Origin of the sequence: Devosia salina, from assembly GCF_019504385.1 — a bacterium.
In the GTDB taxonomy this organism is placed as follows: Bacteria; Pseudomonadota; Alphaproteobacteria; order Rhizobiales; family Devosiaceae; genus Devosia; species Devosia salina.
In genome coordinates this window covers 1-109,548 of the sequence record NZ_CP080590.1, presented here as the reverse complement: position 1 = coordinate 109,548, position 109,548 = coordinate 1, and the positions used below count along the sequence as shown (strand labels likewise).

Genomic DNA, 109,548 nt, shown 5'->3' with positions numbered 1-109,548 from the left:
GACCATTTCGGTCCCGGCGACATCGAGGATGCCGACGGATCGCTGACGCACCAGCCGATCGCTGGACCCGAGGCGGACTGCATATGCCTGGCCATTACGGACGCACCACTGAAATTCTCCAGCCGCCTCATGCGCCTGGTGCAGCCTATGCTGGGAATCTGAGGAGGGGATATGTTCGGCCTGTCTCTGCTGACCGTTCTGGCCGCCTATGGCGGGACTGCGATCGTGTTCTTTGGCCTCGACTTCCTGTGGCTGACGGTGCTGGGCATCGGCTTCTATCGCGCCGAGATCGGGCCACTGCTGCTGGAGCGGCCGAACCTGCTGCCGGCGGCGATCTTCTACCTGTTCTATATCGCCGGCCTTGTCGGCTTTGCGGTGCTGCCGGCGGTCAATGCGGGATCGTGGGTCTGGGCGGTGGTGGCCGGGGTGGCGCTGGGGCTCCTGGCCTATGGCACCTATGACATGACGAACCTGGCCACGCTCAAGGGCTGGAGCCTCAATATCAGCCTGATTGACCTTGCCTGGGGCGGCTTCCTTTCCGGCAGCGCAGCGCTGGCGGGCTATCTTGCGGTCAAGCTGACCCAGTAAGTCCCTCCCTAGCCCTTGAGCCGCCGCGTCAGCGCGAAGGCGATGGGGTGCGGCAGGGCGGCCAGCAATTTCAGCGGCCAGATGAGGCGGAGGGGAAAGGCGATTTCGAAGCGCCGGCTGGCCAGTCCCTTGAGGATGCGCCGCACCGCCTCCTCGGGCTCCATGATCGCGGGCATGTCGAACGCGTTCTTGTCGGTGAGCGGGGTGCGGACGAAGCCGGGGGTGACGAGGCGCACATCCACTTCGGGCGCCAGCTCCACCCGCAGCGATTGGGCGAGGCTGACAATGGCGGCCTTGGTGGCCGAATAGACCTGGCCATTGGGCAGGCCGAAAATGGCCGAAGCCGAGCCGAACAGCACCAATTGCCCGCCCGGACGAAGCGCCCCGGCCCCGACCCGGGCGACATTGAAGGTGCCGGCGAGATTGACCGCGAAAATGGCCTCGGCCTTTTTCTGGTCGGCCTTGAGCACCGGGCCGGGATCGTAGATGGCGGCGGTGGTGATGACCCGGTCGAAGGGCCCATGGGCCCGGGCGACCGCCTCGAGGCTTGCGACATCGACGGCATCGGCGCGGGCGGCAATGAGCGCCGGGCCGATCTTTTGGACCATGTCGGTGAGCGCCGTCTCGTCGCGGCCGGAAATGACCACCTTTGCGCCGGCTTTGGCGAAGGCCTCGGCCAGGGCCGCGCCAATGCCGCTCGAGCCGCCGATGATCCAGATATTTTCGCCGCTGCGTATCATGCTGTGTCTCCGCCTGTCTTGCTGACTCTACGCAGCGGGCGGCGATTTGGATGCAGGGGCGTGTGGATGCGGCCCCCGGCGATAACGCCGTGGGTTTGGCGCCTGCCATTCGCGCATAGCGCTCATGGCCTTCTCGTTTCCAATCGTTCCACCGGAACGATTGGCCCTTCGGGACAAGTCGAAGGGCAGAACCGGAGACAGATTGCGTCTCTGGGTATTTTTTAGTGAGACAGAACCTGTCCCCGGGGCCGGTTTTTGGGACAAGGCCCCGCTCCCCTTGAACGCTCGTCGCAGGGATGCGGCGCCCGGAACCCGCGTGGAGATGCGCACTCCCGCGCCCGGCTCACCCCTGCCTCAGTCGCATGCTGACTGCCCACGCGAGGTGATGGACCAAGAGTAATCGCGGTCAACGAGGCGGGGATAACTCTTTTCGAGAGAAGACAGACGGGGACGCTCATTCGAGGTCGGCGAGGCGGGGATTATCTTTCGCCGAGGCATCGGGCTCGGGAAAGCCCTGGGGCGCCGGCGGCCCGATGCGCGCGACGCGGCCGGCCTCGAAACCCCGCTCATAGGCGGAATTGCGATTGGCGATGATCATCCTTGTGATCTTGTCGCGGATGGGGGACGGCTCCGTGCTCTGCGGCGGCGGCGCCTTGATCTGCGGTTTCAGGCGCTTGACCGGCATGGTGCCTTCGTCGAGCCGCCAGCACCAGCAATCCAGCGTCCCATCCCAGAATGTGTAGCGCCGCTCATAGTCGGCCAATTGCGCCAGCACCTGGCCCAGTTGCACGCAGAGCCCGGCGAGATCGGGCGCCGCCACCGGCAGGCGGTCGCGCGTCTTGCGGAAGGGCGCGCATTCGCTGATCAGCCCCTCGGCCACGATCCGCACCGGCTCGGGGGTTTCGCGCGGCCCCTTTCTGATGGCGAGCGTGCTCACATCCTTGTGGAGGGCGGTGAGCCGGAGAAACAGCGCCTCGTGGCGGGAGGCGAGATTGAGGGAGGGTCTTGGCATGGCGGCTCCTGTCGAAAGGGGGACGACAGGAGAGGGTAAGCGCGGATGGAGAGGGCGGGGATTAGTTTTGGTGACCAAGTCTTTGTCTATGCCGCCACAAAGCGGCATAGACTTGCCGGGCATTATCGTGAGAAGAAATGCCACATCTGACTGAGGCGGCCGAGAATAGCCACCTTCGCCCGAGTCCACCACGGAGCAGGTTTCGCGTCGCGCGCGACATGTCGCGCCACTTGGGCCTGCATTATTGCGCTGGCGTGAGCCGCGGTAAAAGCCGGAAGCATTTCGACGCTGCCGCGCCTAATAAAGAAGTGTGACTTGCAGGGTGCATCCATCACGCCAATTGAAGGCGAGACAGTGGCGTAGCCGTCTTCGTTCCAAACCTTGTGACTATCCGGAACCAGTAGCGTAATGGGATGGCCGCAGCCGCAAGCGCAAAGCAGACCGGCTAGTTCAAATTCCTCGTTGTGATAGACAATGGCCGCAGCCATGGGCCGAGGGATGCGGTCTACTGGCACGTACCGATACCTCAAGAGTCTTCTCCGGGCCTGTCCACCTCGAAAGTGGACGTTTCGAGGATTATTGACGGAGACCGGTTCTCTCTATCGTAAATCCCAAAGTGCTGTTTGAACCGAACGACAGCCAGTGCCGCGTTGAGAGCATTGAGTTCGGCAATCTGTCCCTGCTTCCTATACTCGCCACCCTCGGGGTCTCCACCCGGCAGGAAGCGTGTCTTCGCGGTGCTCTCGAAGGCTGCTCGGTCCGTACCAGTTACTCGGACGACACCGTTCAGACCTTCTGCAACTCGGTTCAGTCCCATGCCGCAGTCAACGAACGGAATGCCATTCGCACTCAGCCAGTCAGCAATAAAAATGCGGGCCGGGCCATCGTCGAGCGCCAGAAAAACAAAGTCAAATTTACGCAGGCTGTCGACATTGGCGTCCGTCACTCGTTCCGGGATCGCGACAATATTGCCGTGCCAATTCGAGTACTGCATCATAAGAGCGTCTACTTTGAGCATGCCAATCGCCCGAGGGATGAAGCCAGGAAAGCGGAACACTGTGTGTACGTGAACAGTATCGTTGTCGAAAATCGCAATCTCAGCGAGGTGAGTTCGGGCAACGAAGTCCAAGATGTATGAACCCGTACCGCCCAAGCCGACAATCGCCACCTTCTTGCCCACCAGCAACCTCGAAACGTCGTTCATGTGATAGCGAGACGACAGAGTATCAGGCAGCATCAATGGCGTACCCTGTTCGGCTGCCTTGCGCTCCAGAGCACGCAGCGGAGTAGCGTTCGGAAATGCTGCCAGGGCTGGTGCGCAAATTGTGTCGAGGTAAGTGAGCGCTTTCTCTTCAAACGATTGATATGGACGCATTCCGCCAGTTTCATTGAAGAGTTTGTAGGAGAACGAATAGTCGGTCACGAAATCCTCCGCGACCTTGACTCTGTTCTCGCCGCCGCCAAGACGAAGCGCGCGACCGGTCTGGTCGTGCGGTCGCCCCCCTCTGAACCAAGCTTGGTGGTCTTTGGGTGCGTCCAGAATACCATCCGCCGAAAGGTCGACGGGACTTGCCCAATCCCCGTGCGCAAGCTCCCCTTGAGCATTCAAATAGGGCAAGCCGTAGATCACGAGGTAGCCGCCGACAAAGTCGAGAAGGAAGCCCTGCTCCTCGAGGTCCTGGAGAAATGGATTACGATTCGCCAGTTCCCGAAACTCGAAACCGCATGCCATCTTGCACCTTTACCTTGTTGCCGGGGGCGAGCGTACCGCTCGGATTGGCGGCAGGGCCGCGCGAATACTTGACCAAATACTCGTTGGAGGATGCCCCGCCATCGGAGAGGTACAAGGCGACAATTTCGTCGTAAGTAACCCTCTGCGTTGCGACTTCGTGCCTGTCCTGATTGATGAAGACAAGGTCGGTATTCGGGCGCCTCTGCGTAGAGGCATTATCGTTTGAAATTACTTCAGTCATGTCCGTAGCCATTTGTGGGAGGGGAGATTCAAGGAACGCCGGAACGTCGGCGCTCCTTGAACAACTACTTTTTGCGATCCGGGCGTTGGGTAAGAGCTGAGCCCGCGGCTGTCTTCGCGGCTTTGCTCGACCTTGGGTCCCTGAGCACTTTTGAAGCAGCCGACGCGGCGCGCTTGCTGGTCACTTCCGATTTTGACAATCACATCACCTCCTTCCGATGAGAATGATATCATCACAAACATTAGGATTGGTCAAGTTTACAAACGATCTCTTTGCAAACCTTTTTGAGGGGATAACCCATGTTTGTCTGCTTGACGTCACTCGGTCAGGCCTATACGCTTCACGCGTCCACGCGAACGGAAGTGACTATATGGATTTGAGTGTAAATGCGCTGGTCGGAGCGGCAATCCGCTCGCAGCGAGACACGCTTGGAATCACCCAGGATGAGCTTGCGCAGCGGCTAGGGTTGTCGCGCCCATCAATCGCTAACATTGAGAAGGGCCGACAGCAAATATCGGTTACGCAATTGATGAACCTGTCGGCTGCCTTAGGCGTTCCCCCTCAGGTTTTGCTGCCTAGCCAAGCGAGCGGTGCCAAGAGACTAAAGGAGTTACCCTCGTTTCCAGCGAATGCCACACCTCAGATGAAGGAGTGGGCAGAAAAGCTCATAGTTGGCCGTGAGTGAACGAAAGCTCAGATTGGCTGATTCACGGGTGAAGCACATTCGCTTGATGGCGAATGACGCGCTTCGTCGGGCGAACTGCGACTCGCCGCCAGTTCCAATTGAGGAAGTCGCAAGGTCTCTCGGGGCCAAGGTCTTGTTCGCTCCCTATGAGGGAGATGACTTGGCAGGGATGCTAATAAACGGTGGCGACCAGCCCATTATTGCAGTGAATTCCGCTCACCACAAACACCGCCAGCGGTTCACCATTGCCCATGAATGTGGACATTTAGTCCTTGGCCATTCAGGTGAATCTCACATAGACCGTACATTCGAAGTCATTAGACGAGATGCAAAGTCTTCACTTGCTACGGATATTTCGGAGGTCGAAGCGAATCAGTATGCGGCTGAATTGCTAATGCCACTGAAATTCTTGGTACGCGATCTGCCAGGCATAAGAATTGACTTCGAGAGCGACGAGAAGGTTGCATCTCTTGCGAAACGCTACGGCGTTAGTGCTCAAGCAATGGCATACCGGATTGCCAACCTGTTTATGTAGTGGAACTCAATGGCTCCACCGAGGTGACTTGCTCACCGGGACCGGCCGTAGGGCGGCGGGCGGTGGGCGTGAAGGGGCGCTGCGCCTCGATAGGCCCGAACCCCCACCCTGCTCGATTCCACTGACTTAGCGAAACGCTAAGTCCTATCTCGCTTCCCTCCCCTCAAAGGGGGAGGGAAAGGCGGAGGCCGGAGCGACATCGGGGCTGGGGTTCGTTCGTGCGCCGCCCTGCAAGCACCCCCTCCCAGCTTTGCTACGACCCTGCGGGCCGAGCGGCGCTGCCTCCCCCATCGCGGGGGAGGTGAGGGGCGGTGGCGGTCCGGGGCCTGCATCCACCGGGAAAGTGATTTCGGGTTTGGCTGCATTGCCGGGCGGGTGTGTTAGGCTGGGTGGGGCGCGCCGGGCTTGCCTGGCGGCATGGCGCCTTTCTTGAGCTTTGAACCAATCCAGGGAATTGCACGATGAAGCGGACAGCGACGGCGAATTGGCAGGGGTCATTGACCGAGGGCACGGGGACTTTGGACAGCCAGAGCGGGGCGCTGGCGGGATTGCCCTATACGTTCAAGGGGCGGTTCGTGGATGAAACCGGCCAATCGGGCACCAATCCCGAAGAACTGATCGCGGCGGCGCATGCGGGCTGCTTTGCCATGCAGCTGGCGCATTTCCTGGCGGAAAACGGCACGCCGCCGGACAATCTCAAGGTGTCGGCGGCGGTCGAGCTGATCCCGGGCACGGGCATTACCGGCAGCGCGCTGACGCTGGAGGCGAAGGTGCCGGGCGTCGATGCGGGCACGTTCAAGGAACTGGCCGAAAAGGCCAAGGGCGCCTGCCCGGTTTCCAATGCGCTGGGCGCCATTGCCATTTCGCTGGATGCGCGGCTGGTGTGATCGGGGCATCGGCGAAGGCCCCCTCACCCGGATCGCGTCGCGATCCGACCTCTCCCCCAGGGGAGAGGTGAAGGCGGGGCCCGCGTTATCCGCCTCGTAGTTCGAGGCTCCGCTGGCGCTGCGCACCTCACCATGAGGCTCGCGGGGAAGGTCGTGCCGGCGCGTGAGCGGAGGCGCGCGCCCTTCGACAGGCCGTCACCCCCACCCTGCTCGATTGAACGGACTTGGCGCAGGGCCAAGTCCTATCTCGCTTCCCTCCCCACGCCGGGGGAGGGAGACGCAGGAGCCGAGGGCGAGATTTTTTTTGCGCGGGTCGTGGCGCTCCCCCCGCCTGACAGGGGGAGGAGGTGAGGGTGGTGTGGGTGTTTAGTCGTCGCCCATCTTAAGAGCTTTAATGAACGCCTCCTGGGGGATTTCCACACTGCCGAACTGGCGCATCCTCTTTTTGCCCGCCTTCTGCTTCTCAAGCAGCTTGCGCTTACGCGTGGCGTCGCCGCCATAGCACTTGGCCGTCACGTCCTTGCGCATGGCGCGGACGGTTTCGCGGGCGATGATCTTGCCGCCGATGGCCGCCTGGATGGGGATGACGAAGAGGTGCGGGGGGATCAGCTCCTTGAGCTTTTCGCACATGACGCGGCCGCGGCTTTCGGCGACCGTGCGGTGGACCAGCATGGAGAGCGCATCGACCGGCTCGGCATTGACCAGGATCGAGAGTTTCACGAGGTCCCCGGCGCGGTGCTCGGCCAGCTGGTAGTCGAAGCTGGCATAGCCCTTGGAGATGGATTTGAGGCGATCGTAGAAATCGAACACCACCTCGTTGAGCGGCAGCTCATATTCGACCAGGGCGCGCTGGCCGACATAGGAGAGGTTGCGCTGGATGCCGCGGCGATCCTGGCAGAGCTTCAGGATGGCGCCGAGATAATCGTCGGGGGTGAGGATTGTCGCCTTGATCCAGGGCTCGCGGATCTCCTCGATCTTCATCACGTCCGGCAGATCGGCGGGATTGTGGAGGTGGATGGTCTCGCCATTGGTGAGGACGACCTCATAGACCACCGAGGGAGCGGTGGCGATGAGATCGAGATCGAATTCGCGGGAGAGGCGCTCCTGGATGATTTCGAGATGCAAGAGGCCCAAAAAGCCGCAGCGGAAGCCGAAGCCCAGCGCGGCCGAGGTTTCCATCTCGAAGGAGAAGCTGGCGTCGTTGAGACGCAGCTTGCCCATGGCGGCGCGGAGTTCATCGAAGTCGGAGGCGTCGACCGGGAAGAGGCCGCAGAAGACCACCGGCTGGGCCGGGCGGAAGCCGGGCAGCGCCTTGGCGGTGGGCTTTTTGTCCTCGGTGATGGTGTCGCCGACATTGGTATCGGCCACTTCCTTGATCGAGGCGGTGAACATGCCCAGTTCGCCCGGGCCCAGTTCGGGCACTTCGACGAGCTTGGGGGTGAAGACGCCGACGCGATCGAGCTCATAGACGGCGCCGGAGGCCATCATGCGGATCTTCTGGTTCTTCTTCATCACCCCGTCGATGATGCGGACCAGCACGACAACGCCGAGATAGGTGTCGTACCAGCTATCGACGAGGAGAGCCTTCAAAGGCGCGTTAATATCGCCCTTGGGCGCGGGCAGGCGGGTGACGATGGCCTCGAGCACGGTGTCGATGCCGACGCCGGTCTTGGCCGAGATTTCGAGCGCGTCACTGGCATCGATGCCGATGACATCCTCGATCTGCGCCTTGACGCGGGGAATGTCGGCGGCGGGGAGATCGACCTTGTTGAGGACCGGGACGATCTCGTGATTGGCATCGAGCGCGTGATAGACATTGGCCAGGGTCTGCGCCTCGACGCCCTGGGAGGCATCGACGACGAGCAGGCTGCCCTCCACGGCGGCCATGGAGCGGGAGACCTCATAGGCGAAGTCGACATGGCCGGGGGTGTCGATGAGGTTGAGGACATAGTCCTCGCCATCCTGGGCGCGATATTTGAGGCGCACGGTCTGCGCCTTGATGGTGATGCCGCGCTCGCGCTCGATTTCCATCGAGTCGAGGACCTGTTCCTTCATCTCGCGCGCATCCAGCCCGCCGGTCATCTGGATCAGGCGATCGGCCAGGGTGGACTTGCCATGGTCGATATGGGCGACGATGGAGAAATTGCGGATATTCTTGAGCGGCGTTGTCATGGCCGCGCTGATAGCAGAAGCGGCAGGGGCGAGAAAGATGGTTTAGCGGGGGTTAACCCAGCGTTTTTGGGAACCCGGAGGGCGGTCAGGGGCTTTGAATGCTCATGCGCATCCCGCTCGCCCCGCTCATCGCCGCCCTGCTTTTGACCAGTCCCGCGCCGGCGCAGGATTTTCTCGGGGGTTTTGGGGATTTCCTCGAAGAGATGCTGCCCGAGCGGCAGGGCGGGACGGCGGCGCCGCGCCCAGCCCCTGCAGAGCCAATGGCAGCGAGCCAGCCGACGCCGGTTTCGCAACGGCCGGCGGCCGCTTCGGCAGAAAAGGCGGCACCGGCCGCCCCGCCCCTGCCGCGGCCTCGGCCAGAGGCGCCGGCGACCCGGGACGATATGGATGCATCAGATGCCCCTCAGCCCGCGGCGCGGCCGGCGACGCCTGCCCCCGAGCCGGAGGCCGCGCCGGACCGGGTGTATCAGACCGCCTGCCCGGCGGTGCTGAGCGGCCAGGTGACCGGGGAGATGCTGGAGCCGATTGCCGAGGGCCAATGTCGCGCCCGGTCACCCCTTTCAGTGACGGCACTGGCCGGCAATGGGCGGAGCATTGCGCTGTCGAGCCCGGTCAGCACCAATTGCGCTATGGCGGGGGCGCTGGCCGAATGGGTCGAGGCGGTGGATGGCTATGCCAGGGCCGCGCTGGGCAATGGCGTGGCAGAGGTGGTGACGGGGACGTCCTATATGTGCCGCAATCGCTACAGCGCGGCGGACGGGTTCGTTTCCGAGCACGGCTTTGCCAATGCACTCGACGTGGTGGGGTTCACGCTCGACAATGGCGAGACCATCACGGTGGATCGGGACTGGGCCGAGGCCGGGACGCCGGAGGGCCGGCTGCTGCGGCTGGCGCATGGGGCGGCCTGCGGGCGCTTCACCACCGTGCTCGGACCTGAAGCCAATGCAGACCACAAGGACCATTTCCACCTTGACCTGGGCTGCCACGGCCAAAGCTGTACGGCGCAGATCTGCGAATGATCAGCAGGCCTTGCAGGACGGGTGGTGGACGGGAAGATCCGCCCAGTCATGCAGGCTCAGGTAATCGGGATGCGGGGCGGGACGCGGGGACGGCAAGGGCTTGCCGAGCCACGCCACGAGGCGGGCCAGGATGGACATTTTCTGTTCTCCGTGAAGAAGGATTGACTGCTATGGCGCCATATTGAGCCCTGTGTAGGCTTCGACACAATGGACAAGGTCTGGCACTCGTTATAGAAAATCTATATGAGTAATCCGTTTCCCATTCCCCTCAATGCCCTGCGGGCCATCGAGATCGTGGCGCGCCGCGGCGCGCTGGCGCCGGCGGCCGAAGAGCTGGGCGTGACCGTGGGCGCGGTCAGCCAGCATTTGCGGCGCGCCGAGGACCGGCTGGGCATGGAATTGTTTGCGCGCACGGCACAGGGGCTCAAGCCGCTGCCGGCGCTGGCGCAGGTGCTGCCCCAGCTTTCGGCCGGCTTCACCCAGCTGCAGGATGGGCTGGCGAGCTTGACCGGGGCCCATGAAGGGGTGCTCAACGTCACGGTCGGGAGTGTGTTCGCCTCGCGCTGGCTGATCTGGCGGGTGCACAAATTCTCTGCCCTCCATCCCGGGCTCGAAGTGCGGCTGACGGTTACCGGCGCCATGCTCGATCTCGGCCGCCCCGATATCGACTGCGGCATCCGCTATGGCGACGGGAAATGGCCGGGCGTGGAGACGAGCCTGATTGGCGGGCAGGACTATCAGCCGGTCTGCTCGCCGCTGCTGCTGCAACGCGTCGGGGATCTATCGGACCTGTCCAAGGTGCCGGTGATTGCCGACCAGACCAGCATGCTCGACTGGCCGGCCTGGCTGGCCCATGCCGGGCTCGACCCGCTGACGGCGCTGAGCGGACCGGTCTATTCGGATGCCTCGCTGGCCTTCGATGCGGCGATATCGGGTCAGGGCGTGCTGCTGGCGGCCGACATGATGACGGCCGATGCGGTCAGCGACGGGCGGCTGGTGCGGCCCTTCGAGCAGCCGGTGACCGGCAAGCGCGGCTATTTCCTTGCCACGGCCAAGGGACGAAGGGAGCCCAAGAAGCTCAGACTGTTTCGCGACTGGCTGGCCGAGGAAGTGCCGGCGAGCGCCAGGGGCTATGTGCACCAGAACGTGGTCAATACCGCACGGATGTGAGGGTCTTTCGGCAAGGATAGAAATAATTTTGCGTCGGAATAGGTCGTTGCCGGATGATATTCGACACGGAAGGATTTCTGCGGCGAAGATGGACGCATTCTTGCATCGGTGGTTTGATAGTGTGGGCGACCAGTTACACCTGTCACGGGAGCGGGGGCCGCAATGGACGACGTGATTATTCTGGGCGCCGGCATTGTCGGCGTCGCCACCGGCATCCACCTGCTGCGCCGAGGCCGCAGCGTAACGCTGGTGGACAAGAACGCGCCCGGGCACGAGACCAGTTTCGGCAATGCCGGGATCATCCAGCGCGAAGGGGTGCGGCCGCATCCGTTTCCGCGCGACCTGCAGACGCTGCTGCAAGTGGGGCTGCATCTGTCGACCGCGGCACGCTATGAGCCCCTGGCCCTGCCGCGCCTGGCGCCGCCCCTGCTGCGCTATTGGTGGGAATCCTCGCCCGAGCATTATCGCAGGGTGGTGCAAAGCTATGCGCCGCTGATCGGCCGTTCGATCATCACCCATGCCGACCTGATCGCCGCCGCAGGCCCGGAGGCGGAGAAGCTGATCTCGCGCTATGGTTGGCACCTGGCGTTCCGCAGCCCGGAAAAGCTGGAAAAAGAGGCCGGCAAGGCCAAGGGCGACCACGACCAGTTCGGGATCGGCTATGAGGTGCTGGATTGGGCCGCGCTGAAGGCCGTCGAGCCAGGCCTGCTCGGCGGGCTGGCGGGCGCCATCCACTGGACCGACCCCTGGACCGTGAAGGATCCCGGGGCGTTGGTCACCGCCTATTTCAAGCTGTTCGAGTCCCTGGGCGGCCAGTTCGTGCGCGGCGCCGCCAAGTCGCTGACGCAGGAGGAAGGACGCTGGCGGGCCGATGTCGATGGGAAGGCGATTGCGGCGCAACAGGCCGTGATCGCGCTCGGCCCCTGGGCGCCGGACGTGCTGGACCGGCTGGGCTATCGGCTGCCGCTCTTCGTCAAGCGCGGCTATCACATGCATTACGGCACGGCAGAAGGGGTGCGGCTCAACCACCTGCTGCTCGACCCGGAAGTGGGCTATGCCATGGCGCCGATGGCGCGCGGCATCCGCATCACCACCGGCGCCGAATTCGCCGATCGCGACGCCGCACCGACGCCGATCCAGCTGGGCAAGGCGGAAAAGGCGGCGCGCGAACTCTTTCCCCTGGGCGACCGGCTCGACCCGCAGCCCTGGAAAGGCGCCCGGCCCTGCACGCCGGACATGATGCCGATCATCTCCAAGGCGCCACGCCATGACGGGCTCTATGTGGGGATCGGCCATGCGCATCACGGCTTCACGCTGGGGCCGGCGACGGGCGAATTGCTGGCCCAGGCGATGACCGGCGAAGAGACGGCCATCGATATCCATCCGTTCCGCATGGAACGGTTCATGGGCGGCTGAGACTGCGGCAGAGCTGGCGAAAAGATGGAGACCGGAGGCGATGGTCGACTACGCCTTTGAAGCCGAGGTGATCTACTGGCGGGGACCAGCGCCCTTTCTTTTCGCCAGGCTGCCTGCAGCCGTCAGCGCCAGTATTGCCGCCATTGCCGACCGCGTGAGCTATGGATGGGGCTGCATTCCGGTGCGGGCCCAAATCGGCACCGCCGATTTCACCACTTCGCTATTCCCCAAGGACGGCATCTACCTCCTGCCGCTGAAGGTGGCCGTTCGCAAGGCGATCGGGGCGGTGGACGTTGGCATGCCCCTGACCGTGACCATGCAGATTGCCCCCAAGGCCCCTGACATCTGAATGATGTCTTGCATCGGGGCGAGCCCGGCACTATCTTTCATCTGAAATTTCTGTTCTGAAACTTTCGGAGGAAATATGTCTGTTCTGGCCCCCGCATCGCAGAACGACCGCGCCCTTGTCGTGAGCAAGGCCGTGTTGCGGGCGGCCGAGGCCTTGGGCATCAGGGCCCGGCGGCTGGCGGCCATTATCGGGACCAGCGAGCCGACCCTGTCGCGCCTGAAGGCCGGCACGGTCCTGCTCGATCCGGAGAGCAAATCCTATGAACTGGCGGTGTTGCTGATCCGCGTGTTTCGCTCGCTCGATGCCATTGCCGGAGGTGATGCCGAGGTGGTGCGGCGCTGGCTCGACAATGACAATCTGGCGCTGGGCGGCAGGCCGGCCGACCGGCTCATGACGGTGACAGGGCTCATTGACGTGCTGGCCTATCTCGACGCGCGGCGTGCTCTTGTCTGAGGGCGGATATGAGGGGCGGGCCTGGCGGCTGGTGGAAGCCCAGCATCAGGTCTCGACGCTGAAGCTGGTCGACAATGGGGCCGAGCAGGGGTTGCTCGAAGCCATTCTCGATGACAGCAAACCGCCCGTGCCGGCCGACTGCGCGGGGCTGCACTACCTGCTGTTCACGCCGTTTCGCTACCGTGCCTATCCGCATGGATCGCGGTTCCGCCGCGCCGGACTGACGCCGGGGGTTTTCTACGGCGCCGAGCATGTGGAAACCGCCCTGGCGGAAATGGCCTTCTACCGGCTGCTGTTCTTTGCCGAGTCTCCCGGCACACCGCTGCCGCGCAATGCATCTGACTATACCGGCTTTGCCGTGGCGCTGGCGAGCCAGCGGGCCATTGACCTCATGGCGCTGCCTTATGCGGCAGAGGCGGAGAAATGGTCCGATCCGGTCGACTATGCCGCCTGCCAGGCACTGGCAGATCGGGCACGCGCGGATGGGGTGGAAATCATCCGCTATCGCTCGGTGCGCGACCCGCAGGGACGGGCCAATCTCGCCGTGCTCAGCTGCGCGGCCTTCGCCCAGAAGGCGCCCGGCAAATATGAGAGCTGGAAGCTCTATGTGGGACCGCAAAGCGTGACGGCGCTGCGGGACTTTCCGCGCAAGCGCCTGGACTTTGCGCGGGCCGGCTTTGCCGCCGACCCGCGATTGCAGCTTTAGCCTTCGAGCAGGCGCCGGAGCTTGGCCAGGGCCGTATCGCTGCTTTCGCGATAGGCGATGGTGCCCTCGAACTCTCCCGCCGCGTTGACGAGGAAGATCGAGGCGGTGTGGTCCATGGTGTAGTCGCTGCCCTCGAGCGGCACTTTTTCATAGAACACGCCCCAGGACTGGGCCGCCTTGGCAATCTCGTCCGGCGTGCCGGTCACGCCGGTGACGTGGCCGGTCCAACTGACATAGTCGTCGATGACCGCGGCCGTATCCCGCTCGGGGTCGACGGTGACGAAGAAGGAACGAAGGTCTTTCGCCTCATCGCCCAGCGCTTCGTACCAGCTTGTCATTTCGGCCAGCGAGGTCGGGCAGACTTCCGGGCAATGGGTGAAGCCGAAGAACAGCATGGAGGGACTACCCTTGAGGCTGTCGCGGGTGAACGCGTCGCCCGCGGCCGTCAGCAGCTGATAATCGGCCTGGCCGAGCCCGGCGACCTGACTGGTCCGGGTCATGGTGGTGTAGACATAGAGCCCGGTGGCGGCCAGCGCCGCCACGGCCACCAAAGTCCAGAGGACTGTGCGCAAATGGGTGAGATTCATGGCTTAGTGCCCCATATGGCCGCTGGGCGCATCGGCGGCTGCGGTGCCCACGGGTAGGTCGATGGTGATGGTGCCGGCCTTTTCGAAGGTGAGGGTCACGGGAACGGTTTCGCCCTCGACCAGGGCCTGGGTGAGCCCCATGAACATGATGTGGTACCCGCCGGGCTCGAGCACGACGCTCTGCCCGGCCGGGATGACGAGGCCATCGACGAGCTGGCGCATTTTCATGACATCGCCTTCCATGGCCATTTCATGGATCTGGGTGTCCCGGGCGATGGGGGAACTGGCCGAGAGCAGGCGGTCATCCTCGGTGCCATTATTGGTGAGGGTCAGGAAGCCGCCGCCCACAGGGGCATTGGGCAGGGTGGCGCGGGTGAAGGGGCCGGTGATGGCGATGTCGCCGATGGCGATCGGGGCCATTTCGCCATGCGCGGCGGCGGGGGCGTCCTGAGCCGACGAGGCCAGGGGCGAGAATGCGGTGGCGAAGGCCAGGGCAAGAAGCAGGGGGCGGAGGGTCATGATGGTTCCTTTCATGGAAGCGTGATGTCGGTGCCGATACGGGCAAGGGTGAAGCGATCGATACGGATGTCGAGGACCATTTCCCAGGTTCCGGGAAGGGGGATGGCCTGCCCCTCGACGCGCCAGATGCCGTCGACCGGCGTTGCGGGGAGCTTGATGGGCTCGATGCCCATGGCGGGCGCGGACAGGGTCAGGTTGACGCCCACCGGCTGGAGCGGTGCGCCGGCGCCATCGACGATGGACATATCGATGGTGACAGGTCCTGCGCGGCCCGGCGTGACGACAATGTCGGCCATGACCGCGTCATTCATGGCATGGGCATAGGCCGGCAAGGCCAGGGCGGCCTGCGCCGCTGCGGCCGCTGCGATGGCGCGCGGGGGAGGCGTGAAGCGCCAGCCGGCGGCCAGGGCGAGAATGGCAAGGACAAGGACCAGTTCGGCCAGGATGGACCGGCGCAAATGCAGACGCGGGGTCAGTTCGCCGGCCAGGACCGGCGCCGTGAGGCGGAAACGGTTCCAGAGGGCGAGCAGGAAGAGAATGAACAGCAGCCCCAACTTGGCGGCCAGGATGTAGCCATAGGGGGTCAGCCAGGCGGAGCCCGGGGGACCAAGCTGCACCAAAGCCAGGGTGCCGCCGGAGACGAGGATGGCGGCGACCGCATAAGGGACGAAGCGCGAGAACCGAACGAGAGCCCGATCGGCGGCGGCCGAGCGTTCGCGCAGCCAGTGCCAGAGCGGGATCAGCGCGCCGATCCAGAACAGGATGCCGCCAATATGCAGCGCGACGACCGGACGGGTGAGCCATTGCGGCGCGGCGGCGCCGGCATGGCCGCTGATGGCCAGGGCGATGGCGGCCATGAGCCAAGCGGACCAGGCCAGCGCCGGCAGCACCATGAGGCCGAGCAGCGCGAGCGTGCAGGCCATAGCGACGAGGAGTGCGGTGAGGCCATAGCTGGTGGCAAAGCCCGTCACCCAGGCCGGCGCCGACAGCAGTGCATCGGGCGGGAGACCCAGCGCGTCGGCGCCGTGCAGGCCCAGGCTCAGCGGCGCGGCCACCAGACCAAGGAGAGCCAAGGCGGCGACCGGCCGTTGCGCCGGGCGTGACAGAGGGGCGGCCAGCGCGAAGACGGCGCCGCCGAGGCCGAGGAAGAGCCCGGCAAAGAGCATGAGTTTGCTGGCCCAGAGCAACATGGCCGTGGTGCGCGAGCCGGTGGTTTCGGGCGGTGCGGTGCCGGTGGCCCGGCCGAGGGAAAAGACCAAGGCGCCAGCGACGGGATGGGCATCGACGGAGACGACCCGCCAGCTCAACACATGGGTGCCCACCCCCAGGCCGGAGGGCAGATGAACAGCGAGCGTTTTGCCGCTGGTGCTCGCGGCCGTGAGATCGGTCACCGCGCCATCCGGAGCGACCAGCGTGATCACCAGGGGGCTGACCGGCTCGTTGAAAGCCAGCGACAGCGTCTCCGGCGCCTGGTCGAGGATCGCATTGGCTTCGGGTCGGGTCGAGAGCAATTGCGCATGGGCGAAGGCCGGCACGGCATTGGCCAGCAGCAAGAGGGCCACCAGCAGAGGCGCAACGAGGCGGGTTATGGATAGGGTCATCCCCTGTTCCTTCACGCAAAGGAGCGGCAAAGGCGGGGCACGGGCCCCGCCCAGGGCCTTAGTGGCCGTGGCCGCCTTCGGCCGGAACAAGGGTCAGGCTCGGGGCCGGCATATCGGCATCTTCGGTCGTGCCGAGCCAGGCTTCCTCGCCATTGGCGCATTCCTGGATGGCAGGGAAGTAGAACTTGCCGGGCTCTAGCGTGTCGGCAAAGGTGCCGCGGAAGACGAATTCGTCATACCACTCATTGGGCAGATTGCCCTCGGACCAGACGATCTCGGTGACGCCCTCGGTCACTTCGGTGCCGTGGTTCATATAGGTGTGCTGATAGGGTCCGGTGACGGTCTCGAGCGTCCAGCCGGCCTTGGGCATGGGCTTGACGTTGAAGAAGCCCTCCGGGATCTGGATGCGAACGGTGTTGGTGGCCTCGGTGCCACAGCCATGGGGCACGCGCAGCAAGGCCTTGTAGGTGGCGCCAGGGGCGGCTTCCTGAATTTCCAGGGTAGCGTGGGCGAAAGCCGGGACGGCAAGGGCAGCAAGCGTGGTGGCGGCGAGAGTGGCGCGCAGGACAAAACGGATCATTGCGATGATCTCCAGTCAAATATGGGTCTGAGGGCAGCGGGAGCTGCCGGAACTTGAGGGGTTCAGACCGTGACGGGAGGGGCGCGGGATTGCCCGAAATGATCGGGCAGGATGGGCCGGATGGGCTCGTCCAGCGCGGCAAAACCGATGACAGCGGCCGTGGTTGGCGCTTCAAGGGTGAGAACGGGGGGCAGAACAACGGCCAGCTGCTGCTTGGCCACGCCGGTGGCCGGGCATTTGAGCGCTGCTGCCTCGCGCGGATCGCCCTTGTCGTCCTGGGCCAGGGGCTGGCAGATCGACCAGCTGTCGAGCGTGGAGAAACCGGCAGCATTGAGGTCGCGCTGCAGACCGGCAGCCTGATGCAGGGGCAGCAGCAGGGTGAGCACATAGAGCGCCAGGACCGCCAGGGCGATGCCGGCCTCGCGGAGCATGGTCGGTACTGTGCTATGTGTCTGCGTGTTCACGGCATCCTCGATAGCCCGACGCATGCCGCGGCTCAAGGCCATAGAGCATGGACAATGCGGACACACATTGTCGCAGATCAACCAATCATTGCGCAAAGATTAGAAGCGTTCTAAACAAAGATTGGAATCATTCCAGACTATGAGGGTCTCATGCTGCGCTTATGGCCGGATAATCGGCGCGATTTCTCCACGCTTTCAGAACGCGAAATCCTGTCGCTGGCGATCGCCGCGGAGGAAGAGGACGGGCGCATCTATTCCGAATATGCGACGCGGCTGGGCGAAACCTATCCGGGCAGCGGCGCACTGTTCGAAGGCATGGCCGCCGAGGAGGACGAGCATCGCCGGCGGCTACTCGACCTCTATGTCGCCCGGTTCGGGCCGCGACTGGTGCCGATCCGGCGCGAGCATGTGCGCGGCTTTCTGACCCGCAAGCCGGTATGGCTGCAAAAGACGCTGACCCTCGATCAGGCCCGCCAGCAGGTGTGGGAGATGGAAGAGGGCGCCTACCACTTCTATCTCGAAGCGGCCAAGCAGGTGACCGACGCCGATATCCGCAAGCTCCTGGGCGACCTTGCAGCGGCCGAAAAGGGCCATGCCCAGCGCGCCGACCAGATCGACAGCACAGTGCTGGGTGCGGAAGGTCGGGCGCAGGAGAGCCAGGAAGCGCATCGGCAATTCGTCCTGACCTATGTGCAGCCAGGGCTGGCCGGGCTGATGGATGGATCGGTCTCGACGCTGGCGCCGGTGTTTGCGGCGGCCTTTGCCACCGGCGACACGCACCAGACCTTTCTCGTCGGCCTGGCCGCGGCGGTGGGCGCGGGCATTTCCATGGGCTTTACCGAGGCCGCGTCGGACGACGGCAAGCTGACCGGACGCGGCTCGCCGATCAAGCGCGGCCTGGCCGCGGGCGTGATGACCGCCGTGGGCGGGCTGGGGCACGCCCTGCCCTATCTGATCCACGACTTCTGGATTGCCACGGGCGTTGCCGCCTTCGTGGTGCTGGTCGAATTGTGGGCCATCGCCTTCATCCAGCAGCGCTATATGCAGACCCCGTTCTGGCGGGCCGCGCTGCAGGTGGTGCTGGGCGGCGCGCTGGTGTTTGCCGCGGGTATCCTGATCGGCAGTGCCTAGGCAGCCTAAACCTCAGGCGGCCAATGGCCGGCGGCGCGTTCCGCCGGCCCGACGGACGAGCCACAGGCTGAGCGCACCCACGATAAGGCTCACGGCCAGAAAGACGGCGCTTTCGAAAGGGCCGGCCCCATCGGGCCCGAACACGACGCGGTTCATGATCCGCCCCGGCATGAAGGTGAACCAGCCGGTCAGGACCAGTGCCATCAGATAGAGGGCCTGCATGGCCCGCATATGCGCCTTGATATTGCGGCGGCGGGCAAAGCGAACGGCCTGGAACAGGCTCCAGAGCGTGGCCACGGAGAGCAGGTGGATAGGGCTGAACAGGCCCAGCATGCGAATTTCCCAGATGAAGAAGGACGAAAGCGCGACAATCGTCATCAGCCCCACCCAGACGCGGCCGAGACGCTTGTGCGGCGCATCGCCCTTGCGCCGGAACAGCACCCAGCCGCCCAATGCGAAGGCGGCCATGGCGGCGAAAGCATGGAGCTGGATCACGGGCGAGGCGGACAGAAGGGGCTGAAGATCGATCTGGAGGGACATGGGGACAGCATTCCGGTTGAACTTGTGCCGCTGTCCTTTCGCACTAGACTGACCACCAGCAAGTGCCCCTACGCAGAATGACAGCGCGCTACGTGAAACCGGCTCCCCTCAATTTCGCGCTTCGTGAAATGCAGCGCCTGGCGCGCCTGCCCCAAAGCTGGCTGGTGCTCGGCGCGGTGAGCGTGGTCATGGGACTGGTGGGACCATTCGGCACATTCGAGATGACGCTGTTGCCGCGCCTGGCCTATTGGACCGCGGTCGTGACCGGCACCACGGCCATTGGCACGCTTGTCGAGCTGACCGTGGCCGAAGCGATAGGGACCCGTCTGCCCGGTCCCCTGGCGGCCGGGATCGGCGGCGCGGTGGCCGGCGTACCGATCGCGCTGGCGGTCTGGGCGTTCAACGCCCAAGTGTTCAGCGGTGACGGCGAAGCCATCTCCCTCTGGCTGCTGCTGGGCTATTGCGTGCCGATTGCGGCGGTGGTGACTGCGGCTGGCAATGGTTTGCGGCGGTCGGGGCCGGAGCAACCCTCCCCGAATGCTCCGGCGGAGATGGCCGTACCCGCGCCGCCGCCCCTGCTGGAGCGCCTGCCACGACCACAACGGGGACGGCTCATCCACCTGGCCGTGTCCGATCACTATGTCGAGGTGACCACGGAGAAGGGCACGAGCCTGGTCCTGATGCGCCTTTCCGACGCCATCAAGGAGACGGAGCCCGTCATGGGCCTGCAGGTGCACCGGTCGCACTGGGTGGCGCTGGATGCGGTCAGGCGCGGCCTGCGGCAGGGGGGCAAGCCGGTGCTGGAGCTGGAAACCGGCGCGCTGGTGCCGGTGAGCCGCACCTATCTCGATGCGGTGCGGGCGGCCGGACTGCTCGACTGAAACAGGTGCAGGCGATCATCGATGATCTCGCCCACACGGGCGCATTCCTGGGCAATCTCGCGCACGAAATCGGCCAGCATGGGCCGCTCCAGCACCGCCGGGTTGCGCACGACCATGGCGGTATCGCGATGCAGCGGCTCGAATTCGACCGGGGCGATCTCGACCAGGCGACCGGCGCGGACGTCCTCCTCGACGGCGGAATTGACGAAAAAGCCCAGCCCCTCGCCCTTGAGCGCCAGGCGTCGGGCCGGACCGGTGGGCAATTCGACGCTGGTCTGCGCCAGGCGCACCAGTGCGGCGGCGCGCTCGGGATCGGCCTGCCACCACCTCAGCGCAATGACGCGCGGCACCAGCACCAGCACCTCGTCAATAGTCGGCTGGCTGGAGAGTTTGGCCGCAACCTCGGGGGAGACCACCAGGGGTACGCGCTCGCGCATGATCACCAGGGGTTCGAGATCGACCACCAGGGGATCGATATTGGGCCAGCACAGGATACCCATTTCCACTTCGCGCTCATGCAGCATGGCGGCGATCTGCGCCTGACGGCCTTCGCGCACCACCACGTCGACGGAGGGATAGGTCTGCTGGAAACGGATGAGGCTTTCGGTGATCAGCGGGGAGACCAAGGTGCGCAGCGAGCCGATGGAGACCCGGCCACGCTCGACCCGGCGCAAGGCTTCGCGCCCCTCCTGCGCAGTGCCGATGATGCGGCGGGCGAAGGGCAGGAAGGTCATGCCCTGATCGGTGAGGGTGACGGTGCGGCCACGCACGAACAGCTGGACACCCAGCAGCTGCTCCAGCGCGCGGATGCGCATGGAGGCGGTGGCCTGGGTGATGTTGAGATAGGCCGCGGCGCGGGTGAAGGATTGGTCGCGGACGATGCGGTCGAAAGTGCGAAGCTGGTCGAGGTCCATAGACAAGGCTTATGCAATGGCGCGTTTGCAGCGACATATCGCGCGCGCCATTGGCGATGTCTATACGTCGAGTGACGCAGATATTTCCTAACCCGCCTTCTTGGTCGCCTTCACATAGGCTTCCAGCACTGCATTCATGCGCGTCTGGTAGCCCTTGCCGTCGGCCTTGAAGGCTTCGAGAACGGAGTTCTTGACCCGCAGGGTGACCGAACTGGTGCCGTCCGGATAGACCACTCGCGCATTCTGCCAGAAGTTTTCGTCCAGCTCGGGAATGTCGCTGAAGTCGATGTCTTCGTCCTTCATAGCGAGCAATTCCTCGGTCGTCAGTGGCCGACTATATGGAGGTTTCATAGACGATCCTTTCCCGCCTCGAAGCGCGTCGCGCCGAAATGATACGGCGGCGACCGGTCCGATCTGTGTGAACGACGGTAACGATCACCGTATTCGCCATCCGGCCAGTCGAAATCTCGCGCATTTCGCCATAGTCGACCCGCAGATCAGACCAGGTGACAATTGGACCTCGAAAAATGAAAACGGCATCGGCAAAATCAATGCCGTGCTTGAGCACATTGGCCTCGTTCTTCGCGTCGTCCCACTCGAAGTCCATGCCGATTGTTAATACAATTGTATGTACAAATCAATCCGGCTTGTTCGCCTGTCGCGACCGCTCGGCCTGCGCCCTCTTGGCCTGTCGCCGCCTTTCGGCGTCGGTGAGGGCGGCGTCGCCCATATGCGCGAGACCGCGCTTTTTGGCCAAGTCCATCTGGCGCTGGCGTTCGGCGGCGGCAGCGTGCTTGGCCGCGTCGTCCTTGCAATAGGGGCAGGACACGCCCTCGTGGTAATCGGCGTGACCCCTATCGGCTTCGGTGAGCGGATGGCGGCAGGCGCGGCAGAGCGTGGCATTGCCCAGTTCGAGCCCATGGCCCACCGAGACGCGCTCGTCGAAAACGAAGCATTCGCCCTGGAACCGGCTCTGCTCGGGCGGAGTGACTTCGAGATATCTGAGGATGCCGCCCTTGAGGTGGAACACTTCCTCAAAGCCTTGGCTCAGAAGATAGGACGACGCCTTTTCGCAGCGGATGCCGCCGGTGCAGAACATGGCGACCTTCTTGTCCCGCGCGGGGTCCAGGTGCTTTTCGACATAGTCCTTGAACTCGACAAAGCTCGACGTGTGGGGATCGAGGGCGCGCTGGAAGGTGCCAAGCCCGACTTCGTAATCGTTGCGGGTATCGACCAGAACCACGTCGTTGCGTTCAATCAACGCGTTCCAGTCTTCGGGCTCGACATAGGTGCCGACCTGACGGTTGGGATCGACTTGGGGCGCGCGCAGGGTGACGATTTCGGGCTTCAACCGCACCTTCATGCGCAGGAAGGGTGCGGTGTCGGCAAAAGAGTACTTCACCTCGGCACCCATGAGGCGGGTGCCAAAGGGGCCGGTGGCGAAGAGATAATCGGCGAGCGCGTCGATGGCCTCGGGCGTGCCGGCAACGGTGCCGTTGATACCCTCGGGGGCCAGGATGAGCGTACCCTTGATGCCCTTGCCGCAGCAGAATTCGGCCAGCGGGGCCTTGAGCGCCTCGACATCGGGGAGCGAGGCGAATTTATAGACCGCCATCACCTTGTATGGATGATGCGGCTGGGGCAAACTGGCCATGGATTTCGAGCTGGGCGCGTTCATTGCGCCGCTCATATCACCGGTCGAGCCCGGCGTCACGGGCGGCCGCAGCCACAAAATTGGGAGAGACGAGATGACCTATCGGGCCGATCCGGCACGCTATGACAGCATGCAATACCGCCGTTCGGGCAAATCCGGCCTGAAACTGCCGGTGGTGAGCCTAGGGCTCTGGCAGAATTTCGGCGGCACGCGGGACTATCCCAGCGCCATGGAAATCCTGGGCTATGCCTTTGACCAGGGGATTACCCATTTCGACCTGGCCAATAATTACGGACCGCCGGCGGGGTCATCGGAAGAACTGTTCGGGCAGGTGATGGCTCGGGATTTCCGACCCTATCGCGACGAGATGATCATCTCGACCAAGGCGGGCTACAATATGTGGCCGGGGCCCTATGGCGAATGGGGGAGCCGGAAATACCTGCTGGCCAGCCTGGACCAGTCGCTCAAGCGCATGGGGCTCGACTATGTCGACATCTTCTATTCGCACCGTTTCGACCCCGACACGCCGCTCGAAGAGACCATGGGGGCGCTGGCCCATGCGGTGAAAAGCGGCAAGGCGCTTTATGTCGGGATTTCTTCCTATCCCGAGCAGCAGACGCGCGAGGCCCATCGCCTATTGAAGGAGATGGGGGTGGCCTGCACGATCCATCAGCCGAGCTATTCGATGATCAATCGCTGGATCGAGAACGACAAGACGATCGATGCCTGCGGCGAGCTGGGGATCGGGGTGATCGCGTTTTCGCCGCTGGCCCAGGGCGTGTTGTCGGGCAAGTACAATACCGGCAATACCGAGGGTTCGCGCGGGGACAATCCCAAGGGCACGCTGCGCGCCAGCCATATCGAGCCGCGGGTGCTCGAGGCGGTCGATAAGGTCGGCGAGATCGCGCGGGCACGCGGCCAGTCCATGGTGCAGCTGGCGCTGAGCTGGGTGCTGCGGCGCCAGGAAATGACCTCGGCGCTGATCGGGGTCAGGACGCTGGAGCAGCTCAAGGACAATCTGGGCGTGCTCAACAATCTCGATCTCAGCGCCGAAGAGATTGCCGCGATCGATGAAGCCACCAAGGGCGGGCAGATGGACCTGCAGCCGCGGCCCCAGGGCTGGCTGCGGTAGGATTTCGGTCAAGGCCCCCTTACCCGCCGGCTTCGCCATCGGGTAAGGGGGCCTTGGTCCTATACCAGCATCGACTGCAAGGCGCCCATGGCGGCCAGTGAGCCGGCATTGGTGGCGAAGGTGACCGAGTGCATGGCCATGGCGAGATCACCGGCGGCGTAGATGCCGGGGCGGGATGTGGCCTGCATGTCACCGACGGCAATCATGGTGCCGGTGGGCGTGGCCTGCATGTCGAGGCCGAGCTGGGCATGCAGATCGGCCGAGGGGCGGTTGCGCGGATGGGCGTAGAGCGCGGCCAGTTCGACGCTGGTGCCGTCGTCGAGGGTGACGCCCTCGATGCGTCCACCCTGTTGGCTGATGCTGGCGAGCTTGCCGTCGTAGATTCGCACGCGGCGCTTTTCGAGCTTGTGCCGCTCCTCATCGATGATCTCATGGCCATCGAGGATGAGAGTGATGTCGTCGGTCCAGTTGGCATAGAGCATGGGCCCATGCAGCGACATGGGCGAGGAATAGAGCAGCGCCCAGGGCCGCCCCGCCACCTCGTAGCCGTGGCAGAAGGGGCAATGAATGACCGTCTTGCCCCAGCATTCGGCAAAGCCGGCCATGTCTGGGAATTGGTCGACAATGCCGTAGCTGAGGATGAGGCGGCGCCCGGAGATGGTGTCGCCCGCGGTGGTGGCGACGGCGAAGTTGTCGGGCTCGCCCGAGATGGAAACGGCCCCGGCGCCGACCAGCTCGACGGTCGGGTAATGCGCGACCTGCCGGCGGGCGGCGCCGAGCAGGTCGGCAGGCGGGGCGCCGTCATGGCCGAAGATATTGTGCGCATTTTCGGCATAGCGATTACGGTTGAGGCCGGTGTCGAGCACCGTGACCTTGCGGCGGGCGCGACCCAGTTGCATGGCGGCGGTAAGACCGGCGAAGCTGCCGCCGATGATGATGACGTCCTGCATGTGTGTCTCCTTTTTCAGGGCGAGCGAAGGCGTCCGGCGCCAAGGGGCACTGGGGACAGACGCCTCGGATTGGAACTCGTTCAGTCGAGGCGGGGGAAACCCGCCTGCATGGCCGTCGATGCAATGTCGCTGAGGCGGACCCGGGCCAGTCGAGCGGCCAGCAGCGCCTCGGCGTCGTCGAGGAAATCGGTCATGACCCGGTCGACGGAGCGCACGATGGCGCAGCTGACGTCGCCCGGATCGCTTTCGGTGCGCACCAGAAGGCGCTCGCCCATGGCCTCGTAAACCTGGCGCAGGGTGATTTCTTCGGCTGGACGCGTGAGTGCCCAGCCCCCATTTGGCCCCTTGCTGGCCTCAACGATGCCGGCCTCGCGCAGTTCCCCGAGAATGCGGCGAACCACAACCGGATTGGTCATGAGACAAGTGGCGAGCGCCGCGGAGGTGAGCACCTTGCCGGGTTGGGCGTGCAGATGCACCAGGGCGTGCAGGGCAATGGACAGGCGACTGGATCGTTTCATGTAACTTTTATTGTTACATATTAGCCGTGCCGTCAAGAGGCCGTTTCTTCCCAGGGCGGGCTGGGCTAGATTGAGGATGGTATTCGGGGAGGAAGACCATGCGTCGTCTCGCAATATTGCTCGTGCTGCTGTGCGGCAGCGTGGTGCCTGGCCTGGCGCAGGACGCGCAGAGCCAGGCGCTGATCGATCACATGAAAACCGGCAAGCTCGTCCATATCAGTGACATTGCGGTGCTGATGATGGATTCGGAGCGCTGGTGCTATCGCGAGCAGGACGGCAATTGCGCCTGGTCGGACATCTATCTCGCGACCAGTGCCAAGGGCGCGACCTATGAGATTTCCAACCCCTGGAGCGAGGAGGTCGACATCTCCTTCATCGACGAAGGGGTGTTCAAGGACGACCGCTATATCTGCGAGACGGGCCTCGATTGGGTGCCGACCGTGCGGGCCTATGGGCGCGAGAGCGGTACCGCCATCGAGGGGCGGGAGCTTGCGGCGCTGAAGGACGAGATCTACGGCGTGGTGAATGTCGAGGACGATGACGACTGCTTCGACTATCTGTTCCAGCATCATGACAAGGCCGCCGAAACGGTGACCCTGTTGCAGCGGCAATATGTGGACGGACAAACCGACCCGGCCAATGACGCGCTGGTGACGCTCTATTTCAACAAGGAAGCAGCCGACGCTCTGGGCTGGTACTGGTAGCGAGGCGTCTGACACACCCCCACCCTAGCTGCGCTAGGACGCGGAGCGTCCAGCTTCGCTACCCTCCCCACAAGGGGGAGGGAGACGATGAACACTGGTGCTGCGGTCTTGCGCCTCCCTCCCCTTGATGGGGAGGGACTGAGGGTGGGGTGGCTGACGTCGTGACGGCTAAAGCACCCCATCCTTCAAACTTTCCGCCAGCGGCGCCGGGCGGGTGACCGGGGTCTTGATGTCCACGGTGCGGCCTTCCCGCGCGGCAATTTCGAAGGCTTCCATGACCTCGAGCACATGCAGGGCCAGATCGCCATTGGCCCGGTGCGGGCGGTTCTCGATGATGGCAGCGGCCATGTCGGCGACGCCGAGCGAGCGGTAATTGCCGTCGGCATAGGGCTGGACCACGGGCACTTCGGTCCAGGCCTCGTCGCGGCCGCGCTTGCGCGTTTCCACCGTGCCGCCGAAGAAATTGGGATCGGGGACGATGAGGCTCTGCTCGGTGCCATAGAGTTCGAGCGGCACATGCTTGTGGGCGGCGACGTCGAAGCTCATGCCGATCTGCACGATGGCGCCATTGGCAAAGCCGAGCGAACCGGTGACATGGGTGTCGATATGGACCGGGACGGTCTGACCCTTTTTCGGCTCGGAGGTGATGGTGCGTTCGGCGCGCAGGCGCGAGGACATGGCCGAAACCCTGGCAACCGGGCCGAGCAGATTGACCAGGTCGGTGATGTAATAGGGACCCATGTCGAGCATGGGGCCACCGCCGAGGTCGTAGTAGAAGGCCGGATCGGGATGCCAGCTTTCGTGGCCGGGACACTGGAAGAAGGCGGTGCCGCCAATGATGGTGCCCAGGACGCCGCTATCGACCACGGCGCGCGCCTGCTGGTGCGAGCCGCCGAGAAAGGTATCGGGGGCCGAACCGATGCGCAGCCCCGCGGCATTGGCCGCGTCGAGCAATTTGCGCCCTTCGGCGAAGGTGATGCCAAGCGGCTTTTCGGAATAGACGTGTTTGCCGGCGGCCAGGCATTTGAGGCCAACATCGACATGGGCCCGCGGGATGGTGAGATTGACCACGAGGTCGATGGCCGGATCGGCCAGCAATTCATCGACGCTCATCGACTTGAGGCCAAATTCGGCGGCGCGGGCACTGGCGGCGTCGGCGCGCATGTCGGCGAGACCCTTCACATCGAGTCCGCCGAAGCCCGGGAGCCCGTCCTTGCCCAGAATGGCCTTCAGATAGGCCGATGAAATATTGCCGGTACCGATGAAGCCGATACCGAGGCGCTTGGCGCTCATATGCGCACTCCTCCCAGATGTACGTGCATCAGACTATCCGCCGCGCGTCGGAGTCGGAAGGGGCGAAACGGCAAATTGTATGACTTTGTGGCCTTCGAGATCAGCCCACCAGCACGGCGTGATCGCAGCGCACCCCATAGACCCTTATATCGGCCTCGCCGATGCCGAGGCCCAAAGTGGAGAGCGTGGCGGCGAGCGTCATGTCGAGCGTGGGGGCGAGCGGCGCGAGCAGATCGCGCAGGGCCTGAGCAATGAGGGCGGGCGAGGCCAGGCCCAGCCCCAACACGCTGACCGTGAGGTCGAGTTCGCCCAGCAGCGAGCCGGCCAGTGACGCAATGGGCGTGGTGGTGGTGACGGTCTTGAGCGTACCGGCCGCAATGTCAGCCGAAGAGAAACCGAGTGCCACAGGCGTGGTCTGCGCGATTTCGATCTGGGCGGAACCGCTGACCTTGAGCAGCAGCACATCGACAAGCCGCGCCGGCGCCAGGGCTGGCGGGCTGCCGAAATCGGCCAGGGCATAATCACCGAGTTCGCCCAGGGCCAGTCGCGCCAGGCCGGGGCGCGCCTCGATGACGGCGCTGCCCTGTGGTGCGGCGGGCGTGGGACAGGTGGCCGCGGCGACACGGGCTTCGGCCTGGGCCAGATCAAGCCAGAGCGGCAGGCTGACCCCGGCACCGAGCAGTACCGGGCCACCCAGCAGTTCGGCGCGGAGCCGCAGGCGCAACTGAGCAGTACGAAGCACGGTATCGACCGGGCCGATGGCGAACCAGCCGCCGCCCTGGGGCGGTTCGCCCAGCGCCAGGTCGAGGCGGAGACTGACCAGGCCCGGCACGGCGGCGCCGAGATTGAGCGAGACCTGCCGGTCGCCATCGGCAAGGGCCGCCGCGGCCGTGAGGACTTCGAGGGTGGAGAGCGAGATGTCTGCGGCACCGGCGCTCCCCAGCTGCAGGCCGCCCAGGCGGCCCAGCGCCATGAGCCGCGACAGCGGCACAGCATTGCCGGCGCTACCGCCTGCCAGAGACAGCAAGGCCAGGTTGACGGGCCCATTGGTCAGGTCGGCCAGGGCCATGGCAATCAGACCGGCATCGGCGTCCAGGGCCAGGAGGTCGTCATAGGTGATGGCGCTGAGGCCCATGCGGATGCCAAGCGCATCGAGGAACGAAAGCGCGTCGATGCGGGCGGCGGCCAGGCCGGTGTAATCAGCAACCGAAAGCGAGACATTGGTGCCCAGAAGATCGGAGAGGAGCGCATTGGCAAGGCCGCCATTGAGGCTGGCAAGACGCGAGCCCAGCGAGAAGGAGACTTCCGGGGTGACGGCGGCCAGGCCCGCGGCGCTGATGGACGGCTCGGGCGCAAAGCTGCTGGCGAAATGCAGAGTGCCGCTACGCATGAGGGTGACCCGAACGGCATTGACCGGTGTGGCGCCGGGCGTGAAGCGTTCGGCAGCGATTGATCCGGATCGATCGTAGCGGCCGGTGACAACGGTGAGCCCATCCGTGCTGGCCGGGGCAAGGAGCCGCGCCTCGACCAGCACGGATTGGGCGATTTCGGCAGCGCGGGCAGGATCGACCGCCGCCGAAATGGCTGCCAGGTCGACCCCGGCCTGCAGCATGCGCCGCTCGTGATAGAGCGCCGCCGCATCCACCGCGATAGCCGAGACGGCGGCAGAAACGGCAAAGCCGAAGGCAAACAGAATTGCCATATTGCCGCGTTCGCTACGCCAAAACGATTCCCAAAGCGGCATCAGATGCCCCCGCGCCGGATAGTGGCCCCATAGACAATGGTGGAGCCGGGCAGCGGCAGCGGCGGATAGAGGTTCCAGATCGGCAAGAGGGCGGCGTCATAGGTCAGCCGGACAACATATTGATTGGGGTCGAGCGGGCTGTCGCCGATGTCGTGCACCAGCCGGGCGGGGTCGATGAGCATGTAGTCGCCAGCATTGTGCGCCAGATAGGATTCCACCAGCGCGTTGCGTTCGGCCTCATCCAGACCGGCAATGGCGGTTCGCGCCGCATCGGCGGCCAGCTGCTGCAGTGCGTGGGCGGCACCGAAATAGATGCCATAGGCCAGCATACCGGTCAGCAGCAGCAGATAGACCGGGGTGAGGATGGCAAATTCGATGACGGCGGTGCCGCCCTGATGCCGGAGCAGGTGCTTGCGCAGCCCATGCATTGGAGCCTCCCTGGTCAAACCTCTGGTCGGGACCAGATTGCGGCGAGCCCGGCAAGCGGGCGGTAAAGCGCCGCATCGGTAGAATTGCGGGGAAAGCGGGGCGACGGTGGGCCGCAGCGGCGGGATTTGCCGAGCGCGCCGGGACGGTCTAGGAGTGGGCCGAGCCGCAAGCGAGCCTGTCCGTGACCACGCGAAACTACCTTTTTGCCCAGACGAACGACGATGTCGCCCTGACGCGGTTCATTGCCACCGCAGCAAAGGCGACCGGATTTCTCAAGGGTGCCCCGGGCGGCCCCCTGCCCGGCTGGTATGTCCCCGGCGGGGACAACCGGGATTTTCTCGAGACCCTGCTGGGGCGACTGGCCGCGGCCTATCCGGCGGCAGGGCAGCCGTTCCACGCCGTGCGGCTATGGACCAACCTCACCTGGCAACCCGCCTATCTTTCAGTCATCGCGGTGCATGTGCATGGCGCCCTGCCCCGGGTGAGCGGCATAGCGCAGGCGCGGCAGAACCTGGATGTCGATGGCTATCGGCTGGCCACCGGGCCGCAGACCGAAGGCCCGGTGGAGGCGCTGATCGGCGAGGCGGGCACGGCCCTGAGGGCCATGGCGGATGCGCTGCTGGTGGAGATCAACGCGGTCACCCGGCTCAAGAGACTGACGGCGCTGCGGCTACTGGCCGACCGGATGCTGGGCCTGATGGTGCGGCTCAGGCACTTCCGGCCCGATATCGGGATCGAGGCGCAATATCGATTCTGCGCCTTGTGGCTGGAAGCGATGGGGCTGACGGGCCAGGGGGGGCTCGAAACGCTGGACCTCGGCGACGGGCGGCAGGTGGCCATCATGGCCCGCAAGGGGTGTTGCCTGGACTATCTGGCGTTTCCGGAGCGCTATTGCGCGTCCTGTCCGAAGCTCGACGACGCGGCGCGGCGCGAGCGCGAGCGCACCAATATGCTGGCCGAGCTTGGACCGGCGGTTCAGTCGAATTCCTCGTTGGGATAGACGCCCCAGAGTTCGGCCTGGCGCACCCAGCCGACCCAGCTCTGATGCGTGCCGGTCTGGCTGGCCGAGACATTGCACCAGGTGCCGTCGCATTCGCTGATGGTTACGCGCAGGCCGGCGGCGAGGCGGGCCCGGGCTGGCGAATCCTCTGACTTGCCGGCATGCATGATCACCTCGCCATTGGCCAGGAGCGGCGTGGCAATGCCGGCGCGGCTGCCCGAGAGCAGGCTTTGATGCACCCAGCCCTCTTCGCCATCCATGTCGCGAATCTTGCGCCAGGTGTCGAACTCCTGGACGATTTCGACCGGCACGCCGGAGACGGTGTAGTTCCAGGCGATCTCGTAGCGGGTGCCGGGACCGACCCGCACATTGATGGGATGGGAACGGGTCGTGACGAAGCGCGGCAGGGGCAGGCCGCTTGGATTGTCCTGAGCCTGGGCCGGGGGCAAGACGGCCAGACCGGCGCAGAGAGCCAGTAAGGCAAACAGGAAGGCGCGAACGCGGCCCGGGAGGGCTGGCAAAAACAACATCACTTTGCAGACGGGTTGGATTTGCCCTATCACTAGACCATGATCCTTAATGGTCGCTGAAGGGCATGATCACGCCTGCCCCATCAGCCCCCGCACTGGTACGCATGACATCGCATAAACCCAAGATCCTGGTGACCAGGCGCCTGCCGGCGAGCATCGAGGCGCGCATGGCGACGCTGTTCGAGACCGATGTCAATGAAGCCGATGTGGCGCTGACCGGAGACGACATCCTGGAGGGACTGGCCGGCAAGGACGTGCTGGTTTCCACCATTACCGACCGTATCGACGCCGCGCTGATCGCCCGGCTGCCACCCAGCGTGCGCCTGATCGCCCAGTTCGGCAATGGCGTGGACAATATCGACCTTGAAGCGGCGTGGGCCGCGGGACTGACCGTGACCAACACGCCCTCGGTGCTGACCGAGGACACGGCCGACATGGCCACGGCGCTGATGCTGGCCTTGCCGCGGCGGCTGGTGGAGGGCACGCAGATGCTGCTGCGCGACCGGGCCTGGGCCGGCTGGTCGCCGACCTCGATGCTCGGACACCGGCTGCGCGGCAAGGCACTGGGCATTGTCGGCATGGGCCGCATCGGCATGGCGGTGGCGAGCCGGGCCCGCGCCTTCGGCCTCAACATCCACTATTACTCGCGCAACAGGCGGCCGCCGGGCGTGGAAACGCCGCTTGAGGCGCAGTATTGGCATGACCTTGATGCGATGCTGGCAGCGGTCGACATCGTCTCGCTGCATACCCCGCTCACGCGCGACACCCACCATATCCTGTCGGCAGAGCGGCTTGATGCCATGAAGCCGGGGGCCTTTGTGATCAATGTCAGCCGCCCCGAGCTGCTGGATGAAACGGCGCTGATCGAACGGCTCGAGAGCGGGCATCTGGGCGGCGCGGCACTCGACGTGTTCGAGAACCGCAATGGCATCAATCCCCGCCTCCTGGCCCTGGCAGAAGCCAATCGCGTGGTGTTGACCGCGCATATGGCCTCGGCGACCATGGAGGCCCGCGTCGAAATGGGCGAGGCGGTGATCGTCAATATCCGCGCCTTCATGGATGGGCACCAGCCGCCGCATCGCCTGCTGCCGGAAAGCCCGCTGCCGCGCAGCGCGCGGGGCTAGTCGATAAGGACCTCGCCTCCGGCAGGCGCCGAGTGTTGCAGCAATTCCGCAACGCCGGGTTGTTATGAGGCGGACTTGCCGGGCGCACTTGCGCGGTTGTGGCCGGCCCCCTAATCGTCAGCCTGTCGAGGCGGCCGGGGGCAGGCCACTCGATTTCGATTTCCGTTCGGGTGTCAGGAGAACCCCGTGAGCTTGATGAAACATGTGCCGGCCGCCCTCGCCGCCTCGGTTCTGGCAATGGCCCCGGCCATGGCGCAGGGCACCGCCGCGCTGCCCTTTACCAGTGAGAATGGCAAGCTGGTGCTGGAAACGATGGGCCAGAGATTGACCCTGCCCTTGCCGAGCTGGGCGGCGGATGCGGAAGATATCGAAGCCCTTGCCGAGACCTCGACAGCGCGCTTCGTCGAAGAGGACAATCAGGCGCATCTCGAAATCTATCGCCGTGGCGAGGGCGAGGCCTTCTGGTCCACCCTTTATGGCGCCAGGATATCGAACCAGGCCGATATGAATCTCGTCGATTTCCGCGAGCTGGTCATCAATGTCTATGCCCAGGCGTGCCAGCCGGAGACGGTGGCGCTGTTCCAGCTGGAGCCCGACGGCACGGACCAATTGCCGCCGCTGGGCTATGTGTGCGGCGCCTATCTCGACAGCTTCACCGACTTTGCCGGCCAGGGCGAGGTGATGGTGGTGGGCTTCTACAAATCCGCGAAGGGCGTGGGCATGGTCTACCAGGAATGGCGCGGCGATGCGTTCGACGCCACCAACCCGGCCAGCTGGCCCGTGCCCGGCAATGTGGTGGAAGAGCATATGGCGCGGCTCGCCAGCGAGGTTACCCTCAGCGTTGCGGATTGACGGCGGACCCGGGAGGGCCTAAGCCGCTTGCCCATGAAAAAAGACCACAAGCCCGCTGGCCCCAGCCAGCGCATGCTGCGCGTCGGGGAACTGGTGCGCCATGCCCTGGCGACGCTGTTTGCCCGGGGTGACATCGAGGACGAGGCCCTTGCCGGCGCGGTGATCACCGTGCCCGAAGTGCGCATGACGCCCGACCTCAAGATCGCCAATGCCTATGTGATGCCGCTGGGCGGGACCCACGCCGACGAGATCGTGGCGGCACTCAATCGCCATCGCAAGTTCATCCGTGGACGGGTGGCGCCGCAGATCGACCTGAAATTTGCGCCCGAGATCCGCTTCTTCGTGGACGAGACCTTCGAGGAAGCCGGCCGTATCGACGCGCTGCTGCGCTCGGACCGGGTGCGGCGCGACCTCGACGACGACAGCGACGACACAACAGAAGACTGACCTTGAGCCAGCCAAGAACGAAAAAGCGCGCCATCTCCGGATGGGTCGTGCTCAACAAGCCATATGATTTCACCTCCACCCAGGCGGTGGGCAAGGTGCGCTGGCTGCTGAACGCCGCCAAGGCCGGCCATGCCGGGACCCTCGACCCCCTGGCGACCGGCATTTTGCCCATCGCGCTGGGCGAGGCCACCAAGGCCGTGCCGCAGGTGCAGGACGGCACCAAGATCTATCGCTTCACCATCGGCTGGGGCCGCGCCACGGCAACCGACGACGCCGAGGGCGAAGTGATCGCCACCTCGGATGTGCGGCCCGACAGGGGAGCGCTGGAGGCGGTATTGCCGCGGTTCACCGGCACCATCATGCAGCGGCCGCCGGCCTTTTCGGCAATCAAGGTAGACGGCGAGCGCGCCTATGACCTGGCCCGTGCCGGCGAAACGGTGGAGCTGGCCGAACGGCCGGTCGATATCGACGCCATCGAGCTGATCTCGCATGGAAGCGATGAAAGCGTGCTGGAGGTGACGTGCGGCAAGGGCACCTATGTGCGCGCGCTTGCCCGGGACATCGCCGAGGCCTTGGGGACGGTGGGCCATGTGACCAGCCTGCACCGGGCGGCCGTTGGGCCCTTTACCGACGCCGACGCTGTCACGCTCGAGCAGTTGGAAGCGGCCGAAGCCGGTGAGGCCCGCGATGGGCTGCTCAAGCCGGTATCGGCTGGCCTCGCCGATATCGAAGAAATCCGCCTCGATGCGGGCCAGGCCAATGCCGTCAGCCACGGCAATCCGGTGTTGCTGACGGGGGCCGGCGCGCCGGTGTCGCTGGACGAATGCTGGGTGAGCTTCAAGGGCAAGGTGCTGGCAACCGGCCATGTCGAATTCGGCCAGTTCAAGCCGGGCCGGGTGTTCAATCTTTAGCGCGTAACCGGCCCGCCATCGCGAAGGTCAGGACCAGCAGCGGGATCAGCATGGCGAAGGCCATGCGGACGCCGAGGCCCTGGGCCACTGCGCCGATGAGGCCGGGCGCGCCGAGATTGACCAGCTGGAAGATCAGCGTCGTCGCCGCCACATTCTGGCTGGCCGGGCGATCGCCCAGCCGCGCTGCCGCCGAGAGCATGAGCGGATAGAGCACGCAAATGCCGATGCCGACCAGAAGGAAGCCGCAAAGGGCGATCCAGGCCTGGGGCGCCAATACGATGACCAGCATGCCTGCAATGGCAAGACCCGCCAGGCTGCGCGCCACGCGCACCGGACCGAACCGGTCGATGAAGCGATCGGCCACCAGCCGCCCGCCGGCCATGGCCAGAAGCAAGGCGGGTAGCGCCAGCGACTCGATGAAGGGCGCGACGTCGAAGCTGTCGCGCAGATAAATGATCGACCAGGCGCGCGAAGCGCCCTCGGTGAGGCCGGCGCCGAGGCCGAAGGCGACCAGCCCCATGGTGGCCAGGGTTGGCCAGGCGAGCTTGCGCAGCTTTTCGCCGGCATGGGCGCGCGGCGGCATGTTGGGCATGGGCAGGACGACAAAATAGATCAATGCGATCAGGACCGGCGCCAGCGCCCAGAGGTGGATTGCAGGCGAGACGTCGAGGCCGCGCAAAGTCGCGCCCAGAAGCGAGGTGAGCAGAAAGCCCACGCTCCAGGCGCCGTGGCAGGTGTTCATGACCCGCGCGCCGGTCGCCGCCTCGACCCGGTCGGCCTCGACATTCATGGCGATATTGGTGAGCGAGAAGCCCACGCCATTGAGCGCCAGGAGCACGAAGAGCGCCACCGGAGAGAGCAGCACCGTGGCGAGGGCGGCGGTGATGACCACGCTGGGCAGGAGCCAGAGGATCATGCGGCGGGGGCCAAAGCGCTCGACAATGGCGCTGGAGAACAGGAACATGGAGAGCGCGCCAAGGGGCTGTCCCATCAGCACCAGGCCGAGCTGGGATTCGGACAGGCCGATCATCAGCTGCAGGTCGGGGATGCGGGTGTGGATGGCGCCGGCAGCCAGGGCGTGGGTGAAGAACAGCGCGACAATGCGCCAATGGGCGGAAAACATGATGGTCCAATAGTTTGGGTTGGCGCCGAAGGGAAGGGTCAGGCGCGGGGGCCGGGATCCATCAATGCATGGATGCGGTCGGCGCCCATGCGGGCCAGCTTGAGCATCAGCGCCTTGCGGCGGGCGGGGGCGAGGGGCGTGTCGGGACTGTCGCGCAAAATGGCCCCGTCATGGCCATCAGCAACGATCAGGCCTTCGCTCTGCGGAAAGATGTCGGCGTCCAGTTCGGGTGGCTTGGCGAAGAAGAATTTGTCGGAAAAGTCCCGGTATTCGGGCCATTTGCGGTCCACCTGGAAGTCGATAAGGCTCGACTTGATCTCGATGATCCATATTTCCCCTTTGGGCCCCACCGCCAGCACGTCGGCGCGGCGGCCATTGCTGAGCGTCACCTCGGCATAGCAGGCCATGTCGTGCCGCTCACGCAGCATGCGCATCACGCCCCGCTGCACCCGCAATGCAGTCGCCGATTGCCGCAGGTCGACAATCGGCGGCAGGCCTGGCGGGGAAGTGTCTTCAGCCATTGGGTCCAAGCGGTTCGGGCGGCATGCCCAATGGAATGTCGACCTTTTTTTCACCCAATGCAAAGCTGGACGCCCAGAGGCCGGCCAAGAGCAGCGGCAGGCAAACGAGGTAGGAGGCGCGGATATCGATGAATTCGGCGACGAAGCCCAAAGCCGGCGGCGCCAGGAAGAAGACCACGAAACTCACCTGGCCGAGCGCCGCGACATTGACGGCCGCAGGGCGATCGGTGCGCTGGGCGGCCGCAGAGACGGCCAGCGGGTAAACCGCCGAGCACCCTGCCCCCATGAGCGCAAAACCGGCCAGCGCCAGACCCGGAAGCGGCGCCAGGCCAACGAGCAGGGCGCCAAGGCTCGCCAGGCTCAAGAGCACCATGGCGACATTGCGCGGGCCATAGCGGGCGACGATGGGGTCAGCCGAGAGGCGCATCACCGCCATACAGAAGGCAAAGAGCGTCAGGCCCATGCCGCCCACGATGGGTTCGACGGCAAAGACGTCGCGCATATAGATGGAAGACCAGTCGATGCCGGCGCCTTCGACCAGGAACGCGGCAAAGCCGATGAGGCAGAGCGGCAGTAGGCCCAGATTGGGAAAGGCAAAGCGATGCCCACCGGCCTCGGACTGGCTGCGCGCGGTCTTGGGGGCGTTGGTCGCGCCATGGATCAGATAGCCCCCGACCAGGACGATGATCAGCGCGACAATGGCCATGTGCAGCCCGGCGGAGAGGCCGGATTGGCGGATCATGGCGCCGAAAAGGGCGGTGAAAAAGAAGCCGACGCTCCAGAAACCATGGGCGCGGTTCATGTAGCGCTTGCCCGTCAGTGCCTCGAGCCGGTCGATCTCGACATTGAGATTGATCTCCAGCGCACCGGCCAGGAGGCCGACAATGAACAGAACCGCAAAGACCGCCGGGGCCACCGGCAGCCAGGGAATGGTGGCCAGCAGCACGGTGGGTCCCAGCGTGGTGAAAAAGGCCGTGGTGCGGAAGCCGAGCCGCTCGATGATGGGCGCGCCGATGGTGAGCGAGATCAGCGAGCCGATGGACATGCCGATCATGGTCAGGCCCAATTGCCCCTCGCTGACGCCGAGATGGGTCTGGATATCGGGCAGGCGCGCCATCAGCGCGCCGGTGGTGACTGCGAAGAAGAAGAAGCAGGCATAGATACGGTGCTGGGGCGCGATCACGGCGCGACCTCACGCATCACCGGCTTGGGGCCGAGCACCTGGGCGGTGGCGAGGCCGAGCAGGACCAGCGGCAGGCCGACACCAAAGACCCACTGGATGCCGAAATGCTCGCCAATATAGCCCAGGAGCGGCGGCCCGAGCAGGAAGGCAGTGAAGGAGAATTGCGCCAGGGCGGCCACATTGATGGCGGCGGGACGATCTGTCTGCTGGGCGGCGGCCGACATGGCCAGCGGGAAGAGCGCGCTCGAGCCGATGCCGATAAAGGCGAAGCCGAGATAGGCGACCCACGGCAGGGGGGCCACAAAGGCCAGGATCACGCCCAGGCCGAGCACGCTCAGCAGCGCGCGCGCGACAACCACCGGATTGAAGCGTTCGACAAAGCTATCGGCAAAGAAGCGGGCGACGCCTTGCGACCCGGCGACGGTGGCCACCGCCAAGCCGGCCCAGAAGGGTTCGGCATCAAAAATGTTGCGCATGTAGATGGCCGACCAGTCAATGCCCGCTCCCTCCATAAGCATGGCCGACAGACACACGGCCACCAGCGCCATGATGGTGATGGTGGGACGCGCAAAATGGGGCGCCTCGTCGGTGCTGCCGCCGGCACGGTGCGGCGCCGGCTGGAACTGCCCCAGCACGACCAGGGTGGCGGCAATGACGACGGGGATCATGACCATGAGATGGACATGCACTTCCAGGCCGGTCTGGGCGATGAGGGAGCCCACCATGCCGGCGGCAAAAAAGCCCAGGCTCCAGAAGGCATGGGCGCGGCTCATGATGCGGCGGCCAATGGCGTGTTCGACCCGGTCGGCCTCGACATTGATGATGATCTCAATGCAGCCGATGGTCAGCCCCACCGGCACGAGCAGGAGAAAGAAGACCATTGGCGTGGCGGCCCAACTGGCCAGGGCATAGAGCGCGGACAATAGCGGGATGGCCCCAAGCAGGACGCGGCGATAGCCAATGGCCTCGATGAAGCGGCCGGCAAAGGTGAGGGAAATCAGCGTGCCGATGGCCGAGCCGATCAGCGCCAGGCCCAATGCCCCCTCGCCAACGCCCATGGCGGTCTGGATATCGGGCAGGCGCGGGAAAATGGAACCCATGCTGAACGAATAGATGAAAAAGGCCCCGAAGACCTTGATCTGGGGCGGCAGCGCAAGGCCGAATCGCATTTTTGAGAGTGCTCAAGGAAGATCGTTGGCGGCGAAGCTAGGCCATTTCGGTGAGGCTGAGAATAGCCACGACCGCTCTTGTGGAACGGTTTATTGCAACGATTGCATTCCGGTCACACGGGGGCGGGTGCCATGTGGTCGTCACGGACCACGTTGACGCCATTGACGAGGTTGCGGACGATTTCGAGACGCCGGAATTGTCCGCCATGGCGATGATCGTGCTGGCTCGCCTGCGGCGCGGCGCGCCCACGCCGATCGGGGCCGAAATAGCTGGGGGTCTCGTAATAGACGAGGTTCTGGCCCACCTGCCGCGTCACCCGCTCGAGCACCCGCTTGCGGGTAAAGGGCATGGTGATGATGTCATCGAAACCCATATTGATGCAGGCGCTGATCATCTCGACCGAGGGGCTTTCGGCAAAATAGATCAGCGGCGAAAAGCGCAGGCGACGGGCGGTGCTGAAGCGCACCGCATCGGCCACGCCGCGCAGGCTGGCAAGATTTTCGGTCGCGGCGAACAGGAAGAAGCACACCGGATTGACCTGGGTCTGCTGCTCGGCCTGGGCGATGGTGGCAAAGGGCGCGACGCCGGCAAAGCCCAATCCGCGCGCCATATCCATCAGTGCCGCGCCAGGGCCGCTTTCGTGCCCCACGACATAAGCGTAAGCGCGCATTGCATCGCCCACCAATATTTCCTGCATCCGGTGCGAATACTGATCGAAATCTTCTAACATACCGCTAATGCGGGATATTTTCTGGCAGATTTATTGACCATGGGCAGCCTCACCCCGGAACAGCGGGGCATGGGCATGCATCAGGTCAACGATGCGGTCGGCCACCGTGCGGACGGCCGGGGTATGCCGCTCCTCGTGGTGCGACACGAGCCATTGCTCGGTCTCGAGTTCGGGGATGGTGCCGGCCATGCGGTCGATGCGCGGCTCGCTGTCGCCCACGAAACAGGGAAAGACCGACATGCCGGCGCCCGCCGCCACCAGCTCCATGACACTCATGGCGTCATTGCCGCGGGTGGCGATGCGATCGCCATGGCGGGCGTGAAGCCAGCGGGCGGAATGGGTCTGGCTGGCATCGCCGGCAACGCCGACGAAATAGCCAGCCGCCACGCCACTGACCAGTTCGGGCCGGGCATAGAGCCCATAGGCGACCTTGCCGATGAGGCGGCCGGCCAGCCATTGTTCGGTGGGGCGCTGGTTGCGAATGCCGATATCGGCATGGCGGCGGCCGATATCGACCTTGTGGCTGGCGGTGACCAGTTCCAGCGCGAAGCGATCGCCCGCGGTCCAGATGCTGGCAATGTGGCGGGCGAGAAAGGCCGAGGTCCAGGGACCGGCCGATACCCGCACTACCCGCTCGCCGATGGCGCCGTCCTGCCAGCGCTTCAATGAGAGCATGGCCGCCTCGACCTCCTCGGCGCGCAGCAGCAGGTCCTCGCCGGACTGGGTGAGGCGATAGCCGGTCTGGCTGCGCACGAAGAGCGGCTCGCCCACCTGGCGCTCGAGCGCGGTGACGCGGCGCCCCAAAGTGGCGGCCGACAGGCCCGTGGTCTGGGTCGCGGCGCTCAGCCCGCCCAGCCGGGCGACATCGAGGAACAGCCGCAGATCATCCCAGGAGAAGTCCATTTTTCATTCCTGCAAAGCGGTTTGCGTTCCCGAGCGTAGCGCAAGGCTCTGCTTTTGCGCAATTCTTGTCGCAACGGAGCCCGGCTTGGCTTCGCAACACCGACAGGCTGAACCAGATATGAAATGCAGGCACACCGCGTCTGCAGACGGGTTCGGCCATGCCGCCCTTCCAAGGAGAGCATCATGTTCGAACCAATCACCCGCCGGCTGCACGCCTGGCACATGCGTAACTTCACCCGCCGCAGGCTGAATATGCTGGACAACCACCTTCTGGCCGATCTGGGGATCGAGCGCGACCAGATCGATGATTATGTCGCTGGTCTCGACCTGACCGGAGGCCGCAAATGACCCAGATGCGCAGTCTGGGCCGCAGCGGCCCGAGTGTCGGCGCCATTGGCCTGGGCGGTTGGGCCATTGGCGGGCATTTTACCCTGGATGGCCGCAATGATGGCTGGGGCGAGGTGGACGATGCGCAATCGATCCGCGCCCTGCAGATCGGCCTCGAGCTGGGCGCCACGCTGATCGACAGCGCCGACGCCTATGGCACGGGCCACAGCGAGGCGGTGATCGGGGCCGCGATCAAGGGGCGCCGGGGCGAGGTGAGGATCGCCACCAAGTTCGGCTTCACCTATGACGCGGCCAAGCGGGCCCTGCTGGCCATTGATGTGACCCCTGATTACATCGACTGGGCCAATGCACAGTCGCTGAAGCGGCTGGGGGTGGAGCGGATCGATCTCTACCAGATCCATCCCGGTGAACTCAGCGCGGCGGAGGCCGATGCCGCGGGGGCGGCGCTGGAGGCACTGGCCGAGGCCGGCCGCATCGGCGCCTGGGGCTGGAGCACGGACGATGCTGCAGCGGCCCGGCGCATGCTGAAGTTTCCGCATTTCACGGCCGTGCAGCAGGAACTGAACCTGTTTCATGACGGGCCGGAAATGCTGGCGCTATGTGCAGAGGCGAACCTGGCCAGTCTCAACCGCTCGCCGCTGGCCATGGGATTGCTCTCGGGCAAATTCGGGCCGGAGACCCGGTTCGGAACGGGGGATGTGCGCGGGGCGGGACATAGCTGGGTGAAGCATTTCCGGGACGGCGCCCCAACGCCGGAAGCGCTTGCCCGGTTGGCCGCCCTGCGGGACCTGTTGACCAGCGGTGGCCGCAGCCCGGCCCAGGGAGCGCTGGGCTGGATCCTGGCGCGCTCGCCACACACCATTCCCATTCCCGGCTTCAAGACCGAGGCGCAGGTGCGGGACAATCTGGGCGCGCTCGACAAGGGCCCCCTGCCCGCCGCGGTGATGGCCGAGATCGACGCGGTGCTCAAGGCAGAGATGGCGGAGGCGTGAAAAAGGGCTGCCCGGCATTCCGGGCAGCCCATGTCGTCTCGGGAGGAGGCGAAGCTTATTTCTGCGCGATACAGACCGAGGTGACGCCCCGGTTCTGGAAGCCGAGGGCCGCCGCGGCGCCCTTGGACAGATCGATGATGCGCTTGCCGTGGTAGGGTCCACGATCGTTGATGGTGACTTCCACCGAACGGCCGGTGGTCTGGTCGGTCACTTCGACCTTGGTGCCGAAGGGAAGGGTCCGGTGCGCCGCGGTCATGGCGTTCTGGTCGAAAATCTGCCCGGACGCGGCAACCTTGCCGTTAAATCCGGGACCGTACCAGGAGGCGCCGCCACACTGGGCATAGGCTGCAGGGGAAAAGATGAGAAGGGCTGCAGCAGATGCGGCGGCGATAACGGCTTTCTTAGTCAATGGTCCTGAGGCTCGCTGAAGTTGTCGATGGCGCTTCAATAGAGGCAAGCCGGGCCGGAATCTGGGCGGCAGGCGCAAGTGCGACCTCCCGCCCCAGGTCCGGGAGCCGAAAAACGGGACAGCGAGGACCATGCTGCCGTTGAGAAAGTGGAAACCGTAGAACCAGAATCCGCGAAATGGCTGGATCGTCGCCCTGCGACAGCCCGATTGCCACCAACGGGGAAACCGGTTTGCGCGGTGTGACCTATGGGCAACGGTTCCGACAAAGCGTGCCGAAACCGCGAAACCGGACAGTCTCAGCGGAAGAAAACCGCTGCCATGGCACGGCTCCGCGTCGTAATGCGGCACGAATGTGACGGAGTTCGACCGGGGGCCGCCATAGAAAAAGGGCGATGGCCACGCCACCGCCCTCAAAGTTGGTCAGGGAGAAAACGGATCGCCGGGGCTCAACCCTGCGGCTGGGGCACAATGCGCAGATAGGGCTTCAGTTCCTTCCAGCCCTGGGGGTACTTGGCCTTGGCCGCCTCGTTGGAGACGGCCGGGACAATGATGACGTCCTCGCCGTTCTTCCAGTTCACCGGCGTGGCGACCTGGTGCTTTGCCGTGAGCTGCAGGCTGTCGATAACGCGCAGGATCTCATCGAAATTGCGGCCCGTGGAGGCGGGATATTCGATCTTGAGCTTCACCTTCTTGTCCGGGCCGATGACGAAGAGCGAGCGCACCGTCAGGGTGTTGTCGGCATTGGGGTGGATCATGTCATATTTGCGCGCCACCTCGCCCTCGGTATCGGCCAGGAGCGGGAAATTCAGCGCCGACCCCTGGGTTTCCTCGATGTCGCGCGCCCAGCCGGTGTGATCCTCGAGCTTGTCGACCGAGAGGCCCAGCACCTTGACGCCACGCTTGGCGAACTCGTCCTTGAGCTTGGCGGTATAGCCCAGCTCGGTCGTGCAGACCGGGGTATAATTCTTGGGGTGACTGAACAGGACCGCCCAGGAGCCGTCGATGTAATCGTGGAAGTGGATGGGGCCCTCGGTGGAATCGAGGGTGAAATCTGGAGCGGTATCGCCAATCAGGATTGCCATGGTCGTCTTCCTCTGCCCGCAGCACCGCGGGTCCACTATTGATTGAATGAAAGAATATCGTGCTGACCCGTGCCGCTTGAAGCGGCATCAGGCGGAACGCTTTTGCCTAGTTCGGGGCATGGTCGGCAAGCTGTTCCTTGTCGCGGCCTCGCGCGGAAATGCCGACGATCAGGAGAGCGCCGCCATCAGCCGGGCCGGTACGCCCGGGTTCTGCAGCCAGTAGAGCACCAGCATGGGCAGGACCGCAAAGCCCAAGGCCACGGGCGGCGCCACCTTGAGCAGGCGAGCGATGAGATAGCAGATGAGGAAGAAGGCCACGCTGAAGGCCAGATCGGCAGCATTGGCCGAGAGATGGGCGAACACCTGTTTCAATTGCCCCTCCGGACAACCGGTTGACCAAAGGCAGCGTGGGCGCGCCAGATTGCCGAGGTCTCTCGGAGACCGGCGTGATTTTCGTCAAATTTGCATCAAATGCCCTACCTGGCGATGGAGGGGATGGCGGCGCGGCGGGATGGACAGCACGGGCAGTTATTGCACCATCACCGAGCCTTCCATGGGCTGGGCCGCAGGCGCGCCATTGGTCCAGGTGACATCAAGGCCGTTGAGCGGCACGACCGACAGGCTCATTTTGCCCGAGCCCTGCTGGATCTGGCGGGCATGGGCGAGATAGATCAGTGAATTGTTGGCCGCGTCATAGATGCGGGTGACGCGCAGCGACTTCCAGATGAGCGAACGGCCCTGCTGGAAGATTTCCTCGCCCCCGGCGCGGGTTGCGATGTCACCCACGGTGATCGGGCCGATGGCCGAGCAGTCAAGCGCCGAATAGGACGGGTCCTCGAACCAGTTGCCCTGGCTCAGCCTGTCGATGAAGGAGCGGTTGAAGAAGGCCAGATGACACACGACCCCATCGACGTCCGGGTCGGCCACCGCCTCGATGGAAATGTCATTGCCGGTCCAATCGACCCCGACATTGCCTACTTCGTTGCGATTGCCGCAGGCGGCCAGGGAGAGCGCTGCGACGGCGACGACGGCAAGGCGGGCGATGGGATGCATGGGGTCCTCCAAGGGTGCCGGCCTAACATGGGGAGCCCAATTGCGGGCTGCAAGCCGGGCCGGGACCTAACGGCCGGCCCGCCCATCCATGACCCGCTCCAGCCAGCGCACCAGGAGTGAGAGCGAGATGGTCATGGTCAGGTAGAGGAAGGCAACGACATTGTAGGTTTCGAAGAACAGGAAGCTCGAGGAGGCGGAGAGCTTGCCCAATTGGGTGATGTCCTGCACGCCCAGAGCCGAGACCAGCGCCGAGTCCTTGACCATGGAGACGAAATCATTGCCGAGCGGGGGCAATATGGTGCGCAGGGCCTGGGGAAAGATGACGAGGCGGAAGCAGTGCCAGCGGCCGAGGCCCAGCGAGCGGGCGGCCTCGATCTGCCCGCGCCCCACCGCCTCGATGCCGGCGCGGAAGATTTCGGCGATGAAGGCGGAATAGCAAATGGTTAACGCGAAGATCGCTCGCCAGACGAAGTCGAAGCCGCGCACGGTGGCGGGGGCAATCCAGCCCCAGTCGATCAAAGGGGCGAGCGCCCAGTTGAAGCCGGCGACCATTGCCGGGGCCGCAACGAAGGCGATGTAGAAGAGAAAGACCAGGATCGGCACGCCGCGGATGATCTCGACATAGAAGGTCGCGATCTCGCGCAGGACCCGATTGCCCGAGGTGCGGGCCAGGGCGATCAGCAGGCCCAGCACAGTCGCCGACACGAAGGCGAGAATGGTTACCCAGAGCGTGGTGACGACACCGCCCGAAAGGGTGCGGAAGATGGTGGCATAGGTCTGGTTGCTGGTGATCGCCCAGAGCCCCAGCACGAAGAGCAGGCCGATGGCCAGCAGCCACCATGGCATGCGGGCAAGGACGGAGGGGCGGCGGGGGCGATAGGTCATGGGCGGCAGATCATGGGCGACGGGTACAACCGATCAGGCGGGTCTTGCGCCTCCCTCCCCCTTGAGGGGAGGGAATGAGGGTGGGGGTGATGGAGCGCATTCGGACGGCGCCAAACGACCGACACCCCCACCCCAGCTTCGCTAAGGCTTGCAGCCAGGCTGCGCTACCCTCCCCTCAAGGGGGAGGGCGGGCAGGAGCCTTGGGGCCGGCTGCCTTGCGCCGGTCTTACTCAGCCGCGTATTCGAAGAACCAGTAGTTGATGCGCTCGTCGAGCCAGCCATCGGCCTTCATCTGCGCGAGGGCGGCGTTGAAAGGTTCGACGAGGTCGGAGCCGGGGGTCAGGATGAAACCGAAGGGATCGGACTTGATGGCCGCGCCGGCCTGCTTGAAGGCTCCGGGATCGGCGCCGATATAGCCCGCGGACGCGGCCTGATCGGCGATCACCGCATCGACGTCACCGGCCTTCACCGCCTGCACGGCCGCGCCGAAGCTGTCGAAGGTCTTGACGCGCGGATTGGCCTCGTCGCCGTCGAGAACATCATAGATGGCGGTATAGAAGGACGAGGTGCCGGCCTGGGCGCCGAACAGCAGGTCGGTTTTTTCGGCAAAGCTTTCCGGACCGGTGATGCGCTCTTCGTCGGCGCGGACGAGGAAATATTGTTCGACCGTGATGAAGGGCTCGGTGAAGTCGATCTGCTCCTCGCGCTCCGCGGTGATGGTGATGCCGTCAGCACCGATATCGAACTGGCCGGTCCGAACGCTTTCGATCATCACGTCCCAGGCGGTCAAATCCCATTCGACCGTGGCGTTGAGACGCCGCGCGGCTTCATTGATGACATCATATTCAAGGCCGATGCCGTTGCCGTCCGGGCCCGCGAAATTGAGCGGGTAATAGGCGTTCTCGGTAACGGCGTGAATGGTGCGACCGCCCAGATCTGGCAGGTCCTGGGCGGACACGGGCATGGCAGCCAGGGCCAGGGCGGCGGTGGCGAGCAGGGCGGTTCTTAAGATCATTGTCGACGTCTCCCGGAACGAATTCGCCCGGGAGACTAGACCATGGCCCCCGCTCTTGGGAATGGCGAAGCGTTAGGCTTCAACCACTTCGGCGTCCGGACCGTTCTTTTTCAGCGAGTCGATGGCGTTCTTGGCGGAGGCCTTGGAGGCATAGGTTTCGGTGCGGGCCATGGTCTCGCCATTGGACGACACGAAGCGCACGAAATGCTGGCCATCCTTGGACTCGACGATTTCGAAGCGATAGCCCGAGCCTTCCTCGCCCTTGGAAAGATCGACGGTGGCCGCGCCCGGCGCGTTCTTCTTCACCGACTCGATGCCATTTTTGGCACTGGCCTTCTGCTTGTAGTTTTCCGACCAGAAGATCTTCTCGGAATTGTAGGAGAAGTCGAACTTGAACTGATCGTTGGCGGCGGCAGTGATATTGAACTTGTGTGCCATGACGCTGGCCTCCCTGGGTGACTCACGCAGGCAAGACTAGCGCACCACCGCAAATTGGAAAGCGTTTACTGCGCCGGAGCCACCCGATCGACATGGCCAAGGTCTCGGTCGGGATCGATGCGGTCGCGCACCATCTGCTTGAGCACGCGGATATCGGGAAAGCCGCCATCGCGCTTGCGCTCCCAGATGAGGTCCCCATCGAGATGGATCTCGAAGATGCCGCCAGTGCCGGGGATGAGGGTTACCTGCCCCAGCTCGAGCGAGAAGGTGGACAGCAATTCCTGCGCCATCCAACCCGAGCGCAGCAGCCAGTTGCACTGGGTGCAATAGGCGATGGTGATGGTGGGCTTGCCGCTCACTTGCGCTTCTTGCCGGTTTCGGCCGGATCAACGAGGCTGGCCAGGATTTCGTCGACCAGGTCGAGGTCCTGCCGCTTGCCGGCCGCCTGCTGCTGCAGATCCACCAGGTAGGAGGTGGTGTAGTAGAGCCGCCGCGCCAGCATGGTGGCGATATGCAGGCTCATTTCCGGATGCCCGTCGAGAAAGGTCAAAGCATCGGGGATTTCGTAGGCACGCACCGCCGACAGCGCCTTGACCGTGGCGGAATGCGGCATGTCGAGCAGCACCGCCATTTCGCCAAAGATCGAGCCGGGTTCGTCGACATGGGTGACCTGGGTGCGCTCGCGGATGACTTCGACCTGCCCCTCGATCAGCACCAGGAGCTTGCCCAGTCGCTCGCCCTCGGGGAGCATGACCTGGCCGGACTTGAACCGCACTTCGCCCAGATCCGCGCAATAATCGAGAATGTCGGCCATTGCCCCCCGCCTCCACCAGCTTGTGGCGCGAAATCTAAAGCATTGTCCGCGCAAAGCAAAGCCGCCCGGACGCGGGGTCCGGGCGGCCTGCCATAACGGATCGAGGGATTACTTGACCCAGATGACCGTGCGGGAGGAGCTTTCCACCAGTGCCGGGCGGCCATCGACATAGACATAGCCGTAGGTGGTGCTGTCCGGGATCTCATGGACGGTGACATCCTGCGGCAGCACATAGCCGACCACAACGTCACCTTCGGCATTGATCGGGTCAACCGGGTTGGCCACGGCAAAGTCGGCGGCCGACTGGCTCACCACATAGCCGGGCGAATAGACCAGAGTGTTGTTGGACAGGTCCACGATCCAGACGCGGCCATTGGCGTAGAAATAGCCATGGGCGGGATCGTTCTCGACCGGGTAGATGGTGACGCCGCTCGGGACCGCAGCACCGACATCAAGCGAGCCCTCGATCATGATCGGCTCGACCGGGTGATTGCCGGCATATTCGATGGTGGAGGTCTCGATGCCGGCTTCGGCGCCGATCACGGCACCGGCAAAGCCACCAATGACGGCGCCAATGGGACCGCCGGCGAGGAAGCCAAGCGTTGCGCCGCCCGCGGCACCACCGGTTGCGCCGATGGTGGCGCCAGCTTCAGAGTTGACGACACCGGCGTCCTGGGCAAATGCCGGGACGCTCAGGCCAAGCGAAATCAGGGCCACGGAGGCCAGAAGGGTCTTCTTCATTTTTGTCATTCCTTTCGTGCTGCGGCCAGAAGGCCGCCTCGTGCAAGGGGAGATTCGCCGGGGCCGGCGATCTCTTGTTCCGCCCCTTGCCCAACGAACGGGCGGATTGGCAAAGCGTTCCGGGCCGGAAGGAATGTGATTGGGAGCTGTGTCCGGATTGCTACAACAGCCTTGCGATGGCTGGGGCGATCTCGGCCGGTTCGGTGGTGGAGGCGAAGCGCTCGACCACGCGCCCATTGCGGTCGAGCAGGAACTTGGTGAAGTTCCACTTGATGGCCTCGCTACCCAACAGGCCGGGCGCAGAGGCTTTGAGCCAGGCATAGAGCGGATGGGTGCCCTCGCCATTGACCTCGATCCGCTCGAACAGGGGGAAGCTGACGCCGAAATTGACCGCGCAGAAGCGGGCAATCTCCTCCGAACTGCCTGGCTCCTGCTCACCGAACTGGTTGCAGGGGAAGCCGAGAACGACCAGACCCTGGTCCCGGAATTGCCGGTAGAGCGCCTCGAGCCCCTCATATTGCGGCGTGGAGCCACATTGGCTGGCGACATTGACGATGAGCACGACCTTGCCGGCATAGTCGGACAGGGCCTGCGGTGTGCCATCGAGGCGGTTGGCGGCAAAATCGGCAAGGGTGTGGGACATGTCGTGGCTCTGGGTGGCAATCATCCCAGAGCTAGGGCGATCCCGGCCTCCGGGCAAGCCCGGGCGGGGCGCAATCGGTCCGGCTGGGGCGGCATCAAGAAAAAAGGCGGGGATCGCTCCCCGCCTTTCTGCATCCGGTCAGGTGACCAGAAAGATGATGATGATCAGCCAGATCGGCACGCCGAGCAGCCAAAGTGCTAGTCCTTTGAACATCGCTTTTCTCCTTCTTCTGCTCGACTAGAACCGACGGAAGACGTCGGCAAAGACGGTGTTGTTGTCGCGGTGATTGCCGCCCTTCTGGGCCGCCCAATAGGCGCCGATGGCCGAGACCAGCGAGGAAGCCGCGAGCAGGAAGGCCGCAATGATGGCCGTGTTGCGGGCGATGCGGGCCGCCTCGACTGCCTGCTGACGGGCCGTTTCGACATTGGCGATCACCTGGTCCACACGGGCCTGGGCCTCTTCGGGCGGCAGGCCCGTATTGGCGGAGACGAGGCTGGCGAGATAGGTGCGGTCGGCGTCGGGCACGGTGCCGTCACCCAACGCCGCCTGGGCAAAGATGCGGCTGGCTTCATCGCGGGCAATGCCGGTATCGGCGGCCGGGGTCTGGCTGCGGAACAGGGTATCGACGAAATAGGCGTTGGGGTCGGCAAGGTCCGCCTCGCCTTCGGCCACATTGGACGCAGCCACGGTCGCGGTGGCCGCCGCATTGCCGGCCATGTTGGCCGCTGCACCAATGCCGCTCAGCGCCAGAACGGCTCCGACGATCATGGCGCCGCCCCAGACCAGAAGACCGTGGGCGCCGTCGCGCATATCGCTCTCATCCTCGGTGGCGTCGAAATTGCGGCGACGCAACCGGCCGGTAAGATAGCCGCCGGCCATGAAGCTCGAAATCTGTACCCAGAGAAACCAGCTGGCGGCGCCGATGCCGATCAGGATGGCCGGGGCGCCCTCGCGGGCGTTGAAATCGACAAAGTTGAGGCCAATGGCCGAGCCGAAGCTGATCAGCACAAGGGAAATGGCCGAGGCGAAGACAATGCCGGCGAAGATGGCCGGCCAATCGACATAGCTGGCCTCAACGGCAGAGGCGCTGGTGGTGGTTTCGACGACGGCGATGCCCGCCGGGGTGTCCATGCTCATGGGGTTCTTCCTCCCTTGGCGGCTCAAGCGAGGCCGATGAAGGAAAGAATGGCCATGACGATGACCACGAGGCCGACAAGGTAGATGATGGAGTTCATGGGGTGACCCTCTTGTTGGTTGACGCGAGTGGTCAATCAACTGTGAGGGCGGGGATTTTGTTCCGTAGGCGCTGCGAGACCGCGCAAGTGCTCCGAGAACGAAACAGGCGGGGATCGCTCCCCGCCCGCTCCAATTCGGTCAGTGAACGGCGCTTACTTCAGCGCGTCGGTAACGACGGTGGTGTAGGCGCCTTCCGGGGTGGCCTTGATGATCGACTGGTCGAGCAGGGCCTTCACGGTGCGGTCATAGGTTTCCATGTTCAGCGCCGGATCGGCGGCATCGACCAGCTTGGAGACCTCGCCCACCATATAGAGCTGGTGGTCATATTCGGCGGCGCCGGTATCATCCATGTCGACGACGATCTGGGCGGCTTCCTCGGGGTTCTCGAGAGCATATTGCCAGCCCTTCATCGAGGCCTTCACGAAGCGGGTATAGGCGTCGACCTTGGCAGGATCGTCGAGGCTGTCTTCCATGACATAGAGGCCGTCCTCCAGGAGGTCGTTGCCCATGTCGGTATAGTTGAAGATGGTGAGGTTATCCGGGCCGTAGCCGGCATCGAGCGCCTGGCCATATTCGTTATAGGTCATGACCGAGATGCAGTCGGCCTGGCCCTGGATCATGGGCTGGATATCAAAGCTCTGCTGGAGGACCGTGACGCCGCCTGCCGAGCCATCGGTGGGGATGCCTTCCTTGTTCATCCAGGCAAAGAAGGGGTATTCATTGCCGAAGAACCAAACGCCCAGCGTATGGCCGGGGAAATCGGCCGGAGAGGTAATGCCGGTTTCGGTGGGGCAGATCATCATCAGGCCCGAGCGCTTGAAGGGCTGGGCGATGTTGACCAATGGCACGCCGCTTTCGCGGGCCGCCATGCCCGCCGCCATCCAGGTGACGATGATGTCGGCGCCGCCGCCGGCAATGACCTGTTCGGGGGCGATGTTGGGGCCGCCGGGCAGAATGGTGACGTCCAGGTCTTCCTCGTCATAAAAGCCCTTGGATTCGGCGACGAGATAGCCGGCGAACTGCGCCTGGGTGACCCATTTCAGTTGCAGCGTCAGCGCATCGGCCGCCAAAGCGGCGGGGGCAGCGGAAAGCGCCAGCGCGCCAGCCAGCATACCGGTGATAAGCTTGTTCATGTTCGTTCCCTTGTTCCCTGTTACGACCGTCCACCGCGGACGGACGGATGCCAGAAGGTGACGCCCCTCTCGATGAGGGCGATCACCCCGTAGAAGGCGGACCCCGCGACCGCCGCAACAGCGATCTCCGCCCAGACCAGGTCGATGGCGAGACGCCCCACCCCGGTCGAAATCCGGAAGCCCATTCCCACAATGGGCGTCCCGAAGAATTCCGCTACGATTGCGCCGATCAAGGCCAGAGTCGAGTTGATCTTGAGGGCGTTGAATATGAAGGGGCCCGCAGCGGGAAGCCTGAGCTTCATAAGGGTTTGCCAGTAGGAGGCAGCATAGGTGTGCATGAGGTCGCGCTCGATGGCCGAGGCGGCATTGAGCCCGGCGACCGTGTTGACCAGCATGGGAAAGAAGGTCATGGCGACAACGACCGCGGCCTTGGATTGCCAGTCGAAACCGAACCACATGACCATGATCGGGGCGATGCCAATGATGGGCAGCGCCGACATGAAATTGCCGATGGGCATGACCCCGGCCTTGAGGAAAGGCGAGCGATCGACAGCGATGGCGACCAGCAATCCGGCGAGGCAGCCAATGGCGTAGCCGGGCAGCACGGACTTGATGAAGGTCTGGACGAAATCGGCCCAGAGCGTGGGCACTTCGGCGGTCAGCCGCGCCCAGATGGCCGAAGGCGGGGGTAGCAGCACGGGCGGCACATTGGCGCCGCGCGTCACCACTTCCCAGACCACCAGCAGGGCCAGGCCGAAGACCACGGGAATGACGAGGCCGGTGCCGGTTTCGGGCAGCCGGCCGCTGCGAATGGCGGCCGAAAGCCGTTCGACAAAGAGCCATGCAAAGGCCCAGCCCGAAAACAGTGCCAGCCAGTGGTGCAGCGGCATGGCCACGCCCGGGCCCAGCGACTGAATCAGCGCCAGCGCGCCAAAAGCTGCCAATAGGCCGTCGAGCCAGAGGCTGAACGGCATGGCGAGGCGGAACAGCGACAGCGCCGCCAGGCCAAAGAACCATGACAGCATCGGCGCGGCGCCGAGCGTGGGAATGCTGAACATCAGACCAAAGAGACCGGTGCCGGCTGCGACGAGGGCGAGATAGAGCTGCAGGCTCGTGAGGTCGCGTCTCATGCCCGTGCCCCCATCCGCGCATTGACGAAGCGCTCGGCACTGCCGACGAGCGCCACCAGGATGGCGGCGAAGCCAGCGGCGATGAACAGGGCGGCCCAGATCTGCACGGTCTGGCCATTATAGGAGCCGGTGAGCAGGCGCACGCCCAAGCCTCCGCCCGAGGCATTGGAAAGCTCAGCCACCACGGCGCCGATCAGCGAAATGGCAATGCCCACCTTCATCGAGGCGAAAAGGAAGGGCATGGCAGCCGGCCAGCGCAATTTCCAGAAGACCTGCCAGGAACTGGCGTCATAGGTGCGCATCAGATCGAGCTGGATGGCCTCGGGCGAGCGCAGGCCCTTGACCATGCCCACGACCACCGGGAAGAACGAGAGATACATCGAAATCAGCGCCTTGGGCACGAGCCCCGTCAGCCCCACCGCGCCAAGGCCGACCACCACCATGGGTGCCACGGCCAGAATGGGGATAGTCTGGCTGGCAATGATCCAGGGCATCAGCGAGCGGTCGGAGGCGTCATTGTGGATGATGGCCACTGCCAGCCCCACACCGAGGACAGTGCCAAAGGCGAAGCCGAGCAGCGTGGCCGACAGGGTGATCCAGCCGTGATAGGCGAGCGAGCGCTTGGAGTTGATGTCAATCGCGACCGTGGCGTTCCAGATTTCGCCCAAGACCTGATGGGGCGCGGGGAGCACCGGCTTGTCCTGGCCCCAGGTCTGGCCGACGAACTCGGTAAAGGGCACGTTCTCCAGCTTGGCGCGGGTGTTGAGCTGGTTCTGCCAGGGGGCATTCATCCAGACTGCGGCGGCATACCAGAGCGCGAGGATGGCAAGGAGGATGGTGAGGACGGGAAGGACGCGGGTCATGGGCGGCCACCAAAATAGCGGCTGACCATCCTCCCCCGCCTGCGGGGGAGGGGGACCGCCCCAAGGGCGGTGGAGGGGGGAGCGACAAACACTATCCCCTCGGCCGCGCTGACGTTACCGCGCTTGCGGCACCCCTCTCCACCACGCTGCGCGTGGTCCCCCTCTCCCGTAAACGGGAGAGGACAGAGTGATCCCGCCCCCATCACACCGCCCCCTCGTCATAGGAATGTCCGGCCCTGAGGCCCTCGCGGACGCGGGCGGCGATGGCCAGGAATTCGGGCGTCTCGCGGATATCGAGCGGGCGCTCGCGCGGCAATGTGCTCTCGATGATGTCGGTCACCCGGCCGGGTCGCGGCGACATGACCACGATGCGGGTGGAGAGATAGACCGCCTCGGGAATGGAATGGGTGACGAAGCAGATGGTCTTCTGCGTGCGATCCCAGAGCTTCAGCAGCTCGGAATTGAGGTGATCGCGGACGATCTCATCGAGGGCGCCGAAGGGCTCGTCCATCAGAAGGAGGTCGGCGTCGAAACTCAAGGCCCGGGCGATGGAGGCGCGCTGCTGCATGCCCCCCGAGAGCTGCCAGGGATATTTCTTTTCGAAGCCCGAGAGATTGACCAGCTCCATGGTGCGCCGGATGCGCTCAGCCTGCTCTGCGGCAGAGTGCCCCATGATTTCGAGCGGCAGGGCGATATTCTTCTCGATCGTGCGCCAGGGATAGAGCGCGGCCGCCTGGAAGACATAGCCATAGGCCCGCGCCTTGCGCGCCTGTTCCGGGCTCATGCCATTGACGCTGAGCGTGCCCGAAGTGGGCTTTTCGAGATCGGCGATGGTCCTCAAGAACGTCGTCTTGCCGCAGCCCGAAGGACCGATGAAGGAGACGAAATCGCCCTTCTCGATGGTGAGATTCACGTCGGAAAGGGCGACGACGTCACCATCGCCGGTGGGGAAGGTGAGGCCGAGATTGGTGGCGGAGACGACGCTCATAGAAAAGCCCCCTCACCCGCCAATTGATAGCGACCTCTGCCCGATCCGGGGGCTTTGAAGACTAGTCGAACCAAACTCATCAAACCCCCGTCGCCGGAATACCGCTGCGTTCTACCTTGCGCGGCGCGACGATATCCTTCCACTGGCTCAAGGCCCGGTTCACAGGGTTTTTCGCTTCGCGGGCGACGAACTTGCCATGGCCCGGCTCGGCCTTCACCTCCGCCTCGACAATCGAGACCTTGCCGCGGCTCAGAACGAAGCGCGGCAGGCCGGTGACTTCGAAACCTTCAAAGACATTGTAGTCGATGACCGATTGCTGGCTCTTGGCGGAAATGGTCTTTTTCCGCTTGGGGTCCCAGACCACGAGATCGGCGTCGGCGCCGACCATGACTGCACCCTTCTTGGGATACATATTGAGGATCTTGGCGATATTGGTCGAGGTGACGGCAACGAACTCGTTGGGCGTCAGGCGGCCGGTATTGACCCCGGCGGTCCAGAGCACGGGCATGCGGTCTTCGAGGCCGCCGGTGCCGTTGGGGATCTTGGCGAAATTGCCAACCCCGAAGCGCTTCTGCTCGGTGGTGAAGGCGCAATGATCGGTGGCGACGCAGGAGAGCGAGCCCGCCTGCAACCCGGCCCAGAGCGAATCCTGGTGCTGCTTGTTGCGGAAGGGCGGCGACATGACGCGACGGGCGGCATGGTCCCAATCGGGGTTGAAATACTCGCTTTCGTCGAGCGTCAGATGCTGGATCAGCGGCTCGCCATAGACGCGCATGCCCTTCTGCCGGGCGCGGCGGATGGCTTCATGCGCCTGCTCGCAAGAGGTGTGCACCACATAAAGCGGCACCCCGGCCATATCGGCCAGCATGATGGCGCGGTTGGTGGCTTCGCCCTCGACTTCCGGGGGCCGGGAATAGGCGTGGGCCTCGGGGCCGTTATTGCCTTCGGCGAGCAGTTTTGCGGTCATGGCCGCGACCACGTCGCCATTTTCGGCATGGACCAGCGGCAGGGCGCCGAGCGCGGCGCAACGCTGGAAGGAGGCGAACATCTCGTCGTCGTTCACCATCAGCGCGCCCTTATAGGCCATGAAGTGCTTGAACGAGGTGATGCCGCGATCGACCACCTCGGCCATTTCGTTGAACACTTGCTCGCCCCACCAGGTGATGGCCATGTGGAAGGAATAGTCGGTCGAGGCCTTGCCGGTCTTGTTGTCCCACATCTGCAAGGCTTCGAGCAGGCTCTGGTCGGGATTGGGCAGGCAGAAATCGACCACCATGGTGGTGCCGCCGGCCAGTGCCGCCCGCGTGCCGCTTTCAAAGTCATCGGCCGAATAGGTGCCCATGAAGGGCATTTCGAGATGGGTATGCGGGTCGATGCCGCCCGGCATGATGAGGCAGCCGGTGGCATCCAGTTTCTCATCGCCGGAGAGGTTCCTGCCGATCTCGACGATCGTATCGCCCTCGATCTTCACATCGGCTTGGTAGGAGAGATCGGCGGTGACGATGGTGCCGTTCTTGATGACTTTGCTCATGATGCGTTCCCTTGTTCACATGTCACACCCTGCCCGCGCCTTCTCCGGAGCGCTGCGGCGAGCGTCAAATCCCCGAAACTATTCCACGATCCCCGCTGTCTCGACCACCGCGTGGAAGAGCACGTCTGCGCCGGCGGTCGCCCATTCCTTGGAAATGTCTTCGGCCTCGTTGTGGCTCAGGCCATCGACGCAGGGACACATGACCATGGCGGTTGGCGCGACCCGGTTGACCCAGCAGGCGTCATGCCCTGCACCCGAGACAATGTTGCGGTGGGAATAGCCCAGCCGCTCGGCGGCGTCGCGGACGGCCTTGACGCAGTTTTCGTCGAATGTGACGGGGTCGAAATGGCCGGTCGGCTCAATCTTGAGGCCCAGGCCCAGTTCCTCGGCGATTCTTGCCGCCTCGGCTTCGATCTGCGTGCGCATGGAGGTGAGCTTGTCGAGTTCGGGCGAGCGGATGTCGATGGTGAACACCGCCTTGCCCGGAATGACATTGCGCGAATTGGGATAGACATTGGCCTGACCCACGGCGCCGACGGCATTGGGTTGATGCGCCATGGCAATGCGATGCACCGCCTCGGTGACCCGCGCCATGCCGAGCCCGGCATTGACGCGCATGTTCATCGGGGTGGAGCCGGTATGGGCTTCCTTGCCGGTGAGTGTCACCTCGAGCCACCACAGGCCCTGGCCATGGGTGACGACGCCAATATCCTTGCCCTCGGCCTCAAGAATCGGCCCCTGTTCGATATGGAGTTCGAACATGGCGTGGATCTTGCGCGCGCCGACCTTTTCCGGGCCCTTCCAGCCAATGCGCTCAAGCTCGTCGCCAAAGCGCTTGCCCTCGGCATCGACCCGGTCATAGGCCCAGTCGCGCTCATGCATGCCGGCGAAAACACCCGAGGCCAGCATGGCCGGGGCGAAGCGGGTCCCTTCTTCATTGGTCCAGTTGGTGACGACGATGGGACGCTTGGTCTTGATGCCGAGATCGTTGAGGGTGCGGACCAGCTCGAGCCCGCCCAGGACCCCGAGCACGCCATCATATTTGCCGCCCGTAGGCTGGGTATCGAGATGGCTGCCGACATAGACCGGGTCGAGATTGGGGTCCTCGCCCTCGCGGCGGGCGAACATGGTGCCCATTTCATCGACGCCCAGCGTCAGTCCGGCCTCCTCGCACCAGCGGGCAAAGAGTTCGCGGCCCTCCTTGTCGGCATCGGTGAGGGTCTGGCGATTATTGCCACCGGCCACGCCGGGGCCGATTTTCGCCATCTCCATCAGGCTCTCCCAGAGCCGGTCGCCATTGATCCGAAGGTTTTCGCCGGGAGAGGTCATGATGCTACTCGTGGTTCAGGTCCGAAAGAAAAGACCCCGCCGTCGCGCAGGGGCGAACGGCGGGGCCGGGAGGATGGTGTATCAGCGCCATATTCCCTCTCCGTGCCGGAGAGGGAGCGGGTGGTCAGCGATTCTTGTGCGACGCTGACCATCAGTCCCTACTTCACGCTGGGAAAGCTAAATTCTGCTCCACCCTTGATGCCGGCGGGCCAGCGGGTGGTGACGGTTTTCAGCCTGGTATAGAAGTGGATGCCTTCGGGCCCGTAGATGGAGTGATCGCCGAAGAGGGATCGCTTCCAGCCACCGAAGGAGTGATAGGCCACCGGCACCGGGATGGGCACATTGACGCCCACCATGCCTACCTCGATCTTGTCGGCAAATTCGCGGGCGGCGTCGCCGTCGCGGGTGAAGATGGCGGTGCCATTGGCATATTCATGGCCATGGATGAGATCGACCGCATCCTTGAAGCTGTCGCGGCGCACCACGGACAGAACCGGTCCGAAAATCTCTTCCCTGTAGATCTTCATATTGGGCTCGACATTGTCGAACAGCGTGCCACCGACAAAATAGCCGTTTTCATAGCCTTGCAGCGAGAAGCCGCGGCCATCGACGACGAGTTCGGCGCCTTCTTCGACGCCAGAATCGATATAGCCCAGGATCTTGTCGCGGTGAATCTTCGTCACCACCGGACCCATTTCGGCATCCTTGTCGGTGGCGGGGCCGATCTTGAGGGCCTCAACCCGCGGCTTCAGCTTGGCGACCAGCGCATCAGCGGTCTCCTTGCCCACCGGCACTGCGACGGAAATGGCCATGCAGCGCTCGCCAGCCGATCCATAGCCAGCGCCCATCAGCGCATCGGCGGCCTGGTCGAGATCGGCATCGGGCATGATGACCATGTGGTTCTTGGCGCCGCCAAGAGCCTGCATGCGCTTACCGGCTTGCGTGCCGCGCTGATAGACATATTCGGCGATCGGGGTGGAGCCGACAAAGGACACGGCCTTGATGTCGGGATGGTCGAGAATGCCATCGACCATTTCCTTGTCGCCATGGACGACATTGAGCACGCCCTCGGGGAGCCCGGCTTCCATGAAGAGGTTCCAGGCCAGCATGGAGGCGGAAGGATCGCGTTCGGAAGGCTTCAGGATGAAGCTGTTGCCGCAGGCAATGGCCGCCGGATACATCCACATCGGCACCATGGCCGGGAAGTTGAAGGGCGTGATGCCGGCGACGACGCCGAGCGGCTGGCGGTCCGAATAGGAATCGATATTGGGACCGACATTGCGGGAGAATTCACCCTTGAGGAGCTGGGGAATGCCGCAGGCATAATCGACGCAGTCGATGCCGCGGGCCACTTCGCCCAAGGCGTCATCATGCACCTTGCCGTGTTCGCGCGAGATCTCGCGGGCGAGATCATCGGCATATTGATCGAGCAGCGCCTTGAACTTGAACATGACGCGGGCCCGCTTCATGGGCGGGGTGTTGCCCCAGGCGATCTGCGCCTTCTTCGCGCTTTCGACGGCAGCGTTCAGCTCGGCCAGCGTCGAGAGCGGCAGTTCGGCGCTCTGTTCGCCGGTGGCCGGATTGAAGACCGGGACGCGGCGGGTCGAGGACGACACATAGCGCTTGCCGGCAACGGCGTTTTCGATGACGTGCATCAGGGCTTCCCCTCCAGATTGGGAACGTTCATTCTATATTTCATCGTATAGAATATTTGTTCCATTCTAATCAAGTGTCTTGAGGATGCCCGAAAGGGTGGAGACGATCTCGCCGATCTGGCTCTCCGAGATGATCAGCGGCGGCGAGAGCGCGATAATGTCGCCGGTGGTGCGGATGAGCAGGCCCTGTTCATAGGCCTTGAGGAAGGCCGAGAAGGCGCGCTTGGTGGGCGAGCCGGCAATGGGCTCGAGCTCGATGGCGCCGACCAGGCCGATATTGCGGATGTCGATGACATGGGGCAGGCCCTTGAGGGAATGCAGCGCATCTTCCCAGACCTTGGCCAATTCGGCGCCGCGGGTCAGCAGGCCTTCTTCCTTATAGGTTTCGAGCGTGGCCAGACCCGCCGCCGAGGCGACCGGATTGCCCGAATAGGTATAGCCATGGAAGAACTCGATCAGGTGCTCGGGCCCCTGCATGAAGGTGTCGTGGATCTCGGCCGAGACCATCACCGCGCCCATGGGGATGACACCGTTGGTCAGGCCCTTGGCGGTGACCATGATGTCGGGCACGACATCGAAATAGTCGGCGCCAAAGGGGGTGCCCAAGCGCCCGTAGCCGGTGATCACCTCGTCGAAAATGAGCAGGATGCCGTGTTTTTTGGTGATCTCGCGCAGGCGCTTGAGATAGCCCGGAGGTGGAATGAGCACCCCGGTGGAGCCGGCAACCGGCTCGACGATGACGGCGGCGATGGTCGAGGCATCATGCAGGGTGACGATGCGTTCGAGCTCGTCAGCCAGGTCAGCGCCGTGCTCGGGCAGGCCGCGCGAAAAAGCGTTCTGCTTGAGGTTGTGGGTGTGCGGCATGTGGTCGACGCCGGTCAGCAGCGTGCCGAACATCTTGCGGTTGGTGACAATGCCACCCACAGAAATGCCGCCGAAATTGACGCCGTGATAGGCGCGCTCGCGACCGATAAGGCGGGTGCGCGAGCCTTCGCCCTTCACCCGGTGATAGGCCAGCGCCACCTTGAGCGCGGTTTCCACCGATTCAGAGCCGGAATTGGTGAAGAGCACATGATCGAGCCCCTCGGGGGCGAGATCGACCAGGCGATTGGCCAGCTCGAAGGCCTTGGGATGGCCCATCTGGAAGGCAGGAGCATAGTCGAGCTCGGCAGCCTGATTGGCGATGGCCTCGACGATTTTCGGGCGGGCGTGGCCGGCATTGACGCACCACAGGCCTGCCGTGCCATCGAGCACCTGACGACCATCGGAGGTCGTGTAGTGCATGTCCTTGGCGGCCACGAACATGCGCGGCGATTTCTTGAACTGGCGGTTTGCCGTAAAGGGCATCCAGAACGCGCTGAGATCGTTCGGCGCAACGGTGGATGGATTGGACACGAACTCTCGCTCCCGATGATTTTCGTCCGGTCGTCATTTGGGTCTTGACGGGACGTCCCGAAGCCCGGAAATTTTGACCAGTTGGAAAAATGTTAGCATCCCTACACATTCCCGCAAGGCGAAAATGGCCCCCAGAAAACTGAAAGCCGCCGAACACGCGCCCGCTACGGCCAAACGCCAGCACAAGGCCGACGCCAAGGCAGCCTCAAGCCATCCCCCCGCCCGGCCGCGTCCGCTGACCCGCATCCAGAAGGAAAAGCAGGACATCATCCTCGAAGCGGCGCTGGAAGTGTTCTCGGTGCATGGGTTCCGCGGCGCCACGATCGACCAGATCGCTGAGGTGGCAGGGATGAGCAAGCCCAACCTGCTCTATTACTTTCCGAGGAAGGAAGAGATCCATCGCCGCCTGATCGCCGCCCTGCTCGACACCTGGCTGGCGCCGCTGCGCGAAATGGACGAAAACGGCGACCCCTTCACCGAAATCCGTTCCTATATCCGGCGCAAGCTGGAAATGGCCCGCGATTATCCACGGGAGAGCCGGCTCTTTGCCAATGAGATGCTGCAGGGCGCACCGCGGATCAGCGAAATGATCGAGGTCGATCTCAAGGGGCTGGTCGATGAAAAGGCCAAGATATTGCTGAGCTGGATGGACCAGGGGCGCCTGGCGCGCACGGACCCCTATCACCTGATCTTCTCGATCTGGGCGACCACGCAGCACTATGCCGATTTCGACGTGCAGGTGCGGGCGGTGCTGGGCAAGGGCCGCAATGGCGAGGGGCGCTTCGAGGACGCGGCGCGTTATCTCGAGCAATTGTTCATGCATGGCCTCACACCACGCCAGCGACCGGGCGAGGTCGTCACCCGCAAATAGGCAGGTCAGCCGACGGCTAGACGGGCGGGAACCCGTGGCTCCTCACTGCGCTCGCGCGCAGCCCGTGCAATGGTCTCGCCAGTGAAGCAGAAGCCGCCGCCTTCGAGGCGCTTGGCCTCGTAGAGGGCCCGGTCGGCCTGCTTGAGCAGCGCATTGGCCGGGTGGTCGAGCCCTTCTTCGACAATCCCGAGACTGACACCGACGGAGATGTTCTGCCCCAGCGCGTGAAAGGGCTGGCTGACGGCCCAGATGCAGTCGCGCGCCAGCTCGGCCAGCACCTCACGCTCGCCGCCGCGCTGGACAATGGCGACGAATTCGTCGCCGCCGATCCGCGCCAGAAACTCGCCCGGCAACAATTGCGTGGCCAGGCGCCGAGCCACTTCGATCAGCGCCAGATCACCCGCGTGGTGACCAAACAGGTCGTTGATCGGCTTGAATCGATCGAGATCGAGGGCCAGAAGCGAAAAAGGCTGGCTGTCGCCCGCCAGCCGCGCCAGCTCACCTTCCAGCGCTAGCCGGTTGGGCAGGCCGGTCAGGTGATCGCGCCTGGCCTGGCGCTGTGCCGCGATGCGCTGCGCCTCGATATCCCGCACCCGGCGCTGCATGATCAGCAGACAGCCCAGAACGCTGCCGATCAGCACCAGCATGAGGGGTACGCGCAGCGGGGCGAAGCTGGTGAAGAGATCATAGCCCGGCCGGTCTGCCTCCCAGGTGAGGAACTGACCGCCCAGGGACCCGGCCAGGAGCGGAATGGATTGCTGATATGACTGCTCGGTTGCTGACCTGGCCAGCCTGAGCTCGCGCAGCCCCGCCACCATGCCCAACCGATCCAGCGTCTCCTGAACGTCCTCGTCCGGCACGTCGGCCAGGATGTCGGCGATGGCGGCGGCTCGGATGCGCTCATCCTGCATGGACCGTTCATCGGTCGTCCACATCACATGCAAGGTGGAGTAGATCAGGACCAGTCCGGCCAGCAGGGCACCGGCAAAAGCGCCCAACACCAGCCGCCGGATTGGCGCCAGTGCCTTGACCGGATCGGCATCCGGCAAAGTCCACGAGTTGAGTATCTGTCTGTCCACTGAAGTGGTCCTGCGTCCGCGGCCATCTTCATCCAGCAAAGGTTGGCAACAGGTTAGCGGACGCTGTTTTTGCCTCAGGACCGCTTCTGGGCAATCAGGGCCAGCGGGCGCCCTTCCAGGTCCTCGAAGAAGGCGAGCCATTCCTCGGTGCCGTCGGAATGGCGGTGAATGCAGCGCGGCCCCTGGGTGAAGGCCACACCCCTTTGCGTGAGCGCAGCGTGGACAGTGTCGATGTCGTCGACCTTGAAATAGAGGATGGATTCGGCGCCCGCAGCGGGGTCCTGCTGCAGATAGAGCCGCGTGCCGCCGAGGTCGAAGAAAGCCATGCCCTCGAAACTGTAGAGCAGGGGCAGGCCGAGCACGTCGCGATACCAGGCCATCGCAGCGTCGATATCGCGCACGCTGCGGGCAATCTGGCCCAGGGGGCCAAGTGAGAGCGGGGTCATGTCACCCTCCATTGCGGATGGGTCAGCATACGCCCTGGGCATGGGTTTTGCCTCATCTGTTCTGCACCCGTCCTTAACCCCGCCGCAGTCATGGTCTTGGCTGCCCTATCCCGAGGATTGCGCCGACCGTGTCCGACTTGCCTGCCCATTCGCTCCTCCGCAAGGACTGGCTCTGGCTGGTCGCCGTGTGGCTTCTCGCCGCCGCGACGCTGGTGTGGCGCAGCCACTTTGCCAGCGCCGGTGCCCCCCTGTTCCTGGACACCGACGACGCCATGCGCATGGTGGTGGTGCGCGACTTCCTCAACGGACAGGGCTGGTACGATCTGGTGCAGCACCGGCTCAACGCCCCCTTTGGCGCGGAAATCCACTGGTCGCGGCTGATCGACCTGCCGCTGGCGGGCCTGCTGTTCCTCTTCGACCGCGTCACCGATCCCGCCAGCGCGCTGATGCTCACCGGCACCATCTGGCCATTGCTGCTGTTGGGCGTGCTGCTCTGGCTGAGCGTTCGCGTGACCTTCGAACTGGTCGGGCGCGCGGGATTGCTGCCGGCCCTGGTGCTGCCCATTCTGAGCCCGGCCATCCTTGCCGAGTTCACGCCGGGGCGGGTGGACCACCACAATGTCATCATTCTCCTGACCCTGGCCTGCCTGCTGACCAGCCTTACCGCATTGCGGCGCCCCGGGGCGGCGTGGCTGGCGGGGCTGTTCGCGGCATCGGCACTGGCCGTGGCCCTAGAGGCGGCGCCTCTTGTGGTGGCGGCCATATTAGCCTTCGGCATCGGCTATGTGATCGACCCGGCGCGCGCAACCATCCTGCGGCGCTTCGGACTGGGCCTGGCCGGAGGTCTCGTGGTGCACCTGGCGCTGGCGCGGCCGCCGACACGCTGGCTGGAAGCGGCCTGCGACATGATTTCGCCGGTCTATGTGCTGGCAGGGCTGCTGGTGGGCCTTGCCTATCTTGCCGTCTCGCTGCTGCCGGCGCCAAGGCGGGCGGTGCTGCGCCTGGCGCTGCTGGGCGTGCTGGGGGCCCTTGCCGCAGCGGTGGTGGCGCTGGTCTATCCGCAATGCCTGGCCGGCCCCTATGGCAGTCTCGACCCCTGGCTGCAGGAGAACTGGATCGCCGCCATTGTCGAGGCCAAGCCCTGGCATGTGTCGCTAGTGGAACTGCCGGTCTATTCGATCGTCGTGGGCGCACCGGTGTTCCTGGGTCTCCTGGCCGCCGGGCTGGCCCTCCTGCGCGACCGTGAGCGGCGCATGAGCTGGCTGACACTGCTCGTCTTCCTGGGCTGCGCGACGCTGGTTATGCTGGCGCAGGTGCGGGGGGCAAGGCTGGCCATCTTGCCCACCATTCCCGCCGCCTCCTGGCTGATCGTGGTGGCGCGCGAGGCCTATCTTGAGCGCAAGACGCTGATGCCGGCGCTGGGGCTGATCGGGGCATGGCTGGTGTTTTCGGGGGTGATCCTCAGCGTCCTCGTTAACCTCACCCTCAATGTGCTGCCCGATGGGCGGGCGCAACAGGTGAGCGAGGCGCGGGCGAGCAAGCTGCCCTGCCTCGCTCCCGACAGCTTTGCCGACCTCGCCGGCCTGTCGCCCGAGCGGGTGATGGCACCGATCGACCTTGGCTCGCATTTGCTGCTCGAAACGCCGCATGCGGTGGTCGCAGCGCCCTACCACCGCAATGAGGATGGCGTTCTCGACGCCTTCCGCTTCTTCAACCGCCCGGTGGCGGACGCCCGCGCCATTGCCGAAGCACGCGGGCTGGGCCTGGTGGTGACCTGCCCGGAAATGCCCGAAATGCGCGGACCGGGGCTGAAGGAGCCCGACACAATTCTCAGCCTGCTCGCCGCCGGCACGCCGCCGGACTGGCTTGAGGATGTGTCGCTTTCCGGTCCGCTCAAGGTCTATGCGGTGAAGCTGCCCTGAGGGAAGCGGCGCCTATTCGGCCGCGACCCCGGTGCCGATGGGGCAACTGACCCCGGTACCGGCCAGGCCACAATAGCCATTGGGGTTCTTGGCCAGATATTGCTGGTGATAGGTCTCGGCAAAATAGAACGGGCCGGCAGGCGCGATCTCGGTGGTGATTGGCCCCAGCCCCCGCGCATCGAGCGCACGCTGATAGGCGGCCCGGCTGGCTGCAACAGTTTCGGCCTGTTCGGGCGTGGTGGTGTAGATGGCAGAGCGATATTGGGTGCCCACATCATTGCCCTGGCGCATGCCCTGGGTGGGGTCGTGCTCCTCCCAGAAAGTGCGGAGCAGGCTTTCGAGACTGATCTTTTGCGGGTCATAGACGACCTTGACCGCCTCGGTATGGCCGGTGCGGCCCGAACAGACCTCTTCATAGCTGGGATTGGGCGTGTGCCCGCCCTGATAGCCCACGGCGGTGACGATAACGCCGGGCAATTGCCAGAACAGGCGCTCGGCGCCCCAGAAACAGCCCAGCCCGAAATAGATGGTCTGGCTGCCCTCGGGATAGGGTCCCTTGAGGGCGGCGCCATTGACGAAGTGGTCGGGGGCGACGGGCATGGCCACGTCGCGGCCCGGCAGGGCCTCGGCGGCGCTGGGGATGGTGGTCGGCTTCTGACGGAAGAACATTTTGGTCTCCTTTCAGCCCTTCATTCGCGCGGCGTCCGCAAAGGGTTACGCGCAAGATAGGCATTGCGGGCGGGGCACGCCAGAAGCATGGGCTTCACATCCGGTCGATCTGCGAACGGCTCAGATCTGTTCCTGGCGCAGGAAGCGTTCTCGGCGCGGCCGGCGGCCCATCAGCGCCAGCACGATACCGGGCACGCCCAGCACCGCAAAAACCGGATAGGTGAGGAGCGCCTGCATGGCGGCGCCGAGCAGGTCAGCAAAAAAACGGCTTTCGAAGAAGGTCGAGACCGCTTCGAGACTGGGCGGGTGCAATTGCGTCCAGGCCTGTCCGAGGCTGGTAAAGACCAGAGTGTTGGCCGCCAGTGACTTGGTGCCATCCACCACAAGAAAAATCAGCGCCAGGCCAATCAGCCAGGTGCCCAATACTCGCAAAATCAGCCGCATCCACATTCCCTGTGCCCGGATCATCAAGTCGAACCGGCCCTGGTTCGTTCCATGCCGGGCACAATTGTCTTGTGCCATGCCGCAGGCGCCCCCACAAGGTGGCGCGCGGCCCCCTGGCGGGGTGGCCGAAAAACATTCGGTATGGGAGCCAAGTGATCCCTTGCACCCGCGCCTTTGATGAGTATATTGCGCCTCGCTCGCAGCGGCCCCCTCGGGGACCGCGATCCCGGCCTTTCCAGACCGGGCAGGAAGCGATGCGGAGAGGTGGCCGAGTGGTCGAAGGCGCACGCCTGGAAAGTGTGTAGGCGGGGAACCGTCTCAAGGGTTCGAATCCCTTTCTCTCCGCCATTCACCATTGATTTTGCTGACATTTTTGGCGCAGCTGGGAATTGGCAACCTTGCCGGTTCCACAGAAGCCAGACGTAGTCCGCATCCGCCTCGGCATGCCCGCAAGGAAGGGTCCTCGTGGAAGGAGGCCACGGACGCGGTGGACCGAACCACCGCGCCGAGCGAACGGCCTTCGGGCCGTTGCGTCAGTGAGCCCTGGCGATGTGGTAGTTGAAGTCGGGCGACCCGAGCGCACCCCACATGCTCAACCAGAAAGGCATGAGCCCTTCGAGTCCACGCGCTGCCGCAAGGCCACCCAGATCAACCGGTTCGGTCCAGCCAAACTCGGCCAGCATCTCGCGCACTTCCGCCTTGGCACCCGCCTGGTCACCACACAGGAACACATCATGCGGTCCGGGCACCCGGGACGGATCGACCATGAGTAGATGGTTCATGGTATTGAGCGTCTTGACCACGCGTGCCGAGGGTAGACTGGCCTGCAACGCTTCGGCCGCCGACGTCGTGTTGGACAATTCCGGGATCAGGCTGGGTGGCATGCCGCGAGAAAAGTCGAGCGGATTGGTAACGTCAATCACGAGCTTTCCGGCAACGGACACATCGCCAATGGCCTCCGCCACTGACACGACAGCACCGCCCGCTGTCGCCACGATGACCCTGTCGGCCCATTGGGCGATATCGGCATAGGCGCCGCTGGCGGCGCGCTCGCCCTGCCCTTTTGCCCAGGCCGCGGCTTTCTCATTGCCGGGCTCCCGTGCCCCCATGCCTACGGAATGGCCCAATTCGACCAGTTTGCTCGCGAGGGTATGACCGACCATGCCGGTCCCAAGAACTGCGTATTTCATGTCATTGCTCCACGATCTCTATTGAGGGCGCCGGATGACCGGCGCCCTTGGGGTCAGTCTGCGGCTTCGGCCCGCGTCCTGACGCTCAGCGTATGCCCGGCCCCGCTCTCTCCGTCTCGCGCCATTGACGGCGCCGATGGGCAAGAGTTAGGTCGCAACAACGAACTGGAACAGTGATCGTGATTTGAATCGATGGTTCAAAATAGTGGAACGATAAGTTTTCTGGCGCTTGCGAGCTTCCATGCCGTCTTTCGCACAGGCGGAATTGCGGCCGCCGCGGAGCATCTCGGCGTGGCCAAGTCGGGGGTCAGCCGGCACGTGGCGCTCCTGGAGCAGCGGCTGGGCGTCAAGCTGCTCGAACAGGGTGGGCGTGGCGTCCGCGTCACCCCGGCGGGTGAACGGCTGGCCCAGCGCGTCGGTTCGATCCTGGCCGAGATCGACCTGCTCGATGACTTCGCGCGCGAAGAATCCGCGCAGGTTTCAGGCCAAGTCACCATCGCGGCGACGCCGGAAGTCGGCGGGCTGGTCGCCAGACATCTCTTTCCGCAGATCCTGTCGCGGCATCCAGGCATTTCATTGGTGATGCGGCCCGCCTATGCCTTCGAGGACATGCAGGACCCGGGTATCGACCTTGCCATTCGCGTCGGCACCTTTCAGGACGATCGCCTTGTTGCCCACAAAATCGGCGCCTTCCAGCGCTGGCTGGTCGCCAGCCCCGGCTATCTCGGCGCCATCAGGCTCGAACGGGCCTCGGACCTGCAGCGCCTTGAATGCCTGACATTCCGGGCCGATCACCCATCGGCGACCTGGTCGGTCAAAGGTCCGGACGGGAGGGTCGAAGAGGTCCCCGTCAAAGGGCGTCTTGCGGTCCGCAGCTTCGCCATTTTGCGCGATCTCGTACTCGAAGGCGCCGGCATATCGTTCCTGCCCCATTTCATGGTGGAGGACGACCTGGCGGCAGGACGCCTGACGCGGGGCCTTAAGGATCACGCCTCTCCCGACGTACCAGTCTATCTGGCGTTCCGCCCCGGCGTCCGCAAGATCGCCCGCGTCAGCGCGGTGCTGGATGATCTCGCGCAATTGGCGCCGCCCATGCTCGGCGGGTGAAGAACAACGGCATGTCCTGCACTGGCCGGGGCGAGTTCGGTGATCCTGCCCGAGAGATCGGCGACCCCCAAAGCCGCGGTCAGCGAGCCGCCAATCGCTGCCTGCGAAAGATGCGAGCCTGCAGACAGCAAGTGGAGGTTTGCGCCTTGGTGCCGTTGAACGGGAACATCTTCAACCGGCAAACTGCCGTACCGATTGGAGCATGGACTGGGGCGTGTCACCGGTAACAATCGCTCCCAATAATGGCGCGGCAATCCCGGCTTCGCGTAGGCGCATGGCGTCCTGTGGTGTCAGCGCGAGCTGGCTGGGAACAATAACCGGCACGTCAACAGCGTCGACCACGGCCGCGTAGCGTTCAAGGTCCGCCTCGGTCATCGCGGTCCGATAACGCTCGAACGGCATGATGGAGGCTTCAACGACGCAGCCGGGCAGTGCGGCGATCTGCTTGATGTCGTCCGGTGTGCTGGTCGCGGACAGGGCAGGCATCGGGCGCAGCCGCGATGTCAGCAGATGCGGCTGCATGTGGTCGACATAGACATTGAAGCCCTCGAATCCGAGATCGGCCAGCGCGTCCATTTCCCCCGCGCTGGGTACGGTTACCTGGCCTGCCATGACCAGGAGCGGACACCCCAATCGGGACAGTGCCTCGAAAAACGGGCGCTCCTCGGCAAAGCTGCCAAAGGTCGTGCCGGTGGCCCGGTGATAGGCATTCAGATGGGTCTTGAGCGCATAGGCGCCGCCATCGAGTGCCGCCTTTGCCAGGTCGAGATCATGCCGCGCCAGCGACACGATAATTGGAAACGCGCCCGTGGTCAGGGCCGTGTAGAGCTTGGTCTCGGGGTACATCAGTTTATCCGGGCGCCGGTTTCAGCATGGAAGAGGTGGATGGCGTCGGGGGCGGGCAGGAGATGGATCGTGTCGCCCGGCCGCGCCGCGACGCGCTCCCGGAACACGCCAATAATGGTGTGGCCGCCCAGCGTCATGGTGACCTGCGTTTCCGAACCCATGGGCTCGATCAGGTTGACAATTGCCGGCAGGCCTTCTTCGCTCAGCGCGAGATGTTCGGGACGGATGCCATAGATGACCTTGGTGCCAATCTTGTGCTTGTCCGCCAGCGGGAGGATGACGTCGCCTGCGGCGAACCCGTCTCCGGTGATGGTGCCTTCGATGAAATTCATGGCCGGCGAGCCAATAAAGCCGGCCACGAAAAGGTTGGCCGGCCGGTCATAGAGCTCGAGCGGGGCGCCGATCTGTTCCACCTTGCCGCCATTCATGACAACGATCCGGTCGGCCATGGTCATGGCTTCCACCTGGTCGTGGGTGACGTAGACCGTGGTCACGCCCAGGCGCTGGTGCAGGGTCTTGATTTCGCCGCGCATGACGACGCGCAGCTTCGCGTCCAGATTGGAAAGCGGTTCGTCGAACAGGAACACCTGCGGATTGCGCACGATGGCACGGCCCATGGCAACGCGCTGGCGTTGCCCGCCGGAGAGCTGGCGCGGATAGCGGTCGAGGAGAGGAGTGAGCCCCAGAATTCCCGCTGCCCATTGCACCCGTTCGGCAATTTCCGCCTTGCTGGCGCCGCGATGCTCCAGGGAAAAGCCCATATTGGTGGCCACGGTCATATGCGGGTAGAGCGCATAGTTCTGGAACACCATGGCGATGTCCCGATCCTTGGGCTCGAGGTCGTTGACCACGCGGCCGGCGATCTCGATGGCGCCGCCGGAAATGGTCTCCAGCCCGGCGATCATCCGCAGCAATGTGGACTTGCCACAGCCTGAAGGCCCGACAAGCACGACGAACTCGCCGTCGGTGATGTCAATGTCGATGCCATGCAGCACGGGGGTCGCGCCATAGCTCTTGGTGACGGATTTGAGCGTAACGGGAGCCATGGGATCAGCCTTTCAGCCCGGTATGGGCAAGCCCTTCGACGAACTGCTTCTGCGCCACGACAAAGACCAGGAGCACCGGGATGGCCGTCATGGTCGCAGCGGCAAGCTGGATGTTCCACATGGCCCCGCCATAGGCGTCGGTGAACTGGGTCAGAGCCTGGGGCAAGGTGAACATCTGCGTCGAGGAGAGAAACACGATGGGTTCGAGATAGAGGTTCCATGAGTGGAGGAAGGTGAAGATCGCTACTGCACCCAGCGCGGGCTTTGCCAGTGGCAGGGCGATGGTCCAGAAGATTTTGAACCGCCCCAGCCCGTCGACGCGGGCGGCCTCTTCCAACTCGTTGGGAAGCGAAATGAAGAACTGGCGCATGACGAAGGTGGCAAAGACCGACGGTGCGCCGAAGATCGGCACCAGGATCAGCGGCCAATGGGTGTTGATCATGCCCCAGGACAGGAAGATCTGGAACAGCGGGACAATGGTCACCTCGGACGGGATGAGCAGGCCGAGCAGCACCACCATGAAGAGGGCATTGCTGAACGGGAACCTGATGCGCGCGAAGGCGTAACCGGCCATGGATGAGATGATCATGGTGACCACGGTGACGATCGCCGCGATATAGGCCGAATTCCAGTATTGCCGGGCGAAGGGCTGCAACTCGAACACCTGGGCATAGGTCGACCAATCGAACCGGCGCGGCCAGAGATCGGGCGGGAAGGCGAAGATGTCGCTGATCGGCTTCACCGACGAGGTGATCATCCACCAGGTGGGAAAGACGAAGGGGATGAGCAGCACGCACATCAGCCCGTAGAGGCCGACCTTCATGCGAGGGCTGAGATCAGTTTTCATAGAAGACGATCCGCTTGCGCAACTGCCACTGGGCGAAAGTGAGCACCGCGACGATGACAAAGAGCAGGATCGACAGGGTCGAACCATAGCCGAAGAAGTGGAACTGGAAGGCCTGCTGGTAGAGGTAATAGACCAGCACGGTCGTGGTCATGCCCGGCCCGCCCTGGGTCAGCACGGCGATCTGTGCGAAGACCTGCAGCGACCCGACTATGGTTATGATCGACGTCAACAGGATGGTGGGCGAGATCATCGGCAGGGTGATGCGGCGGAACTGCTTGAAGCGCCCGGCCCCGTCGACGCGGGCGGCCTCATAGAGTTCCTTGGGGACGCCCTGCAGGGCCGCCAGGAACAGCACCATGTTGAGACCCACATTCTTGAACACCTGCACGACGACGACCGAGATCATCGCGGTGGTCGGCGTGCGCAGCCAGTTCGGCCCCTCGATGCCCACCACGGCCAGCATGCCATTGATGCCGCCATTGGCCTGCAGCAGGAAGCTCCAGACGATGGTCCAGGCAACGAGCGACACGACCACCGGCGAGAAGAACAGGGTGCGGAACACGACCATGCCCTTGAGCTTCTGGTCGAGCAGCACGGCCAGCAGCAGGGCCAGCGACATGTTGAGCACCACGAGCCCGGCCGAGAAAATGGCCGATGCGGTCAGCACTGCAGGCAGGTTCGGATCGGCCAGCAGCATCTGGTAATTGGCCGCGCCGACAAAATTGAAACTCGATGCCAGCACGTTCCATTCGTGCAGCGAATACCAGAAGACCAGCCCCAGCGGCACGAGCACGAAGGTGACGATGCCGAGCAATTGCGGCGCGATGAACACGTAGCCAGCGGCGGCATCGCGCCGGGCGATGGTCCAGAAGGGGGGCTTCGATTTGGATGAGGCCGGGGCACTCATGGTGATCTTTCCTTGGTCACACTGGTCTTGGGCCGAGGAGACGGACTGGGCGAGCAGCCCTCGGGTCTGGCCCGAGGGCCGCACAGGGTTGTCGGTCGCATCCAGTGCTTATCCGGGCGCGACCGGGTTGTTGCGTTACCGTGCCAATAGCGGGCTGACGCTGGAACACACGTTTCCGAGCACGGCGGCCACGTCGGCATCCGGCACCCAGAGGGCGTCCAGACCCGAGCGGATGGTCTGCTGGATCTGGGCGAAGTTGGTGTGGCCCGGCAGCACGACGCCGCGCGAAATGCCATCGATCACCACGGTCTGGATCTGCTCGGCCGAGAGCAGGGGATTGGTCGATCCCAGCGTTTCGGCATTGAGCAGGCTTTCACGGGCCGGCGGGAAGAACTGAGCCAGCTTCTGGCTGTTTTCCGGATTGGTCATGTAGCCGAGGAATTCCACGGCAACATCCTTATTGGCACTCTTGCCGAAGACGCCGACGCCGGCCTGGCCGATCACATAGTATTCACCGGCCGGTCCGGCCGGCAGCGGCACCAGGTCCCAGGCGAACGGGTCCTCCTTGGGCAGGAGCGAGGCGCGCGAAATCTGGGTGATGGTCATGGCCGCATCACCGGCGAAGAAGTCCACATTCTCACCCGGACCCGGCATGCCGCCCTCGGCAAACATGGCATTGTGGATCGCGGTCATGGCGTCGACCATGGGCTGGTCGGCGAAGGCGCAGGTCTTGCCATCGGCACTCCAGGGATCGGCGCCCCAGCCGCGCCAGATCGAGGCCAGGTTCTGCCAGTTCTGGAAGTTGAAGTCGCGCACCACAAGACCATCGGCCGCGCCGGCATCGGCAACTGCCTTGGCGGTGGCAAAGGCATTGTCCCAGGTCCATTCGCCGGCCGCGATCAGCTCAGCAGGCGTCTTGGCGCCTGCCGCGGTGATCAGGTCGTTGTTGACGAACATCGCGAAAGGCGAGGTGGAGAAGGGATAGGCGTAGAGCTGGCCATCCCGGGTCCACAATTCCGTCGCCGGGATCGACAGATCCCACAGGTCATAGCCTTCGATGGCGGCGAAAGCGTCGTTCAGCGGCGCCAGGGCGCCGGAATTGACGAAATCGGCGGCCGTGGTTTCGAGAATCCAGGCCAGGTCGGGCGGGTTGCCACCGGCGATCTGGGTGGTGACGGTGGTGGTGTAGCTGTCGAAAGGCAGAGAGTCGAAAGTCACCGTCACATTGGGATGGGTCGCCTTGAAGCCTTCGGCAATCTCGTTGAACATGGCCAGATGCGCCTCGTTGGCGCTCCAGATGGTCATGCGCAGATTGACGGCGTCCTGGGCCCAGGCCGTGCCGGTGGCGGCAAGCCCGAGCACGATGCCAAGGCATGCGGCCGAGGTCTTGAGCGTTCTGTTCATTCTGTTTCCTCCTGTTTGAATTGCTTAGTAGCCACGCACGTCGGGCCAGCGGATCTCGATCCCTTCCGCGTGGAGACGGGCCTGGAATTGGGTGAGCAGGTTGTCATCTGCCTGCACCTGGTGCGGCGACAGCCCGTTATTGAGACAGTGAGCAGCCAAGAGGCCTGCCGCTTCGCCCACATTCCACTCCACCGGATGCAGGCGATAGCAGCCATTGGTGATGTGGGTGGTGCCCAGGTTCTTGCCGCCTGGCAGCAGGTTCTTCACCCGCTGCGGCAATAGGGCGCCGAGCGGAATTTCGAAGGGGGCGGATTCGACATCGACATAGTTGTCGCCGCCGGTGGAGGGATGCAGGTCGATCCGGTACATGCCGACGCCGACGCTGTCGCGATATTGCCTGGAAAGGGCATTGCCATGCACAGTCATGGACACGTCCTGCTCCACGATGCGGGTGACCGGCAGGATGCGGCGGCTCTCGCGGATATAGGGGGCCATGGCCAGGCCGTGTTCGGTGCCCGTGATGTCACCGCGCAGCCTGAGGCCGGGGAAGCCCTGGCCGCCATCAAGGCGCGGGGCCTCGGTCTGCAGCCAGTAGAACACCGAATAGGAAAGGTCGGCGGCCGATTTGAGATGGGCGGCCTTTTCCGCTTCGCTCACGTCGATGATCGAGCCGAGCATGTAGTCGATCATCGGCCAGTTCACGAGGCAGATGTCCGAGCCATAAGCGCCCGGCACGAAATTGCGGCGCGCGGCGATGCGGCGGAAGGTCCAGAGATTGCTGTCGCCGGCATTGCGGCGCTGGTCGGCATCGACCAGCAGCGGGTCATCGTCCGGATTGGGCGTGAAGCTGCGCTCGGTGATCTCGAGCGTACGCGGATGCGGCGCCTTGAAGCCGAGCAGCGGACCGCCCCAGAAGTCGGGCTGGTATTGGCGCCAGAAATCGTAATTGGCCGGCTTGTCGATGACATGATTGCCATCGACATGATCGATCGCGAAACACACCGAGACCGCCTGCACATTGTCGGGCTGGGCCTCGGCCGGCGCGCTGGGTTCGCCGGTGTCCGACTGGGCCTCGAAGCCCTTGGCATATTCCGTGCCGGTCAAGGGCAGCAGGTCACCCAGTTCCGTGGCGTCCACCACATAGGGCGCCGAAATGACAATCTGATCGCCATTGTCCCGATGAACAAGGGTTATGGCGCGCACCATGTCGCCCTCCACCTCGGCGGCGATGGGACGATAGGGCTTCATGATCCGTAGCTGGCCGCCGCCGATAAAAGGCATGAGCATGGCATCGAGGACGGCCACGCCCACACGCGGTTCCGCGCATAGCCGGCTGACATGACCGGCGCCAGGATTGAGATCGCCCCAGGCGCGGCTGGCTGCGGTCAGCGGATAGTGGTCGCGATAGAATTGCCGGATGCCGTTGCGCAACTGGCGATAGGAGCGGGTGACGCCGAACTGCTCCACCCAGGAATGTTCATCGGGGGGCACCGCCTGGCTGGTGAGTTGGCCGCCGAGCCAGTCGAATTCCTCAGTGAGAATCACGGTGCGGCCCGAGCGCAGCGCAGCCAGGGCTGCGGCAACGCCGCCCAGGCCACCGCCAACAACGAGCAGGTCTGCGGAGAATTCTTTTGTCATCTGGTCTTCTTGGTCTTGGTCGGGGGAGAGCCGAGGGTGTCGCCCTCGACCGGTTCACAGGGCAGCAGCAATTGCTCGACGGGCGCGTTGTCCTCGACGCGGCGCACGAGCATTTCTGTTGCAGCGCGGGCCATGGCCTCGCGTGGAATGACGAAGGAGGTGAAGCGCCGCCCGGGCTCTTCCGCACGAATGTGATTTCCCAGCACGACGATCGACAGGTCGCTGGGAACGGAAAGCCCGCGGGCTCGCGCCTCCTGCTCGACGCGGACGGCATCGGCAAGTTCGGTGAAGAAGACGCAGGTTGCGTCGGCCGCCAGCAGCAGGTCGAGCACTTCACCGGCCGGACGGCCGACTGAAAAGATGCTGGTGACCAGCTCGGCTTCACCCACGGCCCTGGAAAACCCATACCAGCGGTCAACTGTCGATTCCGCGCCCTCGCGGAGACCGACATAGGCAATGCGCTGATGGCCCAGCGCCTTGGCGCGCTCGACCAGGGCCGAGGTGGCCGGCGCATAATCGCCGCCCACATAGGGCACCGGACCGCCAGCATCGTCGCGGCGCCCCACGGCCACGAAGGGGAAGTCGCCGGCCACCAGGCGCGCCAGCTCGGTATTGTCAAATCGGCGCCCGAGGATCACGCAACCATCGGCGAGACGCAGACGCGCATTCTCGCCGAAAATCTTCCGGTCGCGCCCGGCGCCGGTGAGCAGCAGCAGGTCATAGCCCAGGTTCTGCGCTGCCTCTTCGATGCCGAAGAGGAAGGGGGTGAAGAAGTCGGCCTGGCCGGAGGGGAAGGCAGGTTCGTAGGTGAAGACGCCCAGGATCCTGTTGAGGCCCTTGACCATCCGACGGGCAACCGGATCGGCCACATATCCGGTATCGCGGATGACCTTCTCAACCCGCTCCCGGGTTTCCTCGGGAATCCGGTTGCGGCTGGTCGGCGTACCATTGAGCACGAGCGACACGGTTGCCTGGCTGACGCCCGCTAGCTGCGCAATGTCCTTCTGGGTCAACCGCTTCGTGGGCGCCATGGCTTCTTTCCTCGGTGCTAATGCGTATTAGTGCTGATACGTATTAGCAGTGAAGTGGTCGCTGTGCAAGTGATCTTGGAGTCGATCGAAGCCTGGACGCACGCCGAGTTGGCCGTCAGCTGTCGGGTCGGACGACGGACCCTGGACGGCAGCCCCTGTCGCCCGGACAGCTCGGCTATCGAATTTGGCCGTTCCGGGTGGCCGAGGCCGCCGCCAAGCCGCCTTGGCCAAGTGCAGTTCCAGCGGGTAGGTGCTGGTGCTGGATCTTTGTCCAGTCGAATGACCGCGAACAAGATCCGGTCCGGCGGCCGCATGGCCTCGCGCCGGACTGACAGCTTTCGACCAAAACAGTGCGCAATTGATCTTCGTCAACGAGCCAGTTGCGCCGACGCCTAGCATTGTTGCCAGTTCGATGGAGGCGCTCATGTCCGTGACACGCTGGTTGCTGGCCTGCGGCATTGTCGGCGCTGCGCTTTTTCTCGCAATGGACTGGATCGCTTCGTTCTGGCTCTATCCGGGATATGACATCACCTCGCAGCAGGTGAGCGAGTTGTCTGCCATCGGCGCGCCGTCACGCGCCTTCTGGATGACGCTGGGCTTCCCGCACGCCGCGCTGACCTTCGCATTCGCCTATGGCGTCTGGCGGGCGAGTGCGGGGCGACGCGGCGTCATGGCAATAGCGATCCTATTGGCTCTTTTTGCCCTCAACTCGTTTCTCTGGGGCTGGGTGGCACCGATGCATATGCGCGGGGTGGCGTTCACCGCCACCGATACGCTGCATATCGGTTTTACCATCGTGGCGGTCGTGCTCATGGTCGGCTTCATGACCAGTGGCGCCTGGATATATGCTGGCCGGTTCCGCTGGTTTTCCGGTGTGGTGCTCGTGGCGATGCTGGTCTGTGGCGGCATTGTGGGCACACAGGTGCCGGCAATTGCGCAAGGTCTGCCGACGCCCTGGATGGGTCTTGTCGAGCGCGTGAGCGTCTATGCGCCGTCGCTCTGGATGGCCGTACTGGCGCTTGCGATGATGGGCGAAAGCAAGGAAGGGCGGCCATTGCCCGTCCCTCCCCCTACCCCAGCATGAGATGGCGGATCTGGGTGTAGTCGATGAGCGATTGCATGGAGAGGTCCGAGCCATAGCCGGAATTCTTCATGCCGCCATGGGGCATTTCGGTGGCCATGACGCCATGGGTATTGATCCAGGTGACGCCATATTCGAGGGCATTGGCGATGGCCATGGCGGTTTCGGTATTGCGCGACCACACTGATGAGCCGAGGCCATATTCGGAGGCATTGGCCCAGTCGAGGGCTTGGCTGTTGTCATCGAAGGCGGTGATGCTGAGCACCGGGCCGAACACTTCCTTTTGCACGATTTCGGCCTCGATGGGGGCGGCAACCAGGGTGGGGGCGTGGAAAAACCCTTCGGCTTCGGGAGCGGTGCCCTGCATGACGTCGCAGCCCGCGGCCCGGGCGCGGTCGACGAAGCCGGCCACCCGCTCCTGCTGGCGGGCGCTGATGACGGGGCCGAACTCGACATCGTCGCGCTCAGGACGGCCATAGACCAGCGAGCCGACCATGGTTTCCAGCCTGTCGGTGAGCGGCTGGACCACGTCGCGATGTGCAAGGATGCGGCAGGCGGCGGTGCAGTCCTGCCCGGCATTGTAGAAACTGGCCTCGCGCAGCGTCTCCACTAGCTTGTCGAGATCGGCATCGGCGCAGACGATAACGGGGGCCTTGCCGCCCAGTTCGAGATGGGTGCGCTTGATCATCGGGCCGGCGGCAGCCTGCAACACGGCGCGGCCGGTGCGCACGTCGCCGGTCAGCGAGATCATGCGAACGAGGTCATGGCTGATCAGCGCCTGACCGACATCGGGGCCATTGCCGGTGACGACATTGACGACGCCGGGAGGAAGGATTTCGGCAAAGATTTGCGCCAGGGCGAGAAGGCTGAGCGGCGTCAGTTCGGAGGGCTTGATGACCACGGCATTGCCGGCCGCAATGGCGGGCGCGATCTTCCAGGCGGCCATGAGCAGGGGATAGTTCCAAGGGGCGATCTGGGCGATGACGCCGATGGGATCGCGGCGCACCAGGCTCGTGCGGCCTTGGGCTCGATAGTCTCCGGCCGCCGGTGCCGGCATGTTGCGCACCGCGGTGCCGAAATAGCGAAACACATCGGCGACATTGGCGAGTTCGCCCGCCCTGACGAAGCGCAAGGGCTTGCCGGCATTGCGCGATTCGATGGCGGCGAGCGTATCGGTGCGCGCCTCGATGGCCCCGGCGATGGCCAGGAGCGCGGCGCTGCGCTCGCGCGGGGTGCGTTTCGACCAGTCCTTATAGGCGCGGTGGGCGGCCTCGACCGCCTGATCGACCTGGCCCGCGCTGGCCGAGGCCACTTCTGCCAGCGGCTTGCCGAGGGCCGGCTCCCAGGCGGTTTCGACGGCACCCTGGCCAGCGACGAAGTCGCCATCGATGAAGAGGCGGGTTTCAAAACCGGTCATGCGGTCAGCTCCGATCCGGGGGCGGGCAGATAGTGGGCGCGGGCAGCTTCGCCCAGATAATGCCAGAAGGCCAGGTCGTGCGGGCGTCCCTCGGGGCGCCATTCGGGGTGCCATTGCACGGCAAAGACCGGGGCGGGTGTATGGGTGGCCGAAACGGCCTCGATGATGCCGTCAGCGCTGGTGGCATTGACCGTCAAACCCTTGGCGAGGCGGTCAATGGCCTGGAAGTGAACGCTGTTCACCTCGAGGTTTTCGCGCTCCGTGAAGCGCTGCAGCATGCTGCCGGCGACGACGCGGACCGGGTGAGCGAAGGCGAACATGTCCTCCAGGGCTACTCCTGGAGGCGCGTGATGAACGCCTCCTGAACCGGACGTCCGCAGGTCGCGCAAGGTGCCGCCCAAAGCGACGTTGATCTCCTGAAGGCCGCGACAGATGCCAAAGACAGGCTTGCCGGCGGTGATGGCGGCGTGGATGAGCGCCTGGCTCATATCGTCGCGGCCATCGTCCGTGGGCGCCTCACCCGGATGGGTGGCGCCGTAGTGGCGGGGCGCGATGTTGGAATTGCTGCCAGTGAGCATGAGCGCATCGAGCCGGGCGACGATATCGGCGGCGTGGGAGGTGGTCTGGTTGGAGGGCACGATCAGCGGGATGGCGCCGGCATGGCGCTCGACCGCTTCGAGATAGCGGTGCTTGACGGCCTGGGCCGGCTCGCCCTCGACCTCGCGGCCACAGGCGATGACCCCGATCACCGGCCGGTGCCCGGAAGGCTGCGAGGTTCGCTCACGCATTGTTTTCGCTCCCGCTTTCCGTTCGCTGCCGGGTCCTGCTAGGCTGAAGTCATGTCACACAAAAAAGGCGTCGCACAGGCATGAGTTCCGAAACGATCGCAAACGAGGACATTGTCTCCTGGCTTGCGGATAATCCGCAGATCGAGGTGTTGCACACCGCGGTGTGCGACCTCAATGGCATTTTGCGGGGCAAGCGCATCCCCATCGATCAGGCCCAGCGGGTGGCGGAGAACGGCATCCGCATGCCGCTTTCCATCGTGGGCGTGGATGTGTGGGGCGAGGATATCGTGGGCAACCACATGGTGTTCGCCAGCGGCGATACGGATGGCATCTGCAGCCCCACCGGTCGCGGCGCGCTGCCCATCAACTGGACCACGCGCCCCAGCGCCATGATCCCGCTCTGGCTGTTCCAGGATGCACAGACGCCGTTTCTGGGCGATCCGCGCCAGGCGCTGGCGCATGTGCTGCGGCGCTATGCCGAGCTGGGGCTCGAACCGGTGGTGGCCACCGAGCTCGAATTCTACCTGGTCGATCCCGACCCCGATTCGGCGCAGCCGCCGATCTCGCCCTATACCGGCAAGCGGCTGGATTCGGACGCGATCCTGTCGCTCGACGAGCTGGAGGATTTCGGCGAATTCTTCCGCGACGTCTATCTCCAATGCCAGCAGCAGAATGTGCCGGCCGACACGGCGGTGGCGGAAAACGGCATCGGGCAGTTCGAGATCAACCTGCTGCACACCAATGGGCTCAAGGCCGCGGACGATGCGGTGCTGTTCAAGCGCATCGTCAAGGGCGTGGCGCGCAAGCACAATCTCGTCGCCACCTTCATGGCCAAGCCCTATGGCGCCCGCTCCGGCAACGGCTTTCACGTGCATTTCAGCCTCAATGACCTGGCGGGCAACAATGTGTTCGATGATGGCACGGAGAGCGGTTCGGAAGTGATGCATCACGCCGTGGGCGGGCTGCTGGCGGGCATGGCCGAGACCACGCTGCTGTTCGCGCCGCATTTCAATTCCTACCGGCGGCTGCGGCCCGATACCCATGCCCCCAGCGCCGTGTCCTGGGGCTATGAAAACCGCACCACGGCGGTGCGCATTCCCGGCGGCAATCCCAAGGCGCGGCGCATCGAGCATCGCGTGGCCGGGGCCGATGCCAATCCCTATCTGGTGCTGGCCGGCATTCTGGGCGCCGCGCTGGTGGGCATTGAGGACCAGATCAAGCCGCCCAAGCCCTTCAAGGGCCGGGCCTATTCGGAACGCCTGCCCAAACTGCCGGCGGACTGGGCCTCGGCGGTCAACGCCTTCGAGGATGGCGACATGGTGCCGCGCATTTTCGACAATTCGCTGCAGTCGATGTTCGTTGCCTGCAAGCGCCAGGAGATCGCGGGCTTTGCCTCGCAGGTGACCGATCTCGAATTCTCGGCCTATCTGGAGGTGGTGTGATGGCCGAAACGCCCAGCGCCAGTTCGCCCTATCCGCCCAGCTATTATGCCGCCTCGCGCAACATCATCCGCACGCCCAGGACGCTGGCGGGCGAGGTCGCGGCCGATATCTGCGTGGTCGGGGCCGGCTATTCGGGCCTGTCTGCCGCCATCAGCCTGGCCGAGAACGGGTTCAAGGTGGTCGTGGTCGAAGGCGCGGAAGTGGGCTGGGGCGCCTCGGGCCGCAATGGCGGGCAGGTGGTCAACGGGCTCAATGCCAGCCTGGGGACAATCGAAAGGCGCTATGGGCAGCAGACGGCCAATTTCGTCGGCGGACTGCTGCAGGAGGGCGCCGGCATCATCTATGACCGGGTGGCGCGCTATGGCATCGAATGTGACCTCAAGCGCGGCAATATCTACGCAGCCTACACCCACAAGCACATGGCAGAGCTGGAGGCCAAGAAGGCGTTGTGGTCCCGGCACGGGATGAACGATCACGAATTGCTCGACCGCAGCCAGGTCCGCGAGCATATCGGTTCGGACGTCTATGCGGGCGGGATGATCGACCACTCGGGCGGGCACATGCACCCGCTCAACCTGGCGCTGGGCGAGGCGGCGGCGCTCGAAAGCCTGGGCGGGGTGATCTACGAGCATTCGCCGGTGACCCGGGTTGAACAGGATGCCAGTGGCGCAATTGTCCACACGGCAGGGGGCCGGGTGAAGGCAAAGACGGCGCTGGTCTGCGGCAATGCCTATCTCGGGCATGTCGTGCCGGAGCTGACGGCGCGGGTGATGCCGGTTTCGACCCAGATGATGGCCACCGAACCGCTGGGCGAGACACGGGCCAAGGCCCTCTTGCCCAGCGATATGTGCGTCGAGGATGTGCGCTACATCCTCGACTATTTCCGCCTTTCGGCCGATCACCGGCTGATCTTTGGCGGTGGCGTGGTCTATGGCGGCACCGATCCGGCCGATGTGGTCGCCAAGCTCAGGCCGAACCTGGACAAGGTGTTTCCGCAGCTCAGGGACGTGAAGATCGACTTTGCCTGGAGCGGCAATTTCGCCCTTTCCTTCTCGCGCGTCCCGCAACTGGGACGGCTGGGCAAAAACGTCTATTTCGCCCATGGCTATTCGGGCCACGGCGTGACCGGCTCGCATCTGTTCGGGCGCATTCTGGGCGAGGCGGTGCGCGGCGACATGAGCCGCTTCGACACCTTTGCCAGCCTGCCCTGGATCCCCTTCCCCGGCGGCCGGTTGTTCCGGGCGCAATATTCCACGCTCGGCTCGTGGTGGTATGCGCTCAAGGACCGGCTGGGGATTTAAGCGTCTCGAACAGCTCCCCAGTCAGCGTCACGTGTCACCCCACCCTCACTCCCTCCCCATCAAGAGCAATTCCCGTTCTGAATGACTCAGAACGGGAGTTCTATCTCTTTGTTTTGCCGCGCTTTCGAACCGCAAAAGTGGTGTCCACTTTTGCTGAAAGCGCTCTAGGGGAGAGATGCGCAGGGCCGCAGCTCTTGAGTTCGTCACCTCCCTCCCACTTGTGGGTGGGGGTTCGAGGCTCAACGCGAATACGATGTCGTGGCGGGTCCTGAACCCCCACCCCAACCCCTCCCCTCAAGGGGGAGGGGCTCGGACGTCGATGCCCAATGACAGCATTTTCGAAACCAGTTGACTCGCAGATTTAGTGTGCTACATCACTAGCACACTAGATAGGCAAAACACATGGATGACTTTCACGCCAGCCAGCCGATCTTCGTCCAGATCCGGCAAAGGCTGATCGAGATGATCCTGAAGCGACAGGTCGAAGAGGGCGATGCCCTGCCCTCGGTCCGGCAGATCGCCGCGGATCTTTCGGTCAATCCTTTGACGGTGACCAAGGCCTTCGAGGCGCTGGTCGATATCGGTGTGGTTGAAAAACGCAGGGGTTTGGGAATGTTCGTAACAACGGGAGCGCGCTCGGCCTTGCTGGCCCATGAACGCGACAAGTTTCTCAAGGAAGACTGGCCGCGCATTGCCGCCCAGATCAAGGCGCTGGACCTGGACCTCAAGGACCTGATCAGCACAGACATCAAGCCCGAGGGGCAAGCGAAATGACCGATCTTTCCGTTATCACCGACCCCATCGTCTCGGCCCGGGGCCTCAAGAAATCCTTCGGCCGCAAGCAGATCCTGCATGGGCTGGATTTCGACATTCCGGCCGGGCGCATCTATGGCCTGGTGGGCCATAATGGCGCAGGCAAGACCACCACGCTCAACGCCATGCTGGGCCTGACCAGCTATGAAGGCACCATCCGCGTCCTGGGCGAAGACCCCTTCGCCCGCCGCGCCAAGCTGATGGAGAACGTTGCCTTCATCTCCGACGTGGCCAGCCTGCCGCGCTTCCTGCGCGTCCGGGAGCTGTTTGCGCTGCTGAGCAATATCCATCCCAATTTCAGCCCCGACAAGGCGCGGCAATTCCTCGAGGGCACCGATATCCGCCCCGAGATGAAGATCCGCACACTCTCCAAGGGCATGATCGCGCAATTGCATCTCGCGGTCGTCATGGCGATCGATGCCAAGCTGCTGGTGCTGGATGAACCGACGCTCGGGCTCGACATCACCTATCGCAAGCGCTTCTACCGGCGGCTTTTGGAAGACTACATGACCGAGGAGCGGACGCTGATCATCACCACCCACCAGGTGGACGAGATCGAGTTCATGCTCTCCGACATCATGTTCATCCGCGATGGCGAGATGATCCTGCACATGCAGATGGAGACGGTGAGCGAGAAGTTCAGCCAGCTCGTGGTCGATGATCCCGCAGCGCATGAGCAGGCGCGGGCGCTGGGACCGGTCTATGAAGAAACCCGCTTCGGGCAGACCGTGCTGATCTTCGATGGCGCCGACCGTGCCGCGCTCGAACCGCTGGGTCGGGTCTCGACCCCGACCATTTCCGATCTCTTCGTGGCGCTGATGCAGCGACCCACGGCCAATCCGGAGACCGCCCGATGAAGGCCTTCTTCGCTCTTGTCCATCGCGAGTTCATCGAGCATCGCGGGGCCTTCCTGATCGCGCCGCTGGTGCTGGTGGGGGTGGTGTTCGCCCTGACCCTGCTGGCCTTCAGCGTCGACCGGCTCGATACCCGCTTTTCCGGCCAGATGCTGAGCGTTGTGCCCACCTGGGTCTTCGAGGCCGGCTTTGCGGGCCTGTCGGCGGCGTGGCTCGCCTATCTGGGCTTCGTGCTGTTCTTCTACTGCGCCGATGGCTTTGCCGCCGACAAGCGCAACAATGCGATGCTGTTCTGGAAATCCATGCCGGTGAGCGATTTCAGGATATTGCTGAGCAAGCTCGCCGCGGCCCTGACCATTCTGCCCGGCGCCATTCTGGCGGTGGCGCTGATCAGCATCCTTCTTATGTTCGGCGTGGCCTATGTGACCACCATGTTCTCCGGCCTGGGCAATGCCGGCCTGTTCGGCGCCATTGTCGGCGTCTATGGGCAAATGGCACTGGTGCTGGTGGTGGTGATGGTTTGCGGGCTGTTGTGGTACCTGCCCTATATGGCGCTGGTCGGCGCCATGGGCAGCGTGGTGGGACGCTGGGCGATCCCGCTGGCGCTGCTGCTGCCCACCGTGGTTTCGGCGCTCGAATGGGTGACCCTGGGCGGTCTGCATCCCTTTGCCACCCGCACCTGGGCCTATCTCGACTATCGCTCGCAACTGCCGGTTTCGACCGATCACCTGGACCGCGTCTTTGAAGGGCAGGAGCCGTTCAATGCGACGCTGTTCATCACCGATTTCCTGCAGAAGTTCGACTGGATGCAGGTGGGGATCGGTGCGGTCTTTGCGCTGGCGGTGATCTACATCGCCTCCGAATACCGGCGTCGTGCGCCGGCCAACTAAGAAACGTTTCCCATGCAAGACCTCCACCGCCGCGCCCCAAAAGGTGCGGCGGTTTTCTCTTTGGCCCGGCCATGCTAGATGCGCCACACCCAGAGCGCGCGAGACCCAATGACCCTGCCCCCCATCATCAGCTTCTGGCATGGTCCGCTCAGCTGGCTCGAAATGCTGTGCATCACCTCGTTCGTGCGGCGCGGGCACCGCGTGCTGGTCTATTCCTATGACGCCATGGAAGGCCTGCCCGATGGGGCCGAATGGCGGGACGCCGCCGAGGTGCTGCCCAAGGAAAGACTGGTGTTCTACAAGGGCAAGGGCACGCCCGGCGTGTTCTCGGACCATTTCCGCTATGCGGTGCTGCGCGCCGGGCTTGGCGTCTATGCCGATCTCGACATCTATTGCGTCAGGCCCATCGAGGGACCGCCGGATTACCTCTTCGCGTGGGAACGGCCCGGCTCGGTCAATGGGGCTGTGCTGCATATCCCGGCAGACGCGCCGCTGCTCGACGATCTCATCGCCATTTTCGAGAAGACCGAACGGCCATTGCTGGAACCCCATCTGCCGCCGCTGCGGCGCTTCGAGGTGGCGATCCGGCGCCTCGTGGGTGAGCGGGTGACGCCCGAGCATATGCAATATGGCGCCACCGGGCCGATGGCGCTGACCCATTATGTGGCGAAGCATGGGCTGACGGGCCTGGTGCGGCCCTCCGCCACCTTCTATCCCGTGCCCTATGAAGGCATTCCGGCACTGATGCAGGCCGGCTCCAGCCTCGAGGGTGCCATCGGGCCCGAAACGCTCGGCGTGCACCTGTGGCGCAGCCAGCTCACCGATCGTGGCCGCGCCGGCCTGCCGCTGCCCGAGGCGGGGAGCGCGCTGGCGTCGCTCTGCGCCGCCGAGGGGCTCGATCCGGCGCTGGTCGGCTAGCGCAATTCCCGCTCTGTTTGACTCAGAACGGGAGCTCTATCTCTTTGTTTTGCCGCGCTTTCGAACCGCAAAAGTGGTATTCACTTTTGCTGAAAGCGCTCTAGCGCGCCAGCCGCAGCTTCTTCAACCACCAGCGTTTCCAGCGATGGCGGGCGAAGCGGTAGAACAGCTCATTGGTCATGACGTGGCGATACCATCGAGCATAGGCCGTTGCATGCAGAATCCCGGCGCGGAGGGCCCATGGCTTGGTGGTCTTGGTGAAGTGCAAGATCGCGGGGTCGAGTGCCTCATGCGCTGCGTCGGCATCGATGGTGTTCCAGCGCCACGGCAGGGGCTGCCAGCGGCCGCGAAAGATCAGGTTCAGGAGGTCCTGGTCGAAATAGAGCCGCGACAGAACGCCCGAAGCGGCAAGGGCCGCAATCTCCGCCGCGATGTCGATGTCGCGCCAGTGCGCCAGGTCGATTACCAGCATGCCGGAGTTGAAATAGGGATCGGCACCATCGAAAATGTCCGCATTCTGCACCATGTCCCGGCGCAGGGCGATAAAGGGGGCGATGGAGTCGCGCACCGCGCCCAGGGGCTGGCCGCCGAGGTCGATGTCGTAAAGCTGTTCGATGGGCCAGCGCACCAGCATGTCGCAATCGAGATAGATGACGCGAGGGACGTCGGGCGGCAGCAGGTCGGCCAGCATCAGGCGGGCATAGACGACCTTGGGCCAACGACCATGCTGGGGGAGGCCGGCAACCAGGGTCTCGAATGCGGGCATGTCGGCCAGCGGATAGAAGCGCAGGCTGGCGCCGAATTCGGCGCCGATCCTCTCAAGATCGGCGCGGTGTTCGGCGCTGAGCGGCATGTGCAGCAGGTGGAAGACCAGATCGGCGCGCCGGTGTGTCGAGAGGCAGATCGAGCGCATCACCGTATAGGCGGGCGCCCAGAAATTGTCGTCGAAGGTCAGGGCAATGTGCAGCGCCATCGGGGTCCGGCTGGGTCGTGACGGCCCGCGGGCCAGTGCTCTCCGCTTTCCCATGCCATGGCGGCCAGCGTCAACCGCGGAAGCGGCAAAGACCGGCCTTGCCATCGGCGCAACCAGGGCGCGGCGGCGCATTTCGCTACTTGCGAATGATTTGCAATTGCATTACCTCTATCGGCACGAAACCGGAGATGCTCATGCGCCGCCGCCTGCTGACCGCCCTGATCCTTGCTACCCCCCTCGCCATTTCCCTTGCCCCCATAGTGCCCGCCATTGCCCAGGACCGGCTCAAGGCCGTCACCAGCTTCACCATTCTCGCCGATATGGCGGCCAATGTGGCCGGTGACGCGGCCGAGGTGGTCGCGATCACCAAGCCGGGCGCGGAAATCCACAATTACCAGCCGACGCCGGGCGACCTGGTTGCCGCGCAGGATGCCGACCTGATCCTGTGGAACGGACTGAACCTGGAGCAGTGGTTTGCCCAGTTCCTCGACAATCTCCCCGACGTGCCCAGCGTGGTGCTGAGCGAGGGCATCGAGCCGATGGGCATTGGCGAGGGGCCCTATGAGGGCAAGCCCAATCCGCATGCCTGGATGTCGCCATCCGATGCGCTGATCTATGTGGAGAATATTCGCGCCGCCTTTGTCGCGGCCGATCCGGCCAATGCCGACACCTACAATGCCAATGCCGCGGCCTATTCGGACCAGATTTCGGCCACGGTAGAGCCGATCCGCGCGGCCCTGGCGGCCATTCCGGAAGAAAAGCGCTGGCTGGTGACCTCGGAAGGGGCCTTCTCCTATCTGGCGCGCGATTTCGGGCTCAAGGAACTCTATCTCTGGCCGATCAATGCCGACCAGCAGGGCACACCCAAGCAGGTGCGGCAGGTGATCGACGCCGTGCGCGAACACGATATCCCGGTGATCTTTTCGGAAAGCACCATCTCGCCCAAGCCGGCCGAACAGGTGGCACGCGAAACTGGCATCCACTATGGCGGCGTGCTCTATGTGGACTCGCTGTCCGAGCCCGACGGCCCGGTCCCGACCTATCTCGATCTCTTGCGCGTCACCACCTCGACCATCGCAGCGGGCCTCACCCAATGACCGACACACAAGGCATCGCGATCAACGACATCACCGTTGCCTATCGCAATGGCACCACGGCGCTCAAGCATGCCAGTTTCACCGCGCCGCGCGGCTCGATCACGGCCCTGGTGGGCGTCAATGGTGCGGGCAAATCCACCATCTTCAAGGCCATCATGGGCTTCGTACCCCTGGCTGGCGGCAGTATCTCCATTCTGGGAGATTCCGGCCGGCAGGCACAGCGGCAGAACCGGATCGCCTATGTGCCGCAGTCTGAAGATGTGGACTGGAACTTTCCGGTGCTGGTGGAAGACGTGGTGATGATGGGCCGGTTCGGCCACATGAATTTCCTGCGCATGCCCCGCCCCGTGGACCGCGAAAAGGTCGCCGCGGCCCTGGCCCGCGTCGACATGACCGGCTTCGCCAAGCGGCAGATCGGCGAACTCTCGGGCGGGCAGAAGAAGCGCGTCTTCCTTGCCCGCGCGCTGGCGCAGGAGGGGGAAGTGATCCTGCTCGACGAGCCGTTTACCGGGGTGGACGTCAAGACCGAGGATGCCATCATCGCCCTGCTGCGCGCCCTGCGCGACGAGGGCAAGGTGATCCTGGTTTCCACCCACAATCTGGGCTCCGTCCCCGAATTCTGCGACCGCACGGTGCTGGTCAAGGGCACGGTGCTGGCCGCTGGCCCGACGGCCGAGGTGTTCACCCGCGACAAGCTCGAAGTGGCCTTTGGCGGCGTGCTGCGGCACTTCGTGCTCTCGGGCCCGGGCCTGCATGCCGATGACGATCCGCGCCACCTCTCGGTGCTCACCGACGATGAGCGACCCCTGGTCCTTTACGGTGAAAAGGGTCGCGAGGCCCATCAGCAGTCGAGCCAGGCCGATGATTGAGGTTCTGCTCGAGCCCTTTGGCTACAATTACATGGTCAATGCCATGTGGGTTTCGGCGCTGGTAGGGGGCGTCTGCGCCTTTCTCTCGGCCTATCTCATGCTCAAGGGCTGGTCGCTGATCGGCGATGCGCTGAGCCATTCGATCGTGCCCGGCGTGGCCGGCGCCTATATGCTGGGCCTGCCCTTTTCGATCGGCGCGTTCCTTTCGGGCGGGCTGGCGGCCGGGGCCATGCTGTTCCTGTCGCAGCGCACCAAATTGCGCGAGGACGCCGTCATCGGCCTGATCTTCACCAGCTTCTTCGGGCTGGGGCTGTTCATGGTGTCGGTCTCGCCCACCTCGGTGGATGTCCAGTCGATCGTCCTGGGCAATATCCTGGCCATCACGCCGGAGGACACGCTGCAACTGGTGCTGATCTCGGTGGTGACGCTGGCCGTGATGCTGGTGATCTGGAAGGATTTGATGGTCACCTTTTTCGACGAAAGCCATGCCCGGTCCATCGGCCTTCGCACCACCTGGCTCAAGGCCATCTTCTTCACCCTCCTCAGCGCCGCGACCGTGGCCGCCATGCAGACCGTCGGCGCCTTCCTCGTGATCGCCATGGTGGTCACCCCGGGTGCCACGGCCTATCTGCTGACCGACCGGTTCCCGCGCCTGATCGTCACTGCGATCGTGGTGGGGGTGCTCTCCTCGCTGCTGGGGGCATATCTGAGCTATTACCTCGATGGGGCAACGGGGGGCATCATCGTGGTGCTGCAGACCTTGGTGTTCCTTGCCGCCTTCATCTTCGCGCCAAAGCATGGCTGGCTGGCCGCCCGGCGGCGCGTGGCCAGGGAGACAGCGTGATGACCGACCTGATCGACCTGATGCTGTTGCCTTTCCAGTTCCCCTTCATGGTGCAGGCCATGGTGATCGGGGTGCTGGTGGCGGTGCCGACGGCGCTGCTCTCGTGCTTCCTGGTGCTCAAGGGCTGGTCGCTGATGGGCGATGCCATCTCCCATGCGGTGCTGCCAGGGGTGGTGCTGGCCTATCTCGCCGGACTGCCGCTGGGGCTCGGCGCCTTCATCGCCGGCATGGTCTGTGCTCTTTCGGTAGGCTTTCTCAAGGAGAACAGCCGCATCAAGGAAGACACGGTGATGGGCGTGGTGTTTGCGGGCCTGTTCGGTCTCGGCATCGTGCTCTACACCGCCATCACCACGGATGTGCATCTGGACCATATCCTGTTCGGCAACATGCTGGGCGTGGACCAGGGCGATATCCTTCTGGCCGTGGCGATCGGCCTGCTGGTGACGGGCGTGGTGGCGGCCAAGTGGCGCGACCTGATGCTGTTCATCTTCGACCCGCAGCAGGCCGGGGCCATCGGCCTGCCGGTGCGCTGGCTGCATTACGGCCTGCTGGCCATGATCTCGCTGACCATTGTGGGCGCCCTGCAGGCGGTCGGCATCGTGCTGGTCATCGCCCTGCTCATCGCCCCGGGGGCCATCGCCTTCCTGATCACAAGGCGCTTCGGCATCATGCTGATCGTGGCCATGGCCGTGTCGGTGAGTTGCAGCCTCATCGGGGTCTATGTCAGCTTCTTCCTCGACAGCGCCCCGGCCCCGACCATAGTGCTGCTGATGAGCGCGAGCTTCGTGGTGACCTTCATCGCGACGCAACGCAGAAGCGTGGCGGTGGTCTAGCGCCCTACATTCGCTTCGAACACCTTCTCCCCTTGCGGGGAGAGGGTGGATCGGGTGAGAGGCCGGCGCCGCATCTTATCCCCGCATCGCCATAGCGCCCCACACTAGGCTCGAGTTCACCCTGGAGCCTTCTCATGGACGACACAGCCCGCCTTTCCCTGCCCTTCATCATGGCCGGACAGGCCCTCAAGCACATCACCCATAATGACGCCCTCAACCGGCTCGACGCCCTGGTGCAGCCGGTGGTCGAGTCCATGGCGATCGGCACCCCGCCCGCGACGCCCTTGCCGGGCGAAGCCTGGATCGTGCCCGCGGGCGCCGGCGGGGCCTGGGCCGGGCATGGCGACGAAATTGCCGCCTGGCAGGATGGCGCCTGGACATTTTTCGATCCCGCGGAGGGCTGGCAGGTCTTCGACCGCGCCAGCGACACGCTGCAGGTGTTTTCAGGCAGCGCCTGGGTGGCGGTGGCCGCCATTGGTTCGGGCCTGCCGCAACTGGGGATCAATGCCAGCGCCGATGGCACCAACCGACTGGCAGTGGCTGCGGCGGCCACCCTCCTGTCCCATGACGGGGCCGGCCACCAGCTCAAGATCAACAAGGCGGCAGCGGGCGACACGGCGAGCCTGCTGTTCCAGTCCAACTGGTCGGGACGGGCGGAAATGGGTCTGATGGGCGATGACAATTGGCGCATCAAGGTGAGCGCCGACGGGTCGGCCTGGACCGATGCGGTGACGCTCGACGCGGCGGGATCGACCATCACTGTCGCCGGGGCATTGCGCCCCGCAACCGACAATGCGCGGGCGCTGGGCGCCAGCGGCGCGCGCTGGTCGGAAGTGTGGTCGGCCACCGGCACGATCCAGACCTCGGATGCGCGGGACAAGACCGGTATTGCGCCCAGCGATCTGGGGCTCGATTTCATCCGGCTGCTGCAACCGGTGCGGTTTTCCTGGGTGGCCGGGGATGGGCGCAGGCATTACGGACTGATCGCCCAGGACGTGGCCAAGGCCGTCCGCGGGGTCGGAGCCGATTTCGGCGGGCATGTCCTGTCGGATCCCGCCGATCCCGAAAGCCGCCAGGCGCTACGCTATGACCAGTTCGTCGCGCCACTGATTGCGGCGGTGCAGGAACTGGCCGCGCGGGTGGAGGCGCTGGAGGGACGGTGAGGGCGGGGTGATCGCAATTGCCCTATTCGTCATAGCCGGAAGTCTCGACCGGCGTGACCGGGGTCGGGTGCCCCCTGGGGCTGGGCTTGGCCCCCAGATCGGACAATCTGGCCTGGAGGGCGGTCATCAGTTCGAGCTTGTCGGCGTCGGGCAGCTCGTGCAGGCGCTGGCTGAGGCGGATGGTGAAATCGGAGAAGACATTGTGCCAGTCGGACGGCAATTGCCGGAGATCGACGCGGCGGGCCGGCGGCGCCTTGGCGGCGGCAACACCGGAGACGGTGAGTTCGAAATAGTCATCGAGCTGGGGCATGATCACCTGATCGCCGCCCAGCTTCCCGGTCTGGAGCAGGGCCTCGCGCAAGGCATGGCGTTCCTCGTCCTCGCCATGGGTCAGGAACAGCGCCCCATGGGCCGGCAGGCGATGGGCAATCCAGTCCATGAGTTCGGAATGATCGGCATGGGCCGAATAATTGCCCAGGGAACGGATGGTGGCGCGGACCGGCACCAGAGTGCCATGGATGCGCACTTCCCGGGCGCCTGACAGGATGATCTGACCCAGCGTACCGGGCGCCTGATAGCCCACGAACAGCACGGTGGCATTGGCGCGGATGAGGTTGTTGCGCAAATGGTGCTTGATGCGACCGGCATCGGCCATGCCGGAGGCCGACATGATGATGGCGCCGCCCTTGACCTGGTTGAGCGCCTTGGAGTCCTCGACCGCCTCGATGATGCGGAAGCGCTCGTCGTTGAACAGCTCGTCGGCGGTCAGTTCGGTGTCCTCGAACATCTTTGCATATTTGCGATAGACGCCGGTGACCTTGCTGGCGAGGGGAGAGTCCAGCACCACCAGCCTGGGGTCGATCTCGCCCGATTTGATCAAGACGCCGATATCGTGCAGCAATTCCTGGCTGCGCTCGACGGCAAAGGTCGGGATGATGAGATTGCCGCCCCGATGCATGGCGTCCTGGATTTCGGTGCGCAGGGCCTCGCGACGGGTTTCGAGCGTATAGGGCGGCCGCTCGCGACCGCCATAGGTGCTTTCGGAGAGGATATAGTCGAAGCCGGAGGGACCCTCGGGTTCCTTGTAGAACACCTTTTCGTCCGGGCCGATATCGCCCGAGAACATCAACCGCACCGGCTTGCCATTGCTGTCCTTGACCTCCACCTCGATGGAGGCCGAGCCGATGATGTGACCGGCATTCCAGTAGCGGGCGCGGACCCCGGGGCCCGGCTCGATCCACTCCTCGTAGTTGCAGGTCCTGCGGTGTTCGAGCGCCTCCTCGGCATCGGCCATGGTGTAGAGCGGCTTGACCGGCTCGTCGCCGCGCCGGCTGCGCTTGCGGGTCTCGCGCTCGGCCTCGCTTTCCTGGATGCCGGCCCCGTCGGGCAACATGTATTCGAGCAGGCCGGCCGTGGGCGCCGTCATCCACATGGGGCCGCGCCAGCCCTGGGCATAGAGCTTGGGCGTCAGCCCGACATGGTCGATATGGGCGTGGGTCAGCAGCAGAAAATCGATGGATTTGGGATCGAATGGGGTCGGTTTGAGGTTGAGTTCGCGCACCGACTTGTTGCCCTGGAACAGCCCGCAATCGACCAGGAACTGACCGCCGGGATGGACCACGCGGTAGCAGGACCCGGTCACGGTGCCCGCCGCGCCGTGGAAATGCAGGGTGACGGTCATGGCAGGCTCCTCGATTTTTCGCTTTGGCATGTCGAGGTTAGCCCTACACGCTCGTCAAAGTCGAGGCAGGCACAGAAGACGATGCGCCATGGTGGCGTCGTGGTGCCCAGCAAGAGGAGAAGCAGATGCCCTATATCGATGGAATGGTGACCGCGGTGCCCAGGGCCAACCGCCAGGCCTATATCGAGCATGCCAGCAAGGCGGCCGACCTGCTCAGGCAATGGGGCGCCACGCGGGTGGTCGAAAACTGGGGCGACGACGTGCCCAAGGGCGAGAACAATGACTTCTATGGCGCTGTCCAGGCCAAGCCGGACGAAGTCGTGGTGTTCTCCTGGATCGAATATCCCGACAAGGCGACCCGCGACGCGGCCATGCAGAAGATGATGTCGCCCGAGGCCATGAAGCAATTCGGGGAGATGCCCTTCGATGGCAAGCGAATGATCTTCGGGGGCTTCGAGACGCTGTTTGCGCGGTGATCGCTCTTCACGCCCGATCCTCTACCCTCCCCCGCCAACGGGGAGGAGTGGGCGGGTGCCCGGGCGCCCTATCGCGGTGCGCGCTTGGCCAGGATGCGCTGCAGGGTGCGGCGGTGCATGTTGAGGCGGCGCGCGGTTTCCGAGACATTGCGGTCGCATAGCTCATAGACGCGCTGGATATGCTCCCAGCGCACCCGGTCGGCCGACATGGGGTTTTCCGGCGGCTCGGGCTTGTCCTCGCCGGTGGCGAGCAGGGCGTTGATGACATCGTCGGCATCGGCGGGCTTGGAAAGATAGTCCATGGCCCCCAGCTTCACCGCCGTCACGGCCGTGGCGATATTGCCATAGCCGGTGAGCACCACGGCGCGCGCGTCCGGGCGCTTCTGGTGCAGGGCCGAAACGACATCGAGGCCATTGCCGTCTTCGAGCCGGAGATCGACGACCGCGTAAGCGGGCGGGCGCTCGGTCACCGCGGCCAGGCCTGCCGATACCGTGCCGGCAATGCGCACCTCAAAGCCCCGCCGCGCCATGGCGCGTTCGAGGCGGCTCAGAAAGGCCGCGTCATCATCGACGAGCAGAAGGCTCGGATCAGCAGCCAAAAGATCTTCAATCGTGTCCATGGCTTTTCCAATATTCTTTTGCTTGCCTTACGTCAAAACCATCCGATCCGATCACTCGAGCGCGCTGCGCGGCCAGGTGATCCGCACGCGCGCATGCCCGGTCGGCTCGGCATTGTCGAAGGTCAGGCGGGCGCCGGTTCGTTCCAGCAGGGTCTTGGCGATGAAAATGCCCAGGCCCAGCCCGCCGGGCTGGTGGGCGTCGCTGCCGGCGGGATCCCGCGGACGGCTGGTGAGATAGGGCTCGCCCAGCCGCGCGATCAGTTCGGGGGCAAAGCCCTTGCCGTCGTCCATGATGGACACGGTGATGGAATGCTGGTCCCAGGCGCTTTCGATGCGCACGGTCTGCACGGCGAAATCGGTGGCGTTCTCGATGAGATTGCCCAGGCCATAGAGAAGGCCGACGCTGCGCGGAAAGACCGGCGGTGGGCCGGCGGTATGGGCCGCGTCGAAAAGAATGACCTTGCCGCGCCCCTCATGGGGGCGGGCGACCTCGTCGAGAATATCGGTCAGCGGGGCCTCGGCAAACAGGTCCGCCGGTTCACTGCCCAGATTGCGCAGCTTGGCCAGGATCGCCCGGCAGCGCGCCGCCTGCTCGATGATCAGCTCCACATCCTCGGCCAGCTGGCCGTTCTTGTCGACTTCGGCGCGCATTTCCTTGGCGGCCAGGGCGATGGTGGACAGCGGCGTGCCCAGCTCGTGGGCGGCGGCGGCGGCCAGCCCATCGAGCGCCGAGAGCTGTTCACGGCGCGACAGCGCCAGCTCGGTGGCGGCCAGGGCGTCGGCGATCTGGCGGGCATCATGGGCGACGCGATTGGTATAGGCGGAGATGAACACCACACCGCAGATGATCGAAACCCAGATGCCGATGACATAGATGCGGTTGAAGACGATGTGCTGCCCCGGCTCCCAGGGCAAGGGCAGGTGCATGACGGCCAGCAGCGAAGCGATGGTGGCCGCGAGCAGCGCCACGAGAAAGGCCTGGCGCTGCGGCAGCGAGGTGGCGGAGACCGAGACCGGGGCGAGCAGCAGCAGCGAGAACGGGTTTTCCAGTCCGCCGGTCAGGGCGAGCAACCCGCCGAGCTGGCATAGATCGAAGGCCAGTTGCAGGGCGGCAATGCGGGCCGAGAGCCGGAAATGCGGGCCGTAGCGCAGCACCAGGCCGATATTGAGGGCTGCCGAGAAGATGATGAGCACCAGGCATTCGAGCAGCGGCAGCGGGAAGCCCAGACCCCAGCTGACGAAGAAGACCCCGATGGCCTGCCCGATGATGGCCAGCCAGCGCAGCAGCACCAGGGTCTGCAGACGCAGGGGACGCCAGCTCGATGGCAGGGGCAGTGCGGGTGCAGTCTGGTCGGTCATGCCGGCCCCTTTGAGGTGGTCAATTGTGGCGCATAGGAAGGGATAAAGCCGATTTCAAGCATAAAAAATCGACAGGCACATGCTTGATCCCGCCCCCATGCGGGCCATTTGAGTCTCATCGTGACTGGGAGACGACCGATATGAACACTGCAATCATCAAACCGCAATGGTCCCCGCTGACCATCGCCCTCATGGTCCTTGGCTTCGTGATCTTCTGGCCGCTCGGCCTGGCCATGCTCGCCTATATCATCTGGGGTGAGAAATTCGGCGGTTCTGCCGAAAAGGCCCAACATTACTGGAACAAGGGGTGTGGCTATATGCGCAACAACCACAAGCATCACGGCTTCGGCCGCCATGACTTCACCTCGTCCGGCAATGCCGCCTTCGACGAATATCGCAGCGAGCAGCTCAAGCGCCTCGAGGAAGAGCGCGCCCGGCTCGATGCCGAGATCGACGCGTTCCACGAATACATGGCCAATCTGCGCAAGGCCAAGGACCGCGAGGAATTCGACCGCTTCATGAGCGAGCATCGCGGCAATCGCCAGGGTTTTGGCGACCGCCCGAACCCCGACCAGAACAATTGGGGGGATAACAATAGCGGTCAGTGACCGCAGCCCTCTCCGACCTTCCCTGCCTCCAACGGCAAACTGGCGCTCCGCAAGGGGCGCCTTTTTCATGGGCGCCCCGTCCGGCACGGGTTAGACTCCAGCCAAGCGATTCCCACCGGCAGCCCATGTTCTCCTTCCTGCGCCAGCGCTCCACACCGCCACAATCCACCCAGATCGATCTGGACGGGGTGCGTGTTGCCGTGGCGGTGAAGGTGTCCAAACGCGCGCGCAGCTTTCGGCTGTCGCTGCCGGCGTCGGGACCCTTGCTGACGCTGCCGGAGACGGCGCGCTGGAGCGATGCAGAGGCCTTTCTCCATCGTCACCGCCACTGGCTGGCGGCGCGACTGCCCCGCGCCTCGCAGGCGCGGCGGCTCGAAGCCGGGGCAAGCGTTCCGCTGCGCGGCCAGCCACATCTGGTGGTGCCGACCGGCAGGCTGCGCGGCCGGGTGGAGATCGACGAGACGGACGCGGGACGGGTGTTGCTGGTACCGGGCGAGCCGGCGCACCAGCCGCGACGACTCTACGACTGGCTGAAGTCGGAGGCGCTGGCGGATCTGGAAGAGCAGAGTGAACTGCATGCAAGAAGGCTCGGCGTCGCGGTGAAGGCTATCACGCTACGCAGCCAATCGAGCCGCTGGGGGTCCTGCTCGTCGAGCGGCAATATCAACTACAATTGGCGGCTGATCCTGGCGCCGCCGCATGTGCTGGACTATGTGGCGGCCCATGAGGTGGCGCATCTGGTCGAGATGAACCATTCGGCCGCGTTCTGGGCGACGGTCGAGCGCACCCTGCCCGACATGGCGCGCGGCAAGGCGTGGCTAAAAGCACACGGTCGCGACCTGATGGCGTGGCAGGCGCCCGGCTCGGCGCCATAGCGCCGGGATTGCCGCGATGCTGCCGCATTCGGCCTTCTATCAGAACGGCATGCATCGCCTGATTGCCGCCATCGCGATTCTGTTTGCCTTCGCCGCCCTGACGGGCGCGACGGTGGCGCATGCCCATCGCTATGTGTCGACGCCGATCGTGGTGCTCAACCATGTCGATGCGCAGAACCAGCCCATCCCGGTCTATGTGCAGATCCAGCGCGGCCAGATCGATCTGGGCGGCGGTATTGTGATGCCATGCGGCTCGCATCCTGCGATCATTGGCGAGGCCAGCCTGCCCTGCGCCTCTCCGCGATGTTGCGAAGACCGGCACCCGCCGATCGACCATAAGGTGAGCGGCTGGCACGGCCCGTTGCCGCTGCGTCCGCCCATCACGGCCTGAGCGCTTTCCCGAACCCCAGTTTCACGCTCAGGGCCCGCATGGGCCAAGGATATCATCATGTCTATCGCATTCGACGCGACGCTGTCGCGCCGCACCCTCCTGTCTGGTCTTGCCAGTGTGGGCGCCCTCGCCCTTGCCGGTTGTTCGACCACTGGCGCCACCCGCACCGCTTCGGTAACCGAGCCGGTCCGCCCCTCCATTCCAGCCGAGGTGCTGGCCAAATATGCAGCGCGTCCGGAGGAGGCCTATCCCGTGCCGGCCGCCGATATTTCGCACCTCAATCCGGCGTACTGGCGGCAGGAGGTGGACAATGTCACCGGCGAGCCCGCCGGGCGGGTCGTGGTCGATACGGCCAATTTCTTCCTTTACTGGACCATGCCCGATGGCCGGGCCATGCGCTATGGCGTGGGCCTGGGGCGGGCCGGCTTCGAATGGAGCGGCGAGGGCCATATCGCCTATAAGCGCAAATGGCCGGTCTGGACCCCGCCGGCCGAAATGATCGCGCGGCAACCGGAGCTGGAAATGTACCGGCATGGGCAGCCGCCCGGCCTGCTCAACGCCCTGGGCGCCCGCGCGCTCTATATCCACCAAGGCAATCGTGACACGCTCTACCGCCTGCATGGCACGATGGACGTTGCCTCCATCGGCAAGGCCGTTTCCTCGGGCTGCGTGCGCCTGTTGTTCCAGGACATCATCGACCTTTACGAGCGCGTGCCCAATGGGGCGCCCATCGTGGTGGTGTAAGGCACCGGCAAAGAAAAAAGCCCCGGGATTGCTCCCGGGGCTTTTTGTTTCTGAGGCTCGCGGCGTCAGTTGCCGAAGATCAGGTCCATCAGCGTGCGCTGCGAGCGCTCTTCCTGATAGACGGGCTGTTGCTGCTGGACCTGGCCGGGCGGGACGATCTGCCCTGGCTGCACGACCTGCTGCTGGCTGGTGGGAGCACTGGGCACCCAGACCTGCTGGCCGGTGGCCGGATCGACGACCAGGGTCATGGGCAGGCCGGTTTCCGGATCAATGGGCGCCTGGCCAAAGCCATTGGCCTGCGTCTTCTGTTGCAGCGGGAAACCGGTCACCGGATCAATGGCCTGGCCATTGGCGTCGTATTGGACGATCTGGCCCTGCTCGATGGGCAGGCCGGTCGCCGGATCGACCTGCTGGATCGGCTGACCGGTGGCCGGGTCGATGCCGCCGCTGACGGGCAGGCCCGTGGCCGGATCGACCATGGTGCCGGTCTGGATCGGTGGATTGGCCGTCTGGGCGCCAATGGGGGCCAGGCCCTCGATCGGGGCGCCGGTTGTTGGATCAATGGCGATGATCTGGCCCGTGGCGGGGTCGGTGGTGGTCTGCACCGGCTCGCCGGTGCCGCCATTGACATATTGCACCATGGCCTGGCCGGTCGCCGGATCGATCATGGGCATGCCGGTATTGGGGTCGATCAGCTGCTGGGCAACGAGCTGGCCGGCATAGGACCCACCGGGAATGGGGGCGGGCGAGCGGCCTTCATGGGCCTTGGTCATGAACTCGGACCAGATGGTGGCCGGCACATTGCCGCCGGACAGCGTGGTCTTGGTGTCGTTGTCATTGCCCAGCCAGACGCCGGTGACCATGGCCGAAGTATAGCCCACGAACAGGGCATCGCGGGCATGCTGGCTGGTGCCGGTCTTGCCGCCGAAATCCCAGCCGCCCAGATTGGCGCCACGCCCCGTGCCCACCTCGACGGCGGTCTTGAGCATGTCGTTCATCTCGGCCAGCACATTGGGGTCAATGACCCGACCCGGTCCGGCATTGGAGGCCTCATAGAGCACATTGCCCTCGACATCGGTGATCTTGGTGATGACGTTGGGGATGACGCCATTGCCGCCATTGGCAAAGGGCGCATAGGCGCTGGTCAGTTCGAGCAGGTTCACTTCCTGGGTGCCCAGAGCAATGGAGGGCACCGGGGTGAGATTGGAGGAAATGCCCATGCGCATGGCCACTTCGATGACCTTTTCGGGGGTCACGTCGATGGCAAGGCGCGCCGCGATTGTATTGAGCGAATAGGCCAGGCCCTGACGCAGGGTGACGGTGCCGGCATATTTGCCCGAGGCATTGCGCGGGCTCCAGCCATTGTAGTCGAACTGGGCGTCCTCGGCCAAAGTCTCGGGCGTATAGCCCTTTTCCATGGCCGCGAGATAGACGAAGGGCTTGAAGGTGGACCCCGGCTGACGCTTGGCGGTCACCGCGCGGTTATACTGGCTCTGCTGATAGTCGACGCCGCCCACCATGGCGCGGACCGACCCATCGACATCCATGGCCACCAGGGCGCCCTGGGTGAAGCCGCGCTTGGAGCCCTCGGCCGCCACCTGTTCCTTGACGATGAACTCGGCGTCCTTCTGCATCTTGTAGTCGATGGTGGTCTGCACCACGACGTCGCTTTCGATCTCGCCGATATAGGCGGTCATCAGGCTCTCGACCCAGTCGGCAACATAGGATTCGGACCCGGCCACGACGGTCCGCACCGTCTGGTTGGGGTCGATCTTGGCGGCATTGGCCTCTTCCTGGGTGATGTAGCCCTCGCGCGCCATCAGGTTGAGCACGATCTGCTGGCGTTCCTTGGCCTTTTCCGGATTGGTCTTGGGATTATAGGCGGAGGGGGCGGGCAGGATGCCCACCAGCATGGCCGCCTGGCCGAGCGACAGATTGCGCGCAGAAACGCCGAAATAGGTCTGGGCGGCGGCCTCAATGCCGGTCGCCCCGGCGCCGAAATAGACGCGGTTCATATAGAGTTCGAGGATTTCTTCCTTGGTGTAGTTCTGCTCGAGCCAGATGGCGAGGATCGCTTCCTGGACCTTGCGCCCCAGGGTCTGGTCGGGGGTGAGGAAGAGGTTCTTGGCAACCTGCTGGGTCAGCGTGGAGGCGCCGCGGGTGACGCCGCGCGCCTCGATCATCTCGATGGCCACGGACATCAGGCCGATCGGATCGACGCCGAAATGGCTCATGAAGCGGCGGTCTTCCGAGGCGATGAAGGCGGCCGGCACATAATGCGGCAATTCGCGGAACGTCACCGCCTCGCCGCCGGTCTGGCCGCGATTGGAGATCAGGCTGCCATCGGCGGCCAGGATGCGGATATTGGGCGGGCGTTCGGGAACCGCCCAGGTATCGGCGGAGGGCAGCTGGGCGCCGTAATAGACGATGATGCCGATGACGGCCAGGCCGCCCCAGAGGCAGGCCACGAAGCCCCACCAGAGCAGGCCCATGAGAAGACCGCCCGAGCGCTTTTTCCTGCGGCTACGCGCCGGTTCGGCCTTGCCTTTGCGGGGTGGCTTCCTGGGCGATTTCGGCGGCTTGCCGCCGCCCGCGCCACCGCCGGGCCGCTCCTGGTCGACCGAGAAGGCCATGGACTGGCCCATGCTCGGCTCGACGCGCTGCCCCTTGGCCGCAGGACGGGCCTGGGGCTTGTTCCGGCGTCCATCGGGGGCGCCCACGCGGTCATCGGCCGATATGCGAAAATCCATCAGGCAAACCTAGACAAGAAAAGGATCATGCTGCTTCTACCCTGTTCGTTCCACAAGGGAAACAAATGGTAAGCGAGAGGTTAAAGTCGGCATGTCAGCCAAACGCCCTCATGCATCCGCGCAGCGCATGAAGACGCTTCTCCGCGCGAAATGTGGCCGGTTTAAGGGACAGCCTGCTTCTTTCGTGCCATTGTGGCCGGACGACCACAGGTGTCTGCGGCCAAGATGAGAAAGGCTGATCCTGCTCCCATGCGCCTGCGCGCGACCCTGGCCATCGTGCTGGCCAGCTTCGGCTTTTCCACTGCCGTCCGGGCCGATCCCGTCGATACCGCCTTCAGCGATGCGATTGCCCTGTTCGAGCGCGCCGCCCCGGCCCTGGGCACAATGCCCTTTGGCGTGGACCTCGTGGCTTTCCGCGATGCGCTGAGCCTGGGCCGGTTCCATTCGACCCATTGGGGCGGGACGATGCTGCTCGACCTGCGCGTGGAGACCAAGGTCGAGGGCGGCTGCCGGGACTATGCCGCCTTTGTGCGCCTGCCACCGCGACAGGGGCGCGTTACCCTCGTCATCTGCCCGGAATTTTCGACCGCAGGCACGCCCGAATTGCGCCGGCTCACGATCATCCATGAAATGGTGCATGTGGTGGCGGGCGCCGACGAATGCCGCGCCATGGCCTTCGCGGCCGCCGTCGAGACCGCCGCGCTGGGCCGCTTCACCCCGGTCGACCGCTATTGGCAGACCAAGGGGTGCGCGGGATCGGGGTTCGGTTTGCCGCAGAGCAATTCCCGTTCTGACTGACTCAGAACGGGAGCTCTATCTCTTTGTTTTGTCACGCTTTCGAACCGCAAAAGTGGTGTCCACTTTTGCTGAAAGCGCTCCAGGGTCAGCGCCAGCCGAGACCCGGCGCGACATGTTTGAGGATGCTCTCGATGACATGGGCGTTGTAGGCAACGCCGAGCTGGTTGGGGACAGTGAGCAGCAGCGTATCGGCCTCGGCAATGGCCTCGTCCTGGCGCAGCTCCTCGATCAGCCTGTCCGGCTCGCCGGTATAGCCGCGCCCGAAAACGGCGCGCTTTTCGGGCTCGATATAGCCGAACTGGTCTTCTTCCGGGCGCCCGGTGCCGAAATACATGCGGTCCATGTCATTGACGAGGGCGAAGATGGAGCGGCTGACCGAAATGCGTGGCGTGCGCGTATGACCGGCTTCCTTCCAGGCGGCGCGATAGGCGCGGATCTGCTCGGCCTGCTGGATGTGGAAGGGCTTTCCCGACTCGTCGAATTTCAGCGTCGAAGACTGGAGGTTCATCCCCATCCTGGCGGCCCAGACGGCGGTGGCGTCGCTGGCCGCGCCCCACCAGATGCGCTCAAGCAGCCCTTCGGAAAAAGGTTCGAGCCGCAGCATGCCGGGCGGGTTGGGGAACATGGGCCGCGGATTGGGCTGGGCAAAGCCCTGGCCCGTCAGGGCCTTCAAAAAGATCTCGGCATTGAGCCGGGCCATATCGGCATCGCTCTGGCCCTCGGCCGGCTCATAGCCGAAATAGCGCCAGCCATCCACGACCTGTTCTGGGGAGCCGCGGGAAATGCCCAATTGCAGGCGCCCTTGGGAAATCAGGTCGGCCGCCCCGGCATCCTCGGCCATGTAGAGCGGGTTTTCGTAGCGCATGTCGATGACGGCGGTGCCGATCTCGATCTTTTTCGTCCGGGCACCCACGGCCGCCAGCAGCGGAAAGGGCGAGGCCAATTGCCGGGCAAAGTGGTGGACGCGGAAATAGGCGCCATCGGCCCCCAGTTCCTCGGCCGCCACCGCCAGGTCGATCGATTGCAGCAAGGCATCGCCCGCCGTGCGGGTGCCCGAATTGGGCGACGGGCTCCAATGGCCGAAGGAGAGAAAGCCGATCTTTTTCATGGGAGCCCCGCTTTGTTTCGTCACAAGCTATGTGGTTTGCCGCGCACGAAAAAGCCAGCCCGGTGGAACGGACTGGCCTGATTGGGTGAACGATGGCGGGTGTTTGAGGCTGCTCTTGGGTGGGCGACCCCCGTCAATCGGCGAGGCTACTCTGCTGCCTGATAATACTCCGCCGAGGGACGGATAACCGCGACAACGGCATCTGCAGCGTGCTGCCGGAAATCCAGGTCCTGCCGCAAAGCCTCAAGTGTGCGCGGGCGCGGCTGTTCGCCCGGCCAGTCCTCGAAGGCAAAAGCCAGAACCGCCGCGGCTTCCGAAATGGCCTCGTCCATCGTGTCCGCAACCGCGACGATGCCCGGCACATCCGGAAATGACACGCCATAGCCTGACTCGGGATCCTTATGGATCAGGGCAATATAGTGGACGTCACGCATCGCTGCTCCACCCCGCCTGCCGATAGATCGATCGCACGGTCCCGGCGGGAATATCCTTGCGCGGATGCGGCAGGATCACCGTCCTGCCATCGGCATGTCTATATTTATGGTGCGAACCACGCGTGGAAACAAGCGTAAAGCCATCAGCCATAAGGCGGCGGACGATCTCACGGCTGTCGCGCAGATATCCGCCACCCAACTGGAAACTCCTACACGTCCAGATTGCTCACATTGAGCGCGTTGTCTTGAATAAAATCGCGGCGCGGTTCGACGAGGTCGCCCATCAAAGCGGTGAAGATCTGGTCGGCTTCGTCGGTCTGGTCGATCTCGACGCGCAGCAGGGTGCGGGCATTGGGGTCAAGCGTGGTTTCCCAGAGCTGCTCGGCGTTCATTTCACCCAGACCCTTGTAGCGCTGCAGCGACACGCCCTTGCGGCCGGCATCGGTGACGGCCTTGAACAGGCTCGCCGGGCCGTAAATGTTCATCGTCTCGCCCTTGCGGGTGAGCGTCGGCACGCCGCCGAACAGTTCGTCGAGCCGGCCGGCCAGCTGGCGGAGCTTGCGTGCATCGGCGCTCTGCAACAGGGCCCGGTCGATATAGTGGGTCTCGGTCACGCCGCGCACGGTGCGCGAGAAGGCCAGTGCCTCCTCATCGGTGACTTCGCCGTGCCAGCCGCGCTCCAGCTCGTCGGAGATGCGGTCGAGCCGATTGGCAACGCGCAGAAGCGTTTCCGCGCTCCTGTCAGGATCGGACATGCCATCTGGATCGAGCCCGCCGACAATGGCGGCCTGTTCGACCAGGTTGCGGTTGTAGCGGGTGTTGAGATTGTTGATGGCTTTGACGATATCGCGCGACTGCTGCAGGATGGCCAAAAGATCGGCGCCGGCATGCTCGGACCCGTCCCGGGTCCTGAACACGGCGTCTTCCAGCCCCCCTTCAAGCAGATAGTCCTCGAGCGCCACCTCATCCTTGAGATAGAGCTCGGAGCGGCCGCGCGTGGCTTTGTAGAGTGGCGGCTGGGCAATGTAGATATGCCCGCGCTCGATGAGTTCGCGCGTCTGGCGGTAGAAGAAGGTCAGCAGCAGCGTGCGGATATGGGCGCCGTCCACGTCGGCGTCGGTCATGATGATGATCTTGTGGTAGCGCAGCTTGTCCGGGTTGAACTCTTCCCGGCCAATGCCCGTACCGAGCGCGGTGATCAGCGTGCCGACCTGGTCGGACGAGATCATGCGATCAAAGCGGGCGCGCTCGACGTTCAGGATCTTGCCGCGGAGCGGCAGGACGGCCTGGTTGGAGCGGTCGCGCCCCTGCTTGGCGGAGCCACCGGCCGAGTCACCCTCGACGATGAAGATTTCGCTCTTGGCGGGGTCACGTTCCTGGCAGTCGGCGAGCTTGCCGGGCAGGGAGGAGATTTCCAGCGCGCCCTTGCGACGCGTCAGTTCGCGGGCCTTGCGTGCGGCCTCGCGGGCGGCGGCGGCTTCCACCACCTTTCCCACAATGGTGCGCGCCTCATTGGGATGTTCCTCGAACCACTGGCCGAGCTTTTCGTTGACGATGTTCTCGACCACCGGACGGACTTCGGACGAGACCAGCTTGTCCTTGGTCTGGGACGAGAACTTCGGATCCGGCACCTTGACCGAAAGCACGCAGGTCAGGCCCTCGCGGGTGTCGTCGCCCGAAAGCTCGACCTTCTCTTTCTTGGCGATGCCCGAAGAGGTCGCATAGCCGGTGACCTGGCGCGTCAGCGCGCCGCGCAGACCCGCAAGGTGGGTGCCGCCATCGCGCTGGGGGATGTTGTTGGTGAAGCAGAGGACGTTTTCGTGGTAGCTGTCGTTCCACTGCAGCGCGACCTCGACGGTGATGCCGTCCTTTTCGGCGCGCATGGTGATCGGGGTGTCGATCACGGGCTGCTTGGACTTGTCGAGATAGTTCACGAAGGCCTCGAGCCCGCCTTCATAATACAGTTCCACCTCGACCGGCTCGGGATGGCGATGGTCGCGCAGCAGGATGCGCACGCCGGAATTGAGGAAGGCCAGCTCGCGCAGGCGGTGTTCGAGCGTCTTGAAGTCGAACTCCACCATGGTGAAGGTGAGCGGGCTGGGCAGGAAGGTGATTTCCGAGCCGGAACGCCCTTCATAGGTGCCGGGCTTCTTGTCTTCCACATAGGTGCCCACGACCTTGAGCGGCGCATCGGCCACCCCGTGGGTGAAGCTCATCTCGTGAATTTCGCCGTCGCGGCGGATATTGAGCTTCAAGAACACCGAGAGGGCGTTCACCACCGAAACGCCCACGCCATGCAGGCCCCCGGAAACCTTATAGGAGTTCTGGTCGAACTTTCCCCCGGCATGGAGCTGGGTCATGATGACCTCGGCCGCCGACACGCCTTCGCCGGCATGAATGCCGGTGGGAATGCCGCGCCCATTGTCGATGACCGAACACGAGCCGTCGGCATTGAGCGTCACCGTCACCAGGTCCGCATGACCGGCCAGGGCCTCGTCGATGGCGTTGTCCACCACCTCATAGACCATGTGGTGCAGGCCCGAACCGTCATCGGTATCCCCGATATACATGCCCGGGCGCTTGCGCACGGCATCAAGGCCCTTGAGCACCTTGATGCTGTCGGCGCCATACTCGTTCGGGATCGGGTTTTCGCTGTCGCTCATGAGGTCCGAATCAGTCGATTTCTGGTGGGTCTTGTTCTAGCGGAATGGGGGGCAAACCCCAAGAAAATTGGCCGTTTGCGCGGCATTTGCGGGGGATTTTCAGCCCTTGGCCGACAATCTGCCATCCCGCACGGAAATGCGTTGCGCACGATCCTCCAGCGCCTCGAACAGCACCGGATCGGTGCCGGTCAGGAAACACTGGGTTTCCAGGCCATCAAGCGCGGCAAACAGGGCCTTTCTGCGGTCGGGATCGAGATGGGCGGCGATCTCGTCGAGCAGAAGGAAGGGCACGATGCCGGTGCGCAGCCGCACGAGGCGCGCATGGGCCAGGATCAGCCCGATCAGCAGCGCCTTCTGCTCGCCGGTCGAGCCCAGCGCTGCCGGCATGGCCTTTTGCGCATGCACCACTTCGAGATCGACGCGGTGTGGTCCAGATGTGGTGCGTCCGGCGGCGCGATCAAGGCCCCGTGCCGCATGCCAGCGCTGCGCCAGCAGGGCCTCGAGTTCGGCTGAAGTTGCCGGCTCGGCACCATCCTCGAACAAGGGGGTCAACGACAGAAGCGCCGCGGGGAAATTGCCGTCTTCCAGGCTTTCGGCGATCAAGGCCTGGAGCGACACAAGGCTATCGGTGCGGTTGAGATGGATGGAGGCGCCCAGCTCGGCCATCTGCGCCTCGATGGCGGTGAGCCAGCGCGGGTCCCCCTCCTCCTCGAGCAGGCGATTGCGCTGGCGCATGGCCTTTTCGAAATCGGACACGGCGGCGGAATGGCCGGGAATGAGCGTGGTCACGAGGCGGTCGAGAAAGCGCCGGCGCTCGCCGGCCGGCCCGGAGAACAGCCCATCCATGGCGGGGGTGAGCCAGAGCACCCGCAGATAGTCGCTCATCGCCTCGATCGAGCGGGCATTGGCCCCATTGATGCGCACGCGGCGCCCGCCATCGGGCAAGGCGCCGGTGCCGATATCGGCCGGGCCGTCATCGGTTTCGATGGTGGCCGCCACGGCCCAGGGCAGGTCGGAGCCCTGGGACTGCAGGGTATCGAAGCTGGCGCCGCGGAGGCCGCGCCCGGGCGAGAGCACCGACACGGCCTCGAGCAGATTGGTCTTGCCCGAGCCGTTGGGGCCGGTCAGCACGACATGGCGCTGATCGAGATCAAGCGCGGCCGAGGCATAATTGCGGAAAGCGGTGAGGCGCAGGCGGGAGATGTGGCGGATCATTCTGTCGTCACGCTCCGCGCCTCACATCCCTTGCAGGAGAAAGGGGTCGGGTATGTCGCACACCCGGGCCCTGCGAGCATAGCTCTTCGGGCCTAGTCAGCTCAAATCGCTCCACCGGAGCGATTTCCCCTTCGGGACGCTGCCTAGACACGCATCGGCATCAGCACGTAGAGCGCGCTGGATTCGCCCTCTTCCTTGACCAGGGTCGGGGAATTGGCGTCGTTGAACAGGAACACCGCGCTCTCGGAGCGGATCTGGGTGATGATGTCGAGCAGGTACCTGGCATTGAAACCGATCTCGAAGCCGTCGGTGTCAAAGTCCACCGCCACTTCCTCGCTGGCCGTGCCGTGGTCGGGATTGGTCACCGAGAGTTCCAGCAGGCCATCCTTGGCCGAGAGCTTGACCGCCTTGCCACCGCGATCGGAGGCAATGGTGGAGACGCGATCGACCGCGATGGCAAAGCCGGATTTGTCGACCAGCATCTGCTTGTCATTGTTCTTCGGGGTCACCCGGTCATAATCGGGGAAGGTGCCTTCGATCAGCTTGGAGAGCAGCACGACCGGGCCCACGGTGAAGCGGATCTTGGTGTCGCTGACCTCGACATGGACGTCGCCATCGACGCCATCGAGCAGCTTCTGGACCTCGCCCACGGTCTTTTTCGGCACGATGATGCCGGTCATGCCCTGGGCGCCCGCAGGCGCGGCGATTTCGGCGCGCGCCATGCGGTGGCCATCGGTGGCCACGGCGCGGAACAGCGGGCCCTGGGCGGAATTGTCGACGGCATGGAAATAGATGCCGTTGAGATAGTAGCGCGTCTCCTCGTTGGAGATGGCGAACTGGGTGCGCTCGATCAGCTCGCGCAGCGAGGCGGCGGCGATGTCGAATTCATGGGCAAAGGCGCCCGATTTGAGATCGGGGAAGCTGTCGGGCGAGAGGCAGGCCAGGTTGAAGCGCGAGCGGCCGGAGGTGAGAACCATGTTCTCGCCGCCATCGGTTTCCAGACGCACTTCGGCGCCGTCGGAAAGCTTGCGGACGATTTCGTAGAGCGTGTGCGCCGGCACGGTGGTGGAACCGGGCGTGGAGACCATGGCAGGCACGCTCTCGGTCACCTCGATATCGAGGTCGGTGGCGCGCAGTTCGACATGGTCGTCGCTGGCCTTGAACAGCACATTGGCCAGGATCGGATAGGTGTTGCGGCGTTCAACCACCCGATGCACATGGCTCAGCGACTTGAGCAGATGATTGCGTTCGAGTGTGACTTTCATGGAGCTCTTCTTCCTGGGCATACGCGGCAGCAAAACCCGGCGCCAGCCGGGGTTGGGACGTTTACAGTTTCATAACAAATTGGCAAGGCCGCCGGGGCCCTTGGCCGCATCCAAGCTGTGGACTTCAGCTGCGAAAATGCACGGTGATGTCAAAGCGTTCGCCGGGCGCGGCGCCCAGCGCCTCAAGGCCGGCAAAGGGCAAGCAGCGGTCGATGGCAGCGGCGATGGATCGCATCAGCGCGGGATATTTTCCCGCCACGCGCCAGCTCTCCGGGGCCACTGCGGGGTCCCCGTCCAGCGTCCCGTCGCCCAGAAAGGCCAGCCTTACGGAGATGGTGCGATCCTCATAGCCCGGCGGGAGGCTCCAGCAGGCCAGCAATTGCTCCTGCACGGCGGTGGCAATGGCCAGGTTCTGCGCGGCCCGCTCCTCGGGTGTCAGAACGGGCGGCGCATCCTGGCCGAAGGCGGGGATGACAAGACCGAGGAGGAAGACGAGGCGGGCAAGGATGGCAAACATCGGCAATCCCTGCCCTTCTATTGAGACCGAAGGAAGGCAGTGACCGCGCCTCTGGCGCGGCCGGTCTGGCCCTGCGAGCGTAGCTCTCCGGGCGTTCGGTCCTAAAATCGATCCACTGGAGCGATTTTGCGCGAAGCGCCGGACCTCACTCTTCCAGCATGCGCTTGAGGAGCTCGATTTCCTGGCCCAGCTCCAGATCGTCCTTGATCATCTGCTCGACCTTGCGGACCGAATGGAGGACGGTGGTGTGGTCGCGGCCACCGAAGCGACGCCCGATTTCGGGCAGGGAGCGGCTGGTCAGCGCCTTGGCCAGATACATAGCGATCTGGCGGGGGCGGACGACATCGCGCGAGCGGCGGGCGGACAGCAGTTCGTTGCGCGGCACCTTGTAGTGGCGCGAGACGATCTTGAGGATATCTTCGATGCGGACGCGCTTGGCGTCGCGGGCGCGGATGAGGTCGGCCAGGGTCTTTTCGGCCAGCGGCACGGTGACCAGCTCGCCGGTCAGCTGATAGGCGGCCACCAGGCGGTTGACGGCGCCATCAAGGTCGCGACCATGGCTGATGACCGAGCGCGCAATATAGTCGACCACGGGGCCGGGGAAGTGCAGGCCGAAACGCGCGGCCGCCTGGTCGGCCCGGCGCTGCACGATGTCGCGGCGAAGGTCATGGTCGAAGGATGAGATCGGAACGACCAGGCCGCCGGAGAGACGCGAGCGCACGCGCTCATCGAGCATTTCGAGATCGCGCGGCGGCGCGTCACCGGCCACGACTACCTGCTTGGCACCGGTCAGCAGCGCGCCCAGCGTGTGGCCGAATTCGGTGGCCGACTTGCCCTGGAGAAACTGCATGTCATCGATCAGCAGCAGGTCGACGCGGCGCAGCCATTCCTTGAAGCCGAGCGCTGACTGGCGCTGCACGGCGGTGATGAAATGGTACATGAAGTGGTCGGCCGTCAGATAGACGATGTTCTTGGACGGGTCGGCCTGGCTGACCGCATGGGCGATGCCGTTGAGCAGGTGCGACTTGCCCAGGCCAACGGTGGAATGGATATAGACCGGATTGAAGGTCACGGCATTGTTGATGGCGGCGCTGGCGATCTGCCGGGCAACGCCGAAGGCCATCTCGTTGGCCGAGCCGGCAACGAAGCTGTCAAAGGTCATGCGCGGGTCGATGGCGCTGCCATTGAGGGCGTCGCCGGACTTGGCATTGTCGCGCACCAGGCGCGGCATGGCGGGCGCTGCGGCAGCGGCTGGCGCGGCGTCGTGGGCCGCGGGTGCCTCGGGGGCAGCTTCCACCACTGGCGCCAGGCGCGGGCGGGCCTGGCCATTGACCCGCATGGTCACCTGCAGGCGGGCCGCCTCCGCCACGTCATTGCGGAAGGCCTCGACGATCCGATCGGCATAGTTGGACTGCACCCAGGAACAGAGGAAGCGCGTGGGCGCACTCAGATGCACCAGGTCATCGACGATTTCCTCGAGCTCGAGCCGGGCGAACCAGGACGTGAACACATCCTCGCCGACGGCCGCTTTGAGACGGGCGCGCACGCGGGTCCAGAGTTCACGATGGTCGGGAGAAGAAAGCTCTGGAGTGGACATGACAGAAGTGCCGCCTTTGCTCGAAATGGTGGGAGAGGGTGAATTGGCCGCAGCCCAATCATCCCGCCCCGCGGTCGCCTGTCGCATCATTGTTTCTAGCCCCATTGTTTTGCCGCCTGACCGGCCCGCAAAGCCGGAAAAGCCCCTGATCTGTTTGTTGTGCCCATCCGGTCCTTGATGGCCCGGTTACCAGACAC

General features: G+C 64.4%; 119 protein-coding genes and 1 tRNA gene (1 of these 120 only partly in view). 44 read left to right on the top strand and 76 right to left on the bottom strand.

Features of this window, described 5'->3' with window-relative positions; genetic code table 11:
* Positions 1–162 carry the final stretch of a ChrR family anti-sigma-E factor gene (locus K1X15_RS00600; protein ID WP_220305604.1) on the top strand. 486 nt of this gene lie to the left of the window's left edge, so 162 of the gene's 648 nt are visible here — the last part of the coding sequence; its start codon lies off the left edge, out of view; the stop codon is at positions 160–162.
* 9 nt (positions 163–171) lie between these two features.
* Positions 172–588, top strand: a complete 417-nt coding sequence (locus K1X15_RS00595; protein ID WP_240549603.1) for a DUF2177 family protein — start codon at positions 172–174, stop codon at positions 586–588.
* Positions 589–596: 8 nt separating this feature from the next.
* Here K1X15_RS00595 and K1X15_RS00590 read toward each other — a convergent pair whose 3' ends face one another.
* The 5 genes from K1X15_RS00590 to K1X15_RS00570 all read right to left on the bottom strand — a co-directional run bounded on the left by K1X15_RS00590 (position 597) and on the right by K1X15_RS00570 (position 4,313).
* On the bottom strand, positions 597–1,328 hold the full coding sequence (locus K1X15_RS00590; protein ID WP_220305603.1) for an SDR family NAD(P)-dependent oxidoreductase: 732 nt from the start codon (positions 1,326–1,328) through the stop codon (positions 597–599).
* A 454-nt stretch (positions 1,329–1,782) separates the two neighbouring features.
* Entirely contained in the window at positions 1,783–2,340 is a 558-nt protein-coding gene (locus K1X15_RS00585; RefSeq protein WP_220305602.1) for a hypothetical protein, read from the bottom strand.
* A gap of 122 nt (positions 2,341–2,462) precedes the next feature.
* Entirely contained in the window at positions 2,463–2,855 is a 393-nt protein-coding gene (locus tag K1X15_RS21555) for a ubiquitination-like system serine protease family protein (protein WP_476700510.1), read from the bottom strand.
* Positions 2,856–2,866: 11 nt separating this feature from the next.
* Positions 2,867–4,072 carry a ThiF family adenylyltransferase gene (locus tag K1X15_RS00575; protein ID WP_220305600.1) on the bottom strand — a complete coding sequence of 402 codons (1,206 nt, stop codon included), beginning with the start codon at positions 4,070–4,072 and terminating at the stop codon, positions 2,867–2,869.
* Positions 4,032–4,313 (bottom strand): multiubiquitin domain-containing protein, encoded by a 282-nt coding sequence (locus K1X15_RS00570; RefSeq protein ID WP_220305599.1) that lies wholly within the window; start codon positions 4,311–4,313, stop codon positions 4,032–4,034. Before K1X15_RS00570 ends, K1X15_RS00575 begins: the two co-directional genes overlap by 41 nt.
* A 217-nt stretch (positions 4,314–4,530) precedes the next feature.
* On the opposite strand from K1X15_RS00570, the gene K1X15_RS21550 reads away from it, so the two are divergent.
* The 3 genes from K1X15_RS21550 (at position 4,531) to K1X15_RS00555 (ending at position 6,420) form a co-directional block, all read left to right on the top strand.
* The gene (locus tag K1X15_RS21550; protein WP_420828357.1) at positions 4,531–4,998 is read left to right on the top strand and encodes a helix-turn-helix domain-containing protein; all 468 of its coding nucleotides are present in this window, start codon (positions 4,531–4,533) and stop codon (positions 4,996–4,998) included.
* A gap of 13 nt (positions 4,999–5,011) precedes the next feature.
* A complete protein-coding gene (locus K1X15_RS00560) occupies positions 5,012–5,533 on the top strand; it encodes an ImmA/IrrE family metallo-endopeptidase (protein WP_220305597.1) in 522 nt (173 codons plus the stop codon).
* 461 nt (positions 5,534–5,994) lie between these two features.
* Complete coding sequence (locus K1X15_RS00555) at positions 5,995–6,420, top strand: OsmC family protein (protein WP_220305596.1); 426 nt, start codon at positions 5,995–5,997, stop codon at positions 6,418–6,420.
* Between the two features lie 366 nt (positions 6,421–6,786).
* Here the strand turns inward: K1X15_RS00555 and lepA are convergent, their stop codons facing one another.
* On the bottom strand, positions 6,787–8,592 hold the full coding sequence (lepA, locus tag K1X15_RS00550) for a translation elongation factor 4 (RefSeq protein ID WP_220305595.1): 1,806 nt from the start codon (positions 8,590–8,592) through the stop codon (positions 6,787–6,789).
* Positions 8,593–8,690: 98 nt separating this feature from the next.
* Here lepA and K1X15_RS00545 point away from each other — a divergent pair, with 98 nt between their 5' ends.
* Entirely contained in the window at positions 8,691–9,611 is a 921-nt protein-coding gene (locus tag K1X15_RS00545; protein WP_220305594.1) for an extensin-like domain-containing protein, read from the top strand.
* Here K1X15_RS00545 and K1X15_RS00540 read toward each other — a convergent pair whose 3' ends face one another.
* Positions 9,612–9,749: a hypothetical protein gene (locus K1X15_RS00540; RefSeq protein WP_220305593.1), complete on the bottom strand. Its 138-nt coding sequence runs from the start codon at positions 9,747–9,749 to the stop codon at positions 9,612–9,614. It abuts the gene before it with no gap.
* 105 nt (positions 9,750–9,854) lie between these two features.
* Here K1X15_RS00540 and K1X15_RS00535 point away from each other — a divergent pair, with 105 nt between their 5' ends.
* The 5 genes from K1X15_RS00535 (at position 9,855) to K1X15_RS00515 (ending at position 13,705) form a co-directional block, all read left to right on the top strand.
* Positions 9,855–10,781, top strand: coding sequence for a LysR substrate-binding domain-containing protein (locus K1X15_RS00535; RefSeq protein WP_220305592.1), 927 nt, complete (start codon positions 9,855–9,857; stop codon positions 10,779–10,781).
* Positions 10,782–10,943: 162 nt separating this feature from the next.
* Positions 10,944–12,197, top strand: coding sequence for an NAD(P)/FAD-dependent oxidoreductase (locus tag K1X15_RS00530; RefSeq protein WP_220305591.1), 1,254 nt, complete (start codon positions 10,944–10,946; stop codon positions 12,195–12,197).
* Positions 12,198–12,237: 40 nt separating this feature from the next.
* On the top strand, positions 12,238–12,546 hold the full coding sequence (locus K1X15_RS00525) for a DUF1905 domain-containing protein (protein ID WP_220305590.1): 309 nt from the start codon (positions 12,238–12,240) through the stop codon (positions 12,544–12,546).
* 75 nt (positions 12,547–12,621) lie between these two features.
* The gene (locus tag K1X15_RS00520) at positions 12,622–12,999 is read left to right on the top strand and encodes an MbcA/ParS/Xre antitoxin family protein (RefSeq protein ID WP_220305589.1); all 378 of its coding nucleotides are present in this window, start codon (positions 12,622–12,624) and stop codon (positions 12,997–12,999) included.
* Entirely contained in the window at positions 12,992–13,705 is a 714-nt protein-coding gene (locus K1X15_RS00515; protein ID WP_240549602.1) for an RES family NAD+ phosphorylase, read from the top strand. Before K1X15_RS00520 ends, K1X15_RS00515 begins: the two co-directional genes overlap by 8 nt.
* On the opposite strand, the gene K1X15_RS00510 is transcribed toward K1X15_RS00515, so the two are convergent.
* From K1X15_RS00510 to K1X15_RS00490, 5 genes are all read right to left on the bottom strand, one after another.
* Positions 13,702–14,292, bottom strand: coding sequence for an SCO family protein (locus tag K1X15_RS00510; RefSeq protein ID WP_220305587.1), 591 nt, complete (start codon positions 14,290–14,292; stop codon positions 13,702–13,704). The genes K1X15_RS00515 and K1X15_RS00510 overlap by 4 nt on opposite strands.
* A gap of 3 nt (positions 14,293–14,295) precedes the next feature.
* Positions 14,296–14,811, bottom strand: a complete 516-nt coding sequence (locus K1X15_RS00505) for a copper chaperone PCu(A)C (protein WP_220305586.1) — start codon at positions 14,809–14,811, stop codon at positions 14,296–14,298.
* 11 nt (positions 14,812–14,822) lie between these two features.
* Positions 14,823–16,412, bottom strand: a complete 1,590-nt coding sequence (locus K1X15_RS00500; protein WP_220305585.1) for a copper resistance CopC/CopD family protein — start codon at positions 16,410–16,412, stop codon at positions 14,823–14,825.
* Between the two features lie 58 nt (positions 16,413–16,470).
* Complete coding sequence (locus K1X15_RS00495) at positions 16,471–16,992, bottom strand: YcnI family copper-binding membrane protein (RefSeq protein ID WP_220305584.1); 522 nt, start codon at positions 16,990–16,992, stop codon at positions 16,471–16,473.
* 62 nt (positions 16,993–17,054) lie between these two features.
* Complete coding sequence (locus K1X15_RS00490; RefSeq protein WP_220305583.1) at positions 17,055–17,456, bottom strand: hypothetical protein; 402 nt, start codon at positions 17,454–17,456, stop codon at positions 17,055–17,057.
* Positions 17,457–17,606: 150 nt separating this feature from the next.
* On the opposite strand from K1X15_RS00490, the gene mbfA reads away from it, so the two are divergent.
* The gene (gene mbfA, locus K1X15_RS00485) at positions 17,607–18,587 is read left to right on the top strand and encodes an iron exporter MbfA (RefSeq protein WP_220305582.1); all 981 of its coding nucleotides are present in this window, start codon (positions 17,607–17,609) and stop codon (positions 18,585–18,587) included.
* 12 nt (positions 18,588–18,599) lie between these two features.
* Here the strand turns inward: mbfA and K1X15_RS00480 are convergent, their stop codons facing one another.
* Positions 18,600–19,127, bottom strand: coding sequence for a DUF2306 domain-containing protein (locus K1X15_RS00480; RefSeq protein WP_240549601.1), 528 nt, complete (start codon positions 19,125–19,127; stop codon positions 18,600–18,602).
* Positions 19,128–19,204: 77 nt separating this feature from the next.
* On the opposite strand from K1X15_RS00480, the gene K1X15_RS00475 reads away from it, so the two are divergent.
* On the top strand, positions 19,205–20,008 hold the full coding sequence (locus K1X15_RS00475) for a LytTR family DNA-binding domain-containing protein (protein ID WP_220305581.1): 804 nt from the start codon (positions 19,205–19,207) through the stop codon (positions 20,006–20,008).
* Here K1X15_RS00475 and K1X15_RS00470 read toward each other — a convergent pair.
* The 4 genes from K1X15_RS00470 to trhO form a co-directional block, all read right to left on the bottom strand.
* Entirely contained in the window at positions 19,969–20,922 is a 954-nt protein-coding gene (locus K1X15_RS00470) for a LysR family transcriptional regulator (protein ID WP_220307361.1), read from the bottom strand. The two genes, K1X15_RS00475 and K1X15_RS00470, sit on opposite strands and share 40 nt — an antisense overlap.
* An 87-nt stretch (positions 20,923–21,009) precedes the next feature.
* Complete coding sequence (locus tag K1X15_RS00465; RefSeq protein ID WP_240549600.1) at positions 21,010–21,225, bottom strand: BrnA antitoxin family protein; 216 nt, start codon at positions 21,223–21,225, stop codon at positions 21,010–21,012.
* Between the two features lie 31 nt (positions 21,226–21,256).
* Positions 21,257–21,529, bottom strand: coding sequence for a BrnT family toxin (locus K1X15_RS00460; protein WP_220305579.1), 273 nt, complete (start codon positions 21,527–21,529; stop codon positions 21,257–21,259).
* A gap of 30 nt (positions 21,530–21,559) precedes the next feature.
* Entirely contained in the window at positions 21,560–22,600 is a 1,041-nt protein-coding gene (gene trhO, locus K1X15_RS00455) for an oxygen-dependent tRNA uridine(34) hydroxylase TrhO (RefSeq protein WP_240549599.1), read from the bottom strand.
* 70 nt (positions 22,601–22,670) lie between these two features.
* On the opposite strand from trhO, the gene K1X15_RS00450 reads away from it, so the two are divergent.
* Positions 22,671–23,708: an aldo/keto reductase gene (locus tag K1X15_RS00450; protein ID WP_220305578.1), complete on the top strand. Its 1,038-nt coding sequence runs from the start codon at positions 22,671–22,673 to the stop codon at positions 23,706–23,708.
* Between the two features lie 59 nt (positions 23,709–23,767).
* On the opposite strand, the gene K1X15_RS00445 is transcribed toward K1X15_RS00450, so the two are convergent.
* Both K1X15_RS00445 and K1X15_RS00440 read right to left on the bottom strand, forming a co-directional pair.
* Entirely contained in the window at positions 23,768–24,658 is an 891-nt protein-coding gene (locus tag K1X15_RS00445; RefSeq protein WP_220305577.1) for an NAD(P)/FAD-dependent oxidoreductase, read from the bottom strand.
* Between the two features lie 80 nt (positions 24,659–24,738).
* Complete coding sequence (locus K1X15_RS00440; RefSeq protein WP_220305576.1) at positions 24,739–25,176, bottom strand: Rrf2 family transcriptional regulator; 438 nt, start codon at positions 25,174–25,176, stop codon at positions 24,739–24,741.
* 98 nt (positions 25,177–25,274) lie between these two features.
* On the opposite strand from K1X15_RS00440, the gene K1X15_RS00435 reads away from it, so the two are divergent.
* Positions 25,275–25,880, top strand: a complete 606-nt coding sequence (locus K1X15_RS00435; RefSeq protein WP_220305575.1) for a hypothetical protein — start codon at positions 25,275–25,277, stop codon at positions 25,878–25,880.
* A gap of 168 nt (positions 25,881–26,048) precedes the next feature.
* Here the strand turns inward: K1X15_RS00435 and K1X15_RS00430 are convergent, their stop codons facing one another.
* The 3 genes from K1X15_RS00430 to K1X15_RS00420 all read right to left on the bottom strand — a co-directional run bounded on the left by K1X15_RS00430 (position 26,049) and on the right by K1X15_RS00420 (position 29,345).
* The gene (locus K1X15_RS00430; protein ID WP_220305574.1) at positions 26,049–27,173 is read right to left on the bottom strand and encodes a Gfo/Idh/MocA family protein; all 1,125 of its coding nucleotides are present in this window, start codon (positions 27,171–27,173) and stop codon (positions 26,049–26,051) included.
* Between the two features lie 100 nt (positions 27,174–27,273).
* Positions 27,274–28,875: a TadG family pilus assembly protein gene (locus K1X15_RS00425; RefSeq protein ID WP_220305573.1), complete on the bottom strand. Its 1,602-nt coding sequence runs from the start codon at positions 28,873–28,875 to the stop codon at positions 27,274–27,276.
* Between the two features lie 41 nt (positions 28,876–28,916).
* Positions 28,917–29,345: a TadE/TadG family type IV pilus assembly protein gene (locus K1X15_RS00420; RefSeq protein WP_220305572.1), complete on the bottom strand. Its 429-nt coding sequence runs from the start codon at positions 29,343–29,345 to the stop codon at positions 28,917–28,919.
* Between the two features lie 182 nt (positions 29,346–29,527).
* Between K1X15_RS00420 and K1X15_RS00415 the strand changes: the two genes are divergently transcribed.
* Positions 29,528–30,346 (top strand): siderophore ferric iron reductase, encoded by an 819-nt coding sequence (locus tag K1X15_RS00415; protein ID WP_220305571.1) that lies wholly within the window; start codon positions 29,528–29,530, stop codon positions 30,344–30,346.
* Here the strand turns inward: K1X15_RS00415 and K1X15_RS00410 are convergent.
* A complete protein-coding gene (locus tag K1X15_RS00410; protein ID WP_240549598.1) occupies positions 30,322–30,867 on the bottom strand; it encodes an SH3 domain-containing protein in 546 nt (181 codons plus the stop codon). The two genes, K1X15_RS00415 and K1X15_RS00410, sit on opposite strands and share 25 nt — an antisense overlap.
* Before the next feature lie 113 nt (positions 30,868–30,980).
* Between K1X15_RS00410 and K1X15_RS00405 the strand changes: the two genes are divergently transcribed.
* From K1X15_RS00405 to truB, 4 genes are all read left to right on the top strand, one after another.
* Complete coding sequence (locus tag K1X15_RS00405) at positions 30,981–32,000, top strand: 2-hydroxyacid dehydrogenase (protein WP_220305569.1); 1,020 nt, start codon at positions 30,981–30,983, stop codon at positions 31,998–32,000.
* A gap of 186 nt (positions 32,001–32,186) precedes the next feature.
* Positions 32,187–32,852, top strand: a complete 666-nt coding sequence (locus K1X15_RS00400; protein WP_220305568.1) for a hypothetical protein — start codon at positions 32,187–32,189, stop codon at positions 32,850–32,852.
* Between the two features lie 33 nt (positions 32,853–32,885).
* Positions 32,886–33,299, top strand: a complete 414-nt coding sequence (gene rbfA, locus K1X15_RS00395) for a 30S ribosome-binding factor RbfA (RefSeq protein WP_220305567.1) — start codon at positions 32,886–32,888, stop codon at positions 33,297–33,299.
* Complete coding sequence (gene truB, locus K1X15_RS00390; protein ID WP_420828387.1) at positions 33,296–34,210, top strand: tRNA pseudouridine(55) synthase TruB; 915 nt, start codon at positions 33,296–33,298, stop codon at positions 34,208–34,210. The genes rbfA and truB overlap by 4 nt, the downstream gene beginning before the upstream one ends.
* Here truB and K1X15_RS00385 read toward each other — a convergent pair.
* From K1X15_RS00385 to K1X15_RS00360, 6 genes are all read right to left on the bottom strand, one after another.
* Positions 34,200–35,333, bottom strand: a complete 1,134-nt coding sequence (locus K1X15_RS00385) for an MFS transporter (RefSeq protein ID WP_220305565.1) — start codon at positions 35,331–35,333, stop codon at positions 34,200–34,202. The genes truB and K1X15_RS00385 overlap by 11 nt on opposite strands.
* 38 nt (positions 35,334–35,371) lie before the next feature.
* On the bottom strand, positions 35,372–35,854 hold the full coding sequence (locus tag K1X15_RS00380) for an MmcB family DNA repair protein (protein WP_220305564.1): 483 nt from the start codon (positions 35,852–35,854) through the stop codon (positions 35,372–35,374).
* A complete protein-coding gene (locus K1X15_RS00375; RefSeq protein ID WP_420828386.1) occupies positions 35,847–37,034 on the bottom strand; it encodes an MFS transporter in 1,188 nt (395 codons plus the stop codon). The genes K1X15_RS00380 and K1X15_RS00375 overlap by 8 nt, the downstream gene beginning before the upstream one ends.
* Positions 37,034–38,206, bottom strand: a complete 1,173-nt coding sequence (locus K1X15_RS00370) for an MFS transporter (protein ID WP_220305563.1) — start codon at positions 38,204–38,206, stop codon at positions 37,034–37,036. Before K1X15_RS00370 ends, K1X15_RS00375 begins: the two co-directional genes overlap by 1 nt.
* Positions 38,207–38,319: 113 nt before the next feature.
* Positions 38,320–38,937, bottom strand: a complete 618-nt coding sequence (locus tag K1X15_RS00365; protein WP_220305562.1) for a hypothetical protein — start codon at positions 38,935–38,937, stop codon at positions 38,320–38,322.
* Positions 38,938–38,967: 30 nt separating this feature from the next.
* Complete coding sequence (locus tag K1X15_RS00360) at positions 38,968–39,840, bottom strand: LysR family transcriptional regulator (RefSeq protein WP_220305561.1); 873 nt, start codon at positions 39,838–39,840, stop codon at positions 38,968–38,970.
* Positions 39,841–40,023: 183 nt separating this feature from the next.
* Between K1X15_RS00360 and K1X15_RS00355 the strand changes: the two genes are divergently transcribed.
* On the top strand, positions 40,024–40,188 hold the full coding sequence (locus K1X15_RS00355) for a DUF1127 domain-containing protein (RefSeq protein WP_220305560.1): 165 nt from the start codon (positions 40,024–40,026) through the stop codon (positions 40,186–40,188).
* Complete coding sequence (locus K1X15_RS00350) at positions 40,185–41,180, top strand: aldo/keto reductase (protein ID WP_220305559.1); 996 nt, start codon at positions 40,185–40,187, stop codon at positions 41,178–41,180. The genes K1X15_RS00355 and K1X15_RS00350 overlap by 4 nt, the downstream gene beginning before the upstream one ends.
* Before the next feature lie 55 nt (positions 41,181–41,235).
* Here K1X15_RS00350 and K1X15_RS00345 read toward each other — a convergent pair whose 3' ends face one another.
* The 20 genes from K1X15_RS00345 to aptA form a co-directional block, all read right to left on the bottom strand.
* Positions 41,236–41,589: a septal ring lytic transglycosylase RlpA family protein gene (locus K1X15_RS00345; RefSeq protein WP_240549596.1), complete on the bottom strand. Its 354-nt coding sequence runs from the start codon at positions 41,587–41,589 to the stop codon at positions 41,236–41,238.
* Positions 41,590–42,035: 446 nt separating this feature from the next.
* Positions 42,036–42,671, bottom strand: coding sequence for a peroxiredoxin (locus K1X15_RS00340; protein ID WP_220305557.1), 636 nt, complete (start codon positions 42,669–42,671; stop codon positions 42,036–42,038).
* Between the two features lie 168 nt (positions 42,672–42,839).
* Complete coding sequence (locus K1X15_RS00335; protein WP_220305556.1) at positions 42,840–43,043, bottom strand: hypothetical protein; 204 nt, start codon at positions 43,041–43,043, stop codon at positions 42,840–42,842.
* Between the two features lie 156 nt (positions 43,044–43,199).
* Complete coding sequence (locus tag K1X15_RS00330) at positions 43,200–43,724, bottom strand: CreA family protein (RefSeq protein ID WP_220305555.1); 525 nt, start codon at positions 43,722–43,724, stop codon at positions 43,200–43,202.
* A 66-nt stretch (positions 43,725–43,790) separates the two neighbouring features.
* Complete coding sequence (locus K1X15_RS00325; RefSeq protein WP_220305554.1) at positions 43,791–44,609, bottom strand: amino acid ABC transporter permease; 819 nt, start codon at positions 44,607–44,609, stop codon at positions 43,791–43,793.
* 226 nt (positions 44,610–44,835) lie between these two features.
* Positions 44,836–45,624 (bottom strand): substrate-binding periplasmic protein, encoded by a 789-nt coding sequence (locus K1X15_RS00320; protein WP_220305553.1) that lies wholly within the window; start codon positions 45,622–45,624, stop codon positions 44,836–44,838.
* A 72-nt stretch (positions 45,625–45,696) separates the two neighbouring features.
* Positions 45,697–46,062, bottom strand: a complete 366-nt coding sequence (locus K1X15_RS21545; protein WP_220305552.1) for a YegP family protein — start codon at positions 46,060–46,062, stop codon at positions 45,697–45,699.
* A 65-nt stretch (positions 46,063–46,127) separates the two neighbouring features.
* On the bottom strand, positions 46,128–46,421 hold the full coding sequence (locus K1X15_RS00310; RefSeq protein ID WP_220305551.1) for an Rdx family protein: 294 nt from the start codon (positions 46,419–46,421) through the stop codon (positions 46,128–46,130).
* Positions 46,418–46,876, bottom strand: a complete 459-nt coding sequence (locus K1X15_RS00305) for a Crp/Fnr family transcriptional regulator (protein ID WP_220305550.1) — start codon at positions 46,874–46,876, stop codon at positions 46,418–46,420. Before K1X15_RS00305 ends, K1X15_RS00310 begins: the two co-directional genes overlap by 4 nt.
* Positions 46,877–46,984: 108 nt before the next feature.
* Positions 46,985–47,617 carry a DUF1236 domain-containing protein gene (locus tag K1X15_RS00300; protein ID WP_220305549.1) on the bottom strand — a complete coding sequence of 211 codons (633 nt, stop codon included), beginning with the start codon at positions 47,615–47,617 and terminating at the stop codon, positions 46,985–46,987.
* A gap of 160 nt (positions 47,618–47,777) precedes the next feature.
* The gene (locus K1X15_RS00295) at positions 47,778–48,260 is read right to left on the bottom strand and encodes a glutathione peroxidase (RefSeq protein WP_220305548.1); all 483 of its coding nucleotides are present in this window, start codon (positions 48,258–48,260) and stop codon (positions 47,778–47,780) included.
* 237 nt (positions 48,261–48,497) lie between these two features.
* Positions 48,498–49,397 carry a TerB family tellurite resistance protein gene (locus K1X15_RS00290; protein ID WP_220305547.1) on the bottom strand — a complete coding sequence of 300 codons (900 nt, stop codon included), beginning with the start codon at positions 49,395–49,397 and terminating at the stop codon, positions 48,498–48,500.
* 251 nt (positions 49,398–49,648) lie between these two features.
* A complete protein-coding gene (locus K1X15_RS00285) occupies positions 49,649–50,629 on the bottom strand; it encodes an ABC transporter substrate-binding protein (protein ID WP_220305546.1) in 981 nt (326 codons plus the stop codon).
* A gap of 20 nt (positions 50,630–50,649) precedes the next feature.
* Complete coding sequence (locus K1X15_RS00280) at positions 50,650–51,759, bottom strand: ABC transporter permease (protein ID WP_420828356.1); 1,110 nt, start codon at positions 51,757–51,759, stop codon at positions 50,650–50,652.
* Entirely contained in the window at positions 51,756–52,622 is an 867-nt protein-coding gene (locus K1X15_RS00275; protein ID WP_220305545.1) for an ABC transporter permease, read from the bottom strand. Before K1X15_RS00275 ends, K1X15_RS00280 begins: the two co-directional genes overlap by 4 nt.
* A gap of 202 nt (positions 52,623–52,824) precedes the next feature.
* Positions 52,825–53,610 carry an ABC transporter ATP-binding protein gene (locus tag K1X15_RS00270; RefSeq protein ID WP_220305544.1) on the bottom strand — a complete coding sequence of 262 codons (786 nt, stop codon included), beginning with the start codon at positions 53,608–53,610 and terminating at the stop codon, positions 52,825–52,827.
* 79 nt (positions 53,611–53,689) lie between these two features.
* The gene (gene hydA, locus K1X15_RS00265) at positions 53,690–55,141 is read right to left on the bottom strand and encodes a dihydropyrimidinase (RefSeq protein ID WP_220305543.1); all 1,452 of its coding nucleotides are present in this window, start codon (positions 55,139–55,141) and stop codon (positions 53,690–53,692) included.
* A gap of 78 nt (positions 55,142–55,219) precedes the next feature.
* A complete protein-coding gene (locus tag K1X15_RS00260; protein WP_220305542.1) occupies positions 55,220–56,470 on the bottom strand; it encodes a Zn-dependent hydrolase in 1,251 nt (416 codons plus the stop codon).
* 158 nt (positions 56,471–56,628) lie between these two features.
* Positions 56,629–58,125, bottom strand: a complete 1,497-nt coding sequence (locus K1X15_RS00255; RefSeq protein ID WP_220305541.1) for a CoA-acylating methylmalonate-semialdehyde dehydrogenase — start codon at positions 58,123–58,125, stop codon at positions 56,629–56,631.
* A 66-nt stretch (positions 58,126–58,191) separates the two neighbouring features.
* A complete protein-coding gene (aptA, locus tag K1X15_RS00250; protein WP_476700509.1) occupies positions 58,192–59,520 on the bottom strand; it encodes an omega-aminotransferase AptA in 1,329 nt (442 codons plus the stop codon).
* 124 nt (positions 59,521–59,644) lie between these two features.
* Between aptA and K1X15_RS00245 the strand changes: the two genes are divergently transcribed.
* A complete protein-coding gene (locus tag K1X15_RS00245; protein ID WP_220305540.1) occupies positions 59,645–60,391 on the top strand; it encodes a TetR family transcriptional regulator C-terminal domain-containing protein in 747 nt (248 codons plus the stop codon).
* A 5-nt stretch (positions 60,392–60,396) separates the two neighbouring features.
* On the opposite strand, the gene K1X15_RS00240 is transcribed toward K1X15_RS00245, so the two are convergent.
* Complete coding sequence (locus tag K1X15_RS00240) at positions 60,397–61,470, bottom strand: GGDEF domain-containing protein (RefSeq protein WP_220305539.1); 1,074 nt, start codon at positions 61,468–61,470, stop codon at positions 60,397–60,399.
* Positions 61,471–61,544: 74 nt separating this feature from the next.
* Positions 61,545–61,916, bottom strand: a complete 372-nt coding sequence (locus K1X15_RS00235) for a VOC family protein (protein ID WP_220305538.1) — start codon at positions 61,914–61,916, stop codon at positions 61,545–61,547.
* Between the two features lie 128 nt (positions 61,917–62,044).
* Here K1X15_RS00235 and K1X15_RS00230 point away from each other — a divergent pair, with 128 nt between their 5' ends.
* On the top strand, positions 62,045–63,838 hold the full coding sequence (locus K1X15_RS00230; RefSeq protein WP_220305537.1) for a hypothetical protein: 1,794 nt from the start codon (positions 62,045–62,047) through the stop codon (positions 63,836–63,838).
* Between the two features lie 12 nt (positions 63,839–63,850).
* Here the strand turns inward: K1X15_RS00230 and msrA are convergent, their stop codons facing one another.
* Both msrA and K1X15_RS00220 read right to left on the bottom strand, forming a co-directional pair.
* Positions 63,851–64,507: a peptide-methionine (S)-S-oxide reductase MsrA gene (gene msrA / locus K1X15_RS00225; RefSeq protein WP_220305536.1), complete on the bottom strand. Its 657-nt coding sequence runs from the start codon at positions 64,505–64,507 to the stop codon at positions 63,851–63,853.
* Between the two features lie 120 nt (positions 64,508–64,627).
* Positions 64,628–64,951 carry a hypothetical protein gene (locus K1X15_RS00220; RefSeq protein ID WP_220305535.1) on the bottom strand — a complete coding sequence of 108 codons (324 nt, stop codon included), beginning with the start codon at positions 64,949–64,951 and terminating at the stop codon, positions 64,628–64,630.
* Between the two features lie 258 nt (positions 64,952–65,209).
* On the opposite strand from K1X15_RS00220, the gene K1X15_RS00215 reads away from it, so the two are divergent.
* Positions 65,210–65,299 (top strand) — tRNA-Ser (locus tag K1X15_RS00215).
* A 185-nt stretch (positions 65,300–65,484) separates the two neighbouring features.
* On the opposite strand, the gene K1X15_RS00210 is transcribed toward K1X15_RS00215, so the two are convergent.
* Positions 65,485–66,141 carry an NADPH-dependent F420 reductase gene (locus K1X15_RS00210; RefSeq protein ID WP_220305534.1) on the bottom strand — a complete coding sequence of 219 codons (657 nt, stop codon included), beginning with the start codon at positions 66,139–66,141 and terminating at the stop codon, positions 65,485–65,487.
* Positions 66,142–66,333: 192 nt separating this feature from the next.
* On the opposite strand from K1X15_RS00210, the gene K1X15_RS00205 reads away from it, so the two are divergent.
* Positions 66,334–67,248, top strand: a complete 915-nt coding sequence (locus tag K1X15_RS00205; RefSeq protein ID WP_220305533.1) for a LysR family transcriptional regulator — start codon at positions 66,334–66,336, stop codon at positions 67,246–67,248.
* A 171-nt stretch (positions 67,249–67,419) separates the two neighbouring features.
* Here the strand turns inward: K1X15_RS00205 and K1X15_RS00200 are convergent, their stop codons facing one another.
* The 7 genes from K1X15_RS00200 to K1X15_RS00170 all read right to left on the bottom strand — a co-directional run bounded on the left by K1X15_RS00200 (position 67,420) and on the right by K1X15_RS00170 (position 74,967).
* Entirely contained in the window at positions 67,420–68,094 is a 675-nt protein-coding gene (locus K1X15_RS00200; RefSeq protein ID WP_220305532.1) for a hypothetical protein, read from the bottom strand.
* Positions 68,094–69,140 carry an ABC transporter ATP-binding protein gene (locus tag K1X15_RS00195; protein WP_220305531.1) on the bottom strand — a complete coding sequence of 349 codons (1,047 nt, stop codon included), beginning with the start codon at positions 69,138–69,140 and terminating at the stop codon, positions 68,094–68,096. The genes K1X15_RS00200 and K1X15_RS00195 overlap by 1 nt, the downstream gene beginning before the upstream one ends.
* 4 nt (positions 69,141–69,144) lie before the next feature.
* Positions 69,145–69,987 carry a carbohydrate ABC transporter permease gene (locus K1X15_RS00190; RefSeq protein WP_220305530.1) on the bottom strand — a complete coding sequence of 281 codons (843 nt, stop codon included), beginning with the start codon at positions 69,985–69,987 and terminating at the stop codon, positions 69,145–69,147.
* A complete protein-coding gene (locus K1X15_RS00185) occupies positions 69,977–70,894 on the bottom strand; it encodes a carbohydrate ABC transporter permease (protein ID WP_220305529.1) in 918 nt (305 codons plus the stop codon). The genes K1X15_RS00190 and K1X15_RS00185 overlap by 11 nt, the downstream gene beginning before the upstream one ends.
* 135 nt (positions 70,895–71,029) lie before the next feature.
* On the bottom strand, positions 71,030–72,298 hold the full coding sequence (locus tag K1X15_RS00180; protein ID WP_220305528.1) for an ABC transporter substrate-binding protein: 1,269 nt from the start codon (positions 72,296–72,298) through the stop codon (positions 71,030–71,032).
* 24 nt (positions 72,299–72,322) lie between these two features.
* The gene (locus K1X15_RS00175; RefSeq protein ID WP_220305527.1) at positions 72,323–73,936 is read right to left on the bottom strand and encodes an FAD-dependent oxidoreductase; all 1,614 of its coding nucleotides are present in this window, start codon (positions 73,934–73,936) and stop codon (positions 72,323–72,325) included.
* Complete coding sequence (locus K1X15_RS00170; protein ID WP_220305526.1) at positions 73,933–74,967, bottom strand: LacI family DNA-binding transcriptional regulator; 1,035 nt, start codon at positions 74,965–74,967, stop codon at positions 73,933–73,935. The genes K1X15_RS00175 and K1X15_RS00170 overlap by 4 nt, the downstream gene beginning before the upstream one ends.
* A gap of 424 nt (positions 74,968–75,391) precedes the next feature.
* Here K1X15_RS00170 and K1X15_RS00165 point away from each other — a divergent pair, with 424 nt between their 5' ends.
* Positions 75,392–76,051 carry a DUF998 domain-containing protein gene (locus K1X15_RS00165; RefSeq protein WP_220305525.1) on the top strand — a complete coding sequence of 220 codons (660 nt, stop codon included), beginning with the start codon at positions 75,392–75,394 and terminating at the stop codon, positions 76,049–76,051.
* On the opposite strand, the gene K1X15_RS00160 is transcribed toward K1X15_RS00165, so the two are convergent.
* On the bottom strand, positions 76,038–77,465 hold the full coding sequence (locus K1X15_RS00160) for an aminobutyraldehyde dehydrogenase (RefSeq protein ID WP_220305524.1): 1,428 nt from the start codon (positions 77,463–77,465) through the stop codon (positions 76,038–76,040). The two genes, K1X15_RS00165 and K1X15_RS00160, sit on opposite strands and share 14 nt — an antisense overlap.
* Complete coding sequence (locus K1X15_RS00155) at positions 77,462–78,253, bottom strand: gamma-glutamyl-gamma-aminobutyrate hydrolase family protein (RefSeq protein ID WP_220305523.1); 792 nt, start codon at positions 78,251–78,253, stop codon at positions 77,462–77,464. The genes K1X15_RS00160 and K1X15_RS00155 overlap by 4 nt, the downstream gene beginning before the upstream one ends.
* Positions 78,254–78,333: 80 nt before the next feature.
* Here K1X15_RS00155 and K1X15_RS00150 point away from each other — a divergent pair, with 80 nt between their 5' ends.
* The 6 genes from K1X15_RS00150 to K1X15_RS00125 all read left to right on the top strand — a co-directional run bounded on the left by K1X15_RS00150 (position 78,334) and on the right by K1X15_RS00125 (position 84,471).
* A complete protein-coding gene (locus tag K1X15_RS00150) occupies positions 78,334–79,695 on the top strand; it encodes a glutamine synthetase family protein (protein WP_220305522.1) in 1,362 nt (453 codons plus the stop codon).
* Positions 79,695–80,996 (top strand): NAD(P)/FAD-dependent oxidoreductase, encoded by a 1,302-nt coding sequence (locus K1X15_RS00145; RefSeq protein ID WP_220305521.1) that lies wholly within the window; start codon positions 79,695–79,697, stop codon positions 80,994–80,996. Before K1X15_RS00150 ends, K1X15_RS00145 begins: the two co-directional genes overlap by 1 nt.
* A gap of 402 nt (positions 80,997–81,398) precedes the next feature.
* Positions 81,399–81,770 (top strand): GntR family transcriptional regulator, encoded by a 372-nt coding sequence (locus K1X15_RS00140; protein ID WP_220305520.1) that lies wholly within the window; start codon positions 81,399–81,401, stop codon positions 81,768–81,770.
* The gene (locus tag K1X15_RS00135; RefSeq protein ID WP_220305519.1) at positions 81,767–82,666 is read left to right on the top strand and encodes an ABC transporter ATP-binding protein; all 900 of its coding nucleotides are present in this window, start codon (positions 81,767–81,769) and stop codon (positions 82,664–82,666) included. Before K1X15_RS00140 ends, K1X15_RS00135 begins: the two co-directional genes overlap by 4 nt.
* Positions 82,663–83,553: a hypothetical protein gene (locus K1X15_RS00130; protein ID WP_220305518.1), complete on the top strand. Its 891-nt coding sequence runs from the start codon at positions 82,663–82,665 to the stop codon at positions 83,551–83,553. Before K1X15_RS00135 ends, K1X15_RS00130 begins: the two co-directional genes overlap by 4 nt.
* A gap of 108 nt (positions 83,554–83,661) precedes the next feature.
* Positions 83,662–84,471: a glycosyltransferase family 32 protein gene (locus K1X15_RS00125; protein WP_220305517.1), complete on the top strand. Its 810-nt coding sequence runs from the start codon at positions 83,662–83,664 to the stop codon at positions 84,469–84,471.
* Positions 84,472–84,571: 100 nt separating this feature from the next.
* Here K1X15_RS00125 and K1X15_RS00120 read toward each other — a convergent pair whose 3' ends face one another.
* Complete coding sequence (locus K1X15_RS00120) at positions 84,572–85,444, bottom strand: glycosyltransferase family 8 protein (protein WP_220305516.1); 873 nt, start codon at positions 85,442–85,444, stop codon at positions 84,572–84,574.
* 188 nt (positions 85,445–85,632) lie between these two features.
* Here K1X15_RS00120 and K1X15_RS00115 point away from each other — a divergent pair, with 188 nt between their 5' ends.
* The 5 genes from K1X15_RS00115 to K1X15_RS00095 all read left to right on the top strand — a co-directional run bounded on the left by K1X15_RS00115 (position 85,633) and on the right by K1X15_RS00095 (position 90,250).
* Positions 85,633–86,541 carry a metal ABC transporter substrate-binding protein gene (locus tag K1X15_RS00115; RefSeq protein WP_220305515.1) on the top strand — a complete coding sequence of 303 codons (909 nt, stop codon included), beginning with the start codon at positions 85,633–85,635 and terminating at the stop codon, positions 86,539–86,541.
* Positions 86,538–87,410 carry a manganese/iron ABC transporter ATP-binding protein gene (locus K1X15_RS00110; protein ID WP_220305514.1) on the top strand — a complete coding sequence of 291 codons (873 nt, stop codon included), beginning with the start codon at positions 86,538–86,540 and terminating at the stop codon, positions 87,408–87,410. The genes K1X15_RS00115 and K1X15_RS00110 overlap by 4 nt, the downstream gene beginning before the upstream one ends.
* Entirely contained in the window at positions 87,403–88,254 is an 852-nt protein-coding gene (locus K1X15_RS00105; RefSeq protein ID WP_220305513.1) for a metal ABC transporter permease, read from the top strand. The genes K1X15_RS00110 and K1X15_RS00105 overlap by 8 nt, the downstream gene beginning before the upstream one ends.
* On the top strand, positions 88,254–89,087 hold the full coding sequence (locus K1X15_RS00100) for a metal ABC transporter permease (RefSeq protein WP_220305512.1): 834 nt from the start codon (positions 88,254–88,256) through the stop codon (positions 89,085–89,087). Before K1X15_RS00105 ends, K1X15_RS00100 begins: the two co-directional genes overlap by 1 nt.
* Before the next feature lie 134 nt (positions 89,088–89,221).
* Positions 89,222–90,250 (top strand): DUF2793 domain-containing protein, encoded by a 1,029-nt coding sequence (locus K1X15_RS00095; RefSeq protein WP_220305511.1) that lies wholly within the window; start codon positions 89,222–89,224, stop codon positions 90,248–90,250.
* A 22-nt stretch (positions 90,251–90,272) separates the two neighbouring features.
* Here K1X15_RS00095 and K1X15_RS00090 read toward each other — a convergent pair whose 3' ends face one another.
* Positions 90,273–91,931: an MBL fold metallo-hydrolase RNA specificity domain-containing protein gene (locus K1X15_RS00090; RefSeq protein ID WP_220305510.1), complete on the bottom strand. Its 1,659-nt coding sequence runs from the start codon at positions 91,929–91,931 to the stop codon at positions 90,273–90,275.
* A 125-nt stretch (positions 91,932–92,056) separates the two neighbouring features.
* Here K1X15_RS00090 and K1X15_RS00085 point away from each other — a divergent pair, with 125 nt between their 5' ends.
* The gene (locus tag K1X15_RS00085; RefSeq protein ID WP_220305509.1) at positions 92,057–92,407 is read left to right on the top strand and encodes a DUF1428 domain-containing protein; all 351 of its coding nucleotides are present in this window, start codon (positions 92,057–92,059) and stop codon (positions 92,405–92,407) included.
* A gap of 68 nt (positions 92,408–92,475) precedes the next feature.
* On the opposite strand, the gene K1X15_RS00080 is transcribed toward K1X15_RS00085, so the two are convergent.
* Together K1X15_RS00080 and K1X15_RS00075 are read right to left on the bottom strand one after the other, a co-directional pair.
* A complete protein-coding gene (locus K1X15_RS00080; protein WP_220305508.1) occupies positions 92,476–93,027 on the bottom strand; it encodes an ActR/PrrA/RegA family redox response regulator transcription factor in 552 nt (183 codons plus the stop codon).
* A 51-nt stretch (positions 93,028–93,078) separates the two neighbouring features.
* A complete protein-coding gene (locus tag K1X15_RS00075; protein ID WP_220305507.1) occupies positions 93,079–94,386 on the bottom strand; it encodes an ActS/PrrB/RegB family redox-sensitive histidine kinase in 1,308 nt (435 codons plus the stop codon).
* A gap of 140 nt (positions 94,387–94,526) precedes the next feature.
* Here K1X15_RS00075 and K1X15_RS00070 point away from each other — a divergent pair, with 140 nt between their 5' ends.
* The 4 genes from K1X15_RS00070 to K1X15_RS00055 all read left to right on the top strand — a co-directional run bounded on the left by K1X15_RS00070 (position 94,527) and on the right by K1X15_RS00055 (position 97,004).
* On the top strand, positions 94,527–94,994 hold the full coding sequence (locus tag K1X15_RS00070; RefSeq protein ID WP_220305506.1) for a DUF2852 domain-containing protein: 468 nt from the start codon (positions 94,527–94,529) through the stop codon (positions 94,992–94,994).
* 125 nt (positions 94,995–95,119) lie between these two features.
* A complete protein-coding gene (locus tag K1X15_RS00065) occupies positions 95,120–95,869 on the top strand; it encodes a M48 family metallopeptidase (protein WP_220305505.1) in 750 nt (249 codons plus the stop codon).
* A 16-nt stretch (positions 95,870–95,885) separates the two neighbouring features.
* Positions 95,886–96,260, top strand: coding sequence for a hypothetical protein (locus K1X15_RS00060; protein ID WP_220305504.1), 375 nt, complete (start codon positions 95,886–95,888; stop codon positions 96,258–96,260).
* A gap of 57 nt (positions 96,261–96,317) precedes the next feature.
* A complete protein-coding gene (locus K1X15_RS00055; protein ID WP_220305503.1) occupies positions 96,318–97,004 on the top strand; it encodes a L,D-transpeptidase in 687 nt (228 codons plus the stop codon).
* Positions 97,005–97,069: 65 nt separating this feature from the next.
* Here the strand turns inward: K1X15_RS00055 and K1X15_RS00050 are convergent, their stop codons facing one another.
* Positions 97,070–99,754, bottom strand: a complete 2,685-nt coding sequence (locus K1X15_RS00050; RefSeq protein ID WP_220305502.1) for a PBP1A family penicillin-binding protein — start codon at positions 99,752–99,754, stop codon at positions 97,070–97,072.
* A gap of 225 nt (positions 99,755–99,979) precedes the next feature.
* Between K1X15_RS00050 and K1X15_RS00045 the strand changes: the two genes are divergently transcribed.
* A complete protein-coding gene (locus K1X15_RS00045) occupies positions 99,980–100,552 on the top strand; it encodes a hypothetical protein (RefSeq protein ID WP_220305501.1) in 573 nt (190 codons plus the stop codon).
* An 85-nt stretch (positions 100,553–100,637) separates the two neighbouring features.
* Here K1X15_RS00045 and K1X15_RS00040 read toward each other — a convergent pair whose 3' ends face one another.
* The 8 genes from K1X15_RS00040 to dnaA form a co-directional block, all read right to left on the bottom strand.
* Complete coding sequence (locus tag K1X15_RS00040) at positions 100,638–101,660, bottom strand: LLM class flavin-dependent oxidoreductase (RefSeq protein WP_220305500.1); 1,023 nt, start codon at positions 101,658–101,660, stop codon at positions 100,638–100,640.
* 146 nt (positions 101,661–101,806) lie between these two features.
* Positions 101,807–102,094, bottom strand: coding sequence for a type II toxin-antitoxin system HicB family antitoxin (locus K1X15_RS00035; protein ID WP_220305499.1), 288 nt, complete (start codon positions 102,092–102,094; stop codon positions 101,807–101,809).
* A complete protein-coding gene (locus K1X15_RS00030; RefSeq protein WP_276315285.1) occupies positions 102,087–102,293 on the bottom strand; it encodes a type II toxin-antitoxin system HicA family toxin in 207 nt (68 codons plus the stop codon). The genes K1X15_RS00035 and K1X15_RS00030 overlap by 8 nt, the downstream gene beginning before the upstream one ends.
* Positions 102,294–102,303: 10 nt before the next feature.
* Positions 102,304–104,757: a DNA topoisomerase (ATP-hydrolyzing) subunit B gene (gene gyrB, locus K1X15_RS00025; RefSeq protein ID WP_220305498.1), complete on the bottom strand. Its 2,454-nt coding sequence runs from the start codon at positions 104,755–104,757 to the stop codon at positions 102,304–102,306.
* Positions 104,758–104,856: 99 nt separating this feature from the next.
* Positions 104,857–105,972, bottom strand: a complete 1,116-nt coding sequence (gene recF, locus K1X15_RS00020) for a DNA replication/repair protein RecF (RefSeq protein ID WP_220305497.1) — start codon at positions 105,970–105,972, stop codon at positions 104,857–104,859.
* Between the two features lie 143 nt (positions 105,973–106,115).
* Positions 106,116–107,237, bottom strand: a complete 1,122-nt coding sequence (gene dnaN, locus K1X15_RS00015; protein WP_220305496.1) for a DNA polymerase III subunit beta — start codon at positions 107,235–107,237, stop codon at positions 106,116–106,118.
* Between the two features lie 124 nt (positions 107,238–107,361).
* Positions 107,362–107,754 (bottom strand): hypothetical protein, encoded by a 393-nt coding sequence (locus K1X15_RS00010; protein ID WP_220305495.1) that lies wholly within the window; start codon positions 107,752–107,754, stop codon positions 107,362–107,364.
* 145 nt (positions 107,755–107,899) lie between these two features.
* Positions 107,900–109,351 (bottom strand): chromosomal replication initiator protein DnaA, encoded by a 1,452-nt coding sequence (dnaA, locus tag K1X15_RS00005; RefSeq protein WP_220305494.1) that lies wholly within the window; start codon positions 109,349–109,351, stop codon positions 107,900–107,902.
* Positions 109,352–109,548 lie beyond the last annotated feature (197 nt).

Excerpts from the sequence above, each read along its gene's own strand:
- K1X15_RS00540 (WP_220305593.1), bottom strand. The coding sequence starts at position 9,749 with ATGTCCATCCTGGCCCGCCTCGTGGCGTGGCTCGGCAAGCCCTTGCCG.
- K1X15_RS00260 (WP_220305542.1), bottom strand. The coding sequence starts at position 56,470 with ATGACCTCTCCCGGCGAAAACCTTCGGATCAATGGCGACCGGCTCTGG.
- K1X15_RS00165 (WP_220305525.1), top strand. The coding sequence starts at position 75,392 with ATGTCCGTGACACGCTGGTTGCTGGCCTGCGGCATTGTCGGCGCTGCG.
- K1X15_RS00210 (WP_220305534.1), bottom strand. The coding sequence starts at position 66,141 with ATGAAATACGCAGTTCTTGGGACCGGCATGGTCGGTCATACCCTCGCG.
- K1X15_RS00505 (WP_220305586.1), bottom strand. The coding sequence starts at position 14,811 with ATGACCCTCCGCCCCCTGCTTCTTGCCCTGGCCTTCGCCACCGCATTC.
- K1X15_RS00280 (WP_420828356.1), bottom strand. The coding sequence starts at position 51,759 with ATGAGACGCGACCTCACGAGCCTGCAGCTCTATCTCGCCCTCGTCGCA.
- mbfA (WP_220305582.1), top strand. The coding sequence starts at position 17,607 with ATGCTGCGCTTATGGCCGGATAATCGGCGCGATTTCTCCACGCTTTCA.
- K1X15_RS00085 (WP_220305509.1), top strand. The coding sequence starts at position 92,057 with ATGCCCTATATCGATGGAATGGTGACCGCGGTGCCCAGGGCCAACCGC.
- K1X15_RS00140 (WP_220305520.1), top strand. The coding sequence starts at position 81,399 with ATGGATGACTTTCACGCCAGCCAGCCGATCTTCGTCCAGATCCGGCAA.
- K1X15_RS00125 (WP_220305517.1), top strand. The coding sequence starts at position 83,662 with ATGACCCTGCCCCCCATCATCAGCTTCTGGCATGGTCCGCTCAGCTGG.
- K1X15_RS00245 (WP_220305540.1), top strand. The coding sequence starts at position 59,645 with ATGGCCCCCAGAAAACTGAAAGCCGCCGAACACGCGCCCGCTACGGCC.
- K1X15_RS00270 (WP_220305544.1), bottom strand. The coding sequence starts at position 53,610 with ATGAGCGTCGTCTCCGCCACCAATCTCGGCCTCACCTTCCCCACCGGC.
- K1X15_RS00460 (WP_220305579.1), bottom strand. The coding sequence starts at position 21,529 with ATGGACTTCGAGTGGGACGACGCGAAGAACGAGGCCAATGTGCTCAAG.
- K1X15_RS00355 (WP_220305560.1), top strand. The coding sequence starts at position 40,024 with ATGTTCGAACCAATCACCCGCCGGCTGCACGCCTGGCACATGCGTAAC.
- K1X15_RS00320 (WP_220305553.1), bottom strand. The coding sequence starts at position 45,624 with ATGATCTTAAGAACCGCCCTGCTCGCCACCGCCGCCCTGGCCCTGGCT.
- K1X15_RS00380 (WP_220305564.1), bottom strand. The coding sequence starts at position 35,854 with ATGGCTGAAGACACTTCCCCGCCAGGCCTGCCGCCGATTGTCGACCTG.
- K1X15_RS00190 (WP_220305530.1), bottom strand. The coding sequence starts at position 69,987 with ATGAAAACTGATCTCAGCCCTCGCATGAAGGTCGGCCTCTACGGGCTG.
- K1X15_RS00100 (WP_220305512.1), top strand. The coding sequence starts at position 88,254 with ATGACCGACCTGATCGACCTGATGCTGTTGCCTTTCCAGTTCCCCTTC.
- K1X15_RS00405 (WP_220305569.1), top strand. The coding sequence starts at position 30,981 with ATGACATCGCATAAACCCAAGATCCTGGTGACCAGGCGCCTGCCGGCG.
- K1X15_RS00065 (WP_220305505.1), top strand. The coding sequence starts at position 95,120 with ATGTTCTCCTTCCTGCGCCAGCGCTCCACACCGCCACAATCCACCCAG.
- K1X15_RS00135 (WP_220305519.1), top strand. The coding sequence starts at position 81,767 with ATGACCGATCTTTCCGTTATCACCGACCCCATCGTCTCGGCCCGGGGC.
- K1X15_RS00365 (WP_220305562.1), bottom strand. The coding sequence starts at position 38,937 with ATGTTAGAAGATTTCGATCAGTATTCGCACCGGATGCAGGAAATATTG.
- K1X15_RS00430 (WP_220305574.1), bottom strand. The coding sequence starts at position 27,173 with ATGAGCGCCAAGCGCCTCGGTATCGGCTTCATCGGTACCGGCAATATT.
- K1X15_RS00360 (WP_220305561.1), bottom strand. The coding sequence starts at position 39,840 with ATGGACTTCTCCTGGGATGATCTGCGGCTGTTCCTCGATGTCGCCCGG.
- K1X15_RS00305 (WP_220305550.1), bottom strand. The coding sequence starts at position 46,876 with ATGGCCGACATTCTCGATTATTGCGCGGATCTGGGCGAAGTGCGGTTC.
- K1X15_RS00370 (WP_220305563.1), bottom strand. The coding sequence starts at position 38,206 with ATGCGATTCGGCCTTGCGCTGCCGCCCCAGATCAAGGTCTTCGGGGCC.
- K1X15_RS00480 (WP_240549601.1), bottom strand. The coding sequence starts at position 19,127 with ATGTCCCTCCAGATCGATCTTCAGCCCCTTCTGTCCGCCTCGCCCGTG.
- K1X15_RS00300 (WP_220305549.1), bottom strand. The coding sequence starts at position 47,617 with ATGAAGAAGACCCTTCTGGCCTCCGTGGCCCTGATTTCGCTTGGCCTG.
- K1X15_RS00180 (WP_220305528.1), bottom strand. The coding sequence starts at position 72,298 with ATGAACAGAACGCTCAAGACCTCGGCCGCATGCCTTGGCATCGTGCTC.
- K1X15_RS00535 (WP_220305592.1), top strand. The coding sequence starts at position 9,855 with ATGAGTAATCCGTTTCCCATTCCCCTCAATGCCCTGCGGGCCATCGAG.
- K1X15_RS00235 (WP_220305538.1), bottom strand. The coding sequence starts at position 61,916 with ATGACCCCGCTCTCACTTGGCCCCCTGGGCCAGATTGCCCGCAGCGTG.
- lepA (WP_220305595.1), bottom strand. The coding sequence starts at position 8,592 with ATGACAACGCCGCTCAAGAATATCCGCAATTTCTCCATCGTCGCCCAT.
- K1X15_RS00325 (WP_220305554.1), bottom strand. The coding sequence starts at position 44,609 with ATGACCTATCGCCCCCGCCGCCCCTCCGTCCTTGCCCGCATGCCATGG.
- K1X15_RS00060 (WP_220305504.1), top strand. The coding sequence starts at position 95,886 with ATGCTGCCGCATTCGGCCTTCTATCAGAACGGCATGCATCGCCTGATT.
- K1X15_RS00420 (WP_220305572.1), bottom strand. The coding sequence starts at position 29,345 with ATGCATGGGCTGCGCAAGCACCTGCTCCGGCATCAGGGCGGCACCGCC.
- K1X15_RS00035 (WP_220305499.1), bottom strand. The coding sequence starts at position 102,094 with ATGCGTGACGTCCACTATATTGCCCTGATCCATAAGGATCCCGAGTCA.
- recF (WP_220305497.1), bottom strand. The coding sequence starts at position 105,972 with ATGATCCGCCACATCTCCCGCCTGCGCCTCACCGCTTTCCGCAATTAT.
- K1X15_RS00445 (WP_220305577.1), bottom strand. The coding sequence starts at position 24,658 with ATGCAGGACGTCATCATCATCGGCGGCAGCTTCGCCGGTCTTACCGCC.
- K1X15_RS00150 (WP_220305522.1), top strand. The coding sequence starts at position 78,334 with ATGAGTTCCGAAACGATCGCAAACGAGGACATTGTCTCCTGGCTTGCG.
- K1X15_RS00330 (WP_220305555.1), bottom strand. The coding sequence starts at position 43,724 with ATGCATCCCATCGCCCGCCTTGCCGTCGTCGCCGTCGCAGCGCTCTCC.
- hydA (WP_220305543.1), bottom strand. The coding sequence starts at position 55,141 with ATGAGCAAAGTCATCAAGAACGGCACCATCGTCACCGCCGATCTCTCC.
- K1X15_RS00045 (WP_220305501.1), top strand. The coding sequence starts at position 99,980 with ATGAGAAAGGCTGATCCTGCTCCCATGCGCCTGCGCGCGACCCTGGCC.
- K1X15_RS00350 (WP_220305559.1), top strand. The coding sequence starts at position 40,185 with ATGACCCAGATGCGCAGTCTGGGCCGCAGCGGCCCGAGTGTCGGCGCC.
- K1X15_RS00340 (WP_220305557.1), bottom strand. The coding sequence starts at position 42,671 with ATGGCAATCCTGATTGGCGATACCGCTCCAGATTTCACCCTCGATTCC.
- K1X15_RS00010 (WP_220305495.1), bottom strand. The coding sequence starts at position 107,754 with ATGTTTGCCATCCTTGCCCGCCTCGTCTTCCTCCTCGGTCTTGTCATC.
- K1X15_RS00080 (WP_220305508.1), bottom strand. The coding sequence starts at position 93,027 with ATGGACACGATTGAAGATCTTTTGGCTGCTGATCCGAGCCTTCTGCTC.
- K1X15_RS00555 (WP_220305596.1), top strand. The coding sequence starts at position 5,995 with ATGAAGCGGACAGCGACGGCGAATTGGCAGGGGTCATTGACCGAGGGC.
- K1X15_RS00510 (WP_220305587.1), bottom strand. The coding sequence starts at position 14,292 with ATGAATCTCACCCATTTGCGCACAGTCCTCTGGACTTTGGTGGCCGTG.
- K1X15_RS00055 (WP_220305503.1), top strand. The coding sequence starts at position 96,318 with ATGTCTATCGCATTCGACGCGACGCTGTCGCGCCGCACCCTCCTGTCT.
- K1X15_RS00145 (WP_220305521.1), top strand. The coding sequence starts at position 79,695 with ATGGCCGAAACGCCCAGCGCCAGTTCGCCCTATCCGCCCAGCTATTAT.
- K1X15_RS00290 (WP_220305547.1), bottom strand. The coding sequence starts at position 49,397 with ATGAGCATGGACACCCCGGCGGGCATCGCCGTCGTCGAAACCACCACC.
- K1X15_RS00050 (WP_220305502.1), bottom strand. The coding sequence starts at position 99,754 with ATGGATTTTCGCATATCGGCCGATGACCGCGTGGGCGCCCCCGATGGA.
- K1X15_RS00500 (WP_220305585.1), bottom strand. The coding sequence starts at position 16,412 with ATGACCCTATCCATAACCCGCCTCGTTGCGCCTCTGCTGGTGGCCCTC.
- K1X15_RS00070 (WP_220305506.1), top strand. The coding sequence starts at position 94,527 with ATGAACACTGCAATCATCAAACCGCAATGGTCCCCGCTGACCATCGCC.
- K1X15_RS00450 (WP_220305578.1), top strand. The coding sequence starts at position 22,671 with ATGACCTATCGGGCCGATCCGGCACGCTATGACAGCATGCAATACCGC.
- K1X15_RS21550 (WP_420828357.1), top strand. The coding sequence starts at position 4,531 with ATGAGAATGATATCATCACAAACATTAGGATTGGTCAAGTTTACAAAC.
- K1X15_RS00105 (WP_220305513.1), top strand. The coding sequence starts at position 87,403 with ATGATTGAGGTTCTGCTCGAGCCCTTTGGCTACAATTACATGGTCAAT.
- K1X15_RS00520 (WP_220305589.1), top strand. The coding sequence starts at position 12,622 with ATGTCTGTTCTGGCCCCCGCATCGCAGAACGACCGCGCCCTTGTCGTG.
- rbfA (WP_220305567.1), top strand. The coding sequence starts at position 32,886 with ATGAAAAAAGACCACAAGCCCGCTGGCCCCAGCCAGCGCATGCTGCGC.
- K1X15_RS00075 (WP_220305507.1), bottom strand. The coding sequence starts at position 94,386 with ATGACCGACCAGACTGCACCCGCACTGCCCCTGCCATCGAGCTGGCGT.
- K1X15_RS00435 (WP_220305575.1), top strand. The coding sequence starts at position 25,275 with ATGCGTCGTCTCGCAATATTGCTCGTGCTGCTGTGCGGCAGCGTGGTG.
- K1X15_RS00205 (WP_220305533.1), top strand. The coding sequence starts at position 66,334 with ATGGTTCAAAATAGTGGAACGATAAGTTTTCTGGCGCTTGCGAGCTTC.
- K1X15_RS00130 (WP_220305518.1), top strand. The coding sequence starts at position 82,663 with ATGAAGGCCTTCTTCGCTCTTGTCCATCGCGAGTTCATCGAGCATCGC.
- K1X15_RS00170 (WP_220305526.1), bottom strand. The coding sequence starts at position 74,967 with ATGGCGCCCACGAAGCGGTTGACCCAGAAGGACATTGCGCAGCTAGCG.
- K1X15_RS00475 (WP_220305581.1), top strand. The coding sequence starts at position 19,205 with ATGACAGCGCGCTACGTGAAACCGGCTCCCCTCAATTTCGCGCTTCGT.
- K1X15_RS00200 (WP_220305532.1), bottom strand. The coding sequence starts at position 68,094 with ATGTACCCCGAGACCAAGCTCTACACGGCCCTGACCACGGGCGCGTTT.
- K1X15_RS00110 (WP_220305514.1), top strand. The coding sequence starts at position 86,538 with ATGACCGACACACAAGGCATCGCGATCAACGACATCACCGTTGCCTAT.
- K1X15_RS00115 (WP_220305515.1), top strand. The coding sequence starts at position 85,633 with ATGCTCATGCGCCGCCGCCTGCTGACCGCCCTGATCCTTGCTACCCCC.
- K1X15_RS00465 (WP_240549600.1), bottom strand. The coding sequence starts at position 21,225 with ATGAAGGACGAAGACATCGACTTCAGCGACATTCCCGAGCTGGACGAA.
- K1X15_RS00095 (WP_220305511.1), top strand. The coding sequence starts at position 89,222 with ATGGACGACACAGCCCGCCTTTCCCTGCCCTTCATCATGGCCGGACAG.
- K1X15_RS00185 (WP_220305529.1), bottom strand. The coding sequence starts at position 70,894 with ATGAGTGCCCCGGCCTCATCCAAATCGAAGCCCCCCTTCTGGACCATC.
- K1X15_RS00220 (WP_220305535.1), bottom strand. The coding sequence starts at position 64,951 with ATGCGGCTGATTTTGCGAGTATTGGGCACCTGGCTGATTGGCCTGGCG.
- K1X15_RS00195 (WP_220305531.1), bottom strand. The coding sequence starts at position 69,140 with ATGGCTCCCGTTACGCTCAAATCCGTCACCAAGAGCTATGGCGCGACC.
- K1X15_RS00595 (WP_240549603.1), top strand. The coding sequence starts at position 172 with ATGTTCGGCCTGTCTCTGCTGACCGTTCTGGCCGCCTATGGCGGGACT.
- K1X15_RS00160 (WP_220305524.1), bottom strand. The coding sequence starts at position 77,465 with ATGACCGGTTTTGAAACCCGCCTCTTCATCGATGGCGACTTCGTCGCT.
- K1X15_RS00470 (WP_220307361.1), bottom strand. The coding sequence starts at position 20,922 with ATGGACCTCGACCAGCTTCGCACTTTCGACCGCATCGTCCGCGACCAA.
- trhO (WP_240549599.1), bottom strand. The coding sequence starts at position 22,600 with ATGAACGCGCCCAGCTCGAAATCCATGGCCAGTTTGCCCCAGCCGCAT.
- msrA (WP_220305536.1), bottom strand. The coding sequence starts at position 64,507 with ATGTTCTTCCGTCAGAAGCCGACCACCATCCCCAGCGCCGCCGAGGCC.
- K1X15_RS00575 (WP_220305600.1), bottom strand. The coding sequence starts at position 4,072 with ATGGCATGCGGTTTCGAGTTTCGGGAACTGGCGAATCGTAATCCATTT.
- K1X15_RS00495 (WP_220305584.1), bottom strand. The coding sequence starts at position 16,992 with ATGATCCGTTTTGTCCTGCGCGCCACTCTCGCCGCCACCACGCTTGCT.
- K1X15_RS00570 (WP_220305599.1), bottom strand. The coding sequence starts at position 4,313 with ATGACTGAAGTAATTTCAAACGATAATGCCTCTACGCAGAGGCGCCCG.
- dnaA (WP_220305494.1), bottom strand. The coding sequence starts at position 109,351 with ATGTCCACTCCAGAGCTTTCTTCTCCCGACCATCGTGAACTCTGGACC.
- K1X15_RS00440 (WP_220305576.1), bottom strand. The coding sequence starts at position 25,176 with ATGAAACGATCCAGTCGCCTGTCCATTGCCCTGCACGCCCTGGTGCAT.
- K1X15_RS00040 (WP_220305500.1), bottom strand. The coding sequence starts at position 101,660 with ATGAAAAAGATCGGCTTTCTCTCCTTCGGCCATTGGAGCCCGTCGCCC.
- gyrB (WP_220305498.1), bottom strand. The coding sequence starts at position 104,757 with ATGAGCGACAGCGAAAACCCGATCCCGAACGAGTATGGCGCCGACAGC.
- K1X15_RS00530 (WP_220305591.1), top strand. The coding sequence starts at position 10,944 with ATGGACGACGTGATTATTCTGGGCGCCGGCATTGTCGGCGTCGCCACC.
- K1X15_RS00385 (WP_220305565.1), bottom strand. The coding sequence starts at position 35,333 with ATGTTTTCCGCCCATTGGCGCATTGTCGCGCTGTTCTTCACCCACGCC.
- K1X15_RS00285 (WP_220305546.1), bottom strand. The coding sequence starts at position 50,629 with ATGAACAAGCTTATCACCGGTATGCTGGCTGGCGCGCTGGCGCTTTCC.
- K1X15_RS00120 (WP_220305516.1), bottom strand. The coding sequence starts at position 85,444 with ATGGCGCTGCACATTGCCCTGACCTTCGACGACAATTTCTGGGCGCCC.
- K1X15_RS00155 (WP_220305523.1), bottom strand. The coding sequence starts at position 78,253 with ATGCGTGAGCGAACCTCGCAGCCTTCCGGGCACCGGCCGGTGATCGGG.
- K1X15_RS00255 (WP_220305541.1), bottom strand. The coding sequence starts at position 58,125 with ATGCACGTCATCGAAAACGCCGTTGCCGGCAAGCGCTATGTGTCGTCC.
- K1X15_RS21545 (WP_220305552.1), bottom strand. The coding sequence starts at position 46,062 with ATGGCACACAAGTTCAATATCACTGCCGCCGCCAACGATCAGTTCAAG.
- K1X15_RS00175 (WP_220305527.1), bottom strand. The coding sequence starts at position 73,936 with ATGACAAAAGAATTCTCCGCAGACCTGCTCGTTGTTGGCGGTGGCCTG.
- K1X15_RS00275 (WP_220305545.1), bottom strand. The coding sequence starts at position 52,622 with ATGACCCGCGTCCTTCCCGTCCTCACCATCCTCCTTGCCATCCTCGCG.
- K1X15_RS00425 (WP_220305573.1), bottom strand. The coding sequence starts at position 28,875 with ATGGCAATTCTGTTTGCCTTCGGCTTTGCCGTTTCTGCCGCCGTCTCG.
- K1X15_RS00590 (WP_220305603.1), bottom strand. The coding sequence starts at position 1,328 with ATGATACGCAGCGGCGAAAATATCTGGATCATCGGCGGCTCGAGCGGC.
- K1X15_RS00545 (WP_220305594.1), top strand. The coding sequence starts at position 8,691 with ATGCTCATGCGCATCCCGCTCGCCCCGCTCATCGCCGCCCTGCTTTTG.
- K1X15_RS00090 (WP_220305510.1), bottom strand. The coding sequence starts at position 91,931 with ATGACCGTCACCCTGCATTTCCACGGCGCGGCGGGCACCGTGACCGGG.
- dnaN (WP_220305496.1), bottom strand. The coding sequence starts at position 107,237 with ATGAAAGTCACACTCGAACGCAATCATCTGCTCAAGTCGCTGAGCCAT.
- K1X15_RS00525 (WP_220305590.1), top strand. The coding sequence starts at position 12,238 with ATGGTCGACTACGCCTTTGAAGCCGAGGTGATCTACTGGCGGGGACCA.
- K1X15_RS00585 (WP_220305602.1), bottom strand. The coding sequence starts at position 2,340 with ATGCCAAGACCCTCCCTCAATCTCGCCTCCCGCCACGAGGCGCTGTTT.
- K1X15_RS00295 (WP_220305548.1), bottom strand. The coding sequence starts at position 48,260 with ATGTCCCACACCCTTGCCGATTTTGCCGCCAACCGCCTCGATGGCACA.